Annotated in this window: 94 protein-coding genes, 3 tRNA genes, 1 rRNA gene and 1 pseudogene (2 of these 99 cut by a window edge); 14 read left to right on the top strand and 85 right to left on the bottom strand. The window is 43.3% G+C overall.

Annotation, left to right across the window (positions count from 1 at the left end; all coding sequences use genetic code 11):
* From HMPREF9625_RS06845 to HMPREF9625_RS06760, 17 genes are all read right to left on the bottom strand, one after another.
* Positions 1 to 939 carry the 5' portion of an MFS transporter gene (locus HMPREF9625_RS06845; RefSeq protein ID WP_009537959.1) on the bottom strand. It extends 246 nt beyond the left edge of the window, so 939 of the gene's 1,185 nt are visible here — the first part of the coding sequence; it begins with the start codon at positions 937 to 939; the stop codon falls past the left edge of the window.
* Between the two features lie 164 nt (positions 940 to 1,103).
* Positions 1,104 to 1,838: a MerR family transcriptional regulator gene (locus HMPREF9625_RS06840; protein WP_009533968.1), complete on the bottom strand. Its 735-nt coding sequence runs from the start codon at positions 1,836 to 1,838 to the stop codon at positions 1,104 to 1,106.
* A gap of 552 nt (positions 1,839 to 2,390) precedes the next feature.
* On the bottom strand, positions 2,391 to 3,599 hold the full coding sequence (gene trpB, locus HMPREF9625_RS06830; protein ID WP_036569171.1) for a tryptophan synthase subunit beta: 1,209 nt from the start codon (positions 3,597 to 3,599) through the stop codon (positions 2,391 to 2,393).
* A gap of 618 nt (positions 3,600 to 4,217) precedes the next feature.
* On the bottom strand, positions 4,218 to 4,961 hold the full coding sequence (locus HMPREF9625_RS06825) for a hypothetical protein (protein WP_009533966.1): 744 nt from the start codon (positions 4,959 to 4,961) through the stop codon (positions 4,218 to 4,220).
* Positions 4,946 to 5,914: a helix-turn-helix domain-containing protein gene (locus HMPREF9625_RS06820; protein WP_009533965.1), complete on the bottom strand. Its 969-nt coding sequence runs from the start codon at positions 5,912 to 5,914 to the stop codon at positions 4,946 to 4,948. Before HMPREF9625_RS06820 ends, HMPREF9625_RS06825 begins: the two co-directional genes overlap by 16 nt.
* 84 nt (positions 5,915 to 5,998) lie before the next feature.
* The gene (locus tag HMPREF9625_RS06815; RefSeq protein WP_009533964.1) at positions 5,999 to 7,039 is read right to left on the bottom strand and encodes a hypothetical protein; all 1,041 of its coding nucleotides are present in this window, start codon (positions 7,037 to 7,039) and stop codon (positions 5,999 to 6,001) included.
* Between the two features lie 416 nt (positions 7,040 to 7,455).
* Positions 7,456 to 8,403, bottom strand: coding sequence for an L-lactate dehydrogenase (locus tag HMPREF9625_RS06810; protein WP_009533963.1), 948 nt, complete (start codon positions 8,401 to 8,403; stop codon positions 7,456 to 7,458).
* 233 nt (positions 8,404 to 8,636) lie between these two features.
* Positions 8,637 to 10,364, bottom strand: coding sequence for a coproporphyrinogen dehydrogenase HemZ (gene hemZ, locus HMPREF9625_RS06805; protein ID WP_009533962.1), 1,728 nt, complete (start codon positions 10,362 to 10,364; stop codon positions 8,637 to 8,639).
* Positions 10,365 to 10,596: 232 nt separating this feature from the next.
* Positions 10,597 to 11,583, bottom strand: coding sequence for a 3'-5' exoribonuclease YhaM family protein (locus HMPREF9625_RS06800; RefSeq protein WP_009533961.1), 987 nt, complete (start codon positions 11,581 to 11,583; stop codon positions 10,597 to 10,599).
* 12 nt (positions 11,584 to 11,595) lie between these two features.
* Positions 11,596 to 12,819, bottom strand: coding sequence for a PDZ domain-containing protein (locus tag HMPREF9625_RS06795; protein ID WP_009533960.1), 1,224 nt, complete (start codon positions 12,817 to 12,819; stop codon positions 11,596 to 11,598).
* Positions 12,820 to 12,822: 3 nt separating this feature from the next.
* Entirely contained in the window at positions 12,823 to 14,220 is a 1,398-nt protein-coding gene (locus HMPREF9625_RS06790) for a sensor histidine kinase (RefSeq protein ID WP_009533959.1), read from the bottom strand.
* Between the two features lie 17 nt (positions 14,221 to 14,237).
* Positions 14,238 to 14,972 carry a response regulator gene (locus HMPREF9625_RS06785; protein ID WP_009533958.1) on the bottom strand — a complete coding sequence of 245 codons (735 nt, stop codon included), beginning with the start codon at positions 14,970 to 14,972 and terminating at the stop codon, positions 14,238 to 14,240.
* Positions 14,973 to 15,147: 175 nt separating this feature from the next.
* Positions 15,148 to 17,511, bottom strand: a complete 2,364-nt coding sequence (locus HMPREF9625_RS06780) for an endonuclease MutS2 (RefSeq protein ID WP_009533957.1) — start codon at positions 17,509 to 17,511, stop codon at positions 15,148 to 15,150.
* Between the two features lie 12 nt (positions 17,512 to 17,523).
* Positions 17,524 to 18,477, bottom strand: coding sequence for an ROK family glucokinase (locus HMPREF9625_RS06775; protein ID WP_009533956.1), 954 nt, complete (start codon positions 18,475 to 18,477; stop codon positions 17,524 to 17,526).
* 12 nt (positions 18,478 to 18,489) lie between these two features.
* Complete coding sequence (locus HMPREF9625_RS06770) at positions 18,490 to 19,755, bottom strand: DUF5711 family protein (protein WP_009533955.1); 1,266 nt, start codon at positions 19,753 to 19,755, stop codon at positions 18,490 to 18,492.
* Between the two features lie 169 nt (positions 19,756 to 19,924).
* Entirely contained in the window at positions 19,925 to 20,845 is a 921-nt protein-coding gene (locus HMPREF9625_RS06765; protein ID WP_009533954.1) for a nucleotidyltransferase family protein, read from the bottom strand.
* Between the two features lie 27 nt (positions 20,846 to 20,872).
* A complete protein-coding gene (locus HMPREF9625_RS06760; RefSeq protein WP_009533953.1) occupies positions 20,873 to 22,495 on the bottom strand; it encodes a C40 family peptidase in 1,623 nt (540 codons plus the stop codon).
* Between the two features lie 228 nt (positions 22,496 to 22,723).
* Here HMPREF9625_RS06760 and trmB point away from each other — a divergent pair, with 228 nt between their 5' ends.
* A complete protein-coding gene (gene trmB, locus HMPREF9625_RS06755; protein ID WP_009533952.1) occupies positions 22,724 to 23,389 on the top strand; it encodes a tRNA (guanosine(46)-N7)-methyltransferase TrmB in 666 nt (221 codons plus the stop codon).
* A 32-nt stretch (positions 23,390 to 23,421) separates the two neighbouring features.
* A complete protein-coding gene (locus tag HMPREF9625_RS06750) occupies positions 23,422 to 24,177 on the top strand; it encodes a hypothetical protein (protein ID WP_009533951.1) in 756 nt (251 codons plus the stop codon).
* Positions 24,178 to 24,228: 51 nt separating this feature from the next.
* Here HMPREF9625_RS06750 and HMPREF9625_RS06745 read toward each other — a convergent pair whose 3' ends face one another.
* Entirely contained in the window at positions 24,229 to 24,837 is a 609-nt protein-coding gene (locus tag HMPREF9625_RS06745; RefSeq protein ID WP_009533950.1) for a TIGR01440 family protein, read from the bottom strand.
* A 58-nt stretch (positions 24,838 to 24,895) separates the two neighbouring features.
* Positions 24,896 to 25,195: a hypothetical protein gene (locus tag HMPREF9625_RS06740; protein WP_009533949.1), complete on the bottom strand. Its 300-nt coding sequence runs from the start codon at positions 25,193 to 25,195 to the stop codon at positions 24,896 to 24,898.
* 402 nt (positions 25,196 to 25,597) lie between these two features.
* On the opposite strand from HMPREF9625_RS06740, the gene HMPREF9625_RS06735 reads away from it, so the two are divergent.
* Entirely contained in the window at positions 25,598 to 27,817 is a 2,220-nt protein-coding gene (locus tag HMPREF9625_RS06735) for a methyl-accepting chemotaxis protein (protein ID WP_009533948.1), read from the top strand.
* Between the two features lie 268 nt (positions 27,818 to 28,085).
* Here HMPREF9625_RS06735 and lgt read toward each other — a convergent pair whose 3' ends face one another.
* The 7 genes and pseudogenes from lgt to HMPREF9625_RS06705 all read right to left on the bottom strand — a co-directional run bounded on the left by lgt (position 28,086) and on the right by HMPREF9625_RS06705 (position 34,785).
* Positions 28,086 to 28,961, bottom strand: coding sequence for a prolipoprotein diacylglyceryl transferase (lgt, locus tag HMPREF9625_RS06730; RefSeq protein WP_009533947.1), 876 nt, complete (start codon positions 28,959 to 28,961; stop codon positions 28,086 to 28,088).
* A gap of 85 nt (positions 28,962 to 29,046) precedes the next feature.
* Entirely contained in the window at positions 29,047 to 31,038 is a 1,992-nt protein-coding gene (ligA, locus tag HMPREF9625_RS06725; RefSeq protein WP_009533946.1) for an NAD-dependent DNA ligase LigA, read from the bottom strand.
* A gap of 126 nt (positions 31,039 to 31,164) precedes the next feature.
* Positions 31,165 to 31,887, bottom strand: coding sequence for a pseudouridine synthase (locus HMPREF9625_RS06720; protein WP_009533945.1), 723 nt, complete (start codon positions 31,885 to 31,887; stop codon positions 31,165 to 31,167).
* Positions 31,888 to 32,162: 275 nt separating this feature from the next.
* Positions 32,163 to 32,447 carry a helix-turn-helix domain-containing protein gene (locus HMPREF9625_RS06715; RefSeq protein WP_009533944.1) on the bottom strand — a complete coding sequence of 95 codons (285 nt, stop codon included), beginning with the start codon at positions 32,445 to 32,447 and terminating at the stop codon, positions 32,163 to 32,165.
* Positions 32,447 to 32,536: pseudogene (locus HMPREF9625_RS11675) on the bottom strand (type II toxin-antitoxin system RelE/ParE family toxin); the annotation flags it as partial. The pseudogene HMPREF9625_RS11675 and the gene HMPREF9625_RS06715, both read right to left, overlap by 1 nt.
* Before the next feature lie 158 nt (positions 32,537 to 32,694).
* Positions 32,695 to 33,720, bottom strand: coding sequence for a tRNA preQ1(34) S-adenosylmethionine ribosyltransferase-isomerase QueA (queA, locus tag HMPREF9625_RS06710; RefSeq protein ID WP_009533942.1), 1,026 nt, complete (start codon positions 33,718 to 33,720; stop codon positions 32,695 to 32,697).
* A 57-nt stretch (positions 33,721 to 33,777) separates the two neighbouring features.
* Complete coding sequence (locus HMPREF9625_RS06705) at positions 33,778 to 34,785, bottom strand: hypothetical protein (protein WP_009533941.1); 1,008 nt, start codon at positions 34,783 to 34,785, stop codon at positions 33,778 to 33,780.
* Between the two features lie 402 nt (positions 34,786 to 35,187).
* On the opposite strand from HMPREF9625_RS06705, the gene ahpC reads away from it, so the two are divergent.
* Positions 35,188 to 35,751 carry an alkyl hydroperoxide reductase subunit C gene (gene ahpC, locus HMPREF9625_RS06700; protein WP_007157979.1) on the top strand — a complete coding sequence of 188 codons (564 nt, stop codon included), beginning with the start codon at positions 35,188 to 35,190 and terminating at the stop codon, positions 35,749 to 35,751.
* A 127-nt stretch (positions 35,752 to 35,878) separates the two neighbouring features.
* Here ahpC and HMPREF9625_RS06695 read toward each other — a convergent pair whose 3' ends face one another.
* The 7 genes from HMPREF9625_RS06695 to rpsL form a co-directional block, all read right to left on the bottom strand.
* Positions 35,879 to 36,367, bottom strand: a complete 489-nt coding sequence (locus tag HMPREF9625_RS06695; RefSeq protein WP_009533940.1) for a prolyl-tRNA synthetase associated domain-containing protein — start codon at positions 36,365 to 36,367, stop codon at positions 35,879 to 35,881.
* Between the two features lie 304 nt (positions 36,368 to 36,671).
* Positions 36,672 to 36,983 carry a DUF5963 family protein gene (locus HMPREF9625_RS06690; RefSeq protein ID WP_009533939.1) on the bottom strand — a complete coding sequence of 104 codons (312 nt, stop codon included), beginning with the start codon at positions 36,981 to 36,983 and terminating at the stop codon, positions 36,672 to 36,674.
* Entirely contained in the window at positions 36,973 to 37,320 is a 348-nt protein-coding gene (locus HMPREF9625_RS11725) for an ABC transporter permease (protein WP_408634644.1), read from the bottom strand. The genes HMPREF9625_RS06690 and HMPREF9625_RS11725 overlap by 11 nt, the downstream gene beginning before the upstream one ends.
* A 70-nt stretch (positions 37,321 to 37,390) precedes the next feature.
* Entirely contained in the window at positions 37,391 to 38,584 is a 1,194-nt protein-coding gene (gene tuf, locus HMPREF9625_RS06680) for an elongation factor Tu (RefSeq protein WP_009533938.1), read from the bottom strand.
* A gap of 155 nt (positions 38,585 to 38,739) precedes the next feature.
* The gene (gene fusA / locus HMPREF9625_RS06675) at positions 38,740 to 40,857 is read right to left on the bottom strand and encodes an elongation factor G (protein ID WP_009533937.1); all 2,118 of its coding nucleotides are present in this window, start codon (positions 40,855 to 40,857) and stop codon (positions 38,740 to 38,742) included.
* 14 nt (positions 40,858 to 40,871) lie between these two features.
* Positions 40,872 to 41,342, bottom strand: a complete 471-nt coding sequence (gene rpsG / locus HMPREF9625_RS06670; protein WP_009428151.1) for a 30S ribosomal protein S7 — start codon at positions 41,340 to 41,342, stop codon at positions 40,872 to 40,874.
* 184 nt (positions 41,343 to 41,526) lie between these two features.
* Positions 41,527 to 41,949 (bottom strand): 30S ribosomal protein S12, encoded by a 423-nt coding sequence (gene rpsL, locus HMPREF9625_RS06665; RefSeq protein WP_009429099.1) that lies wholly within the window; start codon positions 41,947 to 41,949, stop codon positions 41,527 to 41,529.
* Between the two features lie 239 nt (positions 41,950 to 42,188).
* On the opposite strand from rpsL, the gene HMPREF9625_RS06660 reads away from it, so the two are divergent.
* Positions 42,189 to 42,262, top strand: a tRNA-Pro gene (locus HMPREF9625_RS06660).
* 215 nt (positions 42,263 to 42,477) lie between these two features.
* Here HMPREF9625_RS06660 and HMPREF9625_RS06655 read toward each other — a convergent pair.
* From HMPREF9625_RS06655 to HMPREF9625_RS06645, 3 genes are read right to left on the bottom strand one after another with little or no spacing between them, the layout of a single operon-like run.
* The gene (locus HMPREF9625_RS06655) at positions 42,478 to 42,717 is read right to left on the bottom strand and encodes a DUF2442 domain-containing protein (protein WP_009533936.1); all 240 of its coding nucleotides are present in this window, start codon (positions 42,715 to 42,717) and stop codon (positions 42,478 to 42,480) included.
* A gap of 12 nt (positions 42,718 to 42,729) precedes the next feature.
* Positions 42,730 to 42,996 carry a DUF4160 domain-containing protein gene (locus tag HMPREF9625_RS06650; RefSeq protein ID WP_009533935.1) on the bottom strand — a complete coding sequence of 89 codons (267 nt, stop codon included), beginning with the start codon at positions 42,994 to 42,996 and terminating at the stop codon, positions 42,730 to 42,732.
* Positions 42,997 to 43,014: 18 nt separating this feature from the next.
* Complete coding sequence (locus tag HMPREF9625_RS06645) at positions 43,015 to 43,203, bottom strand: hypothetical protein (RefSeq protein ID WP_009533934.1); 189 nt, start codon at positions 43,201 to 43,203, stop codon at positions 43,015 to 43,017.
* A gap of 249 nt (positions 43,204 to 43,452) precedes the next feature.
* On the opposite strand from HMPREF9625_RS06645, the gene HMPREF9625_RS06640 reads away from it, so the two are divergent.
* Positions 43,453 to 45,945 carry a Cna B-type domain-containing protein gene (locus HMPREF9625_RS06640; RefSeq protein ID WP_009533933.1) on the top strand — a complete coding sequence of 831 codons (2,493 nt, stop codon included), beginning with the start codon at positions 43,453 to 43,455 and terminating at the stop codon, positions 45,943 to 45,945.
* A 146-nt stretch (positions 45,946 to 46,091) separates the two neighbouring features.
* Here the strand turns inward: HMPREF9625_RS06640 and HMPREF9625_RS06635 are convergent, their stop codons facing one another.
* The 16 genes from HMPREF9625_RS06635 to holA form a co-directional block, all read right to left on the bottom strand.
* The gene (locus HMPREF9625_RS06635) at positions 46,092 to 46,724 is read right to left on the bottom strand and encodes a trimeric intracellular cation channel family protein (RefSeq protein ID WP_009533932.1); all 633 of its coding nucleotides are present in this window, start codon (positions 46,722 to 46,724) and stop codon (positions 46,092 to 46,094) included.
* 131 nt (positions 46,725 to 46,855) lie between these two features.
* Positions 46,856 to 48,433 carry an ATP-binding protein gene (locus HMPREF9625_RS06630; RefSeq protein WP_009533931.1) on the bottom strand — a complete coding sequence of 526 codons (1,578 nt, stop codon included), beginning with the start codon at positions 48,431 to 48,433 and terminating at the stop codon, positions 46,856 to 46,858.
* A 163-nt stretch (positions 48,434 to 48,596) separates the two neighbouring features.
* A complete protein-coding gene (locus HMPREF9625_RS06625; RefSeq protein WP_009533930.1) occupies positions 48,597 to 50,327 on the bottom strand; it encodes a DUF2201 family putative metallopeptidase in 1,731 nt (576 codons plus the stop codon).
* 133 nt (positions 50,328 to 50,460) lie between these two features.
* Positions 50,461 to 51,480 (bottom strand): leucine-rich repeat protein, encoded by a 1,020-nt coding sequence (locus HMPREF9625_RS06620; protein WP_009533929.1) that lies wholly within the window; start codon positions 51,478 to 51,480, stop codon positions 50,461 to 50,463.
* Positions 51,481 to 51,606: 126 nt separating this feature from the next.
* Positions 51,607 to 52,206, bottom strand: a complete 600-nt coding sequence (yfbR, locus tag HMPREF9625_RS06615; RefSeq protein WP_009533928.1) for a 5'-deoxynucleotidase — start codon at positions 52,204 to 52,206, stop codon at positions 51,607 to 51,609.
* Positions 52,206 to 53,108, bottom strand: a complete 903-nt coding sequence (locus HMPREF9625_RS06610; RefSeq protein ID WP_009533927.1) for a DNA-3-methyladenine glycosylase 2 — start codon at positions 53,106 to 53,108, stop codon at positions 52,206 to 52,208. Before HMPREF9625_RS06610 ends, yfbR begins: the two co-directional genes overlap by 1 nt.
* Before the next feature lie 23 nt (positions 53,109 to 53,131).
* On the bottom strand, positions 53,132 to 53,731 hold the full coding sequence (locus HMPREF9625_RS06605) for a zinc ribbon domain-containing protein (RefSeq protein ID WP_009533926.1): 600 nt from the start codon (positions 53,729 to 53,731) through the stop codon (positions 53,132 to 53,134).
* Positions 53,721 to 53,972: a hypothetical protein gene (locus HMPREF9625_RS06600; RefSeq protein ID WP_009533925.1), complete on the bottom strand. Its 252-nt coding sequence runs from the start codon at positions 53,970 to 53,972 to the stop codon at positions 53,721 to 53,723. The genes HMPREF9625_RS06605 and HMPREF9625_RS06600 overlap by 11 nt, the downstream gene beginning before the upstream one ends.
* 156 nt (positions 53,973 to 54,128) lie before the next feature.
* Positions 54,129 to 54,824, bottom strand: coding sequence for a Bax inhibitor-1 family protein (locus tag HMPREF9625_RS06595; RefSeq protein ID WP_009533923.1), 696 nt, complete (start codon positions 54,822 to 54,824; stop codon positions 54,129 to 54,131).
* A 169-nt stretch (positions 54,825 to 54,993) separates the two neighbouring features.
* Complete coding sequence (locus HMPREF9625_RS06590; RefSeq protein WP_009533922.1) at positions 54,994 to 56,520, bottom strand: sensor histidine kinase; 1,527 nt, start codon at positions 56,518 to 56,520, stop codon at positions 54,994 to 54,996.
* Between the two features lie 2 nt (positions 56,521 to 56,522).
* Positions 56,523 to 57,197 (bottom strand): response regulator transcription factor, encoded by a 675-nt coding sequence (locus HMPREF9625_RS06585; protein WP_009533921.1) that lies wholly within the window; start codon positions 57,195 to 57,197, stop codon positions 56,523 to 56,525.
* A 113-nt stretch (positions 57,198 to 57,310) separates the two neighbouring features.
* Positions 57,311 to 59,128, bottom strand: coding sequence for an ATP-dependent helicase (locus HMPREF9625_RS06580; protein WP_009533920.1), 1,818 nt, complete (start codon positions 59,126 to 59,128; stop codon positions 57,311 to 57,313).
* Positions 59,129 to 59,308: 180 nt separating this feature from the next.
* Positions 59,309 to 61,672: a methyl-accepting chemotaxis protein gene (locus HMPREF9625_RS06575; RefSeq protein ID WP_009533919.1), complete on the bottom strand. Its 2,364-nt coding sequence runs from the start codon at positions 61,670 to 61,672 to the stop codon at positions 59,309 to 59,311.
* 229 nt (positions 61,673 to 61,901) lie between these two features.
* On the bottom strand, positions 61,902 to 62,402 hold the full coding sequence (locus HMPREF9625_RS06570; RefSeq protein ID WP_242822666.1) for a 3D domain-containing protein: 501 nt from the start codon (positions 62,400 to 62,402) through the stop codon (positions 61,902 to 61,904).
* A gap of 89 nt (positions 62,403 to 62,491) precedes the next feature.
* Positions 62,492 to 62,968, bottom strand: a complete 477-nt coding sequence (locus tag HMPREF9625_RS06565) for a 3D domain-containing protein (RefSeq protein ID WP_009533917.1) — start codon at positions 62,966 to 62,968, stop codon at positions 62,492 to 62,494.
* Between the two features lie 103 nt (positions 62,969 to 63,071).
* Positions 63,072 to 64,100 (bottom strand): DNA polymerase III subunit delta, encoded by a 1,029-nt coding sequence (gene holA / locus HMPREF9625_RS06560; protein ID WP_009533916.1) that lies wholly within the window; start codon positions 64,098 to 64,100, stop codon positions 63,072 to 63,074.
* Positions 64,101 to 64,165: 65 nt separating this feature from the next.
* On the opposite strand from holA, the gene hemW reads away from it, so the two are divergent.
* The gene (gene hemW, locus HMPREF9625_RS06555) at positions 64,166 to 65,470 is read left to right on the top strand and encodes a radical SAM family heme chaperone HemW (protein WP_009533915.1); all 1,305 of its coding nucleotides are present in this window, start codon (positions 64,166 to 64,168) and stop codon (positions 65,468 to 65,470) included.
* 301 nt (positions 65,471 to 65,771) lie between these two features.
* Here the strand turns inward: hemW and HMPREF9625_RS06550 are convergent, their stop codons facing one another.
* Positions 65,772 to 66,794, bottom strand: a complete 1,023-nt coding sequence (locus tag HMPREF9625_RS06550; protein WP_009533914.1) for a branched-chain amino acid aminotransferase — start codon at positions 66,792 to 66,794, stop codon at positions 65,772 to 65,774.
* 471 nt (positions 66,795 to 67,265) lie between these two features.
* Here HMPREF9625_RS06550 and HMPREF9625_RS06545 point away from each other — a divergent pair, with 471 nt between their 5' ends.
* A complete protein-coding gene (locus HMPREF9625_RS06545) occupies positions 67,266 to 68,204 on the top strand; it encodes a 3-hydroxyacyl-CoA dehydrogenase (protein ID WP_009533913.1) in 939 nt (312 codons plus the stop codon).
* Positions 68,205 to 68,533: 329 nt separating this feature from the next.
* On the opposite strand, the gene lepA is transcribed toward HMPREF9625_RS06545, so the two are convergent.
* Entirely contained in the window at positions 68,534 to 70,348 is a 1,815-nt protein-coding gene (lepA, locus tag HMPREF9625_RS06540; protein ID WP_009533912.1) for a translation elongation factor 4, read from the bottom strand.
* Between the two features lie 267 nt (positions 70,349 to 70,615).
* Here lepA and rpsT point away from each other — a divergent pair, with 267 nt between their 5' ends.
* Together rpsT and HMPREF9625_RS06525 are read left to right on the top strand one after the other, a co-directional pair.
* A complete protein-coding gene (gene rpsT, locus HMPREF9625_RS06535; protein WP_009533911.1) occupies positions 70,616 to 70,879 on the top strand; it encodes a 30S ribosomal protein S20 in 264 nt (87 codons plus the stop codon).
* A 608-nt stretch (positions 70,880 to 71,487) separates the two neighbouring features.
* Entirely contained in the window at positions 71,488 to 74,319 is a 2,832-nt protein-coding gene (locus HMPREF9625_RS06525) for a ComEC/Rec2 family competence protein (protein ID WP_009533910.1), read from the top strand.
* Positions 74,320 to 74,695: 376 nt separating this feature from the next.
* Here HMPREF9625_RS06525 and HMPREF9625_RS06520 read toward each other — a convergent pair whose 3' ends face one another.
* The 5 genes from HMPREF9625_RS06520 to HMPREF9625_RS06500 form a co-directional block, all read right to left on the bottom strand.
* Positions 74,696 to 75,580 (bottom strand): DegV family protein, encoded by an 885-nt coding sequence (locus HMPREF9625_RS06520; protein ID WP_009533909.1) that lies wholly within the window; start codon positions 75,578 to 75,580, stop codon positions 74,696 to 74,698.
* 75 nt (positions 75,581 to 75,655) lie between these two features.
* Positions 75,656 to 77,188 (bottom strand): 2,3-bisphosphoglycerate-independent phosphoglycerate mutase, encoded by a 1,533-nt coding sequence (gene gpmI, locus HMPREF9625_RS06515; RefSeq protein WP_009533908.1) that lies wholly within the window; start codon positions 77,186 to 77,188, stop codon positions 75,656 to 75,658.
* 315 nt (positions 77,189 to 77,503) lie between these two features.
* Positions 77,504 to 78,052, bottom strand: coding sequence for a rubrerythrin (gene rbr, locus HMPREF9625_RS06510; RefSeq protein ID WP_009533907.1), 549 nt, complete (start codon positions 78,050 to 78,052; stop codon positions 77,504 to 77,506).
* A gap of 203 nt (positions 78,053 to 78,255) precedes the next feature.
* Positions 78,256 to 78,798 carry an NADH peroxidase gene (locus tag HMPREF9625_RS06505; protein ID WP_009533906.1) on the bottom strand — a complete coding sequence of 181 codons (543 nt, stop codon included), beginning with the start codon at positions 78,796 to 78,798 and terminating at the stop codon, positions 78,256 to 78,258.
* A gap of 107 nt (positions 78,799 to 78,905) precedes the next feature.
* Positions 78,906 to 79,325 (bottom strand): Fur family transcriptional regulator, encoded by a 420-nt coding sequence (locus HMPREF9625_RS06500; protein WP_009533905.1) that lies wholly within the window; start codon positions 79,323 to 79,325, stop codon positions 78,906 to 78,908.
* Positions 79,326 to 79,524: 199 nt separating this feature from the next.
* Between HMPREF9625_RS06500 and rfbC the strand changes: the two genes are divergently transcribed.
* Positions 79,525 to 80,127: a dTDP-4-dehydrorhamnose 3,5-epimerase gene (gene rfbC / locus HMPREF9625_RS06495; RefSeq protein WP_009533904.1), complete on the top strand. Its 603-nt coding sequence runs from the start codon at positions 79,525 to 79,527 to the stop codon at positions 80,125 to 80,127.
* Positions 80,094 to 81,188, top strand: coding sequence for an RluA family pseudouridine synthase (locus tag HMPREF9625_RS06490; protein WP_242822665.1), 1,095 nt, complete (start codon positions 80,094 to 80,096; stop codon positions 81,186 to 81,188). The genes rfbC and HMPREF9625_RS06490 overlap by 34 nt, the downstream gene beginning before the upstream one ends.
* A gap of 2 nt (positions 81,189 to 81,190) precedes the next feature.
* On the opposite strand, the gene HMPREF9625_RS06485 is transcribed toward HMPREF9625_RS06490, so the two are convergent.
* The 5 genes from HMPREF9625_RS06485 to HMPREF9625_RS06465 all read right to left on the bottom strand — a co-directional run bounded on the left by HMPREF9625_RS06485 (position 81,191) and on the right by HMPREF9625_RS06465 (position 87,425).
* On the bottom strand, positions 81,191 to 81,784 hold the full coding sequence (locus HMPREF9625_RS06485) for a 5-formyltetrahydrofolate cyclo-ligase (protein ID WP_009533902.1): 594 nt from the start codon (positions 81,782 to 81,784) through the stop codon (positions 81,191 to 81,193).
* A gap of 1,001 nt (positions 81,785 to 82,785) precedes the next feature.
* Positions 82,786 to 84,024 (bottom strand): peptidase T, encoded by a 1,239-nt coding sequence (gene pepT, locus HMPREF9625_RS06480; RefSeq protein ID WP_009533901.1) that lies wholly within the window; start codon positions 84,022 to 84,024, stop codon positions 82,786 to 82,788.
* 229 nt (positions 84,025 to 84,253) lie between these two features.
* Positions 84,254 to 85,243, bottom strand: coding sequence for a homoserine O-succinyltransferase (locus HMPREF9625_RS06475; RefSeq protein WP_009533900.1), 990 nt, complete (start codon positions 85,241 to 85,243; stop codon positions 84,254 to 84,256).
* Positions 85,244 to 85,274: 31 nt separating this feature from the next.
* Entirely contained in the window at positions 85,275 to 86,474 is a 1,200-nt protein-coding gene (locus HMPREF9625_RS06470) for a D-alanyl-D-alanine carboxypeptidase family protein (RefSeq protein WP_009533899.1), read from the bottom strand.
* A 243-nt stretch (positions 86,475 to 86,717) separates the two neighbouring features.
* A complete protein-coding gene (locus HMPREF9625_RS06465; RefSeq protein WP_009533898.1) occupies positions 86,718 to 87,425 on the bottom strand; it encodes a ComEA family DNA-binding protein in 708 nt (235 codons plus the stop codon).
* A gap of 561 nt (positions 87,426 to 87,986) precedes the next feature.
* Between HMPREF9625_RS06465 and HMPREF9625_RS06460 the strand changes: the two genes are divergently transcribed.
* Both HMPREF9625_RS06460 and HMPREF9625_RS06455 read left to right on the top strand, forming a co-directional pair.
* Positions 87,987 to 88,622, top strand: a complete 636-nt coding sequence (locus tag HMPREF9625_RS06460; protein ID WP_009533897.1) for a hypothetical protein — start codon at positions 87,987 to 87,989, stop codon at positions 88,620 to 88,622.
* A gap of 232 nt (positions 88,623 to 88,854) precedes the next feature.
* Positions 88,855 to 90,642: an aminopeptidase P family N-terminal domain-containing protein gene (locus HMPREF9625_RS06455; protein WP_009533896.1), complete on the top strand. Its 1,788-nt coding sequence runs from the start codon at positions 88,855 to 88,857 to the stop codon at positions 90,640 to 90,642.
* 156 nt (positions 90,643 to 90,798) lie between these two features.
* Here HMPREF9625_RS06455 and gltA read toward each other — a convergent pair whose 3' ends face one another.
* The 21 genes from gltA to HMPREF9625_RS06350 form a co-directional block, all read right to left on the bottom strand.
* Positions 90,799 to 92,187 carry an NADPH-dependent glutamate synthase gene (gltA, locus tag HMPREF9625_RS06450; protein WP_009533895.1) on the bottom strand — a complete coding sequence of 463 codons (1,389 nt, stop codon included), beginning with the start codon at positions 92,185 to 92,187 and terminating at the stop codon, positions 90,799 to 90,801.
* 12 nt (positions 92,188 to 92,199) lie between these two features.
* Positions 92,200 to 93,081: a sulfide/dihydroorotate dehydrogenase-like FAD/NAD-binding protein gene (locus HMPREF9625_RS06445; protein WP_009533894.1), complete on the bottom strand. Its 882-nt coding sequence runs from the start codon at positions 93,079 to 93,081 to the stop codon at positions 92,200 to 92,202.
* A gap of 307 nt (positions 93,082 to 93,388) precedes the next feature.
* The gene (locus HMPREF9625_RS06440) at positions 93,389 to 94,783 is read right to left on the bottom strand and encodes a glycine--tRNA ligase (protein ID WP_009533893.1); all 1,395 of its coding nucleotides are present in this window, start codon (positions 94,781 to 94,783) and stop codon (positions 93,389 to 93,391) included.
* Positions 94,784 to 95,113: 330 nt separating this feature from the next.
* Complete coding sequence (gene recO / locus HMPREF9625_RS06435; RefSeq protein ID WP_009533892.1) at positions 95,114 to 95,761, bottom strand: DNA repair protein RecO; 648 nt, start codon at positions 95,759 to 95,761, stop codon at positions 95,114 to 95,116.
* A 148-nt stretch (positions 95,762 to 95,909) separates the two neighbouring features.
* Positions 95,910 to 96,866 carry a GTPase Era gene (era, locus tag HMPREF9625_RS06430; protein WP_009533891.1) on the bottom strand — a complete coding sequence of 319 codons (957 nt, stop codon included), beginning with the start codon at positions 96,864 to 96,866 and terminating at the stop codon, positions 95,910 to 95,912.
* 165 nt (positions 96,867 to 97,031) lie between these two features.
* A complete protein-coding gene (locus HMPREF9625_RS06425; protein WP_009533890.1) occupies positions 97,032 to 99,929 on the bottom strand; it encodes an insulinase family protein in 2,898 nt (965 codons plus the stop codon).
* 263 nt (positions 99,930 to 100,192) lie between these two features.
* Positions 100,193 to 101,053, bottom strand: a complete 861-nt coding sequence (locus HMPREF9625_RS06420; RefSeq protein WP_009533889.1) for a YdcF family protein — start codon at positions 101,051 to 101,053, stop codon at positions 100,193 to 100,195.
* A gap of 3 nt (positions 101,054 to 101,056) precedes the next feature.
* On the bottom strand, positions 101,057 to 102,283 hold the full coding sequence (locus tag HMPREF9625_RS06415) for a peptidase U32 family protein (RefSeq protein WP_009533888.1): 1,227 nt from the start codon (positions 102,281 to 102,283) through the stop codon (positions 101,057 to 101,059).
* A 198-nt stretch (positions 102,284 to 102,481) separates the two neighbouring features.
* Complete coding sequence (locus tag HMPREF9625_RS06410) at positions 102,482 to 103,159, bottom strand: O-methyltransferase (RefSeq protein ID WP_009533887.1); 678 nt, start codon at positions 103,157 to 103,159, stop codon at positions 102,482 to 102,484.
* Positions 103,137 to 103,706, bottom strand: a complete 570-nt coding sequence (locus tag HMPREF9625_RS06405; RefSeq protein ID WP_009533886.1) for an endolytic transglycosylase MltG — start codon at positions 103,704 to 103,706, stop codon at positions 103,137 to 103,139. The genes HMPREF9625_RS06410 and HMPREF9625_RS06405 overlap by 23 nt, the downstream gene beginning before the upstream one ends.
* A 1-nt stretch (position 103,707) precedes the next feature.
* Entirely contained in the window at positions 103,708 to 105,921 is a 2,214-nt protein-coding gene (locus tag HMPREF9625_RS06400) for a ribonuclease J (RefSeq protein ID WP_009533885.1), read from the bottom strand.
* Positions 105,922 to 105,932: 11 nt separating this feature from the next.
* Complete coding sequence (locus HMPREF9625_RS06395) at positions 105,933 to 106,199, bottom strand: DUF1292 domain-containing protein (RefSeq protein ID WP_009533884.1); 267 nt, start codon at positions 106,197 to 106,199, stop codon at positions 105,933 to 105,935.
* Positions 106,147 to 106,626 (bottom strand): Holliday junction resolvase RuvX, encoded by a 480-nt coding sequence (gene ruvX, locus HMPREF9625_RS06390; protein WP_009533883.1) that lies wholly within the window; start codon positions 106,624 to 106,626, stop codon positions 106,147 to 106,149. The genes HMPREF9625_RS06395 and ruvX overlap by 53 nt, the downstream gene beginning before the upstream one ends.
* Positions 106,627 to 106,675: 49 nt before the next feature.
* Entirely contained in the window at positions 106,676 to 106,945 is a 270-nt protein-coding gene (locus HMPREF9625_RS06385; RefSeq protein WP_009533882.1) for an IreB family regulatory phosphoprotein, read from the bottom strand.
* Between the two features lie 345 nt (positions 106,946 to 107,290).
* Positions 107,291 to 109,216 (bottom strand): flavocytochrome c, encoded by a 1,926-nt coding sequence (locus tag HMPREF9625_RS06380; protein ID WP_009533881.1) that lies wholly within the window; start codon positions 109,214 to 109,216, stop codon positions 107,291 to 107,293.
* Between the two features lie 296 nt (positions 109,217 to 109,512).
* Positions 109,513 to 111,696 (bottom strand): molecular chaperone HtpG, encoded by a 2,184-nt coding sequence (gene htpG, locus HMPREF9625_RS06375; protein WP_009533880.1) that lies wholly within the window; start codon positions 111,694 to 111,696, stop codon positions 109,513 to 109,515.
* A 206-nt stretch (positions 111,697 to 111,902) separates the two neighbouring features.
* Positions 111,903 to 112,919, bottom strand: a complete 1,017-nt coding sequence (rhuM, locus tag HMPREF9625_RS06370; RefSeq protein ID WP_009533879.1) for a virulence RhuM family protein — start codon at positions 112,917 to 112,919, stop codon at positions 111,903 to 111,905.
* A complete protein-coding gene (locus HMPREF9625_RS06365) occupies positions 112,906 to 113,136 on the bottom strand; it encodes a type I restriction-modification system subunit M (protein WP_009533878.1) in 231 nt (76 codons plus the stop codon). Before HMPREF9625_RS06365 ends, rhuM begins: the two co-directional genes overlap by 14 nt.
* 201 nt (positions 113,137 to 113,337) lie before the next feature.
* Positions 113,338 to 113,411 (bottom strand) — tRNA-Ile (locus HMPREF9625_RS06360).
* 98 nt (positions 113,412 to 113,509) lie between these two features.
* Positions 113,510 to 113,582: transfer RNA gene (locus tag HMPREF9625_RS06355), tRNA-Thr, on the bottom strand.
* A 61-nt stretch (positions 113,583 to 113,643) separates the two neighbouring features.
* Positions 113,644 to 115,343, bottom strand: a 23S ribosomal RNA gene (locus HMPREF9625_RS06350); it runs 1,180 nt beyond the window's last position.

The raw sequence follows: 115,343 nt of genomic DNA, 5'->3' as shown, positions 1-115,343 counted from the left end.
CGCACTGAGTATACCGCTGAACAGCAGGATAACGAGTAACATCCCAAAAACAGGCTTTAGAACAACAGCCAAAAGGAGCCCTCCCATCATCATTGTACAAATAAAAGATACTTTCCTAAGATGAATCTGTGTAAAGGGCATCCCTCCTATGATACTTCCTACTAGCCCTCCGAATGCCATAGCGGACATGAGCATGGAATATTGCATAGCATCGGCATGCAGCACTTTATAGATATATTCCAAGGTCAAAATGGAAACTGCACCGCCTACAAAGCATAAAATGAGGCAGCCTGTAAAGAGTTCTTTGTTCTTTCGGATACTTCCTATGATATCTGTCCCCCCGGTACGAGTCATTTCCGGAGGCGACGGCTTTTCCATCCCCTTTAAGAAGAGGATGATCAGGGCTGCCAGAATATAGCTTACAATGTCCAAAATATAAATACTCTTTACCCCAAAACTCGTAAGAATCGCGGCTCCCACGAGGGGACTCACAACGGTCACGAGGATATTTACCGTTCTTGATGCACTCTGTCGCTTCTGCATGTCTTCATCCTTCGTAATCCGCTTTAAATATTCCGCTCTTAAGCACTCCAAAATAAAGAAAATCGCGGAATATAGGAAGAATACAAGATAGATTAACAGTACATTATCGATAAAAAGCAAAATACACATGGGAATGACACATAAGAATTCCCCCAGAGCAAAAATAAAGCGAAAGCTGCCATGGAATTTCATTTTACCAAGAAAAGGAGCAAGCAGAAGCTCAGGCAATAGTGTAACAACCGCAAAAAGCGCCGAGCTCATCAGGTTTTTCGTATTTCCATAGATAAATAAGGTCAGAGCAACATTGCTCATGCCGGAGCCAAAGGAGGAGATGAAGTCCGCTAGCAAGAGAAGAATAAAGTTGTGTGTTGATTGTGTTGTTTGTGTACGAGCCATCATCGCTTTCCTTTTATTCCTGTCGTATGTAATCAAAGTTTTACATTCCTTTTTTCCTGTATCTTAAAGTCAGCTATTCTTTTCCTAATCTATAGAGTATTATACCGTATTTATTCTTCAAGAGGAGTGCCGCAATTTGAAGGAGTGAAAAGGAGTTTTTAATCCTATTGCTCTTTTACATATTGTTGGACGGCATCGCATACATATTGTGCTGTTCCATCCCCAAACTGATCTAAGTTGTTTTTGAATTCTTTATTCTGAACATACCCATAAGCGATGCTTGAAAATACATCCATCGGGCAGTCAAATGCATATCTACATAAATGTTTATATAGTTCTTCCGCTAATTGTATATTTTCTTGCGCTGTGGCACTCAATCCATTTGACTTATTTTCAGAAAAAGCAAAGAATATTCTATTAAATCCATTGGTTAATTCTTGTTCTTTTCCCTTTTGCTTTTGGATCGCCTCTTCAATCACTTCTCGACCATAGAGGTCTATAGCAGCCTGCTTATATTTTTGATTATCTTGATAGCTAAACCCTTTAAATTTCTCTTTTGTTGACATGGAAACCTTCCTTTCTTTTGATTCTATTGTCTTTTCCAATGTTTCTATCAAAGTTAGGAGTTTTTGTTTTTCTTTTTGCATTAATTTGAGCTGAGCCTTTAGATGATATAGTACTTCCCCATCCCCCTTTTTTAACAATTCTTTTATCGTCTTTAAGGAAAATCCCAGGTATTTATAGAACAATATCATTTGCAGGAATGTCATATCCTCTTCGGTATAATACCTGTAACCATTTTCTTTTTTTTGAGGAGACAGCAAACCAATCTCATCATAATGATGTAAAGTGCGCACCGATACACCACTAATTTCACTAACATATTTGATCAAATACATCTAGGCACCTCCTAACAAGGAAGACTATAAACTATTACATTACGTTATAGTCAATAGCTTTTTTTCTAACTTAGAAAAAAATCATGCACCACAAGCTAAAGAGGAATAGATAAAAAGTCAAAACTATAGAATTTATGCAATCGGTTTTTAACGAGAGATCGCACGCTTTACAAGCGATAGTCGTTATGAATAAAAAAGAGACTGTAAAATTAAAGCAATGCTATTTATTGCTATGCAGGTTTGCTGTGGGACAATCTGAGCCCGTGGGTACTTGCGAAAAACAAATGAAATGCAGTTTTTCGCTTAGTATCCCCTACGTAAGGACAAACTTTTCATCAGAAAAGTTGTCCTGTACGAGACCAACTTCCGAAGGAATTTGCTTTGCGAAGCAAAGTGAGCAGTGGTTAACAAAGCCACTGCTCAGTCAGGCGAGGTTAGCGAGAGCGTGTCTCGCAGTGAACCTGCATAGCATAAAGTGCTTTTAATATTTTACAGTCTCTTTATTCGAAGCTCTATACTTACCGTTCGAGCTTCATTCCTATATTTCTCTTCTTACTCTCTGATCCCGTACTTCTCGATGATATAGTCCATATCCTTGTCTCCTCTTCCGGAGAGGTTGATGAGAATGGAGCCCTTATTCATCGTCTTTGCGAGCTTCATACCGTACGCCACTGCATGGGAGCTTTCTATCGCTGGAATGATGCCTTCCATTCTGGAAAGGGTGAAGAATGCATCAATAGTCTCGTCATCATTTACCACATCATATTTTACTCTTCCGATATCATGTAAGAAGGCGTGCTCCGGACCGGAAGACGGATAATCGAGACCGCTCGCTACGGAATATACCGGTGCCGGCTCTCCTTTTTCATCCTTTAACATAATGCTGTTAAAGCCGTGCATAATGCCCTCTTCTCCATAAGTAAGGCTTGCCGCATGATCTCCGAGTGCGGTTCCTCTTCCCAAGGGTTCTACGCCGTAAATCGTCACCGGATCATTTAGGAATCCGGAGAAAAGTCCCATAGCGTTCGATCCGCCGCCTACGCAGGCTACGATTGCATCCGGAAGCTCTCCGGTCATATCAAGGAACTGCTCTCTTGCCTCGATTCCCACTACACTCTGGAAATCTCTCACCATCATGGGGAAGGGGTGCGGTCCCACTACGGAGCCGATGCAGTAAATGGCATCCTTGTATTCCTTCATGTACGCGAGGAATGCGGCATCCACTGCCTCTTTCAGCGTGGCAAGGCCATCATTTACTTCTACTACTCTTGCACCGAGAATCTTCATTCTGGCTACATTCGGTGCCTGCTTCTTGATGTCTACCGCACCCATGTAAATGTCGCACTCCATGCCGAAGTATGCTGCTGCGGTAGCCAAAGCCACACCGTGCTGTCCGGCACCGGTCTCTGCAATAACCTTCTTCTTTCCCATGTATTTCGCAAGAAGCACCTCACCCATGCAGTGGTTTAACTTGTGGGCACCGGTATGATTTAAGTCCTCACGCTTTACATAAAGCTGTACACCGGTATTGATTTTCTCGGAGAGTCTCTCCAAGTGAGAAATAGGAGTCGGTCTACCCTGGAACTCCTTACGGATTCTTCTTAACTCCGCAATAAACTTTCTGGACTTGGAAATGGTGCGGTAGGCGTGGTCGATTTCCTCCATCGCCTTCTTTAATTCCTCGGGGATATACGCTCCGCCGTACTTTCCAAAATAGCCGTTTGCATCCGGATAGTTCTTTAAATAAGTCTCAAAATCCACATTGTTCAGCTGCATCGTTCTTTCCTCCTTTTTCTTCCCCGCCTTTTTTCCGGGGTCGGTAAATGTGATGTTCTTTACCAAGGAGATGATAGTATTTACGGAATCGTCACACTTCGTGCTTTTACGATTCCTGCCTGACATTCGCACTCCCAAAGCTCTGCGTGCTTCTTCGTGCTCATGTCAGGGGCGATCCGGAAAAGTTTACGATGTTCTTTGTAAGCAAGCTTACAGAACATCTTAGACTTTTATGTCTCGGTAAATACAAAAAGTCCCCGGCAAAGAAAGTTTCTTTGCCAAGGACGAATAAACAAATAATCTATCCGCGGTGCCACCTTGATTCACAGCTTACGCTGCGCCGCTTAGCAGGATACCAACATATCCCCGGGAACTCACGTATCCCTACACGTTGCAGAATACTCCGGAAAAATCCGTTTCCCTGCACCCTCAGTGGTCCATTTGACAATTTGTTTCTTACCCGATTCTCAGCATCGCGGGTTCTCTGTAAAGGCATCGTTGCCGTTATCTCCACCTCAACGGTTTACAATATTCAGTTGTTGAGAACGGATTTTACACGGAAGTACAAGAGCTGTCAAGCAAAAAAATCTTACGGAATAACAATCATATGTATATTTCTCTCAGATAGGCTAGTGCTTCCTCCATTTCAAACGGTAAGAACAACTGTGCAAATGGAATATTCTCCATTCTAATTTCTTCCATAAATCTGATTATGTCTTCATACACAATACCATTTGTTTTGATTTTATTATTTCTACGAGCTATCTGAAGAAGCCGAAATACATCATATTTATGTTTTTTCAAATCTCTTTCATTTACATGTTCACCTCTTGCTTTCCTGTCCTTTAAATCCAGCCAGGCATACATTTTAAACGGAATCAGATGCTCCGTATCAAGGACGCTTATACCTGAAACAATTCTTCTCCCGGCGAGCATGAATTTATAGTAGTCATCATTGAGTAAAATTGCAGATAAACTTGAAGTATTCTCATCAATATGTATCGGAATAATTCCCTCCGGAATATAGTTGATATAATCAGGCTCTCTTGAGAACAGTTCTATCATAGCAGGGTATCCGGAACGTGGTTCAGTAAATCTGTAGAAATGTGCCTTTTCACTGTTTTTCCAGCCGAAGCGATATTCCCCCTCCTTGATAAACTCCCAGAATATATGAGCAAACTCCTTGTACCTTGCCTCCATAATCAGAATCATATCAATATCTTTTGTCGCCCTAAAATCAGTCCCCGCCTCCGTCATAAGTATATCGCAGGCAGTCCCGCCAATTACCGTATAGCAATCCGTGTAATCCTTGAATTTTTCTATGAAACTGTTTATTTCGGTCCCCATATCCACCCCTCCAAATATTCCTCGACTGCTCCTTCAATTCTTTCATCTGCAATTCCGTCAAAGCAAATTGACAGTGAAATAGGATCCACAATTCCGTCATTTGAAAACATTGCCGGATTATATTTCCATAGTTCAAGAAATAGCGGTTTCTCTTCAGTTATCCATTTTGGATCAATCTCTTTTACACCATCTACATTAAAATCTGCTTTATATACAGCCCGAACCGGAATCTTTGGTTCATTTAACATCGTTACCTTGGAAAGAGCCGACTCCCCGGAATATACATATTCGCTATATCTATAATCAGCTTCCGTTATCAGTATGCGTTGAATAGGGTTGATTAGATATGGCTTCGCTTTTTTGTAAAGTGCAAAATCTGACATTTCAGTTCTCATATAGTATTCTTTACCTTGTATTTCCTGAGATATAAGCCCCATTGCTACCAACTGCTCACTTGCCCTTGTAATAGAAGTCCTAGTGACCCCAATAGCAGCCGCAGCATCTTTTTTCATTACAGCCTGCCCTTTGCTTTTATAAAGCATATAGAGAAACAGCAGTTGTGTTACAGGCATCATTTTATCCCGTCTCGTCTCTTGCTTTTTCTTAAATGTATTATTCAGCATCATACCAAGAAACGGTAAATATAGTTGACCATTATCCGTAATAAATGGAATGTTCCTTTCAAGTAGCTTATCACGCTGCAATTTAGTCACTGCAGAAAATCCGAACACAACCGGGATGCCATATTTATTAGATAAAAATGACAACTGCTTCTCCAGAGCAACAATTCCAAACCTCTCTTCTTTCGAAAGCTGCACACAAAGAAAGGCTATCTCTTTATACGACATTCTAAAAAAGCTTCTCTGTGCTGTCATAAACACAGGAAGCCCTTTAGTATTTATTTCCTCAGCTTGAAAGTTCAAACCAAAAATATTCTTATTTAGGATTTCCATGAATTTAACCTCGATAACATTTTTATTGAATAATAACATAATCTATATTATTATTCAACAAAATATATTATTATTGAAAATCCTCTATGCTTTTTCCAATATTCTCTTCCAGCAATGTTCGATATGGGAAAATGTACTTTTAGCCTTCTTCATCATATAATTTCTGAAGTTCACATCCTTCGTATTATCCGTCACAAAATTCAGATATATCTCTTTTACAGACTTTAAAATAGTATCGTCCTGACTCTCATTATATCGTCTAAATTCCTCTGAAATGGCTTTCCAATAGTCCTTATACGCTTTATCTGTTTTTGTGATTTTGGCTTTCATACTTTGGTATTTTGCTTCTTCTACCGGCTTTAAAGAAGATCCAAAGTAATCTTTCCTTTTTTCTATGCTAAGCCCAATCGCTCTTTCCATTCCTTCAAATGGATTTTTGTAATCCTCAATTATCTTTTCATTGTGACTTTTATATAAGTCTATCAGTTTACTAAATCCTTCTTTTTGATCATCAGGAAGCAATTTTTCCGCAAGATAAGACAAGGCATTTGTAGAACTTTCTAAAGAAGTAATCGCTTCCGCCTTAGACATATATGGTCTTGGTCCGGAATGAAATGATCCTCTTACATCAATAAATCCCGTATTAAACTGAAGACCGGTCAAAAAGTCCATCCCATTCGTAATTTCCGAAAGCAAATTTTCAAATTTTTTTACATCCTCATCACTCCTATTTTCATAAAAACCGTGCTGATCCAAATATTTTGTAAAATTCAACCATTGATTGGTCGGATTTTCCCAAAACTCATCTGTTGCTTCTCTCCCTGCCGCCACCTCTTTCTGCTGTCTTAAGAGAATCTCATACATATCTATCTTGCCGGATTCAGGAAAATCAATTGAACCATGATCCTTCTTTCCCTCTCCGTTACCCACTGTCCCTTTCTGTGCTTTTTCAGCGGAAAGTTTCTTCCCTTCATCAGAAAGAAGCAAGGAATCTACTACTTTTTGTCCTCTTTCCAAAATCTTTTCTATCTCTTTATCATACGATTTTTTAAGATTAATCCCCAGTTTCGCTTCTATCCTTCTGTTATATACTCCGGTAAAATACTCCGTTCCTGCTATTTTCATCTTCTCCTCCTTAACTCTCTAAAATACACTCTTTTAGTTTCCTTCCTCATCTATCCCGAACTCTTTCAGTAGAAATTAAAATGCAACGAAAAATTCATTTCAAGCTATGTCGTACTTACTATTATTCTCGTCATATATATATATATATATTATCTCTTTTTAATGATTTTTTTCTTGCCCTATAAAATTAGTTTACAGAAATTGCAAATCCTATACTCTTAGAAAAAACGAATCTTTATGCTTTTGATTGCTACACCGCTTTGGAATGCCGGCAAGCTCTCCGACTTCACCTGTGTTACTTGTTAAACGAGATATTGCAAACTTTGCAAACAATACCCGTTAAGAACAAAAAACGCAGCTAGCGGATTCTTCTCCAAAAGCTGCATCTTCCTTTTTTATTTTCTTAATTTATACACTTAGCTAAACGCATCCTCTATAACCTTCTTTAAGGTATCGGCAGAAGCTTGAAGAGCCTCTTTCTCTTCTTCACTTAAATCAATTGACACCACTCTCTCCACACCCTGTCTTCCGACAATCGCAGGAACGCTTAAGGAGACATCGGAAATCCCGTACTCTCCATGTTGCATGCTGGAAACGGGAAGGATGGATTTCTCATCACGGATAATCGCCTCACAGATTCTTCGAACGGACATCGCGATTCCGTAATAAGTTGCCTTTTTCTTCGCAATAATCTCGTAGGCACTGTTTTTTACATCTTCCGCAATGCGTTTCATGGAGGCGTCATGCTCCAAGTGACCGCGAAGCTCGCAGAAATCATTTAGAGGAATACCGGAAACATTTGCACTGCTCCAAGCGGCAATCTCACTGTCTCCATGCTCTCCGATAATGAAGGCATGGACGGAACGGTTATCAATGGATAAATGCTCTCCCAAAAGATACTTCAGTCTTGCTGTATCGAGTACCGTTCCGGAACCGAAGACTCTGTTCTCCGGAAAGCCGCTGAGTTTTACCGCCGCATAGGTTAAAATGTCCACGGGATTTGCCACAATGAGCAATATTCCCTCATACTTTCTCTTGGCAATCTCCGGAATAATGCTCTTAAAAATCCCTACATTTTTCTTTACCAGGTCGAGTCTTGTTTCTCCCGGCTTCTGTCCCGCACCGGCAGTGATTACAATTATGGAGCAGTCCATGAGATCATCATAGTCTCCTGCATAAATCTTCATGGGCTTAGCAAAAGGAAGCCCGTGACTGATGTCGAGTGCCTCTCCCTCCGCTCTTTCTCTATCTACATCATTTAAAACGATTTCTGAAAAAAGACCGCTTTGCATAAGGGCAAATGCGGAACTGGATCCCACAAAACCGCAGCCGATAACCCCCACTTTTCTCTCTTGAATATTCATCTCTTCTCCTTCCCTTTCATCCCTTTTTCTCTATTTCCTTAATTTGCCCTATCCAAAGTCCGGAAACGGGATATCACACGATTCACGCACGACACTCGTTAAACGTATATGCTTTGGTAAGGTCTTTCATCATATAGTAAATACAGGAAATTCCGAAGAATAACTTTTCGAAAGAATATCCCGCCCGAAGTTAGTATAGGCTAAACGCCTATGAATTGCTAGTTATTTTTTTGTCAATCTTGTTTTTCTTTGTATACACGGAGTTCTTCCAGCACCCTCCGCTTCTTCTCCTGATATTCCGCAAAATGCTCCATGTAAGAGCGGAAGTCTTTTCCGTTATCCACTCTTTCCAGTCTTCCGTTTCCGAAGAGAATTTTCGAAGAGCTTCCTGCCCCGACTCCGAAAACCGTATGCTTTTCTTCCATCATGAAAATATTATAGAGGCACTCCTTCCCTTCTTTACTGAAACCGATATTTTCCAGATTTCCCGCCATATTTTTTTGCCGGTAAAGATAATAGGGAAATAAAGACAGTTCCTCTGCGGTCTGCATGGCGGAAAGCATCATCCACTCCATTTCGCTCCGACTCTCTCTCTTCTTCCAAGAAGGGATATAAGAGAGGGTAAACTCTCTTTCCAGCGGAAATTCCTCGGAAGACGCCCCTGCCTGATAAGCACCCCTGTACTTGTTTTCCTCCGTTTTCAACTTCGCGGCACGCTTTACCGCAAGAGAGTGTACTGTGAGATTATCCGGAGAAAGTGCATGAATCCTTCGAAGGCTCTCCTCCACATCGGAAAGCCTTTCTGAAGGCAGTCCTAGGATGAGATCCATGTTAATGTTGTCAAAGTCCAGAGCTCTTGCTTCATAAAAACGCTCCACCACAGACTCGACACTGTGCTTTCTTCCGATTAAATCCAAAGTTTCCTGTCGAAAGGTCTGCGGGTTAATGGAAATACGGTCCACGCTGTGTGCTTTTAAGAGGGCGAGCTTATTCTCCGTTAAAGAGTCAGGCCTACCTGCCTCTACCGTGTATTCCAGTACCTTGGAAAACGGCGAGCTCAACAGTTTTTTCTCCACTAAAAGAAGTAAGGCTTCCAATTCTTTCGGAGGAAGGGCAGTCGGTGTTCCTCCGCCGATATAGATGCTTTGCAGTGTTTTTCCGCGCTTTTCTCCCATTTCATAGAGTGCAAAATCCAGCTCTTCGGAAATCTTATCGAGATACTCCGGAATACAGTCGGAAAAAGGCCCAATCGGGGAAGAAAGAAAGGAGCAGTATGCACATTTACTCGGGCAAAAGGGAATATGAATGTAAATGCTGAAGCCGTCTTTTATCTTTACTCCGCTTTTCTCCTCTGCTCTCTGTAAAATCTTCCTTTCTCGTATAGCAAGAAAATGTAAGAGTTCTGCCTTTTCCCCCTCCAAGCAGTATTCGTCCTTTAGGGCAGTATAAAAGCGTTCTTCTTCTTCCGTCTTTTCCTGATTTTCTTCCGGCTCTGTCAATTCTTCCAACTCCTCCAGGAGCTTCCCGGAAAGAGAGACCGGACGAATCCCTGTCAAATCCCCCCAAGGAAGACTCCGCCCGCATTTTTCTTCTAAAATTCGGTAAAGATACGCCTTCACAATCGACTTATCCTTTGTGCGCTTTCCGCTAAAAGATAGCTCTGCTCCCCGTAAATCCAAGGACAGACGGAAAAGAGAAGGGTCGGAAATCCCCTCCTCTGTCAGAATTCGATTTTGTTTTTCCGCATCTTTCCGCTTTAAGCTCTTCTTGTTTACGGGCACGGCAGACTTTTGCTCTTTCGCACGCTTTAAGGCATTCTTCTCCTCCTGCGTCGTCTCCATAAGCCGCACACCCTCCGGCGTATGCAGCTGAAAATCCTCCCCCGGATAAAAAGCCTTACAAAGCTCTCGAATATCACTCTCAAACGGAAACAAAGCCTCATCTAAGAAAATCTGAATCAAAGCAATGTCCTTTCTAATGCATGAATGAATATTTATGTATTTTAAGAAAAAAAGTATTGATAGTATTGGAATAAAGCGTATGGAGACGCCGGTACTTGCAGAAAACGAGCACCGCGAAGTTTGATGCTTAGTACCGTTGCGTCGGAATCGAGCGAGAGCGTCTTTATGAAAATACTATAATACTTTTTTCTATTATTGCATCTATGAGTACATGGCAGTGGACAAGGGGAGCTTAGAACATACTCTTCCTCACATTGCTCTCCAAGAGCTTATTGTATCCGATCCAACCATTCCCTTCCTTCGCCTTTCCGGACTTCTCTCCCTGCTCGATAAACTCCCGCATGGTTTGCAGTTTGGCATCCGTATTGTCCGCAAAGGCAAGGGCCAAAGCTTCCATAGTAGCCGGCTTCTTCGGAGAGCCGAATTCCAGTTCCCCGTGATGAGAAAGAATGCAATGCAGAAATTCCGAGCGAAGCGCATTCGGAAAATCGGGAATCAAGGCAATTTTCTCGGAAAGCATGGTATAACCGATCATGATATGACCAAGAAGCTGTCCCTCGTCCGAGTAATCATTTCTCGGAAATTCACTGAGCTCCCTCATTTTCCCGATATCATGACAAAGTGCTGCGGAAACCAAAATATCTTTGTTTAAATCAGGATAGTGCTCTGCATAAAATTGACATAGTTTGGCCACGGATAAGGTGTGCTCCAAAAGGCCGCCCACATAGCTGTGATGCACGGTTTTTGCCGCAGAGTGGAAAGAAAACTCCTGCATAAAAGCCTTATCTTCCACAAAGATACTCTCTAAAAGCTTCCTTAAGAATGGATTCTCCAAAGCGGAAATCATAGCATAGAATTCCCTCTTCATTTCCTCCCTGTCCCGCTTGGAAACCGGCAAGAAATCTTCCGGATAGAAACTTCCTTCCGTTGCAACGGAAAGTCTTTGAATACTTAGCTGATTCACACCGTTATACAATGCAACGTTGCCCTCCACATAGACATAGTCCAGCGTAGAGAACTCGGCAATTCCGGGTGAAAACGGATCCCAGATCTTCGCATCGATTGTTCCGGTCCTATCCTGCAAGGTTACATTCAGGTATTCCTTTCCGTTTTTTGTGAGTGCCGTGTTCTTCATTTTCACCAGATACACATTGTTCACTCTTGTGCCATCCCTAAAATTCTCGATAAAACGATTAGGGTTAGGGATATTTTCACTCATATACATTCCTTCCTACCTTGTCCCAAGCGGACAGGAAAACTCCAGTTCCACATATTCCTTCCCATTATAGCGGAGAACTGCGATTCGGTAAATCTCTCCCGGATTCTGCTTAAGCAAGGCTTCCTGAAAGGTCTTTACACTGCTTAATTCTTCTCCGTTTCCCTTCTTTAACACATCTCCGGGTTGGATGCCGGCATTATAAGCAGGGCTCCCTTCTTCCACCTCCGAGATATAGATTCCCTCCGGAATCCCAAGCTCCGCCATTTTTTTAGTCGTGTTTTGCACGCGAATCCCCAGATACGGTAAAGCATTTCCGTTGCTTAAACGTGCCAAATACTCCAAGCAATCGGATAAACCTGTAATTCGCGGATAGCTTTCCTCACTTCCCCTTGCAAAACCGACCAATTGTCCGGCAGTGTTCAGAAAAAAGATATTTCCTTCTCCCTTTTCTGCTAACTGCAGCTCGATTTCCTCAAGGATTCCGTCTATAGCCGGCTCCTCATAAGAAAGATACGATACATAGGAAAAGACGGTCGAATACAGCTTCCCGCTCGGAGCTCCGATACCGATTAAGGTCTCGCCCCTTTGCAAAAGACGGGAATTCCCTCTGGGAATGAGACTGAGCTTTTCCATCTCCTTCTCATTAAATGCACTAAGAGGCACGGATAAAATCAGAATTCCGTCCTTTTTACTCTCTGAAACCTTTGTTCCTTCCACTTCTTTTTCCCGGAAAAAGTGAATCCGATATTCCTCTCCTTCTTCGCTATTCCAAGGAAATAAGACAAATAGGGAATCTCCGGTTTTTTCCAGAATAATGCCGTTTCCCTGCTTCTTTTCCTTCGTGAGCAGATCCGCTCCTCCACTGGAAATCTCTACATCCACAAGGGACTTTTCTCCCTCCTGAATTATATTCTTCAGGTTTCCCATCATGCTGTCATAGGCAGAAATAGGGAAGTCGAATTTCTGAATTTCGGATTGAACCACATCTTCAATGGCTTCCGTTTCTTCCGTACTGCTCTCTAGTTCCGTGCTTTCCGATTCCGAGAAGGCCACTGTTTCCTTCTCTTTCTTTTTTTCCGTCTTCGGAAGAAGAGGAAAGAGAAATGCTGCCGTCAAAAATGCGCCAAGGGAGAAAATCATGCCGGAAAGAAAAAGTAAAATCACTTTTTTCCCTCTCTTTTTCCAGCTTCCCTTTTGTCCCACTATTTTCTCTTTTATAAAGTCTTTCTCTTCCAAGGATTATGCCTCCTCCTTTAAAGACATGGGGAGTGCAAAGCTGAATTCCGTGCCCACTCCCTCCGTGGATATGCAATCTATATGTTCATTATGGGCCGTGATAATACTCTTCACAATACTTAGTCCCAGACCCGTTCCCCGTTTATCTCTTCCTCTGGAGAGGTCCGTCTTGTAAAAGCGCTCCCATATTTTTTGTAAGTCCTTCTTCGGTATTCCGATTCCCTGGTCCTTTACCGAAATAAAGACCTTCGTTCCTCTTCTTTCCGTCCTCACGATGACTTCCGTTCCTTCTTTGGAAAATTTCACCGCATTGTCCAAGAGATTGTAAAGAACCTGTTGAATCTTAGGATAATCTCCGTAAACCATTTCCTTTTTCTCCGCAAAAACCAGAGAAAACTGCAGTTTCTTCTTAGCACACTGCATCTCAAAGCTGCTACAGACCTCTCGAATCATTCTATTGATGTCAAAATTACTCCGATTCAGATTCCCGCCCTCATCCAGCTTATTCAAGCTCAGCATCGACTGTGTAAGCTTACTGAGTCGATCCGTCTCCATAATCAGGCGTTCAAGATACTTTTCTTCCTTATCTCTCGGAATGGTACCGTCCAGCATCGCTTCCAAGTATCCTTTTATGGAAGTCAGAGGCGACCGGAAATCATGGGAAACATTCGCAATAAACTGTCTTTGATAGTCATCCGACTTTTGAATCTCTTCCGCCATATAGTTTAGCGTATCTGCAAGGTATCCCATTTCGTCTTCGGAAGAAACCTGAATACGATAAAGATATTCTCCGGCAGCATAGCGCACGGCTCCTGCCGTGATTTTCCGAAGCGGTCGGTAGACGAAAAAATAGAATACAGCGAAAACGGAAAAAGATAAGATAAAAGTGAGCACGAAAACCTCAAATAAAATCTCCATCGCCCCTTCTTTTTTTTCTTCTATTTCCGAAAGTGGAATGTGGAGGTAGAGATAAGCAAGATTCTGAAAATTCCTGCGTATCGGAGCCTTACTGATGAGTTGTTCTTCCGTAAGCATTCCCTGCAAATCTCCGCTGTAATAGGTTTTATCTCCCTTTTCCGCGACATGAAAGTCGGCTATTTTTTCTCCCTTGATTTTCTCCGGCCCATAATGAAGAAGGATTTCCCCCTCCGGACTGATGAGTGTCCAGCCCCATGCCTTGTTATGGATATTTCCTTCCATTTCACTGCTCAGTCCGCTGATGGAAAGCTTTCCATTCTCTTCCTGCGAGTAATAATTGGCGATTCTCGTCACTTCCTTATAAAGCGCATTTCCCTCCGTATTATAGAAATAATGCTGAAGTGCAGTTCCTCCGTAGAAGGAGACAAAGGATAAGGCAAGTAGAAAGAAGACCAGGTAGACCAGTAAAAATTTAATAAACAAATGCTTTCTCAAGCTCTTCACCCTACCCTGAACTTATATCCAATGCCCCAAACCGTGGAAATCTCCCAATCCGCTCCTTCCGGAAGCTTTTCTCTAAGGCGCTTGATATGCACATCCACGGTTCGGGAATCTCCCGCAAACTCATAGCCCCAGATATTGTCCAAAAGCTGTTCCCTAGTAAAAACCTGATTCGGAGAACTGGCCAAAAAGTACAGAAGCTCCAGCTCCTTCGGCGGCATATCAATGGATTTTCCTTGATAGTGCACCGCATAGTTGCTTAGATTGACAACCAGATCCGGATAGGCAATATATTTTCCTTTTTGCAACTGCTCTTCGCTATCTGCTGACTCCGTAAGCTCATAGCTTCCCTGCTTTCTTCCCGGCTGGAAACGACGAAGCACGGCCTTTACTCTGGCAACGAGCTCCTTAGTGTCAAAGGGCTTTAAAATATAGTCATCCGCCCCCAGCTCCAAGCCGAGTACCTTATCAAAGGTTTCTCCTTTTGCGGAAAGCATGATAATCGGTACATCCGAGCTCGCGCGAATCCGTCTGCAAACCTCATATCCGTCAATCCCGGGAAGCATCAAATCCAAAATCAAAAGGTCTGCCCCCTCTTTTTCATAGAGACTTAATGCCTCTTCTCCATCCTCCGCAATTGTTGTGGAGAAGCACTCCTTTTCCAGATACAAAGATATAAGTTCCGCAATGGAGCTGTCATCATCTACTATTAGAATTCTTTGTTTTTCTGCCACAATTCCTCCATCTTCTAAGCTGCTCCTCTGTCACAGTCGAGCCAAAGCCACACCCTGTATGAGAGACTTTCTTCCGTCGTGTTCTTCTTTTTTGTCCTTCTGTTTGACCTTTTGTTTGTCCTGCTTTTAGAAACAACACGGATGAAATACTGCCGGTTGAACGATAGCTACTATCTTACTTCTTAAAATATACAATCGTCACTCCATCGGAACCTTCTCCGTATTCTCCCAAACGGAAGGACTCGATGTGCTTATTCTTTTTGGCACATTCATGCACCATTTTCCGAAGCGCTCCGGTTCCCCTACCATGTACAATTCGTACCTGCGGGAGTTTCGCCAAAAATGCATCATCCAAATATTTGTTCAGCTCCGGCAGGGCATCGGCAGTCATTTTCCCGATAAGATTGATTTCCGGAGAAATCCCCATAGCCTTCGCTCTTCCAAGTCCCGCGGTCTTCCCTTGATTTCGAGTAGGAGCTTCCTTTTCCTTATGCTGAATAAATTCCACCTCTTTTGCAGATACCTTCGTGCGGAGAATTCCTGCGCTGACTGTAAACATCCCGCTCTTATCGGGAAGCTCCGTAACAGTTCCCACTACGCCGTGCATATTGAGGAGTCTTACCTTATCTCCCAAGGCGAGATTCTTCAGGGAAATAGTCTGAGAAGGCCCCTTTACCGTCTGCGCTCCTAAGGCAGATTGATTCTCTTCCAGTTTCTTTCTAAGCTTGGTTCTAAGCTGCTCCGCCTCTAAAGAGCCGAAACCGCCATTTTCCTTCTTCTTTATTTCTTTAATGATTTCATCTGCGGTTTCCTTTGCCTCGGCAAGAATCCTTGCCGCCTCTTCTCGCGCTCGATTTAAAATCTTATCCTTGCCTTTTTCGATTCCCTTGGTGGATTCTCTGGCTCTCGCTTTCAGCCTTTCCACCTCTTCCTTATACTGCTCAATCTCGAGCTTTTCCCGTTCCGCAAGTCGCCTTGTATCCTCCAAGTCGGCAATCAGGTCCTCGAAGTGCAGATCCTCCTCTCCGATTCTGCCTCTCGCATCCTCTATAATCGCATCACTGAGTCCCAGCTTCTTTGCAATCGCAAAGGCATTGGACTTTCCCGGCACACCGATAAGCAGACGGTAGGTCGGGCGAAGACTTTCTACATCGAATTCGCAGGCAGCATTTTCCACTCCTTCCTCAGAAAGAGCGTAGAGTTTGATTTCCGCATAATGGGTAGTCGCAACAGTTGTGACTCTTCTTTGGAAGAGGTCATGCAAAATCCCCAGTGCCAAAGCGGCTCCCTCCGTCGGATCCGTTCCTGCACCAAGCTCATCAAAAAGACAAAGACTGTCCGCATCCGCCTCTGCCAGTATTTTCACGGTATTGGTCATGTGGGAAGAAAACGTGGAAAGGCTCTGCTCTATACTTTGCTCGTCTCCGATATCCGCAAAGATTTCCCTAAACACGGTAATGGAGGAGCCCTGAAAAGCAGGAATCAAAAGGCCTGCCTGCCCCATTAACTGTAAGAGTCCCAGCGTTTTTAGACAGACCGTTTTTCCGCCTGTATTCGGGCCGGTAATCACAAGAAGACGAAATCCCTCTCCGATATGAATGGAAATCGGAACCACTTTATCTCTTGGAATCAATGGATGTCTTGCATCAAGGAGACTCACCTTTTTCTCTTCCAAAACAGTCGGGCGGATTCCTTCCATTTTCTTTCCGAGCTTCGCCTTGGCAAATACAAAATCAAGATGTGCAATGCACTCCACATTTTCTTGTAAAGCAGAGATTTCCGGCTGCAAAAGAAGGGATAAGGCAAGAAGAATCTTCTCCACCTCCCTCTTCTCCAAAGAAAGCAGCTCTGTCAGGCTGTTCTCCAGCTGGACTATGCTTAAAGGTTCCATAAAGAGGGTAGCCCCGGTACTGCTTTCATCATGGACAATTCCGTGAAAGGCATTCTTATACTCCGCCTTAACCGGAAAAACATGACGGCCGTTTCGCAAGGTAATGACGCCTTCCTGCAGCATGGACCGCTTATCATTTAAAGTTCGGTTCAGCTCATCGCTGATTTTTCCTTCGATTCCCTTCTCCTTACGGCGAATCTCCGAAAGTTCCTTACTGGCGTCATCACTAAGCCGTTCCTCCGACTCGATGGCGCGCTGAAACTCTCTCCTTACTTCTTCCAAGGGAGAGAGAGCCCGAAAATAGACGGAAAGCGAATCTTCCGTCTCTCCCGCAAAATCCCTGGCCTTTTCCGCAAATTCCAAAATCTTTTCCACATGTAAAAGCTCTGCAATGGAGAGGGCTGCGCCAAGCCGGATTCTTGGAAAATAAAGGCGAATATCCGTCATTCCCCTAAAAGAAAGAGGCCCCTTTAAGCGAATCCGATTCTCCGCATCCTCCGTTTCCAAAAGACTTTTCCTTACCTCTTCCGGCTCGGAAGAAGGAAGGAGCGCTTCCGCAATCTCCTTTCCGAGAGAAGAGTCGGCCTCCTCCTTCAGCATGGCAATAATCTTCGTATATTCAATTGTTTTCAGAACCTTTTGATTCATCTTCCCGACTTTCTAATCCTTTTCCAGCATGAGTCTTGCACAGCCATAGATTCCGGCATCATTTCCCAGTGTTGCCAGAACAAGCTCCGCCTTTTTCTCTAAAATCGGAGTGTACTCTTCATAGTGCTTCCGAATAAGATCAAGAAGGAAACTTCCCGCTCTGGATACACCGCCGCCGATAACAAAGATTTCCGGATCGGCCACCATGGAAACTTGCGCCAAGACGATGCCTAAAGAACGCATACTTAAGTCAAGGCTTAAATAAGCAAGCTGATCGCCTTCCTTCGCCGCATCACAAACAATTTTAGCGGTTAGCGCCTTTCCGTAGATACGAAGAGAAGACGGCTCCTTAAACATTCTTAAAAAGCGCTCCGCTTCTTTTACGATTCCTGTTGCGGAAGCCACCTGTTCAAGGCACCCCATACCGCCACAGGCACAACGCTCTCCCTCTACTTCTCTAACATGGATATGCCCGATTTCCGCTCCGGCACCATGAGCACCGGCCACAATTTTCCCGTTTAAAATAAGACCGCCGCCTACTCCCGTTCCGAGTGTTACCATCATCATATTTTGAAAGCCTCTGCCGCCTCCCTGCCACATCTCTCCAAGGGCTGCCACATTGGCATCATTTCCTACAGCACAGGGAATTCTGCCCCCCATAAGCTCCCGCATAATTCGTGCAGGGTAAATGTCTTTCCAGCCAAGATTGACCGCTACTCTTACATGTCCATCCGGCTCAACAGGGCCCGGCACACCGATTCCGATTCCCGCAATATCTTCATAGGAAATCGTCTTCTCATCGAGGTGCTTTTTCAGTTCCTCTGCCACATCAGGCAGAATATACTTTCCATTTTCCGCCTTTCTGGTCATAACCTCCCACTTATCGAGGAGCACTCCGTTATAAGTGAAAATACCGCATTTTACACTGGTACCGCCAACATCAATTCCTACACAATATTGATTCATCTTGTTCTCCCTCTATTGCAAAACTACCCTTTCCACCTTATTGGGAAAGCAGAGCATAAGCTCAGTGCCGTTCATTTTAAAATCCGTCATGGAGCGAAGGTAGAGAAGCCCCTCCTTCGTTTCTCCATTATAGCGTAGACGACCGCTAAAGTCATAGACCTTATAGTTTTTCTCCTGATATAGCAGAATTTTATCCCCGCTTAATTCCATCTTAGTGCCCAAAAAGTTTAACGCTTTATCAAAGAGCTTTTCTCCATTCTTCCTGAAAAGCAGAAGACGATAGTTCTCTTCCTCCTTCTCCTTCGTATTGTCCGTGAGTAAGGCGAGGTATTGACTGTTATAGCTCATCATCCGGATCGTTCCTGGGATTTCGATATTCTTCTTTTCCTCGGGACTGGTCTTTACTCTCGTCGAGAAAAAACTGAGCCCCCCGTTATAAGCCGCAAAACTTTCGTCATTGTTGAAGAAGTGAACTCTCCCTACCATTTTCCCGGAAAAATGATCGGTAAAACCGCCGACCACTCGATTCGCTCCCGCATTTTTCCCAAGGGCGGAAAAATTATAAAAAACCACACGACTCTTTAAAACAGTCTTGTCCAAGTAGGAAAATGCCACCAAAAGCTCTTCTCCGTCCTTTGATGTAGAAAAATCTACGGGGAAACCGTCTCCGCCAAGAACCGATTTGATACTGATATCCAGATTCTTTCCCTCTTTGGAAAATACGGTAATATAGCTGCTTTCTCCGTCAGCAAGAAGGGCATAAACCACTCCTTTTTCCGAAATGGATAGCTTCAAAATGGGAAGAGAACTTTCGCCCTGCCCCTTCAAGCCTTCCGTGGAAAGAATGAAGAGCTTTGAGCCGTTTTCCTCCCCTATCACCATATAGTCCCCATTGATGGAAACAAGCGGTGCAGCCATTTCGTAGGCCTGATTCCAAAGCACCTTTCCGGAAGAGGAAAGATAAGAGGCGCCATCCTTCGATACCTTTACTATCCCCTCTGAAAAACTGTAATACTCTCCGGAGGATTCTCCTTTTTCCGAAAAATCCACAGACCACTTACTCGTTAAACGGCTATATCTTCTCCTGTTATAAAAAAAGAAAAGAAGTCCTAAAGTTAAGAGTAAAAGAAATAACAGGGGAAGCAAAAAGTGACGGGGAAGGGCAATCCTCTCCCCTGCCTTTTCCGGCTGCTCCTCCCTCTCCTTTTTTTCCAGTTCTCCCGGAATCACTCTTTCTTTCAGCTTTCTTTTTCGAGATTCTCTTTCTTGATCCGACACCTAAGTAACCTCACTATCTCTAAGCATTTTCAAGTCTGTTCCACAGACCTTGCAAGCAACTATGGTTTGTATCTATTCTTTGAATACGCAAAATACTCGTTCAGAATAAAAAATAGAGGGAAATGAATTTCCCTCTATTTTAAAACAGAATGCTATATTTTACTATCCCTTAATCATAGAGTTTCTCAGGGTAAAGCCCTGCAGCAATACATTCTCTCAAGGCCTCTTCCGCAAGTGCCTTATCTTCATGATAGGTTACGCCAAACCACTTGTCATGATCCGGAAGCACCCTTACTCTTCCTCTTCCTTCTCTCATTAAATTGTTAATTTCTCTCGGAAGAAGATACTCCGACTTCATTTCTTTCCCGTATTGGTCAAGCCATGCCGGGAAGTTCTCCGTAACAATATCCAGAAACTCTTCCGGAAGACCGAACATATTCATAGAAGCAATGGCATCTTCTGCCAAGACAATCGTATCTTTCCCCTGATTTAAGCCTCTAAGAATCCCGTCCTCTTCTCTCTTAATCTCGAAGATTTCTTCAATAGACTCAAGGTAGCCTTCCTTGGAAACCTTACAAATTCCACGATTAACGGAACCGTGCTTAGAGAGCGTATTGATCAAATGATAACCTGCCATGCACATTTCAAGCATCTTACTCTCTGCCCTATCCTCTGTTAAAAAACCGTGAATTAATTGATATCCTTCTTTTCCGTAGAAATCATCGGCATTGATTACCGCAAAAGGACAGTCCACATATTTTCTTGCCTGCATAAGAGCATGAGCCGTTCCCCACGGCTTTGTCCTTCCGTCCGGAAGAGTATAGCCGCTTGGTAAAGCGTTAAGCTCTTGGAAAGCATACTCCACATCGGCAATCTTTTCGATTCTCTTTCCGATGATATCACGAAACTCCGCTTCGATATCCTTTCGAATTACAAAAACCAGCTTATCAAATCCTGCCGCCAAAGCATCGTGCACGGAATAGTCCATGATAATCTCCCCTGAGGGACCTATCTTAGCCAGCTGCTTAATCCCTGCGCCGTAGCGTGATCCGATTCCTGCCGCCATAACAATTAATGCTGTCTTTTTCATCTTTTCACTCTCCTCCAAAAAGCCCTTTTAGCTAAAAATTCTCCACGCAGTAATAAAGTTTCTGGACCACCAACCGGAAAAGCTTCTATGTACCACTCTACCGTTAGAAGAAGAAGCATCGATAACGGTTCCGCCGCCGGCATAGATTCCCACATGACCGCTTACAACCACAATGTCACCGGCCTGCAATTCAGAGGCACCGACCTTTTTAAATCTACCCGGATTTCTCCAACCGGAAGAGGTCATATAAGAGGTTCCTACACCTGCCTGATTCAGACACCAGTACACGAATCCCGAGCAGTCAAAAGCATTCGGTCCCTTCGATCCCCATACATAAGGAGACCCTATCTTAGATGAGGCAATGGAAATCAGTGCTGAAGCCGAGCCCGAAACGGTAGCTCCGCCTGATCCGGAAGGAATATTGGCCTGTGCGGGTGCATTCCCTCCTCCACCTGCATTTGCCGCTCCGGCATTTCCGTTATTTCTATGTCTGTTTGTACTCTGTTTCGGCTTGGACTTAGCGGAACCGGACTGAAGAACCTGCAAGGTCTTTGCTCCGGCCATACCGTCAGCAGTAAGTCCGTTCGTTCTCTGGAAGGAAAGCACGGCCTCCTTTGTAAGTTCTCCAAAATAGCCGGAAGCTTTGTCACCGGACAAATAGCCGTATTTCACCAAAAGTTTCTGCATGTTCTGTACATCTCCGCTCTGCTCTCCAAGACGCATACCGAAGGGCTTCGCAGAATCGGAATCCAGGATTACTCTCGTGTCCGGTCCGAGATAGCCGTCTACAACCTGGTCATTTCTGGACTGGAAAGCACGAAGTGCGTTCTGCGTGCTTAAACCGAAATTCCCGTCGGCATCACCGGAAAGATATCCGAGAGCAATAAGCCTTGTCTGATACTTCTTTACAATCTCGCTTTGCTCCCCGAGCGCAATGATATTGGCCTTTACCTCATCGGAATACAACAAGTCGTTCGTAGCAGTTCCCACTGTACCGTCTATTGTCAGATGATTTACCTCCTGGAGCTTTTTTACCGCCGTTTCGGTCGTTGCATCAAAGTTTCCGTTAATCTGCCCGCTTTCAGTAAGATAACCGAGGTTATATAAACGATACTGAATTTTTGTAATATCATCTCCTTGAAAGCCCAACTTTGCCGCATAATGCGGTGCATTTTCCGACATAAGGGCATCCCAGGTGCTTACTCCCGTGATACCGTCCATAGGCATCCCGCTCTGTCTTTGGAAATACTGTACCGCCTTGGAAGTCGCATCCCCATAATAGGTCGTCGGTTCATCGTCCTCCATGTAGCCAAGTTGCATGAGACGCTGCTGTAAGTCCTTCACAACGGAATTGATGACACCTACAGTAAGATTAACCGGTGCAAGCTCTTCCGCCTGCCCGTCAATGGTAACGCCTTCAATGGAAGGAAGAACATTGGCATTGAGTCCCAGTGCTGCAATCGCAACGGATTCTTCCCCGTTGTCTTCCGTAGTCAGGACAATATCCGAGCCGGAAACGGCAGCCGCCTCCTGCTCCGCTCCCAACTTTTTTTCACAGGCAGATAAGCCCAGGATAGAGGAAAGAAGCACAAGAGAAATTCCTCTTTTTATCAGTCTGTTTTTATTCATGATCAGTCTATTTTTATTCATCTAATTCTCCGGTAATGCATAAGACAAAAACAACTTGCCCTTTTTAATATATTTCTAGTTAAAATAGCTGTTCTATGATAACATAAGAGCGTTTCTCATCCTATAAAGAAAATCTTAAAATTAAAGAGGCTTATGCAGATTGCTTCTAAATAGGCAAAAGTGAAACAGGAATTATTTTTCCATGTTTCATTAATTAATTTTATTTTTGTTTTTTAACAAAGGAGAATTATGCGTCTACGACATATTACCGGTTCGGAGGAATTCGTATCCGATTCTATCTATGTAATACAAAATAAAGAGGAGTTAAAAGGAGAGTATTCCGAAAAGCTCTTTTCCAATAAGAATCCGCTTTGCCTCGAAATCGGCATGGGAAAGGGCAAGTTCATCTACGAAATGGCAAAGCAAAATCCTGATATTAACTTCATCGGCATTGAACGCTATGACAGCGTGCTTTTTAAGGCCATTAAACGGCGTGAAAAGGAGGAGGAATCCGGATTGGTCCTAAAGAATCTCTACTACATGAGTATGGACGCAAGGCTTCTTACAGAAGTTTTTTCTGCAGAAGAAATCGATGCCATTTACCTGAACTTTTCCGACCCCTGGCCAAAGAAAAGGCAGGCAAACCGCAGACTCACAAGCCCTGTCTTCCTAAAGCTCTATGAGAAGGTTCTTTCTACGGACGGTCATATCGAGTTTAAAACGGATAATCGGGATTTGTTTGATTATTCCTTGGAGAGCTTTCAGGAAAATAACTGGGATATTCTTGCAAAAAGCTTTGACCTCCACCATGATGAACTGCTTTCCAAAGGAAATATCCTGACGGAATATGAAGAAAAATTCTCTGCAAAGGGTAATCCGATTTGTAAGTGTATTGCAAGGAAAAAGAAAATATAGGAAAAAAAGAGAGGGAATAAAGAGGAAAACAGATGAAAAGCAATATAAGGGAAAGGAATGACAGTGCAGAACAGTGGAAGGGCGGCATTTCCTTTCACAGCATTTATTATCGCTACTTTAGCTTTATCTTCGCCCTTCTCATTCTCTTTTTTTATGTCGTCGGAAGAAGGCAGGGCTTAGAAACTCTGGATGTTGATCTCTCCTTAGTTCAACTTCAATTAAGCCCGAGAGAGTTTGCCCTCTACGGAAACGGCATCTTGCTCCTCTTCTCTATCCCTTTTTATTTTTATAAAAAACTGAAGATCGGAAGGGAAGGGATTTACCTTCCCGGCATAAAACTGTTTGTGCCTTGGGAAGAAATCATTGCAGTAAGCCATGTTTGGATTTCCGAGGCATGCCTCACTAAAAAAGGAGGCAGCTTTCTTTACAACCGAAAATCCGTTGTCTTCTACCGAAAAGAAAAGAAGCCGATCTGCGTTTATAACATCTCGCTTCTTTCTCTCTTTGCCGTAAAATTATATCGGCCGTCCATGCCCACGAATCTTTCCTTTGCCGTCCCGGCTACCCTAATGAATATTGGCTTAAATGCAAGCCTTCTTTTGGAAGGCTACCTCTTTAATTTCCAAGGCCTCAGATCGGAAGTTTTTATAATATGGATACTGTGCTACTTTTTTAAAGCATTCCTTCTTCCAATATTTATGCTTCAAAGAGAAAACCGCATCCATGGAAGTCAGCTCCGGCATGACAGCTTCCTCCATATGAACCGTTCGGATGTGATTCATATCTAGGTTTATGAACTGTTTGCATTTACGTAGATATGGAAATAAGGGGCAATCATCCTAGAGTAAACTTTCATCATACACCGCTCTGCTTCCCCCTACAAACTTCGGTCGTACTCTCGCCGCAGTAATGTGGGCGGAGCCGAGCGTTTTTTTGCTTAAGCGAAGCGGCACCGCAACTTCTTTTAAATGCATACCGATGAAGGTATCTCCAATATCGATTCCCCCGTCAGCACGGACTTTTTCCAAGGCAACAGGCTCTCGGAAGCTTTCATACGCTACTGTAGAAAAGGATCCTCCCGCCTTCTCTTTCGGGATGACATTGACCCTATAAGGCATAAGACCGTGTGCCAAAGCAGCCTCTCGTTCCGTTATAATGGCACGATTTAAGTGCTCACAGCACTGGGTACAGAGATAGAGTTCCGCCTCCTTCGCAGCACGGGAAATTCCCCGAAAAAGAGCTTCTGCCGTGGGATAGCTGGAAGCCGTTCCGATTTTTTCTCCCAAAACCTCCGAAGTGGAGCAGCCCACAACAAAGAGCTGCCCCTTCTTCAGCTTCGCCTTTTCTATAAATTCCTTACAAAGCAAATAGCTTTCTTCCTCTAAAGAGGCTAAGTCCAAGTGCTCTGCCAAACTGTTCTCTATGTGTAAGCTCTGCTTCTCTTCCAAACGTTTTTCCTCCTTATCTTAACTTTCTTATCCTTGCTTTATTATCCTCTACATGATTTTATCCGTTTTCCAGCTGCTTTTCCAGCTCCGCACAAACAGCCAGATAATCCGCATGACCAAGAAGGAGCATTTTATCTCCTAATATCTTGAATGCCTCTTCCAAACGTTCCGCATCCTCTCTTTTTACCTTACAAAACACAATGCGGTAGAGAGAATCCGCCCTTTCCATTTCCCGGATAAACTTGACTTCGATGTTCTTCTCCAAAAAGATTTCATCTGCAAAATAGTTGTTCAAGTCAATATAGGCATAGCTGAAGTGTTTTCCAAAACTTTCCTCCATTTTCCAGAAATTTTTCATGCTACCCCTCCTTTATTTTACAAGCTAAAAACAGGAAAAAAACAAGTCCATAAGCTTTTTATTTAACCTTCGCAAAGTCTTTTTCAGCTTATCGACTTTTCTCCACCTACTCTCCAGGCCGCTTTTGGTAAAATAGTCCAAAATCACATCCATTATTCCATTTTTTTAAGATGATTTCGATAGAAGGAGTATAACACAGTTTCAATATATTTATCCATGAGAGAAATTATTAATATTTTTTCAGAATAAAAACAGAGAGAATTTCATATTATAAACAAGGAAAATGTGCCGACTAATGATGTAGGTATGTTCTCTTATGATTTGATATTCATCTCAAATCTGAAAAATATATTCGAGGAAGAAGGGTTATCCGTTTTTTCAATCACAAGGAAGGATTTCTGTATGAAAGCGAAGGATGCGAAGCAATTATCAAAGAAATTAAAAACACAAAGTCTAAGTACTCGTATATCCATTATTCTCGGTATTCTGTCTTTTTTTATCATGCTCGGGCTAAGCTACTTTATAGTAGACTTGGGAAGCCAATCCACGAAAAAAAATCTGGATAGAAATATGGATGATTTACTGGATTTAACCGGAGAGAAAACCAGTGATATTTTAAAACAAGTGACTACCCTCACGGGGAGTATGAAGCAATCCATCAACTTCGTCTGGTCACAAGAAGATGCTGTAGGAGGCGTCCCCGCCAACCCTTGGACTGTTCATTTTAATCGTGATGGTCAAATGGTTGAACAGCATATTACACAAATGTCAGGAACCACCTTCCGCTCCCGTATTCTGGACCGAGCCGTTCCCGCAAGCCGCTATAATATGGAAGTGGTTATGATGGATTCCATGTATGCAACCATTACAAACAACCCGTATATAACCGGAGCAGGATATTTCTTTGAAGACAGAAAAGTCATTGAAGGAGAGAGAAACTACGGTCCGTATCTAACTGCTCAAGGTGCCGAAACGCGAAACATCGTCAACTATCCCTATGATTATTATAAGGACAAAGATTATTATCTTAAAGCCAAGGAGACACTACAACCCACTATTACGGATACCTATACCCTGGATGACGATGGTAAAAAAACCGTCATTTCCGTTTGTGATCCCATCATAGCGGATAATGACTTCAAAGGTGTCGTAACTATTGAACTTGACCTTGAAGCTTTTAATGTTTTAAATCATGAGGACGTTCGTTTCCCCACTCTCTTCACTTCAGTCATCAATAACGAAGGCAAATTCATGTATGCATCCGATGAAGCTTTGAAGGGGAAGACTCTCACCGATGCATTTAGAGAAGAAGATTTGAAAACCATAAAAGAGAAGATGAAGGACGGAAAATCTTTCCATGTCGTGATAAAAAACAATGCCGGTGTAAGGAGAAGAGTTTATCTCGCCCCTAATCAATTCGGAAATACAACTTGGTGGAGTCTTATGAGTATCGCTAGACAGGACTACCAAAAGGTAACGGATCGTTTGGTTTTCTTAGCGTGGACCATCGGCCTTTCCGGAGACTTCCTTCTCATTCTCTGTACCTATTTGCTCATTAAAAAGATGCTGGCTCCACTAAAGATGATGACACGCGTAAGTGACAAGGTGGTAAATGGAGATCTTGATGTGGTTATCCACTACAAGAAACAGGACGAGGTCGGTCATCTTGCATTGGCTCTAAAAAATGTAACCACCCAGATTAAAGAAATCATCGGGGACTTAAGCAATAAACTAAATTCCATCGCTCAAGGCGATTTTCGTGTAGATCTGTCCGACGAAAGACTCTATGCAGGGGATTACAGGCCTCTGATTCTTAGCTTACGGGAAATTACCAAGGACTTATCGCACACCATGAAAGAAATTAAGAATTCCGCGGAAGAAGTCAATTCCGAAGCGGAACAGGTTTCCGGCGGTGCACAGATTCTTTCACAGGGGGCTTCGGAACAAGCCTCTTCTATCGAAGAACTCGGCGCTACTATGAATGATATTTCCGAACAGATTAAAGGAACGGCAGAACAATCCGTAGCAGCCAACCAGCTCACAATCGATGCCGGAAAGGCTGTCGAACAGAGTAATAAGAAAATGGAAGAAATGTCTCTTGCCATGCAGGAAATCACCGATAAGTCCAACGAAATCAGTAAAATCATTAAGACCATCGATGACATTGCCTTCCAGACCAATATTCTCTCCTTAAATGCCGCTATTGAGGCAGCCCGTGCCGGGGAAGCCGGAAAGGGCTTCGCGGTTGTAGCGGATGAGGTAGGAAATTTAGCACAAAAATCCGCAAAGGCAGCGCAAAACACCGGTAATTTAATAGAGGAGACAATAGACGCCGTAGAAAGAGGTGCCAAAATCAGTCAGGAAACGGTTGATTCCATGGCATTGGTAAAAGCGAAGGCAAAAAGCATTTCCGAAATAATCGAAAAAATTACTAGGGCTTCCGAAGAAGAAGCAGAGGGAATCCACCAGTTAACCATCGGTGCGGAGCAGATTTCCGCTGTGGTGCAAAACAACTCCGCTACTGCACAGGAATCCGCCGCTGCATCAAAAGAGCTGTCCGAACAGGCTAATATTATGAATGAGTTGGTAGCCAAGTTTCAGGTAATAGAAAACGAGGACTAAGAAGATATTGAGCCACCGCTCGCCACCATAGATATTTAAGGGGCTGTGAAAAATCAAAATAATAAAGAATTTTCGGCAATACAGGTCTGAATGCCGGGGTAGTCTGAGCCCGTCGGTACTTGCGAAAAACAAGAGAAACGCAGTTTTTCGCTTAGTATCCGCTACGTGGCGAAGCTAGCGAGAGCGTGCCCCAAGTTCAGACCTGTATTGCTTTGAAAAATCTTTTGATTTTTCACACCCCTTTTTTTCTTCTATCGACGATTTTTTATTACTTCTTTTCCTCGCTCTTCTCTCTTTTCAAGAAAAGATACTGCAAGACAATACTCACAATAACAAGGACAAGAGAAAGTGCCTGTGAAACCGCTATTCCCGTACCGAAAAGCATCAAAGAATCTGCACGGAGCCCTTCGATAAAGAAACGTCCCAGTCCATAAAGCCCAAGGTACAGGAGAAATATCTGTCCCTTAAACTTCTTTCTTTTGGAAAACCAAAGGAGAAAAAAGAATACGCAGAGGTTCCATACACTCTCATACAGAAAGGTGGGATGCACCTGCACATAGCTGATTCCGTCTATAATTTGCAGATGAGCCGCCACATTGTCATTGATCATCGAAGGATTCACAATGGATTCCTTTATGCGCATGGCGAAGAGAGAATTCGTATAGCCTCCGAAGGCCTCCGCATTAAAGAAGTTTCCCCAGCGTCCCATAGCCTGTCCGAGAATAAGCCCAAGTACACCGGCATCCGCCATGGGAAAGAAATCCAGCCTCTTTTTCTTACAAAAAACGATACAGGTCGCAATTGCAGTAAGAACCCCTCCGTAAATCGCAAGTCCCCCCTGCCGGATATTTGGAATCTCCATAAGATGCTGAGAATAATAGTCCCATTCAAAGATGACATAATAAATTCTTGCCCCAATCACCCCTAAAATGATAACAAATAGCGCAAAGTCCTGAATATCATCCGCCTTATAGCCGCATCTCACATACTCTTTACTCGCAACAAGCATCCCAAGCAGCATGCCGCAACCGATAATGATGCCGTAAAAGGCAATCGTAAAGCCGAAGGGGCTGATATGATTTACGAGATGCTTGATTCCGATCTGCAGGTGCGGAAAATAGATATCGTAGTCTTGAAAGTTCATTCGTTCTCCTTAGTTTCTTCTAGATATATCGCCATCAAGCTTCCTATCCTTATTTGAATATATGCCTTGCATAGCTTTATCTCCTCTACTCGCCTCGTAGAAGCCTTAAGAAATCTTCCTCCGAAAGAATCGGAATTCCCAGCTCCTGAGCCTTCTTATTCTTACTGCTGGTAGAATTCTTGTCATTGTTGATAAGATAAGAAGTATTCTTCGAAATGGAAGAAGCGGTACTTGCCCCCGCCTTTCGAATCTCCTCCTCCAGCTCCTTTCGATTTTGAAAATGGTTTAAAGAGCCCGTAATTACAAAGACCTTGCCGGAAAGGAAGGCATTTTCCGCTCTCTCCTCCTTATGGAGGTGCAGTATGGATAAGAGTTTCCGGAAAAGCCTGCAATTTTCTTCTTCTTTAAAATAACGGACAATGCTTTCGCCGAGTATCGGTCCTATTCCTTTAATGGACACAACCTCGCTGAGCTCCGCCCGGGAAAGCTCCTCCGCATTCTCATGAAAGGCTTCTGAAAGGACTCTCGCATTACTTGCTCCGATTCCCCCGATTCCTAAGCCGTAAAGAAGTCTCGCAAGGCTCGTTTCCCTTGCTTTCTCCGCATTTTCAATAAGCTTATCATAGGACTTCTGTCCGAAGCCCTCCATAGCGATAATCTCCTCCTTATGCTCTTTTAAGGAAAATAAATCCGGAAGTTCCTGAATAAATCCCTTTCCGATAAATTTCTCCAAAGTCATTTCGGAAAGCCCCTCAATATTCAAAGCGTCCCGGCTCACAAAAAGAGCAAACTGCTTAATTCGCTTTGCCGGACAATGGGGATTTTCACAGTAAAGCATCTTCGCTTCCTTATCCTGTACAATCTTCGTTTCCTCGTGACAGGCAGGACAATGCTCCGGAATCGGGAGCTGCCCCGACTTCGTGAGATTCTCCCCAATCTGCGGGATAATCATATTGGCCTTATAAACCGTAATTTCATCTCCGATTCCGAGCTTCAAGTCTTCCAGGTAGCTGATATTGTGAAGACTCGCTCTGCTCACTACGGTTCCCTCCAGCTCGACCGGGTCAAATATCGCCACGGGATTGATAAGACCGGTTCTGCTCGGAGACCATTCCACCTCGCGAAGAATGGTCTTTTCTTCCTCATCCTCCCATTTAAAAGCAAGGGCATTTCGAGGGAACTTGGCCGTAGTCCCGAGACTCTTTCCATAGCTTATATCGTCCATAAGAAGTACCAGACCGTCGGAGGGAAAATCATTTTTCTTGACCTGTTCGGAAAAGTCCGAAACAGCCCCGGGAAGCTCCTCTTTATTTACCGCCCTGCGTCCCACGACCTGAAAGCCCTGTTGCTCTAAAAATTCGAATTCCGCTTCATGGCTGTTATGAAAGTCGGGAAGTCCTCCACTCTCACGGGAGGCCCCGTCCTCTCCCTCCTCTACCGATACAAGCGTAAAGGGGAAAAAATAGACTCTTCTTTCCCAAGTGATTTTCGGATCCAGTTGCCGAACGGAACCGGAACATAGATTCCTCGGATTCTTGTATTTCGCCCCCTCCTCCGGAATTTCTTCATTGATCTTTGCGAAATCGGAATAGCGAATCAGCGCTTCTCCGCGTAGAACCAGTCTTCCTTTAAAGGGAATCCGTAAAGGAAGATTCCGAAAACGCTTTGCATTTTCCGTAACAATTTCTCCGATTCTGCCGTTTCCGCGGGTAACCGCTTTGACAAACTCTCCCTTCTCATACGTCATCACTACTGTAAGACCGTCGAGTTTCCAGGAGAGAATCCCCTTCTGCTCCCCGAGAAAGCTTTGTAAAGTCTCCACGGACTTTGTTTTATCAAGAGAAAGCATCGGGCTCGCATGCTCCTCCTTCGGAAGGGCTGTAGCCACGCTGTATCCGACATTTTGTGTGGGACTGGCTGACAGGACAATCCCTGTCTCTTCCTCAAGACGCACCAGTTCATCATAGGCTTTGTCATATTCCAGGTTGGAAATAATTTCTTGCCCCGCCTCATAATAGGCTTTCCCAGCCTGATTTAAAAGCTCTACAAGCTCCTCTATCCGTTTTCTCTTATCCATAGTTTCTCTTTCTGTTTTTAAAGTTATAGGATGAATACCTTACTCTTACTTACTCTTCCTTACTCTTCCTTATCCTTTTTCACATGTCCTTTTCATCATTCTTTCTTTATAAAAGCAGGGTGGCATTTACTTAAGCCCCAGCTCTTCTTTCCGAATCTCCCGATATTCTCCGGGCTTTAACCCGTCCACAGTCAGATTCATGATTCGAACTCTCTTAAGACGCTTCACTGTATAGCCGAGCGTTGCACACATTCTCCGAATCTGCCTGTTTAGTCCTTCCGTTAAGATAATGTGAAACTGTCTCTTTCTTTGTGTGACCGGAATATTCTCCTCCTGAAAAACAATGCAGGGCTTCGTTGTTCTCTCTAGTTCCTTAAGATAGACACCCTCGCTCATTTCCCGTAAAAAATGCTTTGTGATATCCTCTTCCACCGTCACGATATATTCCTTCTCTTTCTCGCTCCGGGACTTGTTGATCTGATTGACGAGTTCACCCTGATTGGTAAGAAGAAGGAGGCCTTCAGAGTCCTTATCGAGACGCCCAATCGGATAAATACGCTCGGGATACTGTATATCCTCAATGACATTTTTCCCTCTATCCTTCTCTCCTGTCGTGCAAATCACTCCGCGCGGCTTGTAATAGGCAAGAAGAACCTCTTTCGGCTTTTCCCGCTTCTCTCCTTCTCCGGAAATGTGCTTCCCGTCCAGTTCTATCTCTTCCTCACCGCTGATTTCCTGACCAAGGCTCGCGAGCTTTCCGTTTATTTTTATTTTCCCCTCCGCAATCAAGCGGTCAGCCTCTCTTCTAGAGCAAATGCCCATTGCCGAGAGCCATTTATTGATTCGCATAGTATTCTCCGATTATATCTGTATATTCTCTATATGTTTTCTGTATGTTATCTGTATGCTCTCTGTATCTTCTCTTATAACGCTCCTAATGATAGCATAGAGGAAAGGCAGTTTTCAATCGTGCGTAGAGGGAAGACTCATTTCAATCATCCATGTCGAAAAGGGGAGAAAAAGAAATGAAAAAATTTTAAGAAATGAACTGAATCCGGCGTCTTATTCCTTTGCTCCAAAAAGCAAAAAGAGAGGGGCCCCCTCTCGATTCTATCCACTACATTTTATTTGTTCGGAACTATGGCAAGTGTCTTTCCTAACGGCACAAGCAACTTAATCAAAGTATTTACTTGCGGAAGAGTTTTTCCACTTTCAATTCTTGCTATCATGGGTTGCTTCACTCCACTTAGCTCTTCCAGTCTCTTTTGACTGATGCCTTTTTCGTTTCTGGCTTTGATAAGTTCCCCAATCAGAGCGACTCTTAAATCGCTCTCGGCAATTTCTTCCACTGTATACAACTCTTTTTGCACATCTCTCCATGTAAAATCAGAAACAGCACTATTTTTCATTATAAACCTCTTTTCTTTAAATCTTCTATCTCTCTAAGAGCTTGCTCAATTTCTCTCCTAGGTGTCCTCTGCGTTTTCTTCTGAAAATGATGTAGACTCTAGCACCTCGTAAACACCTTTTCGATTCTTATAAAAATATATTTCGTACATGAAAAATTCTCCTTTGTTATTACTATATAGCAATAAAGAAAAAGAATCAATAACTTATTGGTTATTGATTCTTTTTCTTTGAAACACGAATTTTGTGTCAAATCAGAAACATGGCATCGCCGAAACTAAAAAATCTGTATCTTTTCCTTACCGCCTCTTCGTAAGCATGCAAGACATTTTCCCGATTGGAAAAGGCGGACACCAACATAATGAGTGTCGACTCCGGCAAATGAAAGTTCGTAATAAGCCCGTCCATGACTTTAAAACGATAGCCCGGATAGATAAAAATATCCGTCCATGCACTTCCGGGATGGAGAACGCCGTTCTCATCGGCATTCGATTCAATTGTCCTGCAGGAGGTTGTTCCCGTGCAGATAATTCTTCCACCGGCTTTCTTCGTGCTGTTGATTAAGTCTGCGGTTTCTTTATCGATGATATAGAGTTCCGAGTGCATGTGGTGTTTTTCCACGTCTTCCACCTTCACCGGGCGAAAGGTCCCGAGTCCCACATGGAGCGTTACATAGGCAATTTTTACGCCCTTCTCCTGCACCTTCTCAAGAAGCTCCTTCGTCCAATGGAGTCCTGCAGTCGGTGCCGCCGCAGAGCCTTCTTCCTTTGCATAGACGGTATTGTATCTTGTCTTATCGCTAAGTTGTTTTGTGATATAAGGAGGAAGCGGCATTTCTCCAAGCTTATCCAAGATTTCCTCAAATATGCCTTCAAAATGAAACTCTATAATCCGGTTGCCGTCTTCCTTACACTCGATCACTGTTCCCGAAAGTAAATTTTCTGCAAAAATAATTTCTGCACCGACACGGAGCTTCTTTCCCGGTCGAACTATACATTCCCAGCTTTTATCCGTGAGCCTTGTGAGAAGCAGAACTTCCACATGCGCCCCTGTTCCCGCCTTTACACCATGTAAACGCGCAGGGATAACTTTCGTATTGTTTAAAACCAGACAATCGCCCTCTCTAAGATAGGAAAGGACATCTTCAAAGTGCTTATGCTCTATCTCTCCGCTTTTCCTGTCCATCACAAGAAGCCGGGAAGCCGAACGTTTTAACAAGGGATCCTGTGCAATCAGCTCCTCCGGTAAATCATAATAAAAATCCTTGGTATTCATCTTATCTCTTTCCGCTCCCTGCAATATTTTTTCAGGGAGGCATAAAACTCTGAACAGTTATGCTCCTTCGTTTGTCTCCGACGGAGCCGTTTCCCCTGCCTGCCCGCCGGATGCTTCAGTAGCAGGGCTCTCCGTACTCTCCCCGGTACTTCCTCCATCGGTTGTTTCCGGAACACTTGCACTTGTCTCTTCCGTCGGACCGTTATCATCCATCTCAATGAGAGATACCTCGGAATCAATGGAAGCCTGATCTTCCGTATATATTCTTCCGGTTTGAAATGCATCATAAAGTACGGCAAGGCGAGAGTCGGAAGAAAGTGCCTCTAAAAGCTGAGAATCTACAGCTTGGATTAAATCTTTTACCTCATCATGAGTCTGAATATATTCATGGACAAATTTTGTCTGCTCCGGGGTTTTATTTTCCACCAGTTCAAAAGCATTCGCCTCATTTACCCGCATATAGCAGTACATAATTGCGGGAGCTGGAGTTTTTGCTCTACGAAAACGCACCTTGTATTGCAGGAAAACCAGTTTCTCATTCTCCCCTATACCGGGAACAGCGTAAGTCTTGATGTCCTCATAAGACTCAATATAACCGGACTGTGTTTTTAGCTGACTCTGCAATTTGTTTCTTTGTTCTGTACTTTGGTTTGTAACACCACTTAAACGATACAGGGTATCTACATCGGCAGAAAGCTTAGCCTGAAAATACTCCTGGAAAAACTTCTCCAGAACGTCGTCGTTGTATTCCTTTAAAACAGGCTCTGTTGCCTCCTCGGGAATATTGGACGCTGAGCTGAGTTCCGAGGCGGAAACCGGAACTTTTCGTTTATCCGGGAAAGTTCCGCCCATACCCAGAGCTTCCAAAAACTTAATGATTAAAATCAGTACCACAATAAGGATAGGAATCAGCATAATCTTTCTATCCTCATTGACTTCTCTTTTTTTTCTTTTATTTCTCAAAATGCGTTGGCTTTGGTTTCTCTTCTTCAATATAATTTTCTGTTCGGATTTTTTGGAAAGAAGATTTGCCACATCATCTAAATTATCTACGTTTTTTCCCATAAAACTATCCTTTACTGTTTTATTTAACCGATATATCTTACCTTATTTTTTCTAAAAAATATAGATGTATGACCATAGCTTAAAAAAGATGTTATTACTTCTTTATTCTCTGTATGACAGTTCCCTAAAGGTATGGCATACTTCGTAAGCAATATTCATTAAAAAACAAGGCCAAGGAATATTTTCCTTCGCCTTGTTCAAAATTTATTTATTTAATAATATCAAATTATGATTTCTCGACTTTATATTTAAAAAATAAAAGAGCAACAGCAAAAATAAAAAGTCGGCTGTATTTTTGCATTGACAATGATAGAATGCTCCTATAGAATAATGATAATAATTATTATTTTAAAAACTTCTGTTACTCCATAGTAGTAACAGCTTATAGAAAAAGGAGGTAGTATGTCATTATTAAACAAGGAAGTGGAGGATTTTTCCGTTAACGCTTACCACAAGGACAGCTTTTGCACTGTGGAGAAGAAGGACATTTTAGGAAAGTGGTCTGTATTCTTTTTCTATCCCGCGGATTTTAGCTTTGTTTGTCCTACAGAGCTGGAAGATTTGCAGAACAAGTATGCGGAGTTTCAGAAGATTGGTTGCGAAATCTATTCCGTATCTACCGATACCCATTTCGTGCATAAGGCTTGGCACGATGCATCTTCCAAGATTGGAAAATTAAGCTTTCCGATGCTCTCCGATCCCAGCCATAGCCTTTCCAAGGCCTTTGAAGTATTTCCGGAGAATGGAAGCCTTGCAGAAAGAGGAAGTTTCATTGTGAATCCGGAAGGAAAGATTGTAACCTATGAAGTAAGTGCCGGCAATATCGGAAGAAATGCGGATGAGCTTCTTCGTAAGGTTCAGGCCTGCCAGTTTGTAGCAGAGCATGGCAATGAAGTTTGCCCTGCAAGATGGACACCGGGAGAAAAGACCTTAAAGCCCGGAATTGACTTAGTTGGAAAGATTTAATAAAGAATTGAATCAAGAGATTTTCCCATTCGCAATTCTGTGTTAGAATTCTGCGAATGGGATTTTTTATTCTTAAAATGAATTCTTACTTCCAGATTTTAAATCAGCAATAAATGGTCCTAAAAACCTATAGCAATACTGTTTTTGCAGGATGTCCGATATGCTCCAAAAACGGATATAAATCCACTGTCTTGATAAAGACGGTTTTCTCGTTTGTATTCGGATGAAAACTCATTCTTTCTTCATCCGCAATGTCTTTATCAATATACACTTCCACATCCCCGTCCTTGTCATTCAAAAGACCGAATGGAGATACTCCGCCGGGCTGCAAACCTAATTTCTCATAGAGCATCTCCTCAGAAGCCATCTTAAGCTGCCGATCATCTACAAGTTCTTTAAAGGCACTCATATCCAGACGTTTATTCTCGTCCATAATCAGCAGGTAGAACCTTGTTTTCTTCTTATTCATCAGAAACAAAGTCTTGGTTCTCACTCCGGGAATTCCTTCTATAGCCCTATCTGCATCTTCCATAGTAAAAGCCGCTTCATGTTCTACAAGCTGAACCTCGATATTCTGTTCCTGTAATGTTTCCATAACTTCCTTAAATCCATTCATACTATCCTCCTCCCTGCGTAGTTCCCAATCTCTGCACAAATGAAAGCTAAAGAGTAATTCCGGCTTCCGCAAAAACATTTAATAATGACAATTCACCATATTTAAGATAGTTTTTGTTTATATCATATTCATACATCACAAAAAATTAAAATTGTCAAAATCGAAATTTCCATATTGTAAGAACTTTGATGTGTCGAAGTGCTCATTGATTGGATACAATGAATGTATATTTAACTGATATCTATAGATCCTCTATTTTACTCCGCTAACATTATTGGCATAAATATAAAACAGTCCATCAGGCTTATTTTTCAGTAATTTCCGGTTTATTCTTGTTTTTTATAAAAATAGTTGTTTCAACCGCTATTACCGTGATGATTGAGCAGATTATGTTGACAAGAAACATGTTCTGGTTAAATGCTGTTCCCTGTCCTTTCCCACTTTGCATAACTATCTCATATATTGGTAGGCCAAAGATATTCACGGTGTATTCATTAAAATTATCCTTATAGAAAGTCGAGTAGCCGAAAAAGATTAAAATGCAACACAAAATTACCGAGAATACCATTCCTGCAACTAATTCTAAGATGATACGTAGCCCTTGCTTATTTTTCATTGTTTTTCCCTCCACTGTAAATAAATCTTTTATTTTCTCTAATAATACAGATGCCCAAAACTATAGTGCTTATTACCAAGTACACTGCAGATATTAGTAAAAAATCCTTGTCCAATAATCTCTCCATATTCCAAATGTCAAAGAAGTCATTCATTGCATACTTTATTGGCAAATATGAAGATATATTTCGGAATAACTGTGGCATTTGATCAATAGATATGAACACGCCACAGAACATATATAATACAAACATTACGACTAGTCCTAGAGTCATTAAAATCTGCGGATTTTTAAATACATAGGCAAATATGCCACCAATAATCATAGCTATAACAATAACTATGAAATATTATATAAAAAAAAAAGCTGCTTGCAAAGCAAGCAGCTTTTTAAAAGTCTATATAGGATTACTCAAGAATCTTAACAACTCTTCCGGAACCTACTGTTCTACCACCCTCACGGATAGCGAAACGAAGACCCTCTTCCATAGCGATTGGGTGGATAAGATCAACTTCCATCTCTGTATTATCTCCAGGCATAACCATCTCTACCCCGTTCGGAAGCATGCAGACACCGGTTACGTCAGTTGTTCTGAAATAGAACTGAGGACGATAGTTTGTGAAGAAAGGAGTGTGACGTCCACCTTCATCCTTGGTTAACACGTAAACCTGAGCAGTAAACTTCTTGTGGCACTTTACAGACCCCGGCTTACAGATAACCTGTCCTCTTTCGATCTGATCACGGTTGATACCACGAAGAAGAAGACCAACGTTGTCACCTGCCATAGCCTCATCAAGCTGCTTACGGAACATCTCGATTCCTGTAATAACAGACTTCTGAGTCTCTTCATTGATACCAACGATTTCAACTTCGTCAGATACATGAAGAACACCACGCTCTACTCTACCGGTTGCAACAGTTCCACGACCTGTAATAGTGAAGATATCCTCAACAGGCATAAGGAACGGCTTATCAGTCTCACGAGCAGGCTCAGGAATATAGCTGTCTACTGCATCCATAAGTTCCATGATCTTATCGCCCCACTCGGACTTCGGATCCTCAAGAGCCTTTAATGCGGAACCCTTGATTACAGGGATGTCATCTCCCGGGAACTCATACTCGGAAAGAAGCTCTCTAACTTCCATCTCAACGAGCTCAAGAAGCTCAGGATCGTCAACCATATCACACTTGTTCAGGAATACAACGATAGCAGGAACACCTACCTGACGAGCAAGAAGGATATGCTCTCTTGTCTGTGCCATAACACCATCGGTAGCAGCTACTACAAGGATAGCTCCATCCATCTGTGCAGCACCGGTGATCATGTTCTTAACATAGTCAGCGTGGCCCGGGCAGTCAACGTGAGCATAGTGTCTCTTTTCAGTCTCATACTCAACGTGAGCGGTGTTGATGGTAATTCCTCTTTCTCTCTCTTCCGGAGCCTTATCGATATTAGCAAAATCAGTTGCTGTGTTACCAGCTACACGATCAGCAAGAACCTTGGTAATAGCAGCTGTAAGAGTTGTCTTACCGTGGTCAACGTGTCCGATAGTTCCGATGTTACAGTGTGGTTTGGTTCGCTCAAAATGCGCTTTTGCCATTTCAATACCCTCCTAATAAATGTAATACAACAAAAATCATGCCAAGCACCAACGCATGCATAGCATGCGAATTGCAGTACATCCCAAGTTCCTGAAAACGAACCCAGTACCCATGATTTTATCATCAGTTTATGCATTAAGCAAGCGGTTTTGCTTTATTTCTTCGCCTCGGATAATACCTTCTCCTGAATGTTCTTCGGGCACTTCTCGTATCTTTCGAAGAACATGGAATAGTTCGCTCTACCCTGTGTCTTGGAACGAAGGTCGGTTGCATATCCGAACATCTCTGCAAGAGGTACGAAAGCATTAATCTGCTTTCCGGACGGGATATCCTCCATGCTCTCAATCTTACCTCTACGGGAGTTAACGTCTCCGATAACATTTCCCATATACTCTTCCGGAGTAGTAATCTCTACCTTCATAATCGGCTCAAGAAGAATCGGATCTGCTTTCTGCATTGCGTTCTTAAAAGCAATAGAGCCCGCGAATTCGAAAGCACGCTCATTGGAGTCAACCTCATGGTAAGATCCGTCGTAAACATTTGCGCTTACGCCGAGTACCGGATAACCGGCAAGAACACCGGAGTTTGCAGCATCACGGATACCCTTCTCGATGGCAGGAATATATTCCTTCGGGATGGAACCGCCCACAACAGTGGACTGGAACTTGAATGTCTCTTCTGCATTCGCATCCATCGGCTCGAACTTCACCTTACAGTGTCCGTACATACCGGAACCGCCGGACTGGTGGATATACTTACCTTCCACATCGACAGGCTTAGTAAAGGTCTCTTTGTAAGCAACCTCAGGTGCACCTACATTTGCCTCAACCTTAAACTCACGCAGAAGACGGTCAACAATGATTTCCAAGTGTAACTCACCCATTCCGGAAATAATGGTCTGTCCGGTCTCTTCATTTGTTCTTACACGGAAGGTGGGATCCTCTTCAGCAAGCTTTGCCAAAGCATCACTCATCTTACCCTGAGAAACCTTGGTCTTCGGCTCGATAGCAACGGAGATAACAGGCTCCGGGAACTCCATGGATTCCAGAATAATCGGATGCTGCTCATCACAGATGGTGTCTCCTGTGGAAGTAAGCTTAAAACCTACTGCTGCGGCAATATCGCCGGAGAACACTTCATCCAGTTCCTGACGCTTGTTTGCGTGCATCTGGAGAAGACGACCAACTCTTTCCTTCTTGTTCTTTGTTGAATTCAGAACATAAGAACCGGTCTTTAATGTTCCGGAATACACACGGAAATAAGCAAGCTTTCCTACGAAGGGGTCCGTCATAATCTTAAATGCGAGTGCCGCGAACGGTGCAGAATCGGAAGACGGTCTGCTATCCGGCTCTCCGTCCATATCGGTACCCTGGATATCAGGAATATCGGTCGGAGCCGGTAAGAAGTCAATAACCGCATCCAGAAGCTTCTGAACACCTTTGTTACGATATGCAGTACCGCAAAGGCAGGGAATCGCGTTTCCTTCGATGGTTCCCTTACGAAGCGCCTTCTTCAGTTCTTCCTCAGTCGGTGTCTCTCCTTCGAGATACTTCTCCATAAGGTCGTCATCGAGTTCAGAGATGCCTTCTACGAGCTTTTCTCTATATTCTTCTGCAAGATCCTTGTACTCATCCGGCACATCGGTAATCTCAATCACTTCGCCCTTATCATCCTTATAGAAATAAGCTCTCATCTCGAAGAGATCGATTACTCCTACAAAGGAATCTTCTCTTCCCATCGGAACCTGGGTGATGATACAGTTCTTACCCAAACGGTCCACGATAGTCTGTACGGAGTGGAAGAAATCCGCTCCCACTACATCCATCTTATTGATAAAAGCGATACGCGGTACATGATAGGTGTCCGCCTGACGCCATACGTTCTCAGACTGTGGCTCAACTCCGCTCTTCGCATCGAAGACACCTACTGCGCCGTCCAGTACACGGAGAGAACGCTCCACTTCCACTGTGAAGTCTACGTGTCCCGGGGTATCAATGATGTTGATTCTATACTCCGGCGCACCCGGAATCTTCTTATGTTCTTTCTCCGGTGTCCAGTGGCAGGTCGTTGCGGCAGAGGTAATCGTGATACCTCTTTCCTGCTCCTGTGCCATCCAGTCCATGGTAGCACTACCTTCGTGTGTCTCACCGATCTTATGATTTACACCGGTGTAAAAGAGGATACGCTCTGTAAGAGTAGTCTTTCCAGCGTCGATATGCGCCATAATACCAATATTTCTTGTATGCTCAAGGGAATACTGTCTTTCAGCCAATGTCTTTCCTCCTATTAGAATCTGTAATGAGCAAACGCCTTATTAGCCTCAGCCATTCTATGCATTTCCTCTTTACGCTTTACTGCAGCACCCGTATTGTTTGCCGCATCCATAATTTCATTTGCAAGTCTCTCAGCCTGTGTCTTCTCAGAACGCTTTCTGGAGAACTCTGTCAGCCAACGAAGAGCCAAAGTCTGGCGTCTTTCCGGCTTTACTTCCATAGGTACCTGATAAGTTGCTCCTCCAACTCTCTTTGCCTTTACCTCGAGTACAGGCATAATGTTGTTCATCGCCTCATCAAATACTTCCAGTGCATCTTTCTCTGCCTTCGCAGTTACTCGCTCAAATGCACCATAAACGATTTTCTGTGCTACGCCCTTCTTTCCATCCAACATGATGGAGTTTACAAGCTTTGTTACAAGCTTGGAATTGTAAATCGGGTCCGCCAGCACGTCTCTGTGTAGAGTATGTCCTTTACGTGGCACGTTACTTCCCTCCTTAAATATTGCATTTAGATCTACGGTACTCTCTTTCGGTTATCCCTCTGAGTTCATGCGGAATTGGACACATCTACTTTATTGAAAAGAAATTGTGACCAAATGCTTCCGTCATAACCATGTCTAAACCATGTTTTACGCTGTCGTTTATACGACGCGCTCCTTCAACTACTTAAGCCTTCTTAGCCTTAGGCTTCTTTGCACCGTACTTGGAACGAGCCTGCATACGGTTTGCTACGCCTGCGGTATCCAGTGTTCCACGGATGATATGGTATCTTGTACCGGGTAAATCCTTAACACGGCCACCACGAATCATAACAACAGAGTGCTCCTGAAGATTGTGTCCTTCTCCGGGAATGTAAGATGTAACTTCAATTCCGTTGGAAAGACGAACTCTGGCGATCTTACGAAGAGCCGAGTTCGGCTTCTTCGGTGTAGCAGTCTTAACTGCTGTACATACACCTCGCTTCTGTGGAGCGCTGTTCGTAGTTGCTCTCTTCTTTAAGGAGTTGAATCCTTTCTGAAGAGCAGGGGCTGTAGACTTCTTCTTGGAAGTTTCTCTGCCCTTTCTAACGAGCTGGTTAAATGTTGGCATTTTGGTCTCCTTTCCTATAATTTTTTCTCTTCTTTATGTGACCACCCTGCTTATAGGAATACATAAAGAAAGACGCGAGAAAACTCACGTCAAACAAATATAAGCTTGTAGGAACGAAAAGTCAAGAAAAATCATGGTATTTTACAAAGGAACAAGAGACTGCCAAGTTCTTCTTGACAAGGATGTCTCCTCTCGCTATAGTTAATTGGCAAGTTTGTCGTTTAAAATCGAGAAGCTTCCGAGGTGTGGCTCAGTTTGGTAGAGCACCTGGTTTGGGACCAGGGGGTCGCAAGTTCGAATCTTGTCACCTCGATTTTTTTATGCAAAAATTTAAAGTAATCCCCGCACAATGCTTTCTGCCCTCTTTGATAAGGATTCATATATCCCCCTTTCCAAAACGAGAAACTTTTTCTCAACTCTTCTCAACTTTTCTCAACTCTCCAACAAGATGTCTCAGGCTTCGCCTTAGCCACTTGTTAAGAATAAAAAAAGAGGGTTTTAAACCCTCTTAATTAGCTTAGTATGTATTTATACGGATATAGAATTGTGATACAACTCATGCGGTGCAATATCTTGCCCGCCTTCCCACTCTACGGAATGATTGGAAACCCTAACTTTTTTAAATGTTTCAAGGTCTTTTAACTCCCCATACCATGCCCCGCTTATGTATGGGGTAACATCAAAGATTTTATTTTCCCCGTTTTCATAAGAAAGAAGAAGCTTATACCCCTCTTTTGGGGAAACGCTTAATAACTCAGGCTGTAACATATATCCCCCCCCCTATTTTAAAGGCTCAATAGTAAAAGTTTTTTCCCCTTTCTCTAACAAATTCCAGTTAGCTAAAAGGTCGTCATAATGGATATTTACCCACGCTACAACAAGACTTTGCTTTTTCTTCGGTATGCCACCTTCTAAAGCATCACCCTCAAGGCTTACAACTACCTCTTCTCCTTGATATTCTGCGTGTATATGCGGTATCTTGTGCTGTCCACCAATTTCCCTATACATCCTTATAATAATTCCGTAAAACATCGATATAGTAGGCATTTTCCCCTCTCTTTCTTCTTACACCTTAAATATCTCTTGCCCCGTGTAGGAGTTTAAGGCTCTCTTAATAAAGGTATTCATAGGCATACTTTCCGCTTGCTCCTTCAACGCGTCATACTCTTCTTTTCTTAAGTCAAGCGGTACACGTTTGTAATTCTTTGCCTTGTACTTCGCTGTAGCTCTCGCCTGTGCTTCTGTTATCGCCATGTAATCACCTCTTTCTGCTTAACAAGCAGTATAGCACAAAGAATATATTTGTACAACTATACATTATATATTTGCACACCTCTCAATCATTTTATTAATTAAGTAATTAAGAATCTAATAAAATCTACATTTCCACTATAATTATAAAATTTCCATTGTCATCTTGTTCAAAAAGGGAATCTATGGTAAATCTATTCAACCAGTACTTTAATTTTTTATTTTTAATTATAATAATGGAGGAATACAGGTTTGAAAGCAAAAAGAAGAATTATAGCCTTTCTTTTTTCTGTACTTATGATTTGGCAGGGCTACTCCTTTGCAAAGGCGGAAGGGGAAGCGGAAATGCCCTTGTTTATTGCAGAAAGCAGTGCAGAAAATGCAGAAACAGTAGAAATAGAAGAAAGTGCAAGGGAAAACTTGAACAGCTCTGAAGAGTTATCCGAAAGGGAGACTTCGGATAGTAGAGTGGCTTCCGATGAATTTTCCGAGTTTACAGAAAATGGAGTCAACGTCACTGATGCGGAGCTACTTTCCGATACCAATACGGATGTCTCCCTTCTCTCTACTGATAGGCAAGAGGAAGATACCACTTATGCTTATACCGCTCCGCAAGGTTTTTCCAAATCCGTTCGCGGAGAAGTTCATGAAATAAAAGATGATGACGGAAACTTTCATTATATTATGGAATATGTGATTCGCTTCGACGCAAAAAGTTTCGAAGGAACGCATAATGAGAACGGTTATGATTCCGTTCAGTTTGTGGACCGTTTAGGAGCAAGCAACTTCGGATACTTTATGCCGTACAGCCTCAATCCGGGATATTCCACTGAATATGACTCCCTATACCAGCCCGTTCTACGAAGAGGAGTATGGAGAAGCGGTGAATGGAAAGTGGCTCAAAATGGAAAAAAATATTTCGAGCCTGCCGCAGATGATGCCAATCCCGGACCCATCTATTCTTTACGATCCGATGCCGAAGGTTTGCAGCCCGCCGAAGATGAAACCATTTATCCCGATTTTGTGCATGACGGAAAAGATAACCCTGTCGGTTTTACATGCAATCTGGATCATATTGCTCCGAATGAAGGCTTTGAATTACGCTACTTTGTGGAGCTCCACGAATTCCCGGAGAACGGTTCCTCCTACAACAACAGTGCCAAACTCGTAGGAATTGATACAGAAGAAATTAACAGCTTTTACAAAATACAGCAAAATTTGAACACATTCCAAGGGAAAAAGCATAGTATCAGGATTAAAAAGACCGATAAAGCGAGCGGAGAAGCTTTACACGGTGCGGAATTCATGCTCACAAAGAAATACTCCAATTACAATAAGATGGTCACCACCTGGTCTGATGGAGAAGTTACTATTGACAATCTGACAGACGGTGAGTATGAGATTGTAGAGGTGGATCCCCCTTCCGGTTATAAGTTAGATAAGACAGTACACAGTGTATTGATAAAAGAGGAAGATAATAAAGCGGTATATCTCTTAGATCTCACAAACAAAAAAATAAATCCGAACACCCGAGATATCATTGTAGAAAAGAAATGGGCTCTAACCGTAAAACCCGGTACTCCCTCTCCCGCTTCCCTACTTGATGATTATTTAAGCGGAAGACTTCCTGTATTCGATGATTCCTTGCATGACAGTCTTTTAAGTGATACGGCGGATTTCGATTCTCATGATGTTTTATCCGATGATCGTGAAAATAACCGTCTTCCCGCTGCAAGCCCCTTCGATGTCCTGATGGATCATTTCACTTCAGACACCAGTAGGGTTAAGGTTTATCTTCTGGTGAACGGAGAAAAGAAAGAGGAGCTTTCCGCAATACTTTCCGATGATAACGATTGGCAACATACCTTTGAAGAAATGCCAAGAAAGGGCGAAGACGGAAAGGACATTGATTATAGTGTTAAGGAAGAGCCGGTAAAGGGATATAAAGCTGCTATATCCGGTACGCAAGACACAAAATTCACTATTACCAACTACTATGATGAAGACGACAGCTTCGTTATCCCGGTGACCAAGATTTGGGAAGGGAAAGGAAAGCGTCCGAAAGAGATTGTTGTTGAGCTTTGGGGAAATGGTTCATACCTTGACTCAGCTACTGTAAGTGCCGTAAACGATTGGCAGCACAATTTCTTTGTACTGAAAGAAAAGAACGGCGAAAAAATAGAGTACACAGTAAAAGAAGTAGAAGTTCCCGGCTATACCAGTACTGTAGAGAATCGTTTGGATTCAGGGCGTGGCTTCATCATAACAAACACAAGTAACACCCCTCCTGAAGAAGAAAATACCCCGGACCCGCCAAAGGGAAATGACAATCCTCCCACTCCCGGTACCAATGAGAATACTCCTCCTAAACCAAATGATAACGGAGGCACTCCTCCTACCCCGAGTAGGGGCGGTAATACTCCCGGAAATCCCGGCGGTGGCGGAAGTACTCCTCCAAGAGTGATGGAAACACCTCCTGCAGGCGGAACAACACCTCCTCCCGCTCCTATGAATCCTCCCGAGAACGTCTTAGGAGTAGATAGACCCACACCTAATCCCGCAGAAAATAGTCCAAAAGTACATGATACAAACAGAACTCCGAAAGTACTCGCTCAGGGAAGGGGATGGACAAAAACCTTTGACCGTAGTGCTATCTATCTTTACCTTAGCTTTTTCCTCCTCTCCCTTACAGGTCTTGCCTTTGTTGTGATACAGAGAAAGAGGAATGCCGAGAATAAAATGTAACGGAAGAGACCGGAGATCTTCACGCTTTGAACGCAATACACATTAAAAAAATCGTCATTTCGTGCTTTTCGAAATGGCGATTTTTGATACCTTTTCTATATTTTACTGTTACTTCTATATTTTCTTGGAGGACAATATCGATTCCACTATTCCTCCTTAAAAGACGGCAGATTCCAATGATAGTAAATCGCAAGAAAGCGGATAAGGGCGGTAATACTGACCCCGGAGAATATAGCAACGTCCTCTTCATAATGCCACTCCATAAGAAGGGAAAAGCTCAGCGCTCCAAAAATAGCAGCAAGTCCATAAACTCGTTTTCTCATGATGATAGGAAGCTCCGCAGAAAGCATATCCCGAAGCAGCCCGCCGCCGATTCCGGTAAGAACTCCTACGAACGTACAAAGAAAGAGACTACTTCCATATCCGGCACGGAAGGCCGCAAGACTTCCCACAACAACAAAGACACCGAGTCCTACGCTGTCCGCAATATACAGTAAGTTCGTAACATGTTCTCCGCTTTGTCTATGGGTTCTTTTTTCAAACACAAAGTAGAGGATACTTGTCACAAAAGCCACTTCCGTATAAATCGGTTGTAAAAACATAATAGGCGGCGTTTGTCCCAGAATTAAATCCCGGACCATCCCACCACCAACTGCCGTGGTACACCCAAGCGTCACCGCGCCAAAAAGATCCATTTTCTTTTCCTTTGCCGCAAGAACTCCGGAAATAGCAAAGGCCACTGTTCCAATCATTTCCATTATAAAAATTATGCTGTTCATTCTCTTCTGTTACTCCGCCTTCGCTAAGCTCCAATACTTAATTCCTGATCCCCAATACTTAATCCCTAATCCCCAATACTTAATCCCTAATCCTTCTTCTCTATACTTCTATTGCTATGCATGGCTTTTCCTTATTTTCCATTGTTATCCATTTGCTTGATTCCGCTTTCCATCTTATCCCCCAAAGCCTCTTTCGCCTCTTCCTGCAGGGCCTTCTGCTTGTCTTTAAGAAGCAAATACTGATTGTAGCGCGAGTAAGTCTCATTTCCCACATCGGAAAGGAAACTGAGTGCATATGGACTCTTCGTAAGCTCCGAAAGGAAAAGGAGCAGCTCTTGTCCCTCTCCGAACGTATTTCCGAGGAAATTCAAGGCATTACTGAGCATTTTTCCGGTCTTTTCCACCTCCTGCTGCCGTTCTTCCTCTTTTGCTCTAAAGCAATCTTTGATAAAGCTGAAATCCGCTTCATTTTCTTTCCTATCCTCTCTATTCCCTGTATCCTCAGTGGAATTTCTCTCCTTTAGAGCAGAGTAAAAATCTCCGAGCATTTGGATGAGTTGCAAACGAATACTCTCCTCCTTTTTGGAAAGCATCCTTGCTTCCTTTAAGGTCGCCATTCTCTTTCTCTGACGCTTTATTTCCTCTTCCAAAGCCTGTGAAACCGAAACTTCCGAAAGTCTTTCCTTCATCTTTTTCAAGAAATGGAAAATGCGGGACAGCAATTCCTTCTTTTTCACATAATCCGTAAAAGCAATTTGCAAAGCATCCGTAAGAAGAGATAAGAGGCTTAATTTCTCATCAAAAGGTGCTTCCAGGAAGACCCTTGTCTCTTTCATTTCCGCCCCTTCCAAAATATCCGGCACATGATAAATCTCTCTATATTTCTGATAAAGACTGTAGTAGAGCGCAAAGTCCTCCGCCACCTCCGGGTCGGCAAGATATTCCTGACAAAGCTCCTTTTCCAAGGGATACTGCAATTCCTCATAGACCTGCAAAAGCTTTGAAAGGTCTTCCCAGGAACGCGCAGTCACATAGCGTTTCCCCTCGATATCCTGCTTCACAAAATAAAAGCGGTCTTTCTTAATCTCCAAATAAGAGGTAATGGCGCCATGAACTCCTGCCTGATAGGCATAGCTCTTAAAGCTTTGAAAATCCTCTTCAATATCGATTTTACGAAGTCTGTCTAAGGTTGCAATATCAAAGTCCCGAACAGACTTATTAAATTCGGAAGGATTCCCTGCCGTCACAATAATAAAGCCTTCCGGCACACGGTGCATTCCGAAGGTTTTATATTGTAAAAACTGCAGCATGGTCGGGGAAAGTGTTTCGGAAACTGCATTGATTTCATCAAGGAACAGAATCCCCTCTTCAATACCGGTCCGCTCAATCTGCTCATAGACCGAAGCCACAATTTCGGACATGGTATACTCCGTAACCGAATACTCCTTTTCCCCATAGATTTTCTTGGAAATAAAGGGAAGACCGATGGCAGACTGCCTTGTGTGGTGGGTGATTGTATAGGAAATCAGATTGATGCCGAGCTCCTCCGCCACCTGCTCCACAATCGCCGTCTTTCCGATTCCGGGAGGTCCCATCAGAAAAAGAGGCCTTTGCTTTTCCACGGGAATCTTATAGCTTCCGTCCTCGTCTCTCTTATGATAGGCTTCCACCGTTCTTTTTATTTCTTCCTTTGCTTCTTGTATGTTCATCTTCTTCTACTCCATAATAATTGATATAGTGGCTTTTGACAGCCTAGTCTATCAGTAATTCCGATTCTTCTTTTCTTATTCCGGAATAGATAAACCAAACTCATTGCATGGCAATTTTATCTTTTCGTTCAGAATGCTCAGTCTTAAGATAAAGATTAACCGCTTAAATATACAATTTCAATGCCCAGAACGGGGCATTTTCATCGTCAATATCTTCTCCTCTCGGGAAAATAAATGCCGCAGTATAGCTTGGGGCATATTTCGGATACCTTCCTCTTCCGTCCGTAAAATACAGAAGAGCCTTAAGCTCCTTCAGTTCCCCCTTTTTCTGCAAATCTTCAATATAGTAAAAAACCGGTCGAAAATCTGTGCCGTAACCGCCGCTCACCTCGAATCTTTCCCTGTAGCGTTCCATCTCTTCCGCGTCTTCCACCAAAAGATCCTTCCGAATTCTATCATCACACTCTATGATGTGCACCCGGCATTTGCTGAAGAAGGCTTCTTTATCCGCTAAAATTGCCAGTGCTTCTTCCAAAAAGCGCTTCACCATTTCGCCCTTAGTGGAATAGGAAGTATCTATCGCGATAACAAGCTCCGGAATCTTCCGTTTCTCTCGATATTCATTTTCCTCAATAAGCGGCATATTGCCATACTGAGAGAGTCCAAAATAATAATATCCGAAGTCAAAGGACTCCGGGTCGGTCTTCAACTCCTCCCGGTCTACAGAGAATTTTCTAAGGAAATCTTGAAATGGTGTATAGCACTTGTGCTCCAAATGCAGGAACCAGAAAAGTTTTTCACTCTTTTCCCCTTCTTTCTCGTCCTTCATTTCCTCTTCCGTACGCTTTCCGATATCCTCCCAGTCTTTATCCAGCGCTTTCCGTCTTTTCTCGCGACTCTCTGCATCTTCCCCGGCGCTTTTCTTTCCCTTATTCGACTGCCCTTCCTTTTCCGGATCTTTAGATTCTCCGGAGCCTTGCGCTCCGTTTTTCTCCTTTTCGCGCCCTTCTCCGTCTTTTACTGTATCGGACTGACTGTCTCCGTCTTTTACCGTATCGGACTGTCTGTCTCCGTCTTTTGCTGATTGAGACGGCGAGTTCCGGTCTTCTGTCAGGTCATTTGGACTGCTTTCCTCTTTTTCTTCCTCTTTTTCCTCTTGATTTCCTTGCTTCTTTGGATTGGACGGACTGTTTGGACTGTTTGGCTCATTCTCTGCTTCAGGGCTTCCCGTATCTTCAGCCGCTTCTGCATTTTTTTTGCCTTCCGTATCTCCCGTTCTTTCCGCCTCTTCCGTTCCTTCCGTATCTTCCGTTCCTTCCGAATCTACGGGGCTTTCTTCCTCGCCGAGCTTTGCCCAAAAAGAGTGGTCATCCTTTACAAATTCCTGCTCCAAACGCTCCTTTTCCGTATAATCCAAGTTCTGCTCCAAAAGATAGGCATAGATACGCTCCGCACTAAGACTTTTCACCTCTTTTTCGAGTTTTTGAAAATAATTTTCTCGGAAAGGGTAGGCCGGACGATAGAGGAGCGGAATATCCATAGAATCCAGAACATATTCCACATGAATGTCCGTTGCCAGATTCCACAGTTCCTCTTCCTTATCCTCTGTCTTAAACATGTGGCGGAAAAGGCAGTGCAGGAGACTATGCATATAGAGGCGATACAGCTTCTGCGGACTTTCCACATACAGCTGAAAAACAAACTCCGGATGAAAATGAATTTTCTCCCCCTCCGTACCGATTCGCCTCGTATTAAAATCCATCTGAAAAGAGAGCTTATCCAAAGCGCGACTGAGGTATCTCATGGATAAGCTGAGCTCTATTTTCGACTGATTTAAAATTCTAAGCCCAAGGCTATTTAATGCCCCTTGTGCCGTCCCTTTTCTTTCTCCCATTCTTCTCCAATTCGTTCGTTTACAAGAAGCAATTACCCTAATCCCCGAAAAAAATATTTCTACAACTTTTTGCTATACTTTACAGTTTTTCTATACACTATATTTTTTCTATGCACTACATTTTTTCTATGCATTACAGTTCATCCAAATCGAAAAGCGGCTTCTTTTTCCCCTTCGCAAAATGTTTTTCTTGATAGTCCAAAAATCTTGCCGCAAGCTCTACATTTTCATACTTTGCCAAAAGCTTCAATGCCAGTTTTACCGCTTCTTCCGAAAAAATCTGTAAATTCATATAAAACTCTATCCATTCCCATTCTTCATCAGAAATGAGAAAACTTAAGGAAAAGCTATCCTCCTCGCTAAGAAACGCAAGATAGTCTTCCCTCGCTTTATCAAGGAGTTCAGCAGGGTAGCGCAGGCGTCCAAGAGCAATATAGACCGCTGCTCCTTTCGTATCGTGAATCGCTCGTAAAAAAAGCTTATCATAAAGCCGAAGATCTATTCTCCTTCTTCCGACTGTCTGCCGATAGCTATAGCCACAGCCGTCAATCGTGTCATGAATCTGCCTCGCCATGGTATCTTCCCGAACCTTATCCACATAACCGGGGAAGAGAAGCGAAAGCTCCTTAGTTGAAGAGCGTACAGAACTATTCCGCTCATACGAATCAGCTTTTTCCCTAGAGGAAGTCGCAGTTCCAGAGGAAGTCACAACGGAATCCGTATTTGTGTTCCGCGAGCCGTCCAACAAATATAAATGAAACTGCAGCCTTCTGTCACTATCCCCCAGAATATCTCTTACAATCTGGTAATTTTCTTCCCTCTCAAAATAAACCGTGATACGCGAAAGAGCAAGACATTGCCGTAGAGAACCGTCATAGTAATCTTCCACACTGTCCCAAAGCGTAAATTCCCGAAGTGCCTTGCAGTTAAAGAAGGAAAATGCCCGTAAAGCACGGATGGTTTTCGGAAGCTCCACTTTTTCCAAGTCCTCTCTCCCGTCAAAGGCATGTGCCGCAATTTCCAGTACCGGAAGCTTTTCTCCGCATTCATTTTCCAAATACGCCGGAACGGATAAATACCTTGTCTTTCCGGAATAACCTGTAAGTACAAGCCCTCTTTCTCCCTTCCTCTCGACTTCTTCAAATAAAAACATTTCCTTACTTCGACTTCTTCTTGCCGAAATCCCCTTTCTCTATTTCTTCCGCTTTTCCTCTCTTCCAAATCACAAATGACTTCATTATATTTTTTTATACCTTCATCTTCATGCAAAACCAATAAACTACTCTTCTGTCAGTTCGTCCAAGGTCTTCCCGTATTCCGGAAGAAAATCCTCTATAAAGCATTTTAGTTCCGGAAGCTCCTCCGCCATTTCCTCTACCTTCTTTCTAGTGGACATTGCCGCCGTGGAAAATTCCTGATTACCCGCGCGAAGCTCTTCCTCGCACTTGATTAAAGCAGAGAGTTTATCCGCCGCCTTAATCAATTTATTTTCATAAGCTAAAGTTTCATAGTTTTCCGGAAAAAATACCTTTCCGAACTCTTCCGTGAGATACGAGGGAAGTGTAGAGAGCAAGCGTTCCTCCGCTTCCTTCTCCACCTTTTTATAGGCAGTTTTTAATTCTTCTTTTCGGTACTTTACCGGAGTCGGCATATCTCCGGTCAGAATTTCCGCTGCATCATGATACAGTGCACGAAGCACCGCCTTCTCCACGGATAAGTTTTTATTCCACTTTTTATTCCCGATTACGCAGAGCGCATGCGTTAAAATGGCAACCTCCAGGCAATGCTCGGAGAGATTTTCCTCCCTGGCATTGCGCATCAGCGCCCAACGATTGATGTATTTCATTCTGGATAACAAGGCAAAGTATGAATAGGACACTAGTATTCCTCCTTATGATGTATGGCATAGTGAAAAAGATACTGCTGGATGATTCCTCCGTCAGGATCTTCCCTATAGGGATTCCCTCCCTGATAATGCTTCTCCCAAATGCGCTTCATCCAAACATCCTCCGGGATTATATCCATTCGGGAATAGGCAAAAAGAGCCACACAGGAAGCCACCTTGATTCCTACGCCATGCACTTCCATCAGTGCTTCTAAAAGTTCCTTCGTAGGCAGTTTTTCCAAAGCCGATAAGTCGAGTCTTCCTTCCACAATTCTCTCTACCGCATCCTGCACAAAGGGGACTCTGTAACCTAGGGAGCAGTTCGATAAATCGGCATGATAAAGCGCCTCCGCACTGGGAAACAAATATACATCCTTTTCCTCCACTTTACTATAGCGCTTTTCTCCAAACTGTTCACAGAGCTTTTCTACGGAAGAACGAATAGCCGGAATGGATTTTCTTTGCGAAAGGATAAAGGTAATCAAAGTTTCAAAGGGATCCTGTTTTAAGATTCTTAAGCCTTTTCCGAAGTCTATGCATGTTTGCAAATGAAGATCCCCCCGATTATCCTGCTCGATTTTCTTATATTTTCTTCTTCCGTCAAAGTAGGGAAGCCAGATTTTCTCCCACTGCTTTTCTGCGCCCTCCGAAGTAATTCTTTCCGAGTTTTCCTTCAAGAAAATCTTACTCATCTCTCCCTGTTTTACCACAGAAGCGTTTTCATTGACATAAAAAGCAAGCCTCTTTTCAGAAACTTGCTTAAGATACAAAACCGAATCCTTCGTAATAAAACGATAAATTCCTTCCCATTCCAGCGGTCGGAAGCACTGCCCGCTGCAAATGATCTTATCCAGAGCAATCGCCTCCGGAAATTCTATTTCTTTCCAATTTATCATATTCTTCACTTTTACAGACAAAATTATAGATAAAAGCAGATTACCACTAAAAACAGGTGTAAAACGTAAAAAAACAACAAGGAGCTGTCTGGTTTCTTCCTTCCTTTTAAAAGAAAGTACAAAGTGTATAGCGGGCAAAGATAGAAAAGGCAACGTCTCGGGTCGGATAGCTTTCTTCCCTTTTCCTCTTCCCAAGCTAGTGTCAAAAGCGGATCCAAAAAGTAACTGATCAACATCGCACTTGCAAAATAAACAATAACGGAACTGATGTATTCCGGCAGAAATCCGGTCTTGGCAAAAAGAATCTGAAAGAATATAACAAGAAGCGGCGGGAAGATGCTTAACATCAAAAGCTTAAAATCCACCGTATCCCATCCATTTATTTCTCTTTCTTTGTCTTCCGAGTAGAACAATCCGCCCTGTTCCTCTTCTCTTTTCAGCATCTCCTGAACCTTTTCCGGCACCTTTCTTCCGCAACCGGGACAAGTCTTATCTCCCTTTTTAATCTCCGTCTTACAATAGGCACATATTCTCTTTACTTTTATGCGAATAACCGGCGTGTTACAGTAGGGACATCTCTTTTCATTGTCTTGTATCTCTCTCCCACAATGTTTACAAATCATCTTTTTCTTCCTCTTCGGAGGTTTTTTCCGGCTCCTCCATCGTATTCATGTAGTAATAAGAAAGAAGTTTTTCTCTTCGTTTCCGTTCCTCCATCTCTTCCAAGCGTCCCTGCAGTGCAAAATATCGTTTTTCGTTTCCTTCGTCAATCCACCAATGCTGAAACTCTTCCTCGGAAGACAGATTCTTCTTCAAAAGCATTTCCTGCATGATTTCTCGTATTTCAGCCCTTAATTTTTCCATCTCTTTTCCTCATAAAAGAGGATGGGAAAATCATCTTTTCCGCATCCTCTTCTAAAGAATCAGGTTCCATAAGCTGTCTAATTCCCATTGCGGAACTCCCTCCCCCACCATAGGGTTCAGAATCTCCTCCGCAAAAGCCAAGCTGTATCCCCGTATTTATCTTCTTCTGCTTCTTGCGAGAAGTCTTAAGATTCTTAGGAACAGGTTAATGATATCCATGTAGAGCTGTAATGCCGTAAAGCAGGCATAACTTGCCGTACTCGGATACTGCTGCCCTCTGGCCCAATCATAGCCGACATAGAGAGAGAAGATAAAAATGCCGATAATCGCGAAAATATTCGGGTAGAAAACTCCAAGAATCAAGCTCACAAATTCAGCAACAACAAGGCCGATTAAAGCAAGAAAAAGTGTTTTTCCCATGGACAGAAAAGCATTCGGGAAAATCACAGCTGCTACGGTCATCGTTAACACTACTACAGTAGTTAACAGCGCTGCCAAAACGATATACTGCACCGGATATAAAACCGTAACCAGGGACAGTAAAGTTCCGAAGGCCAGAACGTTCATACCATATCCAACCAAAGATAAAATATAATTTCCTTTTGCGGCAATGCGTCCACCGATAAGTCCCACCGCCAAAAAGCCGATAGAGAAAACAATCGGATGCACGGAATAAATCTGCGGAAAAACATAAGGCATCCTCAAGGCCAAGAAATAGGTAATAACCAGTCCCACCAAAAGGTGTGCCCCGATAGCCACATTATAGGCTCTTTCGGAAAGCGTTCCTTGCGTAAAGGCAGAGATAGACCCGCCATTGTTTTCTGTATTATTCATTTCATTCCATTCATTCATATTGTACGCTCCTTTCTAAATCCATAAAGCATTCAAAGTATTTTATCATAGATTTGCTTTTTTTACATTAAAATAATTTTATCTCTTTTTCCTGCATCCTCTTTTTCCTGCATTCTCTTCTCCATAATTCCGAAATAATTTCGAATTACAATGCATAAGGATAACAAATCTATGAAAATTTTTCTCTCTTCTCTAAAGTAAACCAAAAGTCCACACCGGTTAGCGTGTTTTTCACACCGCATTCCTGGTGGTGGCTGTCCATAATCGCCTTTACAATACTGAGTCCAAGACCGGATCCGCCGTAAGCTCTGGTATGTGCCTTATCCACCTTATAGAATTTTTCAAAAACATGGGATAAGTCTTCCTTCGGAATAGGATTTCCCGTATTCCGGACATGTACTTCCACCAGATTCTTCCCGCGATTTTCAGTATAAATGCTGATTTGCTTGGGTTCCGTCACATGATGAATCGCATTCTGCAAATAGTTCATAAGAACTTCTTCTATCTTAAACTCGTCTCCGTATAGGTAAAGTTCCTTCGGAATCTCCACTTCGAGCTGTATTTCCTCCTGCTTTAAAAGGATATCCATGCTGGAGATAACGCCCTGCAAAAGCTTCGGGAAGTCCAGAAGAGCAAAATCCGGAAGATCCTTTCCCTGTTCTATGGCGGAAAGATTCATCAAATCCTTCACCATGTGATTCATCCTCTTTGCTTCGTCGAGAATGACATTACTGTAATAAGTCCGGCTTTCGCTGTCCTCACAAAGCCCCTCGGAAAGCCCCTCGGCATAGCCGATAATGAGTGCAATCGGGGTCTTTAGTTCATGAGATACATTCGCCACAAACTCCTGTCTTCTTTTATCAATCAGGGTCTTGTTTTCAATATCGCTTAAGAGCTCATTGTTTGCTTTTTTTAAATCACAGATGGTCTCCTCCAACCGTTCCGAAAGGACATTCATGGAATTCCCGAGTGTGGCAATTTCATCCGAGGAATCCCCTTCAAAGCGAGCGGAGAAGTCGAGCTTACTCATCTTAAGAGAAAGCTGTGCAAGCTGTTGTATAGGCTTTGTCACTTCATAACTTGCAATGTAGACGATAATTATGCCAAGCACCATGGTGATGAATCCCAAGAAAAGGAGAAAGCTGTTAAAAACGGAAACCGCTTCACTTAAGCTGGAAAGCGGCATGGACATAATAAAGGAAGTACTGTTGTCTGAAAAATAGCCCCAAGACTCCATGTAACCGCCATCATCCCCTCTCCCTTCCGTCTTCACTATTGTATAGTTTTCTCCCTCATAAAGAGACTTACGTTTGTCTCCGCTCTTTCCCAGAATATAAGAGGAGAGTCGCTGTAAAAGGGCGTTCGGATTCGCAGAAGAGGTATAAGAGCGAGAGCTTGTGTTATCCGTGATAATCACGGAAATGTTCTCTTTTTCCGTAAGATTGGAGATGTAGCGTGTAACAGCGGTGTCCGTCCCGCTCCCTGATTTCTCTTCCGGAAAAACGGAGGAGAAACCTCCTCCCTCCTGCAAGTATCGATCAATCTCAAGGTAGGCATTTTGCAAAACATGTTCTTTCCTGTACTCATAGAAGCGCTCCAGGAAGAAATTATCTCCTATCAGCATAATCACGATTAAAGCAAAGAAGACTCCCGCAAAAATCATGGAGAACTTCTTCCTCAAATAGTGCTTTTTCATCTTTACTCTACCTCAAACTTATAGCCCATACCCCATACGGTTTTTATATAATCTCCCCGACTTTCGAGTTTTGCCCTCAGCTTTTTTACATGCGTGTCAATGGTTCTCGCATCCCCGAAATAATCATAGTTCCAGACATTGTTCAGGATTTTCTCTCTGGAAAGGGCAATGCCCCTATTTTCAATAAAATACTGTAGAAGTTCGTATTCCTTAAAACTAAGCTCAATTTCCTTTCCATCCACTGTAACGCTGTGTGCCGACTCGTCCATGCGGATTCCGCCCACCTCCAGAACCTCCTCTTTCTGCACGCCGGTGCGACGAAGTAAAGCCTCTACTCTTGCAACCAGAATCTTCGGAGAAAATGGTTTGGAGATGTACTCATCCGCACCATAATCAAAGCCTTTTAACTCATCACTTTCTTCGGAGCGTGCTGTGAGCATAATCACAGGTACCTTGGAATGCTCCCGAATTGTTTTCAGGACTTCCCAGCCGTCCATCTTCGGCATCATGACATCCAAAATCACGAGGGCAATGTCTTTCTTTTGGAAAAATATATCAATTGCCTCTTCTCCATCTCCTGCCGTAAGAACCTCATAGTCCTTCATTTTTAAAAAATCCTGCAAGAGCTTCCGCATCCTCTCCTCATCATCCACCACTAAAATCTTCAATTTTTCCATCTTTTACTCCCTTTTTTGAAAACACTCTTTTCCGGTATAACAATCCGGTTTTTACTCTCTTTAATATATTCTCTTTATTATTCTCTTTAATCCATTCCGTTTTTCTGTCTTCTTTAACTGCCCTCCAACAATTCCGGAATAAATCTGGACGGCGATGTTTTTTTACTGTACCTCGTCTTTGTGACATAGATGTGAATTCCTTTTCTTGCCCGGGTAAGTGCAACATAGAAACTTCTCCGTTCCTCTTCAAGCTCTGCGACCTTCTTGGCTCTTCCATCCGGTATAATTCCCTCTATGCAGTCCGGGAGAAAGACTTCGTCAAACTCCAAGCCCTTCGCACTGTGATAAGTCATAAAGCGAATTCCCTTTTCTTCCTCCGGTTTCCGCCTTTCCAGCGCTCTTCGATTAAATTCCGTAACAAAACGGAAAAAGGCATCGAGATCCGGATAACTTTCACTCATTGCCGTTATTTCTTCCAAACTCTCCCACCACTCCGTAAAGTCCTTATTTTTCTTTTTTGCAAAATCCTCCAGATATTTCTCATAGCCGATTTCCTTTCGGATAAAAAGTATGGCATCTCTTGGGGCAAGTCCTGAAAGTGCCTCCAACTGCTTTTCCAGTTTTCCCGTCTCCGCACGTTCTCTCGGTGTTTTCGCAGCTTTCTTTAAGTCACTAAGTCCCGAATTCTTATGTAAAATCTTCTCTCTTCGAAGTCCCCTATATGGCTTGGAAAGAATCTGTACAAGCTCCGGACTGCTCTCCTTATTCTGAGCGAGCCTAAGGTAAGCTAGGATATCCTTTCCGATAAAATGCTGAAAAACATTGTTAAGCTCTTCCATGACAACAATCGGAATGCCTCTCTCCATAAATTCCGGAAGTAAGGGTGTAATCTGCATTTTGCTCCTGCAAAGCACCGCGATTTCTTCAGGAGGACATCCTTCCCGTAAAAGACCGGTCACATGCTCTACAAGGAGCAGGGCTTCTTCCACTCCCGTTTCCACAACGAAATACTTTGCTTTTCCGCCTCTTCCTCGTCTTCCTGCTAAAGGTTTCTGAAAGCGCTCTTTATTCTTTCCGATAAGACGCTTCGAAAGCTCTACGATTTCTTCTTTGGAACGGAAGTTATCTGTTAGGAATATCCTCTCGCAATTCGGAAAGTCTCTTGCAAAGCGAAAGAGAATATCGGGGCTTGCTCCACGAAATCCGTAAATACTTTGGTCCTCATCCCCCACCACAAAAAGAGAGGCTCCTTTTTCAGAAAGAGACTTCAAAATAGCATATTGTATCAAAGATAAGTCCTGGAACTCATCTACCAAGATGTGCTTATAACGACTTTTCCAGCTGTCTGCCAGCGCTGTATTTTTCTGTAATTCCAAGAGAACCTCAATCAAAAGATCCTCAAAATCAAGCTTTCCCCTCGACTTTCTTACTTTCTCATAATATTGAAAGAGAGGAAGAAACTCATCATTTTTCTCCTCATGAAGGAAGCGGAGCCTTTCCTCTTCCGTAATAGACTTAAAATAGGAAATCTGATTGCAGTATGTAAGAAGCAGTTCCTCCACTTCCTCCCTCGCAATTCCCTTTTCTAAAAAATAAGCACTTAGCCAATCCATTTTCTCATAAAGGTTGACAAGTCCTTCCTTCTGCACACTCTTTCCCTCGCGAAGGAGTGAGAGACAGAGAGCGTGAATCGTAGAAAAATGGGGAATGCTTCCCGAAATCTTTCGTTTAGTAAATCGGACTGCCATTTCTTTACTGGATGCTCTTGTAAAAGAAAGAAGAAGACAGGACTTTGCTTCCGCTCCATTTTTCAGAAGATAAACTAAGCGTTCCGTAAGTACGGTGGTCTTTCCCGAGCCGGGCCCTGCTACAACAAGGACGGCTCTCGCTTTGGACTCTATCGCTCTTTTTTGCGCCTCCGTAAATCCCATTCAATCTTCCCCTTTACTCCATTTATAATAAAAAGCTTAAACTAATATAACATAAATTTCTCTTGCTAAAACAGAAAAAAGAAATCGCTTCAAGGAATAAAAGAGCCCGTGAAAAGAATTTGATCTTCCATTCAAAAACTTCTTTTCACAAGCTCTTTTTTTAAGTTTCTTAGAGGATTATCATGAGGAACGAAGCTTAAATCTGGATACCAGATTGTCCAAGATATTTGCCTGTCCGGACATCTCTTCGGATGCCGCTGCAGATTCTTGTGCCGTGGCGGAGTTATTCTGTACCACAGAGGAGATTTGATCCATTCCGATGGTAAGCTGCCGCATATTATCCGCTTCTTTTACCGTCTCCTTGGTTATCTCGAATATCATGTCGTTAATCTTTCCGGTTCTCTCGTATACTATCGAAAGCGCTTCACCGGTTTCCTTGGAAATCTTCGCTCCCTGCTCTACCGCATTTTTGCTTTCTTCAATAAGGCTGCCGGTATTTTTTGCTGCCTTTGCCGACTTTTGCGCAAGGTTCCCGACCTCGTCAGCCACTACTGCAAAGCCCTTTCCCGCCTCTCCCGCTCTTGCAGCCTCAATCGCCGCATTCAAAGAGAGAATATTGGTTTGGAACGCAATATCGTCAATGGTCTTAATGATCTTACTGATTTCATTGGATTTTATCGTGATTTCTTCCATTGCACGAGACATTTCTTCCATCTTTTCATTACTGAGTTTTACCGCCTCTCCTGCTTTTTGAGAGAGATGCTTTGCCTCTTCGGCTTTATCCGTAGTACTCTTTATGGAATCGGCAATTTCATTCATACTTGCAGAAAGCTCTTCTATAGCAGAGGCTTGCTCCGTTGCTCCTTGCGATAAGGACTGTGCTCCTCCGGAAACCAAATCGGAAGAACTGCTCACCTGTTCGGAAGCCTCCTTAATCTCCTGCATGGTATCGCTCAAGGTGTAGCTGATATGCTTCATCGATTCCAGCATCGGATGAAAGTCTCCTTGATAAAGCTCCTCATTGGAGAAGTCCACCTGAAAATCTCCGTTTGCCATTTTATCCAGCTTCTCACTCAAGTCAGCGGTAATTTCCCGAATCATTTCCATGATAGACTGTAAGCCCTTCCCGATTTTACCGATTTCATCATTCTTAAGATAATTCACATTTCCGCTGAAATCTCCCTTTCTTACCATACTGCTCAGCTTTGCCATCCGTTCAATAGGCTTAAGAAACTTCGTAACCAGCAAGTACATGATGATTGCCATGCCAAGAATCATCACCGTTGTAAGACTTGTTGCAAAAATAACAAGAAAGGCAATCGGTGCATAGTATTCTTTTTTAGCAAGGGACAGCGTAATCCACCAAGTATTTCCGAGGACATTGGTCGGTGCGAAATAATAATTTTTCACATCTCTGTTTGCAAGCTTCACTTCTTTGGAAAATGCATCCCCCTTCTCCATTAAGCTTTCTATATCACCATATTGCTTTTCCGAAAGAAATTCAGAAATGGATTTTCCTATTTGACTGCTGTCTGCGGAATAAATGATATCTCCGTGTTCGTCCAAAATATGTGTGCTAAGACTGGGGAAGCGACTGTCTTCCCGTTGAACGGATGAGAAAAGCTTGATATCAATATCCAATAAAACCACACCTAAAAACTTGGAATTAAAAATCAAGGGGCGAGACACACTGACTACTTTTTCTCCGGTCAATATATCCTCATAAACATCGGTAATAACAGTATGCTGCTTTTCTTTTGCCTCAGTATAATATTCCTTTTCGCTATACTGTTCATAAGTAGAGTTGGTCAGTGTTTTATTCTTTTGTCCATCGCGATTCAGATAGGGAGCATAGCTTTTTACCCCGTCAACAAATCCGTTCGGCTCAAAAAGTACACCCGCACCAATCACATTTTCATCCGTCTCAATTAAAGCATTTAAAGAATCCAGAAGGACGGATTCACTGTTATACTGCGCTCTGCTTAAGCTTGCACTTAAGACACGAGAACGAAATTCTATCCCCTCTTCCATGGGGCTTACAAAGATTTTTTTATTATCCAGGTCCACCACATTCCATGAATCCGCTGCATCATCTCCTAGAGAATCCATCCCCTTATATATGATAGTGGAAATGGCATCCATCCTGGAAATCAAGGCGGTTAACTCTTCAGAAGATGCTATGGCCTTATCATACATATTTTTATCTATCGCACCGAAATAATATTTCTTTGTTGTTTTTATGGCCACAGTATTTAAAAAAGACAATACAATCGTAGCCATCAGTCCCAAGATAATGGACAACTTAATAGAAAGTTTAACCGATTTATGATGTTTTTTCTTGATTTCTTTTGATCCGGTTTGATCTTTCTTGATTGTATCTTTCTTTATTGTATCTTTCTCGAATTTATCTTTCTTGATTGTATCTTTCTTTATTGTATCTTTCTCGAATTTATCTTTCTTGATTGTATCTTTCTCCGCCCCAAGTTCACTTGACTTTACTTCCAAAGTCTCACTGCCATCTGTACTTCCCTGTACCTTATCCATTCCTTATCCTCCTACCTTCACGTGAAATACACACTAAGGCATTCTTCGGTCAATTCTTTTTAAAATATAATAATAATTTGTGCTTTTTATTTTTTTATCTTTATATGTTCTTATTGACTATATAGTAAATTTTTATTCATTCCTTCGACGCACAACTTTGTAAGCATTAAAAAATCCGGAGCAAAAAAGCTCCGGATTCCTTAAAATGTCCCTTATTGGTAAAGATAGTTTATCCTATGCGATATACTTCCGCATAGCGATATACAGATTGTGCCTGTCGATGTGTGTCAAAGTAAATGTCGATATGGTTGTGCTTCACTGCACCGCCGATATCTTCTGCAATATACTCTTTACCCTCGATGAGTAGTTTTGTCCCTAACGGAATCACTCTTGTATCCACTGCAACAGTTCTACCTGCAGTAGCAAGCTTTCCCGATGCCGTTCTTCTTCCGTAGCCCTCAGAGCAACTCAGGCAGGAGCAGTATCCTGTAAGCTTAAATGTGCCAAGAGGTGTGAGTCCTCCCTGCACAGCCGCAACCTCTGCAGGCTTTTCCGCATCCAAAACCGCTTTTTCCGCCTGCCTTTCTACTTCCGTCTTTTCTTTTCCTTCTGTAGAAAAATATAAAACGTCTCCAAGGTTGTCACTAATGTAACTACCTACAATACTTTCCGCCTTTGCCGGTGTTCCTAAGGAAAATAGGCAAAGAGCGAGTGCTAAAAAACTACCCATAACAATCTTTCTTTTTTCAATGTACACTATACAAATCCTTCTTTCTTGCAAAAAAATAGCTTTCTTGCAAAATTCACCCTATACTTTTATTACTTCGCAGGTACAGCAACAAAAACCTCTCTGTACACCCTTCCGGCACGAGTCAATGCTCTTGCCTCATCCATAGTGGAAAAATAAATATCAATCATCTTTCCTTTAACAGCCGACCCGATATCCTCTACCGTATAAACCGTATCCCCCACAAAAACCTTTGTTCCTAACGGAAGCACGGTAAGATCCGCCGCAATCGTATGATTTGCCTGTGTAGGCGCTCCGGAGTAAGTTAAGCCTCCTCCGCTGTATCCAACAATCTGAAATGTTCCAAGTGATGCTCCCTTGGTATATCCCTGACTCACGGTCTTTGTTTCTTCCGCTTTTGCGCTCTCCGGATCCAAAGAATACTCCAGGATTTCTCCTTTTCCAATCGGTGCCGCTGCTTCTTCAGCCATGGCTGTCAAAGGAAAAGAACAGATTACCAAAGCTAAAGCAAAAACTACACTTAGCTTTTCTTTCCATGTTTTCAGCATAGATAACCTCCTTATTTTTCGGATTCTAGCACAATTTTTAAGAAAATGTCTTTCATTTCTCTTACGTTCCTCTAAATATATTGAGGTTTTTCAAAACAAACGTTTAGTTGAAATAGGACTTTTCCTCTCCTAAAAGAAGGAGTTCCAAAGCAAGCTGCTCCTTGATTTTTCCCTTTCGAATCTCCTCTTCCAAACGAAGCAAGGCATGAAAAAGATCTCGTAAGGCCTGCAAAGTATACGTTCTGGCTTCTAACGTATATTTCTTCACTCTCCACGGTTCCATGGAAAGCGCTCTTGCAATATCCCGTTCGGATAGCCCTTCCGTCAACTTTTCCCGAACAAGAAGTAGCTTTTCCACATTGTTCTTAATCAGGCTCCGAATCTTTGTCGGGCTTTCTTCTAACTGCAATAAATCCCCATAATAATGGAATAGTTCTTCACGATTTCCCCTTCCCATCGCTTCTATTAAGTCAAATATCCGGTCTTCCGGTAACTTCTTTAGGCAAGTGTCTATACTCTCTAACGTAACCACAGTTTCTTCTCCAAGAAAAGCCGCAAGCTTTTGGCATTCCGTCTGAATCCTAAACATATTGCTGCCGGTGCGTTGCAAAAGCTCCTGCATCTCCGGTCGCGCAATCTCTTTTCCTTCTTTTTTCAAGATTCCCAGAGCAAATTTCTGTAAAAATACGGAATCCTGTTCCACGCAAGGCAGAATCAAGCCTCTTTCCTTCACTATTTTATAGAAGCTGCTGCGTTTATCCATCTTTTCTTCTAAAAAGACCATCACAGTAGATTCCGGGCTTGTTTTTAAATATTGAATAAAATCCTCCCCCAGCTTCTTCTTTCCGAAGACTTTTCCATCAAAGAGCATAAGACGGTATGGGGAAAAAAAAGGCAAGGTTTCCGCAAGATCCTTCAAGTTCTTCGTTTCCAGATCCTCTCCCACTCTATGAATATTGATTCCTTCATTCTCGGAAAAGGCCCTCACAAAGATATTTTTGTAATAGGAAAGCAAATAGGCTTCCTCTCCATAGAAAAGATAGAGAGGACGAAACTCCCCTCTTTTCATTTCCTCTGTAAGAATCTTTTGTGCTTTGGAAAACTCTTCTCTTTCCTCCTGTTTTGTTGCCATTTCGCTCTCCTTGCCGAAAAAAAATCTCTGTGGTAAAGTGTGGGAAAAACGAAAGGATTTCTCCCATGGAACAATATAAAATCTATATGGATTCTCTCGCAGCACGGGAGAAAAAACCACTTGCATTATATATACACATCCCCTTTTGCGCAAGAAAATGTGCCTACTGTGATTTTCTCTCCTTCCCCTCGGAAGAGACTAAGATGCGCAGTTATATGGAGCAGCTCAGGAATGAACTGCTTTTTCGCGCTGTAAAGCCATCGGGTATAGAGGAGGACAGTCAGCCTCTCCTTAAATCTCCCTATGAAATTGTTTCTATTTTTTTTGGCGGAGGGACCCCCAGCTTTGTCCCGTTTTCGGAAATAGCGAAAACCATAGAGCTCATTCATACTCATTTTCCTGTCGCAAAGGATGCGGAAATCACCATCGAATGCAATCCCTCCTCCACCATGAAGCTGGCACTCCTCTCCTATAAAAGAGCCGGATTTAATCGCATTTCCTTTGGACTGCAATCCGCAAATGATGAAGAGCTCGCCTTTTTAGGAAGAACGCACCGCTACATCGACTTTTTGAAGGCCTACGAGGATGCAAGACTTTCCGGGTTTAACAATATCAATGTGGATTTAATGAATGGAATTCCTTTACAGACTGCTAAGTCCTTTCAGCGGACTTTAAAGAATATCAGTATGCTTCGACCGGAACATCTTTCTATCTATAACTTGATTGTAGAAAAAGGGACCCGCTTTTTCCGTATGCAGGAGGAAGGAAATCTCCCCATCCCCGGTGAAGAGGAACTTCTGGAAATGGACTCTCTCAGTCTTGAATGGACGAAGAAAATGGGCATGGAACGCTACGAAATCAGTAATTACGCAAAAGAAGGCTTTGCCTCCATTCACAATTACAATTATTGGTCTGATGTTCCCTACCTCGGATTCGGACTCGGAGCATCCTCCTATTTTCAAAAAACACGCTGGAAGAACCTGAACTCTTTAGTGAAATATATGAAAATACCGCTCGATGATGAAAAGAATGATTCCAAATTCGAAGCTTCCTCTTCTGAAAATGCGCAGAATGCTCCGGAATTTCTCTTTACAGAACGTGAGAATATAGAAAAGCTCCTTACCGAAGACAAACATGTCTTAAGTAAGGAGGAGCAAATGGAAGAATTCTTCTTTTTAGGACTTCGTCGCACCGAAGGCATCAGCGAAATGGACTTTGTCGCACGCTTTTCCGTGGACATGCATCAGCTTTACGGAGAAACCCTTTCCAAGCTCGTCGAAGAGGGCTATCTGATTCACAAGAACGCAAGGTATTTCTTCACACCGGAGGGCTTGGATCTCTCAAATCAGCTATTGCTTCGATTTTTATAAAGGAAAAGACAGTATAAAAATATACCTATTGATTCTTTGCGTTTTGTAGATACGGAAATAAGGGGCAATCTGAGCCCGTCGGTACTTGCTGCGAGCTAGAGTAGCGACGCTCGAAGCTTAGTATCCGCTACTGAAGGACAAACTTTTCATCAGAAAAGTTGTCCTGTACAAGACCAGATTCTTTTAGAATCTGCTTTGCACAGCAAAGTGAGCAATGGGCTTCCAAGCCCATGCTCAGTCAGGCGAGGTTAGCGAGAGCGTGCCCCTATTTTCACATCTACAAAATGAATAAAGAAATATGTTATACTATTTTTCTAATCCAACCCTCCGGTGCGGGAATCTCTCCGTTCTGCATTCCGGAGAGCGTTTCGTAGAGCTTTGTCATAATCTTTCCCGGCTTTTCCATACCGCTCTGGAAGAGGATTTCTCTGTCATGATCCTGTATTTTTCCTACCGGAGAGATAACCGCTGCCGTTCCGCAGAGTCCGCACTCCTTAAAGTCGGGGATCTCCGAGAAGCGAACCGGTCTTTCCTCTACCGGAATATGTAAGATTTCTTCCGCAACATAAAGAAGCGAACGTCTTGTTATGGAAGGGAGTATTGAGTCCGACTTCGGTACAATGAGGCGGTCTTCCCGATCTACAAAAAGGATGTTTGCTCCTCCTGTCTCTTCTACAAATTCCCGTTTTGCAGCGTCTAAGTATACGTTTTCCGCAAAGCCTTTATTCTTTGCAATCTCATGGGAATGAAGACTCATTGCATAGTTTAGGCCTGCCTTAATTGCCCCTGTCCCATGTGGCGCTGCACGGTCAAAGTCGGAAACCATCAGTGCTATCGGTGTAGCCCCTCCTTTAAAATAGGGACCAACCGGAGTTGTAAAAATTCGGAACTGGTACTCCTCCGCAGGCTGTACTCCGATTACGATTCCCGATGCAAAAAGGTAGGGTCGAATATAAAGGCTTCCCCCTGTACCGTAGGGAGGAACGGAATCGGCATTTGCCTTTACCACCTCATCCAAGGCAGAGAGAAAGCGCTCTACCGGAAAACTCGGCATCTCCAAGAAAGCAGCTGACCGAAACATTCTCTCCGCATTTAAGTCCGGACGGAAGCAGACTATAGAGCCATCCTTCCAACGGTAGGCCTTCAGTCCCTCAAAAACCTGCTGGCAGTATTGTAGAACTCCGGCAGACTCATTCAGCACGACGTTGCTGTCACCGCTTAGTCCTCCCTCATCCCATGCGCCGTTCTTAAAGTTTGCAACATAGCGTTTTTCCGGTGTATGGTAAGCAAAGCCCAGATTGCTGTAGTCTAATTTCTCTGCCATTTGATTTTCCTCCCGCTTCTATCCTCTTCTATACAAAAATCAAAATCCTTTTCCCTTTGAATGTTATTCATGTTATGAACAAGATTTTTATGCATTCAGATGAATCCCATCCGCACACTCTACACAAAAATTCATAGACCGGTTAGAGCAAAACATAGATGAATTAATGCCGGAATCTATAAACCTTGTACGTGTTTTCAACAGTATACCTGTCTTCCGAAGAGAATTCCATACTTCCAATCAAAGTGATTAACGATGCCGAATCTATTCAGGCCTCTTCTGAACAAATAGTATCTCAAAATAAATTATATTGTGCAAAATTTATTTTACTTGTTTTCTTTTCAAAAAAGAGTATACTGAATATAACGATAATAATTATCGTTTTTAAGGTATAAATGGTATTTATATCTGCTAGATAAAATTAGAATTAAAGAAACAAATATTTTATTGCCGAAAGAAAAGGAGAAAATAATGGGATTTAAAAATGTAACTGTAGCCGGTGGCGGCGTTTTAGGAAGTCAGATTGCTTTTCAGACAGCCTACTGCGGTTTTAATGTAAAGATTTGGTTAAGAAGCGAGGAATCCATTGCGCGCTGTCAACCGAAGCTTGACCGCCTAAAGGCGATTTATCTTGGAGTTTTAGAAGCTATGAAGACGGACCCTTCCGCCTATGCAAGGGGGCTTTCCAAGAAATATCCGCTTTCCGCCGAGGAAATCGAGGAATGCAAGAACAAGGTAGAGGAAGCTTACAAAAATATTGTTCTGACTTCCTCCTATGAGGAAGCCGCTAAGGATGCGGATCTTGTAATTGAGGCCATAGCCGAGAACATTGAAGAGAAGAAAGAGTTCTATACGGAGCTTGCAAAATATTTACCGGAGAAGACGGTTCTGGTGACGAATTCTTCCACTCTGCTTCCCAGTACTTTCGCAAGCTTCACCGGACGCCCGGAGAAATTCCTGGCACTCCACTTTGCAAACAATATCTATAAGAGTAATACTGCGGAGGTCATGGGGCACGCCGGTACGGAGCAGAAATATTATGATGAGGTCGTTTCTTTTGCAGAAGAAATCAACATGGTTCCGCTCAAGGTTTTAAAAGAACAGCCCGGCTATATCTTAAATTCCATGCTGGTTCCCTTCTTAACCGCTGCGGAATCTTTACTGGCACTCGGCGTTGCGGACTTTGAGACCATCGATAAAACCTGGAAGCTTGGAACAGGCGCTCCCTACGGTCCCTTCCAGATTCTGGATATCGTAGGCTTAACGACCGCTTACAACATTGTTATCTTAAACCCTGCCGCAAAAGATCCGAACAGTGTACAGGGAAAGATTGCGGCAACACTGAAAGAAAAAATCGATCAGGGGAAGACCGGAGTGAACGCCGGAGAGGGCTTCTACAAGTACAAGTAGGATAAAAAAAGATGATAAACAAAGAAAAGTAGACAAAGTGTAGCATTTTTATGGGCATTGGAATTCGGGGGAATCTGAGCCCGCCGGCACTTGCTGAGAGCTAGTGATAACGCCGCTCGAAGCTTAGTGCTGCTGCTGAAGGACAAACTTTTTCATCAGAAAAGTTGTCCTGTACAAGACCAGATTCTTTTAGAATCTGCTTTGCACAGCAAAGTGAGCAATGGGCTTCCAAGCCCATGCTCAGTCAGGCGAGGTTAGCGAGAGCGTCCCCCGAATCCAATGCCCATAAAATGTATGCTTGGTCCTGTCTTTATTCTACAATCTCTTTTTTAGTCCTCATCCAGTTTCAACACGGACATGAAGGCGCTTTGCGGAATCTCTACATTTCCAAACTGACGCATTCGTTTCTTTCCTTCTTTCTGTTTTTCAAGAAGCTTCTTTTTACGGGATACGTCTCCGCCATAGCACTTCGCAAGTACATCCTTCCGAAGTGCTTTAATTGTTTCTCTCGCCACAATATGACCGCCGATGGCTGCCTGAATCGGAATCTCAAAGAGCTGTCTCGGAATCTCATTCTTCAGCTTTTCACACATCTTCTTTCCGCGCTCGTAAGCCGAATCCGCATGAACGATAAAGGACAGCGCATCAATCTGCTGCTTATTCACCAGAATATCCAGCTTCACCATTTTCCCTTCCTGATAGCCTTTCAGCGTATAGTCAAAGCTTGCGTAACCTTTACTCCTGGACTTTAAGGCGTCAAAGAAGTCATAGATGATTTCATTTAAGGGTAAATCGTATTTCAGAAGCGCCCTTGTCTTATCAATATACTCCGTGCTCTTATATACCCCGCGTCTTTCCTGACAAAGGGTCATAATCGCGCCCACAAACTCGGAGGTTACCATCACTTCCGCTTCTACAATCGGCTCTTCCATGCGAAGAATCTCCGCGGGATCGGGAAGATTTGACGGGTTTGTGAGCTCAATCATCGAGCCGTCCGTCTTATAGACATGGTAAATAACGGAGGGCGCTGTGGTCACCAGGTCTAAGTCATACTCTCTCTCGAGTCTTTCCTGCACCACATCGAGATGAAGCAGTCCAAGGAAGCCGCAACGGAATCCGAAGCCGAGCGCCGCGGAAGTTTCCGGCTCATATTGGAGTGCCGCGTCATTTAACTGCAACTTTTCCAAGGCGTCCCGTAAATCCGGGTACTTCTGACTGTCGGAGGGATAAATTCCGCAGTACACCATGGAAAGCACCTTCTTATAGCCGGGAAGGGCTTCCTTTGCAGGGTTCTCCACTGTGGTTACCGTGTCCCCCACTCGAGCATCACGGATATTTTTAATGGAGGCGGTAAGATAGCCTACCATGCCGGCGGAGAGCTCCTCTCCCGGAATAAACTGTCCCGGAGCAAAGGTTCCCACCTCGGTTACGGTAAACTCCGCACCTGTCGCCATAAAGCGAATCGGCGTTCCCTTCTTGATTCTTCCCTCTTTGACCCTCATGAAAATAATAACGCCGCGGTAGCTGTCATAGAGTGAATCAAAAACCAGCGCCTGCAGGGGATTATCAGGATTACCTTTCGGCGCGGGAAGACGATGCACCACCGCTTCCAGAACCTCTTCCACATTTAAACCGGTTTTCGCAGAAATCTGCGGTGCATCCATAGCCTCAAGACCGATTACATCCTCAATTTCATGCGCAACGAGCTCCGGATCGGCCGAAGGGAGATCCACCTTATTGATAACGGGAATGATTTCGAGGTCGTGATCCAGTGCAAGATAGGTATTGGCCAAAGTCTGCGCCTGAATTCCCTGTGTCGCATCCACGACAAGAATCGCCCCGTCACAGGCTGCGAGGGCTCGGCTTACCTCATAGTTAAAGTCCACATGGCCCGGCGTATCAATCAGGTTGAAAATATACTCCTCTCCGTCCTCCGCCTTATAGACGATTCGTACGGTCTGGGACTTAATCGTAATTCCCCTTTCCCGCTCGATATCCATGTTATCGAGAACCTGAGACTGCATTTCCCTCTCTGTCAATGTTCCGGTCTTCTCGATGATGCGATCCGCGAGAGTGGACTTTCCGTGATCAATATGCGCAATAATACAAAAATTTCGAATTCTGTCCTGATTAAATTTTTCCATTGTATCTCCTATAAGGAAAATGATTTGCTCTCTACACAAAATTTATCTACGGAACTATACCATAAGAATGAATATTTTTCCATACAAAGCCCTTTTCCTTGACATAGAAATGGCTTTTCGCTATTATTGATGCGTATGTTTTCAAACTGTCCGTGTCCAGATATTTGAAAGCAAGCTTTTGAAAATGACTAAACACATATAAAATAAGGGTTTCATAAAGTCGGAATTCCGCGGCTGGAAGATTTTATGAGAAGAAAGGTGTAAAAAATGGCAAATATCAAATCTGCAAAGAAGAGAATCCAGGTTGCAGCACAGAGAAACGAGAGAAACAAGGCTATCCGTTCCGAGGTTAAGACCTATATGAAGAAGGTTTTCGTAGCTTGTGAAGCAGGAGACAAGGAAACTGCAAACACTATGCTTGTAAAGGCTCAGAAGAAGATTGCTATGGCTCGCAGCAAGGGTGTTTACAAGGCAAACAACGCTTCTCGTAAGACTGCTCAGCTTTACAACGCTGTAAATAAGATGGCGTAAGCTTTTAAAAAATCAACCGGAGTGCTGTAGATTTTCTATGGCACTCTTTTTTTGCCATAAAATTTTCTTTATGAAATTTTTCTGCATCGATTTCAATTCATTTTCACTTGTGCTAGACTTAGAAAGTAACGATAGGAATGTTATATCAAAAAACACTTTTCAACATATTCATTTTTACGCCTATGGACATTTTTTATATCTGCTTATCTTATGCACTGTTTGTTTTTATGATATTCTTTACAATCTTCACAAAGACAAGCATGTCCGCCCCTATGGAGTATGATTTTGTGAAAAAGCACAAGCTCCTTACCATAGGATTAGTCATTCTGGGTCTATTCCTTGTACTTTTCCTGTACGGAATTCTTTCCTACTTTCATATCCCTGTTATAAGCTTAAGCTAATTGTTTCATTTTTACTTGATCTAATCTAATTGCTTGATATGAACTAAGTTCTACAGGATTCGCTTTCTGTTTTTCTATGTTTCTATTTTTTATTTCTGTTTTTCTATTTCTGTTTTTCTATTTCTGTTTTTCTATTTCTGTTTTTCTATTTCTGTTTTTCTATTTCTGTTTTCTATTTTTTTCTATTTCCATTTTAAGGAGTTTTCCATGTTTATTTCTCGCCCCCTATTTTCTTTGGCACTTTCCGTGCTTTTCGGGGAAATGCTCCTCTGCCCCGAGCTTCCGCTCTCCCTCCGCTTCGTCCTTCTTCTATTTTACCTTTTCTACCTGAGCCTTCTCTTCCGAAAGAAAAAACAAAAAATTCTGCTTCTTTCCCTCTTTCTCTTTTTTCTTTCTTCTCTTCATTTTCAAAACGCTCTTGGCCATTTTCAAAAGCAACAGGAATGTATTGAAAGAGTCATCCCCTTAAACTGTACCGTAGAGGGCACGATTTCCTACATTTCGGAAAATGAAACAGCCTATAGAATCTTTCTGAAAAATTGTATAGTCAATAGTTCCTTAGGAAAAAAGCCGAAGGAACTCGGTAAAGAGGAGGAAGAGAAGTGGGAGGCGCGAAACAATTTACCCTTTCAAAAAATACAGGTTCTTTTTAAAAAAACCGCACAGGAAGACTCCGAAATTCCGCAATATACAGAATTTTATCCCGGGGATAGGGTAGTTTTTCATGGAAAATTCATGGAGCTTAGTCCTGCAATGAATGAAGGAGAATTCTCCTTTTTACAATATTGTAAAGGAGAAGGAATAGAAGCTTTTTTTCTGGCAAACAAGATGTCTCCGGCTTCGCCTTTGCCACTTGTTCAGAACGAGATATTGCACGCTATGCGAGCAACACTTGTTAAGAATAAAGGAGAAGTCCGAGAGAACAACTCCTCCCCCTTCTTAAAGCTTCTCTACAAATTAAAAAGGCAAGCCTCCCGTGACTTAGAGAAACTGTATCCCGAAGAGCAAAGTGCTTTTCTAAAAAGCCTTTTCCTCGGAGAAAAATCAGCCCTTTCCAAAGAAGAGAAAGGTCTTTATCAGGAAGCGGGAATCGCCCATATCCTTGCAGTTTCCGGCTTACATCTATCTCTCGTCGGAGGGACTTGTTTTGTACTCCTCCGCCTTCTTGGAATGGAACTTAGTTATGCCTCCATCCTTTCCTCCTTCTTCGTTCTTTCCTTTGCTCTTTTTACCGGTTCTTCCGGCTCCACCCTCCGTGCTATGCTTATGTTTTTTGTCTACTTCTTCGGGAAAAATCTGGGAAGAGGGCAAGACAGGATTTCTTCGCTTTCACTTTCTTTGCTCCTTCTGCTTTTCCTGCAACCGCTCTTTCTTTACTCTGTCGGCTTTCAATGCTCCTTTTACAGTCTCTTTCTCCTCCTACTCTTATCTTTACGAGACGGTAAGAAGAGGCGGAAAGCCCTCTCTAAAAAATGGGAAAAAGCTAAGAGAAAGAAAAGATTCACAGAACTTTTAAGGCTTCTACCAAAAAAAATAAAGGAAGGGGGAAAAGAGCTCTTTCTATTTTATCTCGGCTTATTTCCGCTTTTTTCCTTTTTACAATCCTCCTTTCCGCTTTATGCCCCTCTTTTAAATCTGCTCCTCCTCCCCTTGCTTCCTTTTATCTTTTTTCTCGGGATTCTTTCTATTCTTTTCTCTCATCTTCCCCCTCTTTTCTTCCCTCTTGTAAAGCTACTTTCTCAAAGCCTGTCTTTTCTTTTAAGCCTTTTCCATAGCCTCATTTACTTTAGCCTGCAGCTTCCCTATTCTTCCCTTCTTTTAGGAAAACTTTCCCTCCCCGCTCTCTTTCTCTATCTTTTTCTTTTTTACATACTCTTCCTCTTCCCTCTGCAATCTGTAATAAAAAAAAGAAGGCAAATGCAAAAGAAAGAGAAGGAAAAGCAAATCAACTCATCCTTCTCTTGCATTTCTCTCTTTGCGATAAAAAAAATATGCTATCTCAAAAATATTCTTTCTCTTCTATTTATCTGTACTATACCGCTCTTTCTTCCCTCTCCACCTAAAGACTTGGAAATCACCGCCCTCTACGTGGGACAAGGCGACGGCTTCCTTATTCGAAAAGGAAATTTTGTCATGACCATTGATAACGGCTCCTCCTCCGACAAAAATTTTCCGGAAAATACCCTGCTGCCCTACTGCAAAGCGAAGCGAATCCATAAAATCCGGTACGCCTTAATCACCCATTCCGATATCGATCACACGAGCGGAATACAAGCCATTTTGGAAGAGGGAAGTACGGAAAGCACACACTCAGACATATGTAAACTGCAGATTGAAAATCTGATTCTTCCGGTACAAGCCAAAGACGATTATCGCTATGATCTCTTAAAGCGCCTTGCCGGAAGGCATGGAGCAAGGCTTCTGTATTGGAAAAACGGAAACAGTATAGTGTATGGTAATAAAAATCACTCTGTCTCTGACACAACTTCTCCCTCTGACACACTTCCTCCCTCCGGCACAGCTCCTTCCTCTGACTTATTTCCTCCCTCCGATACGGCGCCTTCCGAAAAATCGGCTTTTCTATCCCTGCGCTGTTACTACCCGCTCACAAATGCCCCCATGGAAGAAGCAAATGCACATTCCCTAGGCTGTATCCTTCGATACGGAGATTTTTCCATGGTTTTTACCGGTGATATGCCGAAAGAAGCCGAGGAAGCAATGCTTTCCGCTATAAAAAAAGAGGGGCAAAGCCCCTCTGTGGATATCATAAAACTCGCGCACCACGGATCGAAAACTTCCTCTTCTCCCATTTTTCTTTCAGAAACAAAAGGAAAGTTCGCACTCTTTTCCTACGGAAAGAACAATCGTTATGGACATCCGCATCAAATCACCTTGGAAAAATGTTCCTACTTCCGCCTCATTCCCTTAGAAACGGCAAAAGTCGGAGAAATTCAAATAAAAACGGACGGAAAAAAATATGAAATCGTAGCCCCCTGCCGGGTAACTTCATCGCTCCCTGCAGAAATGCCTGACAGCTAATACGCAAAGGAAGCCATCAAGCGAGATACCTCCTGCTTTATCCGTAAGTAAAAGAAAAGGGGCTGTAAAAAAATCAAAATAATAAAGTGATTTTTGCAATATAGGTCTGAATGCGGGGTAGTCTGAGCCCGTCGGTACTTGCGAAAAACAAGAGAAACGCAGTTTTTCGCTTAGTATCCGTTATGTAAGGACAAACTTTTCATCAGAAAAGTTGTTCTGTAACAGACCAACTTCCGAAGGAAGTTGCTTTGCAAAGCAAAGTGAGCAGTAGTCAACAAGACTACTGCTCAGTCAGGCGAAGCTAGCGAGAGCGTGCCCAAGTTCAGACCTATATTGCTTAGAAAATTATTTTGATTTTTTTACAGCACCTGGTAGACTAGTTCAGCTCCTTAGGTCTTTTAATAACTGCTGCTCCGAGACCATTTTCCCCGATATGGCAAGAAATAAGGAGGGACAGCGGGCGAACCACAATTTCCTCTTCAAAACGATTCGGAAACTCCGCCTTAAGCTGCTCTCTAAAGTTCTCTGCCTGCTCTTTGTTATCCGTATAAGCAACCGCAATATGACAGTCCCTCGCCTCCGGGTCTCCCAATCGCTCAAGTGTCTGATGTAAGCCCTCGATAATTGCTTCCCTGACCTGCTTTTCCGTTCTTACCTTCTTGTAGGAATCCAGCTTTCCTCCCTCATTGATGGCAAGAACCGGCTTGATTTGTAACAAGGTACCGATTGCAGCCGCCATAGGAGTAATCCTTCCCCCTCTTTTCAAGTAGCTTAAGTTTTGTACCCCGATATAGATCCCGTTTTCTCCGGTAGAATGATTTAAAAGGTCCTGAATCACTTTTCCGGTATAGCCCTTTTCTCCAAGCAGCTTCGCAAAAATACAGTGCATGCGCTGTGTCACGGAAACTCCACGGCTGTCCGGCACAAAAACTCTTCCAAGATACGGCTCATCCTGTGAGAGCATGATAGCGGTTTGCGTAGATCCGGAAAGTCCGGAGCTTAGAGGAATATGCACAACTTCATCGTATTCCGTAAGCAACTCATCCCAAGCCTCCATAACACTCTCCATAGAGGGCTGAGAGGTAGAAACCAGTTCTCCCGAAAGAAGCCTTTGAAAGAACTCTTCCCGGCTCATGTTGATATCTTCAAAATATTCCTCTTCCCCCATTCGGAAGGGCATAGGAACCACTTTGATTCCCAGCTCTCTTCCCTCCTCCGGGGTGATTCCCGAACCCGAGTCGGTGCAGATTCCGATTTTCATGCCTACTCCTCTCTACTGCCAAGGGAGAAGACTCCTCCCCTCCTTGGTTTTTTCCTCTATTATAAAAATCCGACTTTATTTTTCCAAAAGACTCTTTCCTGTCATTTCCTTTGGCTGCGGGATACCCATTAGCTCCAAAAGAGTCGGTGCAACATCTGCAAGACATCCGCCTTCTCTTAACTTATGTTTCTCTTCACTTACCAGAATAAAAGGCACGGGATTTGTCGTATGTGCCGTATAAGGTTCTCCCGTCTTTTCATCAATCATAATATCCGCATTGCCATGATCCGCTAAAATGAAGAGATTCCCATGCATGGACTCTACCGCATCAACAACCTTTCCCATGCACTCATCCACTACCTCAATCGCCTTGATTGCTGCGGGGAGAACACCGGTGTGTCCCACCATGTCGGGATTAGCAAAGTTAGCTACCACCAAATCATACTTTCCGGACCTGATTGCTTCAGTCAGCTTTTCCGTAACCGTATAGCAACTCATTTCAGGCTTTAAATCATAGGTTGGAACCTCCTTCGGAGAAGGAACAAGGATTCTATCCTCATTTTCATAAGGTTCCTCTTTCCCTCCGTTAAAGAAGAAAGTAACATGGGCATACTTCTCGGTCTCCGCAATACGAAGCTGATTCTTTCCCAGGTTGGAAACCACTTCTCCCAAAGTATTATGAATTTCTTCCTTTTCGAAAGCCACATGCTTATTGGGAATCGTAGGATCATAGTCCGTAAAGCAGACAAAGAATATATTCTTCCTTGCTCCTCTCTCAAAGAAACTGAAATCATCATCACAGAAAGCATGGCAGATTTCTCTTGCTCTATCCGGGCGGAAGTTAAAGAAAATCATTGCATCACCGTCAGAAACAGTATGCACTGCTCCATCTTTTTCAATCACCGTCGGAAGTACAAATTCATCATATACCTTCTTCGCATAAGAAGCGTCTATCGCCTCTTCTACGGAAGAAGCCTTTTCTCCCGTGCCGTCCACCATAGCGCGATACGCCTTTTCCACTCTGTCATAATTCTTGTCTCTATCCATGGCATAATATCTTCCTGAAATCGTCGCAATCTCTCCTACATGAAGCTCCTGCATCTTCTTTTCTACAGCGAGAAGGAAAGATTTTCCGGAATCGGGAGGCGTATCCCTACCGTCTAAAAAGGCATGAAGATAAACCTTCTTTAAGCCTGCTCTCTTGGCAAGCTCCAAAAGTCCGTAGATGTGCTCAATATGAGAGTGTACTCCGCCACTGGAAACCAAGCCCATAAAGTGCAGGGCGGAATCCTCTTTCTTACAATGCTCTACCGCAGCCTTTAAAGCTTTATTTTCAAAAAAATCACCATCCTGAATAGACTTTGTGATTCGGGTTAATTCCTGATAAACAATTCTCCCGGCGCCCATATTCATGTGCCCTACTTCAGAGTTCCCCATTTGTCCGTCAGGGAGCCCTACGAATAGACCGGAGGCCTGTCCCTCCACATAGGGGAATTCCTTCTTCAGTCTGTCCATAACGGGCGTCTTGGCAAGGGCAATCGCATTGCCCTCTTTCTCTTTTCTCTCTCCATAGCCGTCAAGAATCAATAAAACTGTCGGTTTCTTCATCTATATCCTCTCTTTCCATTCCGGGAAATAAAAGCAACTAAAGCATTCCTTTAAAACACTTAAAAAGTCTATCCCAAACTGTGCTTTCCGTCAATTCTTAGAAGTATAAAAGCTTTCTTATTTTTCCGAAGGAAGTCGTATTATGGAAATAAAACAAATTCTATAAACACAGTCTTTCTTTGAAAATTAGATAAAAGTAAAAGACTACATTGCGATACTCTCGCAATGCAGTCCTTCTTTTCAATACTGCAATCCTGCACGCTTTGTGCACCCTATTCGTTATGAAACTCTACGCAATTCCAAAAGCGGTGCTCTTTAATAGTTATCAGCCTTTCTCTCGAAGTAAGCCTTCGGATGATTACAGCAAGGACATACCTCCGGTGCTTCCTCTCCCTCATAGATAAAACCGCAGTTTCTACAGTGCCAAAGTGTCGGCTTATCCTCTTTGAAGGTGGTATTATCTAAAATTCCCTGTAAAAGCTCTTGGAAACGAGCATCATGCTCTTTCTCTACCGCTCCTACCAGACGGAACTTTGCGGCAAGCTCCTTAAATCCCTCTTTCTCCGCTACTTCTGCAAAGTTCTTATACATCTCGGTCCACTCATAGTGCTCACCTTCGGAAGCAGCCTTTAAGTTTGCTGCTGTATCTCCGATTCCGCCGCCAAGTCCGGCAAGCTCCTTAAACCACATCTTTCCATGATACTCTTCGTTTGCCGCTGTCTCTTCCAAAATAGCCGCAATCTGCTGATATCCGTCCTTCTTTGCCTGAGAAGCATAATAAGTATACTTATTTCTTGCCTGAGACTCTCCGGCAAATGCCGCCCATAAGTTTTTCTCTGTTTCCGTACCCTTGTAGTTTGCCATAATAACCCTCCTCTACAGCTGTGTCACTATTTTTCCTATAGCAGACATAAAAAACGAAATATTGTAAAAACAGATTACAACACTCATCAATAATTAGAAATAGAGGAAGCGCTCTTCCTCTATTTCCTTCGGCTCAACCATGATGTTGACCGTATTATTTTAATCTATAGCAATTATAAAATCAATCGGTTTTATCAATTATATTAGTTGAAGTATCTCTTTAAGAGACCGTAGAAAGCCTTACCGTGTCTAGCCTCATCTCTAGCCATTTCGTGAACAGTATCATGGATAGCGTCTAAGTCATGTGCCTTCGCTCTCTTAGCAAGGTCAACCTTACCTGCAGTAGCACCGTTCTCCGCCTTAACACGAGCCTCTAAGTTCTCCTTAGTGGATGCGGAAACAACTTCTCCTAAGAGTTCTGCGAAACGAGATGCATGATCTGCCTCTTCAAATGCAGCCTGTCTGTAGTAGTCGCCTACCTCGGGATATCCCTCTCTATAAGCTGCTCTACTCATTGCAAGGTACATACCAACCTCACTGCACTCACCTTCAAAGTTAGCTCTCAAATCCTTCTTGATATCTTCCGGAACGTCCTTAGCTACACCGATTACGTGCTCAGCAGCCCATGTAAGCTCTCCACTCTGCTCAACGAACTTATCGGAGCTTGCCTTACATACCGGACACTGCTCGGGAGCCTGTGCTCCCTCATAAACATAACCACAAACTGAACAAACCCATGTCTTCATAACCTTTTCTCCTTTTCCGCCTTACCGGCTCACTCAACTTAACATCACTGCCCTGTGCAGTAATATTTGCTCAACTCGAAGCGTGCATTCCTGACAATGACACTTCTTTACACTTCTGCTCCGAGCGCCGAACCCTCCACAGCTCCACACTCATCACATATTCCATGGAAAACCAAGTCATGACTTGTAATTACTCCCGGAATGTACATCTCCACTTCGGAGTCCAGAACATCCGTATCCAAGACTTCCGCAGCCTTCATCGGTACATCGTAAACCCGTCCGCACTTCTCACATATAAAATGATAATGCGCTTTTACCGTAGGGTCAAAACGATCCGCTCCGGAAACAAAACTCAGTTTTCGAATTTCTCCTAAATCCGAAAGAAGCTTTAAGTTTCGGTATACCGTTGCCAAGCTGATGCTGGGATCCTTCGTTCTTAGTTCAGCAAAAATCGTATCAGCCGTGGGATGATCCTTATGTCCACGAATCTGATCCAAGACTTCTGCTCGTTGTCTGGAATAGTTCATTGGCTTTCCCTTTCTTCATTCCTTTGCTTTATTCTTAGTTAGTTGAATAAAACAAAATTGATAATCACTATCAACATTGAATAATATAATAAAGACTTTTATTTTTGTCAAGCAATTTTCGAAAAAAAATTCTCATTCTTTTTTCTTTATGGTATGCTATGAGCTGGTTAAAAAAAGAAAGCTTCAGAAAGGGTCAGTTATGGGACAGATTCATGTTGAAAAAACCGATATCGAAGGTTTATGCATCATTACCCCTACAGTGCATAAGGATAGTCGGGGCTATTTTATGGAAAGCTATAACGAAAGAGATTTCAAGGAGGCAGGGCTTGATCTCACTTTTGTACAGGACAATCAAAGTATGTCTCAAAAAGGTGTTTTGCGAGGACTGCATTTTCAAAAAGAATTCCCTCAGGGAAAACTGGTTCGTGTGCTGAAAGGACGAGTTTATGATGTTGCAGTAGATTTACGAAAGTCCAGTCCCAGCTATGGAAAGCACTTCGGCATCATCCTGACCGAAGAGAATAAAAAAATGTTCTATATTCCGGAGGGCTTTGCACACGGCTTCCTTGTACTTTCCGATTTTGCGGAGTTCGCGTATAAGGTAACGGATTTTTATCATCCCGGTGACGAGGGCGGTCTTGCCTGGAATGATCCCTCTATTGGAATCGAGTGGCCCGAGTTAAAGGGTGAGTATCGGGGAAATGCACATAAGGACGGCTATTACATGGAAGACGGAAGCCCTCTGATTCTTTCCGAGAAGGATGAGCTTTGGCTTCCTTTAAAGGATACCTTCGCATTCTAATGAAGCAGAATATCCGAAAACTGAACTACAAGATTACCAAAAGCTTCCATGGCCTGACCATAGAAGCTTTTTTACATAGGAAACGCTATACCCGAGGAATGATTTCCGGCTTAAAAAAAGTGAAGTATGTAGAAAATGGAGTAACGCACTACGGGATAGAGAAAAATGGGCAATGGGCATTTAGCATCGATCTTCTTAATGACGGAGATCTTTTAAGTATTTCCTTTCTGGAAATGGAAGCGGAGGACTCCGCTGCGCCCTATTCTCTTCCTTTAGATATCGTTTACGAGGATGAAGATATTCTGCTTTTGAACAAGCCTGCAGGAATTCCTTCGCACCCCTCTCCCGGGCACTATGAAGGAACACTGGCAGGAGCCGCTTCCTACTACTATAAAGAAATAAAAGGAATTCAGCCTTTTGTTTGCCGCATGATTCACCGCCTGGATCTGGACACGAGCGGTCTCCTCCTTTTAGGAAAGAATAAATTTTCCGGCTCCCTCCTAAATCAGGATATGCGTGCCGGAAGAATCGAGAGATGCTATACCGCATTTTGTCACGGAAATCCAGCCTTAGCTTTTGAAAACACCACTTCTCCATATTCTGTTTCCAAAGAGAATGCAAAGAATTCCGGGAATCTCGGAATCCCCGACTCTCTCCCCACGTCCCTCAAAACACTTCCCGGACTGGAAAAAAACGGAGATATTCTTCGTATTTCCGCGCCGATTCAAAGGGTGGAAAATGAATACATGCTTAGGGAGGTACATTTTCAAAACGGACAGGAAGCGGTAACCAATATTCTATCCGTAGAATATTTTCCCGAAAAGGACTTCTCCCGTATAAAGCTTCGCTTAGAGACCGGAAGAACACATCAGATTCGGGTGCACCTTTCCTATATCGGCTGCCCTTTACTGGGAGACAGTTTATATGGCGGGAACGCTTACACGCCTTACATGAAAAGACAGGCGCTCCATTCGAGCTCCATCGAGTTCCTTCATCCGGAAAGCGGTGAAAAGATGCAGTTTGAAATTCCTCTTCCGAGAGATATGGAGGAACTTCTTTAAGATTATCTTCTGCAGGGAATCATTTCTTCTTCTGTAAGAACATAATCCATAAATATGTCTTGCTTCTCCATCGGAATCTTTTCGGAAAGCAAAGAAGCGTAGCATAGGCAGAGTTTGCTTCCTGCGTTTTTCTCTAAAAAACGATCATAGTAGCCCGCACCGTGTCCTAATCTTCCTCCTCTTCTATCTGCAGAAACGCAAGGGATAATCATTAAGGAAAATACTTGTACCTTCGCTCCCTCTATCTCTTTTCTCGGTTCCAATATCCCCAAAGTTCCGGGCTGAAGGTCGTCCCAGGAGAAGATTTCCACAGCCTCCATAATCTTCTCTTTTCCGGGTAGACAGCGCGGTACATATACTCTTTTTCCCATCGCAAAGGCGGTATCTATGATTTCTTTTGTGCAGGGTTCTCTTTCCATACTGACATAAGTGAAAATACTTTCTGCAGTAAGAAAGTACGGTAACTGCAAAAGTCTAAGCTGAATCTCTTCGTCCGACTTGGCAATCGAGTCCCTGCCCAGTTTCCCTCGGAGGCTTTGGACTTTTTCCCGCAATCTTTTCTTTGCCTCTGCTCTATCTTCAAAAAGTGAAACCATCTTAACTCCCTCCTTTTATCATGTACTATAATCATAATTACAGTACTATATTCTTATGTTAAGCTATATTCTTATGTTAAGCTATATTCTTATGTTAAGCTATATTCTTATGATGTACTATATTCTTATGTTATCTATAGTTTTATGATGTCTATCGTATTAGGGATTTTCTTTCGAATAGCTTTATTGTAGCAGATGCCATTTCCCCGGTACAATCCCCTGGGATAATTTAAAATACTTTCATGTAAACTTTTATTTCTAATTTACATTATGGCTAATTCATCTCCAAATTACGCTATAGAAATCTACCGATTTCTTATCTACTATTTCTCTAAATAATTATTATAAATAAAAATAATATTTTTTCTAAAAATCTATTTACAAAAGAAATTTTCTATGTTAGACTTTAGCCAAGAAACGAAAAACAAATGCAAAAAGTCTTCTCTCTGAAGAGAAAGGAGAGCAGCTTAGCAAAGTGCAAGCAGAAAGAACTTGCGAACTATAATACGAAAGAGAGGTACAGTCCCATGGACCCAGAAATGTGCTTCTTTTTGGTAACGAACCTAAGATAAAAGAAAACGAATATTTGCGTAGCTAAAGGGCTATCGGTTTGTAGAAGACTTTCTTCTTATTTTCAACAGTCGAAGGCGTTCCCAAAAAGAGAATAAGAGATACCCCATCAACCATTTGTATTTTAGAAAATCTATGGTGCGAGTCCATTTTAAAATATAAACAGGCTGAAATAAAAAAGGTGGTATAGACCAATGGCTACTTTATAAAATTGAATATTGAATGAGTATAGATTAAAGAGTTGAACTCATATAGATTAAGATAAAAGCTGTAGCGGGAAAACGCTACAGCTTTTCTTTGTCGTTTCTGGCTTATGGGACAAACGGGGCTTATAGGACAAAACGTGTTGATGATATTTGTCATATCCTTTCCCCCATTGTTCCTTCTATCCCTTTTTGCCTCTTCCTTATTTCAGGTCCTTTTAGGATTCTCTACGGCTTTTTTCCAATCATTTCCTGTGTGATTCTGATAAGTACGTCAATCATTTTTCTAAAGGAGCTTAGATTCAAATACTCATAGATTCCGTGGAAATTGTCTCCGCCGGTGGAAAGATTCGGGCAGGGAAGTCCTTTATAGGAAAGACTTGCGCCGTCCGTGCCTCCGCGAATCGGCGTAACAATCGGCTTCACTCCTTCTTTCTCAAAGGCTGTCTTTGCAACCTCGACAATATACATATGGTCTTTCAGCTTTTCTTTCATATTGAAGTAGCTGTCCTTGATTACCGCCTCAAAAGATGCGCCCTTAGCCCCGTATTTCTGATTCAGCTTTTCAGCGGCATCGGCAAAGATCTTCTTTTTTTCCTCAAACTTCGCCTTATCGTGGTCACGGATAATATAATTCATCTCCGCATGGCTTTCCTCGCCGGACATATCGCAAAGATGGAAAAAACCTTCATAGCCCTCTGTATTTGCAGGAATGCAAGGTGGAAGCAGGCTGTTAAATTCCATAGCAAGAAGCAGGGCATTGAGCATCTTGTCCTTAGCGGAACCGGGATGCACATTCACACCGTGGATCTTCAGCTTTCCGGAAGCGGCATTGAAGTTTTCATACTCCACTTCACCAAGTATCCCTCCGTCCACAGTATAGGCAATCTCTGCTCCGAAGCCCGGAATATCAAAGATATCCGCACCGCATCCAACTTCCTCATCCGGCGTAAAACCGATACAAATATCGCCGTGCGGCACTTCCTTATGACTTAAAAGGTATTCCGCCATTGCCATGATTTCTCCGACACCGGCCTTATCATCCGCTCCAAGGAGAGTTGTTCCGTCGGTAACCATCAAATCATCTCCAACAGCATCTAGGAGCCTTGGGAAAATCTTAGGAGAAAGCGTCTCCGTTTCATTTAAGACGATATCTTTTCCATCATAGTTCTCAATAATTCGAGGCTTGACATTCTTTCCTCTTGCAGAAGGTGCGGTATCCATATGGGCAATAAAGCCAAGGGCGGGGGTTTTTGCATTTTCCTCTCTGGAAAGATTGGAAGGAATCTTACCATACACATAGCAATGCTCTGTCAAACGAACATCGGATACTCCAAGCTCCTTTAAGTCCTTTTCCAAAACTCTTGCCAGGTCAAACTGCTTTTCACTGGAAGGAATATGGTCCTGATCCGGTATCGATTCGGTGTCAATCTTCAAATACGAAATTAAGCGTTCTACTGCGTCCATAGTTTTTCCTTTCTTTGCTTATATCATTGTATTGTTTCTATTATATTCCGTTTCCGATTCTTCTACTACTATTTATAGCGCTTACCCAGCTCTTTTGACACCCATTATCGCTCCTTATACTATTCCTTTTGATACTCCTCCTTATCGCTCCTTATACCACTTCTTTTGATGCTTTTATATCCTTATATAATGCCTCATTTTTATACTGTTACTTCGTTTCTCCTGTTACTTAATTTCTCCTGCTGCTGATTGTACTGTCACGCTCGCTGCTGTGATCTTCTCTAAGATAGCTGTCCTCTCCTACCGGACGCATCTCCTCTAAGACGAAAGGCGTCTCTTGGTATACAAAGTTTAGCCAGTTACTGTAAATGCAGTTTGAGCCCGAACGCCAAGAAAGAATCGGCGTCTTCTCCGGATCATTGTCAGGATAGTAATTCACCGGAATATCCGGGTTTAAACCCTTTCCCAAATCCCTCTTATACTCTTTATCCAGGTCATAGCGGTCATACTCCGAGTGTCCGGTAACAAAAATCTGTCTGGAAGAGCAAGCCAAAATCAGATAGCTTCCGCACTCCTCGCTGTCCGCTACCACATAAAGCTCTTTATTGCTCCTTAAAGCTTCTTCATCCACACCGGTATAGCGGGACTGAGGGACAAAAAACTCGTCATCCATCCCCCTCATCAGCATTTTTTTACGATGCAAAATGCGGTGCTTATATACTCCGCTCAATTTCTTCTCTAAGCGAACCTTCTGTATCCCATAGTGGTGATACAGTCCCGCCTGTGCTCCCCAACAGATATGAAAGGTAGAAAAAACATGGGTTTTAGACCAGTCCATAATTTGACAAAGTTCCTCCCAGTAGTCCACCTCCGAAAACTCCATTTTCTCTACCGGAGCACCGGTAATAATCAAGCCATCAAAGTAGTCTGCCTCAATATCTTTAAATTCCACATAAAATTCATTCAAATGACTCGAACTGGTATGGGTCGATTTATAGGTGGAAACCTTCATAAAACTGATTTCCGTTTGAATCGGGAAGTTCGAGAGTACACGAAGTAAATCCAGCTCTGTATCTTCCTTTAAAGGCATCAGATTCAATATGACAATCTTTAGCGGACGAATATTTTGGGAAATGGCCCTATTTTCGTCCATTACGAAAATATTTTCCGACTCCAGAATGTATTTTGCGGGTAAATTGTTTTGTACCTTAATGGGCATATTACTCTCCTACTTCTCTATTCCGCCGCCTCTACGCCCCAAAAAGCTTGTAGAGTGCAGCCTGATCTTTGATTGCCTGCCATGTACTCGAGCTCTGACCGCTTACAACCAGAAGATTCTTTCCATTTCTTCCCTTTCCGGCTGTTACCACGCAGAACTTGGACTGACTCACATAGCCGGTTTTTGCCATCTGTACCGTTGCGCCGCCGCAGTCCTGCGTTTTAATCCTTTGTAAAAAGAGATTCGTAAACTTTACGCCCTCTGCATGCTTATTGGTCGGGGCGGTCTGATAATTCTCCGTCATCAGAACCTCTCTGGCTCTCGGGTTTTGCATGGCAAGCGCCATAATCTGTGCCATATCTTTCACTGTCATACGATGCGTGCTGTGGAAGAGTCCTGTTGCATTCTGAAAATTACACCGTGAGGACAGCCCCATTTCTCGCGCCCTTTTGTTCATGCGTTCCACAAAGGCCGCCTCCGACCCGGAGACCTCCTTACAAAGCGTAAGAACCGCATCTGCTCCGGAAGGGAGAATTACTCCATAGAGCAGGTCTTTCACCGAAACCTCTTCACCCACTATAAAACCGCAGTTACTCGCTCCCCTGGCCTGCACAAAGCTTACAATATCCTGGGTGATTGTCAGTTTTTTATTCATATCCGGAAGACTTTCCGCAAAAATAAGGAGACTCATGACCTTCGTCATAGAAGCCGGATACATGGCCTGAGAAGCATTTTTTTCAGCCAAAATACTACCGTTATCCAAATCATAGACCACCGCATAGTTTGCATCAATTTCTGAAGATAAGGTTCTTGTCGAAGAGTTTCCGGACAGCTGCGCAAGATTTTGCAGACTTCCGGTCTTTGCAGTTACAGCGGTTCCCGGATTCACAGAGGGTGTTCCCGAGGAATTGACCTGTGGATTCGCAGAGGAATTTCCCGCTGTATTATTGTTTGCGGCCGGAGTGTTCACTCCATTTCCGTACAATAAATCTTCTATGTATTGATAGGTCGGGTCATTTCCTCTTCCGACTCCATTTCCGTTTACAGAAACAGGACCGTAATCGCTAATACCATATACCCGTTCTTCAGCGATTGTAGAGAAAGGCAGGCAGAGAGAAAGGCTTAAAAGTACTGCAAGTCCGGCACGATAAAACTTTCTATTAAAAGCAAAACCAAGCTTTCGCTTTTCCGATTCCTTTGTTTGATTCAATTCTATATCCTTAAATTTCATTTCTCCCTCAACTTCTCTTAACGCGGGATTGTCCTATAGAAAGCCAAAAACACCGGCTAAAGTAATCCTCACAATTCGACATTTCCTATAATTTTACAGATAATAAGAATGATAAAGGGCGAAGGCAAAAAGCACAAGGGATAAAGCTTACAATATTCTATACATTTCCGGACAGAACCGATAATTCACGAATCTTTTTTCTAAAGTAAACATTGAAAAGCAGAGTAACTTTCGCTCCTCCATTTATTCCACTGTAATAAAATCCTGAATCTTCGCAAAAGTCTTCTCTCCAATCCGTTTTACATTCATAATTTCCTCTATCGTAGAAAATCCTCCATATTCTTCTCTATAAGAAATAATATTATTCGCCGTCGCAGGTCCAATCCCCTTTAGACTTTCCAATTCCTTTGCATTCGCCGTATTGATATTGATTTTAGTCGAAGTATTTCTTTTGTCGGATTTTCTTTCAGATTCAGTCGCCTCTATTCCTTCTTTATTTCCTTTTTCCGCTTCTACCGTTTCTTCTTTGTTCACTTTTTTCCCATCTGCTATTTCCTTTTCATCAGCCATATCCGTTTCTTCTGTTACCCTTTCGATTTCTTGCTGACTTTCTCTTTCTTTTTTTCTACGCTCCATTTCTTCCATACTCCGACTTTCTTTTCCTTCAGAAAATTCTTCTTTTTGCGTATATGTCTGCTCTTCGCCTGCTCTGCCTTCATATAGCACTTCGGACTCTCTGTCTTTTACGGCAAGAAAAAAGAATGCGGAGACGGAAAGAAGAATAAGAAGAAGGAGAATCTTCCCTCTTTCTAAATATTTTTTCCAAAAACAACTTAACTCTTCCTCCTCTCTAAACTCCTTTGAATAATCGGAAAAATATTTCCCATCAAATTCTTTTTCTTCTTGATAACTCTCTTGCTTTTCCGGATGTTCAGAATAATACGGATACATAAGTGCTCCTTTCATAAATAAATGAGATTTAGATACTTTCATGTTTAGAAGTCGGATAAAATATGAGACAGTCTCACGCAGCGTGGAAAAAGAGTGCTCTAAGGGGCCGAGTGAAAAAGGCGTAAAAAGTGAATATTAGGAATAAGCCAGCGGAAACAATAGCGGAAAGTGAATATTTATTCGTAAGAAAGTGAATATTCGCCCTCAATAAAGTGAATATTTGCAGCAAAGAAGTGAACATTTGAGACTTAAAATTTGTTCGAACACGAAAATGCTCTTTGAGAAAAAAACTGTCGTTTGAGTGTAAAAAAAGAAAGTCCGGAAACAAAGAAAGAATATCCGGGATTTCAAGACTCGGAAAACCCAAAAGAAACGCAAAGACAAAGAATAAAAAAAGAATAAAAACAGACAAATAAATCTTGCCTTTACCATGGCAACATATTAGCATCTTTCAAGATTATTGTATAGCAGTTTTCACTTTTCGACTTCCCTTTTCAAAGAAGCTTTTCTTCGATACAATGGAGCAGAAAACAAGAGTGATTCATATAAGAAAGGACCACCATGATTCAATTAGAACGAAGCAGTGTAATGAACTTTGAAAATGCCGTTCGCGGGGCGAGAAATCCCATGAACTCCTGGGACAGAGGAGACTCCTACTACGACGAAAGCGGACAATATATTTTAGGACCGAATGACTTATCTCTTGCTAAAAGATTACGTCTTGCCGGTCCGGATCATAGAAAATATATCCGACAGATTTTTGTTTCTGTCGATATCACTGCTCCACTTTACTGGTGGAAGGAATACGACACCTATAAAGTGCATACTGTTGCAAACTCCACTTCCACAATGCACAAAATCCACTCCAAGGCCTTTTCTTTGGATGATTTTTCCCATGATCATTTGACAGAAGAAGGAATAGCGATTTTGGAAAGAACCATCTCGGACTTAGAGCGTATCCGCCTTAAATTTGTGGAAGAGAAAAAGAGAGAGGACTGGTATACCTTGATTCAGCTTCTCCCTTCCTCCTACAACCAGATGCGCACCTGCACCATGAACTACGAGAATCTCATCAATATGTATTTCTCAAGAAAAGGACATAAATTGCAGGAATGGCATAGCTTCTGTGACTGGATAAAAACGCTTCCCTATGCAAAGGAATTAATCCTTGCAGAAAAGGACAAGGAAGAAGTCTAAGCAATTTTCTACAAATTAAGCCTGTTTATTTTGATTTTTCTATCTATTTTACGGAAAGTCTTTCCGTAAAATCGTTTTTGCGGTACAATGAAAAAGGTTGAAAATTGCTGACCGAGCAGGGTTTATACAGTTTATTTTTCCAAATGAAAATAAATGGAGGAAGAAGGGTTTTTGAAACCGATTGATTCTGTATTTCTCTGTCTTTACGGCTTGTTCATTCAAGGAGGATCTTATGACAGTACCAGAGAGATTAGCCGCATTACGCAAGCTTATGCGGGAGAAAAACATTGATGTGTATGTAGTACCAACTGCAGATTTTCATCAGAGTGAGTATGTTGGAGAACATTTCAAGGCAAGAAAGTTTATCACCAACTTCTCCGGATCTGCAGGAACGGCAGTGATTACGTTAAACGATGCAAAGCTTTGGACTGACGGTCGTTACTTTATCCAAGCTGCCAAGCAGCTGGAAGGTACAACCGTTACCCTGATGAAGATGTTTGAGCCGGGTGTTCCTAGCGTAAACGAATATTTGGAAGAGATTTTGCAGGCCGGACAAACTCTTTCTTTCGACGGACGTGTTGTTTCCGTTGGAGAAGGAGATGAGTATGCCGAAATAGCAAAGAAAAAAGGTGCCAAAGTCGATTATCAGGAAGACTTAATCGACGAAATCTGGACTGATCGTCCTCCTCTTTCCGAGGAGCCCGCATTTTTCTTAGAGGAAAAATACACCGGAGAAAGTACCGCTTCCAAGTTGGCTCGTATTCGTAAGGAAATGGAAGAAGCCGGCTGCGATGCTCATATCGTATCCACTCTGGATGATACCTGTTGGACTCTGAACATTCGTGGAAATGATATTGAGTTCTTCCCCCTTGTTCTCTCCTATGCCATCATCAAGAAAGACAGCTTCGAACTCTACATTGACGAAAGAAAGCTCGATGACAATCTGAAGGCTCTTTTAAAGAAGGAAGGTGTAAATCTCCATCCTTATAATGCCATCTACGAGGATGTGAAGCAGCTTCCCACAGGCATCACTGTTATGGTAGATAAGTCCAAGCTGAACTATGCTATCTTTAACAATATCCCTGCTTCCGTACATGTTGTAAACAAGAGAAATCCTGCTATTCTGATGAAAGCCTTGAAAAATCCGGTAGAGATTGAAAATATCCGCAAGGCGCAGATAAAGGATAGCATTGCGCACCTGCGTTTCATGAAGTGGTTAAAGGAAAATGTCGGCAAGATCAGAATCACGGAGCTTAGTGCTTCCGAGAAGCTCGATGAGTTCCGTAAGGAGATGGGCAACTTTATCCGTGACAGCTTTGAGCCGATTTCCTCTTTTGGTCCTCACTCCGCCATCGTGCACTACTGTTCTTCTCCGGAAACAGATGTGGAGTTTAAGGAAGGAACCTTGTACTTAAGCGACACCGGTGCAGGTTTCTACGAGGGATCAACCGATATTACCAGAACCTTCGCTTTAGGAGAGGTTCCTCAGAATATGAAGGATGACTTTACACTGGTAGCCATCAGTAACCTCCAGCTTGGCAGTGCAAAGTTCCTCCAGGGCTGCAGCGGATTAACTCTGGATATTCTGGCAAGAAAGCCATTCTGGGATAGAGATATGAACTTTAACCATGGAACCGGTCACGGTGTAGGATACCTTTTAAATATCCATGAAGGTCCTGCAGGCTTCCGTTATAAGTACAGAGCCGGAGAAGTGGAAGAAATCCAGGAAGGTATGATTATTACCGATGAGCCGGGTCTCTATATTGAAGGTTCTCACGGTATCCGTCTTGAGAATGAGCTTTTGGCAAGAAAGGGCGTAAAGAACGAGTATGGTCAGTTCCTTTACTTCGAAGCAATCACCTTAGTTCCGTTTGACCTTGATGCCATTAACCCGGATATGATGAGCGAAGAGAATAAGAAACTCTTAAATGACTATCATGCAAAGGTTTATGAGGTTATCGCTCCGCACTTAAATGACGACGAGAAGGCTTTCTTAAAGAAGTACACAAGAGCTATCTAAGTCAAAAGAAATAAAACTAAAGAAATAAAAAAATAGAGGCGCATGTGCCAAGTGCACTGCAAAAAGAAAACTTCCGACGAAAAACGTCGGAAGTTTTTTTATTCTTTCATTACGAGAGTTATAGGACAAAAGGTGTTGATATCTAATTCCAATCAACTACCTATTGGAAAGATATTCGTGAATTCCCTTTGCTGCTGCCTTTCCTGCGCCCATAGCAAGGATAACGGTTGCTGCACCGGTTACTGCATCTCCACCTGCATATACGGCAGTCTTTGTGGTTTCTCCGTTTTCCTCTTTGGCAATGATGCAGCCTCTGCGATCCGTGTCGAGCCCCTTCGTTGTAGAACTGATCAGCGGATTCGGAGAGGTTCCAAGAGACATGATTACCGTATCACATTCCATCACATACTCGGAATTCGGAATTTCAATCGGTCGTCTTCTTCCGGAAGAATCCGGCTCTCCCAATTCCATCTTTACAATCTTCACACCGGTTACCCAGTCGTTCTCATCTACCAGAATCTCTACCGGATTCTGTAAGAGATCGAAGATAATCCCCTCTTCCTTAGCATGATGCACTTCTTCTTTTCTTGCAGGAAGTTCTTCCTCGGAACGGCGATACACAACGTGTACCTCTGCCCCTAGACGAAGGGCGGTTCTTGCAGCGTCCATGGCAACGTTACCGCCACCTACGACTACCACTTTCTTTCCGGCACGCATCGGTGTATCGGATTCCGGAAGATAAGCCTTCATCAGGTTATTTCTGGTCAGGAACTCATTAGCGGAGAAAACGCCATTTGCACTTTCACCCGGAATATTCATAAACTTAGGAAGACCTGCTCCGGTTCCCAGGAACACGGCATCAAAGCCTTCTTCATTTAAGAGCTCATCCACGGTAATGGAACGACCTACGAAAACATTGGTCAATATCTTTACTCCGAGCTTCCTTACATTTTCAATTTCCGGTCCTACAACCTTCGTCTTCGGAAGACGGAACTCCGGAATACCGTACTGCAGTACGCCGCCCGGTTCATGGAAAGCTTCAAAAATCGTTACATCATAACCAAGTTTAGCAAGGTCTCCCGCACAGGTAAGCCCGGCCGGGCCTGCACCGATTACGGCTACCTTCTTTCCGTTCGGCTCTCCTGCCTTAGCCGCCTGGAAGCCATGTTCTCTTGCCCAGTCCGCTACAAAACGCTCCAGCTTTCCGATGGCAACAGGCTCTCCCTTGATACCGCGGATACAAACACCTTCACACTGTGTCTCCTGCGGACATACTCTTCCGCAAACAGCAGGTAAAGCAGAGGATCGAGCAATGATTTCTGCCGCCTTCTCAAAGTTTCCTTCCTTTACCTCGTGAATAAATTCATTAATCTGAATGGATACGGGGCAACCTACCACACACTTCGGGTTTCTGCAATTCAAGCAGCGTACCGCCTCTTCCATCGCTTCTTTTTCCGTATATCCTAAACATACTTCCTCAAAGTTTTTTGCACGAACTTTCGGCTCCTGCTCAGCAACAGGAACTCTTTTCATCATATCAGCCATAATTTTCCTCCCTTAGTTGCAATTTCCGCATCCACCATGGGACTTCTCAGCTTCCAACAGTTCCAGAAGTGCCTTACCCTCTTCTGTCTTATAGGTCTGCTGTCTCTTCATGGCCAGATTAAAGTCAACCAAATGTCCGTCAAACTCCGGTCCGTCTACGCAGGCAAATTTCACCTGGTCTCCCACAACCAGACGGCAAGCACCGCACATTCCCGTTCCGTCAATCATAATCGGATTCATGGAAACGATGGTCGGAATACCCAGCTCTTTCGTTGTAAGTGCCGCGAACTTCATCATGATAACTGGACCGATAGCGATACAACGAGTGTATTTCTTTCCTTCCTCGTTAACCAGACGCTTTAAAACGTCGGTTACCACGCCCTTATCACCGTAAGAACCGTCATCTGTTGTCACATATACATTCTTCGCTACTTTACGAAGATCCTCTTCCATAATAAGAAGATCCTTATTTCTTGCCCCTAAGATAACATCCGCTTCGATTCCTCTTTCATGAAGCCACTTCACCTGCGGATAAACGGGAGCTGCCCCTACACCGCCGGCAATAAAGATGATACTCTCCTTTTCCAGTTCTTCCTTCGTCATCTCGACAAGTTCGGATGGACGGCCCAAGGGACCTACGATATCGGTAAAATAATCGCCCGCCTTCAGATGACTGAATTTCTCCGTAGATGCACCGATTACCTGGAACACAATGGTAATGGTCCCCTTCTCCCTATCATAGTCTGCGATGGTTAAGGGAATTCTTTCTCCAAGCTCCCCTAGCTTTGCAATCATAAACTGTCCCGGCTCCGCTTTTCGAGCCACATAAGGTGCTTCCACATCCATGAGCCAGTCTTTATCAACGAGATGCTCAACTCTAGTGATTTTGTACATGCTCTCCTCCATGTTTCATGCCTAGATTAGCTAGGTATAATCGTGTGTTAATAATTTCTCTAACTTATCTATTGTAGCAAAAAAATCAATAAAAACATGTTTTTTTTAAGTGCAGATAGAAAAAATCAATAATACCAAGAATCAGAGCTGACATTTTCCAATTGTAATCCCTGATACCGGCTAAAATCCATTGAAACAAGATGTCTCAAGCCGCTCCTGTGCCCCTTGTTAAGAATAAAAAAGAGGCTGCAAAAAATCAAAATACTTGTGATTTTTACAGTCCCTTTTTTACACTGCTGTTTCTTTCTTAAAATGCAAGCTTCTCATCAAAGTACTTTTTCAGATCCGCAATCGGAATACGAACCTGCTCCATGCTGTCTCTTTCTCTTACCGTTACGGCATGATCATTTTCCGAATCGAAGTCATAGGTAATACAATACGGTGTTCCGATTTCATCCTGTCTTCTGTAACGCTTTCCGATGTTTCCTCTATCATCATACTCACACATATAGTATTTGGAAAGCTCCTCATGAATCTTCTCGGCGCCTTCTCCAAGCTTCTTGGATAAGGGAAGGATACCAATCTTAATCGGAGCCAGTGCCGGATGGAAGCGAAGAACGGTTCTCTCATCTCCTCCCTCCAGTTCCTCTACATCATAGGCTGCGCAAAGGAATGCCAAGGTTACTCTGTCTGCACCGAGGGAAGGCTCTACTACATACGGAATATAGTGTTCGTTGGTCTCATCATCGAAATAGCTCATATCCTGACCGGAAACCTTCTCGTGCTGGGAAAGGTCATAATTCGTTCTGTCTGCAATCCCCCAAAGCTCGCCCCAGCCGAAGGGGAAGAGGAATTCCAGATCTGTCGTTGCCTTGGAATAGAAGGACAACTCCTCCTTCTCGTGATCTCTTGCACGAAGCATTTCCTTCTTCATCCCAAGACTGTATAACCAGTTTTGGCAGTAGTCCTTCCAATATTGGAACCATTCCAAATCGGTATCGGGCTTACAGAAGAACTCCAGCTCCATTTGCTCAAACTCTCTGGTACGGAAGGTGAAGTTCCCCGGTGTAATCTCATTACGGAAAGATTTTCCAATCTGCGCAATACCGAAGGGGAGTTTCTTTCTGGAAGTTCTCTGCACATTTTTAAAGTTAACGAAAATACCCTGTGCTGTCTCCGGGCGAAGATACACCGTATTCTTTGCATCCTCCGTTACACCCTGGAAGGTTTTAAACATCAGGTTAAACTGGCGAATAGGGGTAAAATTATGCTTTCCGCAACTCGGGCAGGGAATCTGCTTCTCTACCACGAATTTCTCCATCTCTTCCTTGGACCAAGCATCTACGGAGCCCTCCAGCGCAATGCCGTTTTTCTCGCAGAAATCCTCGATAACCTTATCAGCACGGAAACGCTCCTTACACTCCTTACAATCCATAAGAGGATCGGAGAAGCCTGCCAAGTGACCGGAGGCAATCCAAGTCTCTGGATTCATCAAAATGGCACAGTCGATGCCGACATTATACTTGGACTCCTGTACGAATTTCTTCCACCAGGCCTTTTTAATGTTGTTTTTCAGCTCTACACCCAGGTTTCCGTAATCCCATGTATTGGCAAGACCGCCATAAATCTCCGATCCCGGATACACAAATCCTCTGGATTTTGCCAAGGATACAATCGTGTCCATCGTATAATTCTTTGCCATAAGTTTTATCCTCTTCCCTTTCTTCCTAAATAGCTGTATTACACTTCCTGCCCTGCAAGATTTCCCTATTGCAATTCCCTTCCTGTATCGACTTGCAACCATTGCGCAGAAACATAGAATCTATTGGAACTCGTTATGAATTAAACAATCTATAGTCTATCCCTTTTTTTAGAAAAAATCTATACCCTCCAACTTTAAACTCTTTCACCTCCACTTTGAACTCTTTCACTTCCACTTTGATATATTCTACTTCAAACTATTCCATATCCATTTCAAACTATTCCATATCCACTTTAAACCGTTCAATATCCACTTTAAACTGTTCAATATCTACTTCAAACTGTTCAATATCTTAATGCTGCGAAATTCTTTATAGAAGCTTTCTTGTGTAAGAAGCTCCACATTTTCACAAAAATCCCGCAGACTCCCTTCTTCCAAAGTAAAGGTATAAAGCTTTTGCAGGGGGCTTCCAAGTACGTGTTCCCAAGCATCATGCACTGCCTTCCTTTGGGAACGGGGAGGCAGCTCACTGTACTCTCCTTCCAAAAGCAGGACTCTCAGCTCATAAACGGCCCGCACCAGTTCATTGGGGAGATCCTTATGAAGCAAGGCCTTTAGGGACAGATAGAGGAGATTGACCATTTCTTCCGCAGGAAGATTTTCCTGCGAAACAAAATCTGCCAACTCCAAAAAATAAGCTGCATAGCAGGCCATTTCCAAGTCCAGTGCAATTTCTTCAAAATAGGCATCGACTTTGACCGACTGTAGATTATATCCACTCTTCCCTTTCTTTAAAGAAAATGTGCCAAAGACAAAGCTCCTGCTCCCTGCCATAAGAGGAGAAGATGGACGCTTTGCTCCACTTGCCCAAACCGTCATTTTCCCCTGTTCCATGGTAAGAATACTCAGTCTTTTATCGAATTCTCTCTGACTGTGCTCGGAAAGCACCACCCCATGCACAACGAAGTCTTCCTTCACTACCCTTCCTCTCTGTCCTGACACATTATATTCGCTTTACTTCCTCATTGCTTCTGCATTTTCACCAAAGCTTTTCCGCCTGCTTGCCCCTTTACGCTTGCTTCTGCTGCTCTATGACGCTTCTGCTGTTCTATGACGCTTGCGCACTTTACTTCTGCTCTCTATAACCATACTCCTGCAAATATGCCGGATTCTCCCTCCAGTCCTTCCTGACCTTTACAAAAAGCTGAAGATTCACCTTCGCTTCCAGAAGCTTTTCTATCTGAATGCGGGCACCGCTACCAATGCTTTTCAGCATACAGCCGGCTTTTCCGATAATGATTCCCTTATGGCTTTCCTTTTCGCATACCAAAGTTGCCTTCACATCCCAGATTCCGTTTTTCCTCTCCTGCATGCTGTCGATGAGTACCGCAATCCCGTGCGGAATCTCCTTATCAAGCTTGTAGAGGGCCTGTTCCCGGATAAGTTCCTTTGCAATTTCTCGTACGGGAAGGTCTGTTACCGTATCTTCATCATAGTAACGGGGGCCATAGGGAAGGAAGGAGAAAATTGTCTCCAGAAGTTCCTCTAAGCCTTGGTTCTTATAGGCGGAAACGCCGACAATCCCGACAAAGGGAAGGCAGTCCCGATACTCCGCCTTCTTCCTTTCCAGTGCCTCCTCTCCACCCAGTAAGTCCATCTTATTTAAGACAAGGAGAATCTTTCTTTTACTGTGGGAAAGGAGGGATAAAATCTGTTCCTCCTTCTTTCCCTTCTGCTCCGTGCTGTCTACAATCCAAAGAATGAGGTCTCCGTTTCCAAGAGCCTTTTCCGCCACACTTTCCATATAGACGGAGAGCTTATTCTGTGCCTTGTGAATCCCCGGCGTATCATGAAAGACAATCTGCCCTCTCTCATCATCATAGACTGCCATAATCTGATTTCTTGTGGTCTGCGCCTTTTTGGAAGTAATCGCAATCTTCTGCCCGACAAGCGCATTTAAGAGGGTGGATTTTCCGGCATTCGGAAGACCTACAATAGAGACAAAGCCGGATTTAACCATATCCTCCCTGCTTTCTCCATTTCCATTTTCCTTTGCAAAAAAATCCTCAATAATCTGATTCATGCCATTCTCCCTCTCATTTGACCGCTCTAGCTTTGCTAAGCCTTGATCCACTTTCGCTTATAAATCTTGATCCACTTTCATTTCTAAAACTTGATTCACTTTCATTTTTAAATCTTAATCCACTTTCGTTTCTAAATCTTAATTTGTCTACTTCTCCGAAGTAATTTAAATTTCCCGGATTACATCAAAGTAGCTCTTGTTTTTCTCTATCTTTTCTCCATTACCGATGGTGCAGAGAATTTCCTCGGAAAAGGCTTTCTCTATATAGCCGGAAAGCTTCCGGATGGCTTCCGGACTTGCAGAAAGCACCTCATCTCTCTCTCTCTGTAAGTCTTCATCCGTTAAATGTGAAAGCGTGCAACTTAAGCCGAGAAGGAACTTCGTGTAAGCGGTCTTTGGCGTATCCATCTCCGAAATCGCACCGATGATGTACTTCGTCATCTCCAGCTCCGTAGCTTCGAAATCCCGTAAGTACGCCGCAATCTTCTTATACTCTTCATAGCTCCGCCCTACATGCGGATCCCTAAAAGAAACCACGTAGCTTTCTCCGTTTCTTCCAAAGCCGCTCATTGCCCCGTAGGCATTGCCCTTTTCACGAATATTTTTCCAAAGGAAATCAAAGGAAAGTGCATTCTTCATGACTTTCAAAGCACCGGTATAAGGGAATGCCTTATCATAGTAGGAGCCCACTCTTGCCACATAGTTAACCTGAGAAGGAGTAATCCAAGCTTTTTTTTCAGCCTTTCTCGGACTAAATACACTTTCTTCCCACTCTTCCTTTTCTGGAAAATACTTTGTGAGAAATGCGGAAAGAGCCTCTTTCTCCTTACGGTAAATCTCCAGATCGCCTCCTACCGCTATACGAAGATTTCTTCCCCTTAAGAGCTTCTCCGAAAGAGTCTTCAGCCTTTCACCCAGCGCCTTCGGGTCCTTCCTAAATTCTTCTTCCAATTTTTCAATAAAATGGTAGTAGCGAATGCCCTTTACTCTCTCTTGGTAAGAGGAGGTCGGAGAAAAACTCTCCATAGCGGAATTGACCGCATAGCTATGCCCTGTCCCCTCCAGTCTCATTCTCTCTCTGGACTTAATTTCCAGAAGAATCTCGGAAAGACGCTTTTCATCCTGTAAATGCGTATGGAAGCAGATTTCCTGAAGGTACTCCAGGCCCTGCTTCATCTCGCCTTCCAAGAATTTAAAACCGAAACTGAATACGCCTGTATATTTATTCTTATCTTGAAAATCGGGATAAGAAGTAATATCTGTTGAAAAGCCGCCGCTGTGCAGATAGATCTCCGAGTTCAAGTCCTGGAAGCTGTACTTGTCCGTATCCATATAGGCAAAGGCGGTACTCAGAACGGAAAGATACGAAAGCTCCTCCTCCGAGAAATCCTTTGTATTAAAGAGAAGACGAAGGTAAAGTACGCCCTTGGAATCCACCGGATAAAGCATTACTTTCTTCCCGGAAAGGTTCTCTTCTTCTCTCAGATAGCTCTCCGCTTTCTTTCCGAGGTCTTCTCGTGAAAGCACAGGCAGCGTTTCCAAAGCTTCCTTGCTATTTTCCTTATTCTGATAAAGAAGGAGCGCCTCCTCTTCCTTTTTAATGGCTTCTATCTCTTCTTTAGACAGAGTTTCTTTTTTCTCCTTCAGCTTCTTCGCGAGCTTCTCCGCATTTTCCTCGGTAAGCCCCGGCTTCGGAAGAAGTGCAACAAAAGAGACGTGCTTTACATCCATGAAGTACTCTTTTAAAAGCTCCTCAAAATAGCCCTCATCCAGCTCCTTTTCCAGCTCCTTAAAATAACGATCCTGCTCAAGATAAAGCCAGGGCTCTCCGTCATAAAGCCAGGAGTCCAGTGCCTTTAAGCTGTAAATCAGGCCTTTAGGGGTATTCCCGTAGTCCGCTTCCTTATACTGGAAGGCATCATGGTGAATGGCTGCACGAATGGTCTTGTGATCGAGGCCCTTCTCTGAAGCCTCTCGAATACAATCCTGAATGACCTTTAAGAAACGCGCCTTATCCTCTTCCTTCGCATTCTTTGCGGTAATGGTGAAGTAGTGCTGCAATACACCGTCCGCATAGCCTCCGAAGATGTCTTCTCCTAAGCCTTCCTCTAAAAGCCGCTGCTTCAACACCGCTCCGGGGCCGGAAATGAGGGCATGGCCGATATAAGAGAAGGCCAAACTTTTCTTCGCGTCCATTCCTACATCCAGAACGAAATTATAGGAAAAATAAGCCTTTCCCTCTGCTTTCTCTTCCTTTGAAATCGGATAATACTCGGTTTCCTCCACCATCTTCGAGAAAGCTTTCTGATGCGCAATCTCAGAATCCGGATTGATCCTTTCAAACTTCGCTAAATACTGCTTGTCCAGCCAGTTCAGCTTCTCCTCCATATCCATATCTCCGTAAAGGATGATATAGGAATTGGAAGGATGATAGTAACGGGCATGGAAAGCCTGAAAAGCTTCATACGTTAAGCTCGGAATGTCTTCCGGGTCACCGCCGGACTCATTTCCATAAGTGGTATCCGGGAAAAGAGAGTGGAAAATATACCGTTCCAGCACCGATTCCGGCTCGGAAAAAGCACCGCGCATCTCGTTATACACTACACCGCTGTAGCCTAAATCTCCCTTTTCATCCAATGTATAGTGCCAGCCCTCCTGCGAAAAGGTATGCGGATTCTTTATACAATTCGGGTGAAAAACGGCATCGCAATAGACATCCATAAGGTTTTGGAAATCCTTGTCATTGGTGGATGCCACCGGATAAACCGTCTTATCCGGATAAGTCATGGCATTCAAAAAGGTATTGAGAGAACCCTTGATGAGCTCCACAAAGGGATCCTTTAAGGGAAACTTCTCCGAGCCGCAAAGCACGGAGTGCTCCGTGATATGGGCGACTCCCGTAGAATCCGCGGCAGGCGTTCTAAAGGCAATGCTAAAGACTTTATTTTCATCCTGATTCTTTAAGCAAAGTACTCTTGCCCCGGACTTTTCATGCTCGTAAACCTTCGCCTCCGTGGAAAGCTCCGCGATATGTTTCTCCTGTACTAAATTATATTTTTTCATATTTTCTTTCATCTCCTCGATAGTCTTTTCAAATGCGTCTTTTCAGATACTTCTTTTCAGATGCGTCTTTTCAGATACCTCTTTTTTCAGATGCGTTCCATTACTGCATCCATATCCGTTCTTCCATTCTGTTCTACAATTCTGTTCTTCCATTCCATTTTACAATTCTGTTCTTCAATTCTTTTCCGGAATTCTGTTCCGGAATTCTGTTCCGGAATTTCATTTTACAATTCTGTTCTTCAATTCTGTTCCGGAATTCCATTTTACAATTGATTGAATATACTTCTTATTGCAATAGTGATTGCTTCTCTTACATAGTAATGAGGAATCAGATACGGCGGCTCCTTCGCAGACAAGGTCCTGTAATGATAGAAGGAGTTTTCTTTCTCTGCAAAACGCACGCATTGAAAAAGCTGATATTGCGAGCTAATAATGCCAACGTTTGGAGGCCGATCCTCCCACTCCAAGGACTCTTCCTTTAGGTAAGTATAATTACTGTCTTCAGGATAGTACCCTTTCTCACTCTGTACTAACTCCTCTTCCAAATAACGCTCCTCAATCCATTTTTCAATACTGTTCAAGCCGAAACGAATTTTATCCTCCGTATTTTTAGAGTAAAACTCCATTAGAAGACGATCGCTGGATATCCCCTCCCAAAGAAGTCGTTGAAACATTACGCTGGATTCCGCGCTGGCACTGTGGCGCCCTCTTCCTCCTACCAAAACAAATAGGGTTGTCGGGTTCTCCTCCGCATATTTTACCGCAAGCTTTAAGCGATGCAACATCGTGGGAGAAGGAGCATTGTTTTCCAGCTCGCAGCCAATCAAAAGAACATAATCCAGATTCTTGTCCTCCTCACCTTTTTTATAACGGCTTAAGAGAATAGAAACAGAAAAAATCAAGAGGACGAAAAGACAATAGGAAGTCAGGCAAAATACCTTAAAGCGGAAGAATAGCGATTTTCTCTTCCAGCGAGACGGTCTTTTATAAAGGAATGCCAAAAACAGGTGCAAAATTCCGAAAAGGAACCAAATCCAAAGAGCAGAAAGATAGGACGCACTGCTTAATAGAAAGGCAAAGTATAAAAACGAGGCAATTCCCATGAGTAAAAAAAGGACGAACATGGCTTACTCCATTCTTCGTAAAACATCCTGTTTTTCCGGTAAAACGGAAAAGCGAATCTTCAAAGGCTGCTTCGAATGAGGGCAGGATTCCAGACTTTCTCCGGTTTCCGCATCCTCCATACTGAGGACTTTGGTAAAAATGTCTCTCTCTCCGGGACGCATAATGGCAATCTCTTCTCCCACGGAAAATTTATTTTTCTGGGTGAGGAAAGCACAATCTCCCTCAACATTTTCTACCGTACCGAGATAGGTTGCACCGGCACTGTAGCTGTTATTGCCGTATATCTGGTCCTCTTCAATCGGCTTACGATAGTAAAAGCCGGTACTGTATTCTCTGTAAGTACACTTTCGGATTTCCTCTTCATAAAAGGGGATATTCGCTTCGTATTTCTTGGGATCCTCCAGATAATCCCGAATCGCCATCTTGTAGGTTCGGGTTACCGTCGCCACATAGAGCTCCGTCTTCATTCTTCCCTCAATCTTTAGCGAGTCTATCCCCGCTTCAACAAGGTCCGGAATATGCGAAATCATATTTAAATCTTTAGAATTAAATATATAGGTTCCTCTGTCATTTTCAAAAACAGGATAATACTCTCCGGGACGCTTCTCCTCCATAAGAGAATACTTCCAGCGACAGGGGTGTGTACAAGCTCCCTGGTTCGCATCTCTCCCTGTAAAAAAACTGGAAAGAAGACAGCGACCGGAATAGGACATACACATCGCACCGTGTACGAAGGCTTCTATTTCCATTTCCTCCGGAATATGCTCTCGAATCTCCCTGATTTCCTGAAGGCTAAGCTCTCTTGCACAAACTACACGCTTTGCTCCAAGCTTCCACCAGAAAAGGAAGGTCTCATAGTTCGTATTGTTTGCCTGCGTGGAAATATGAAGTTCCACCTCCGGCATAATTTCCCGTGCAAGCATAAAGGCACCCGGGTCGGCAACCAGTACCGCATCCATCCCCACAGCCTTTAATTCCATAAAATAGTCTCGCATCGGAAGTAAATCTTCATTATGCGCAAGAATATTGGCCGTCACATAAACCTTTACTCCTCTTTCATGCGCATAGGAAACAGCCTCTTTCATGCTTTCTATTGTAAAATTCTTGGCATTCGCACGAAGCCCGAAGGCCTCTCCTCCCATATATACCGCATCCGCCCCATAATGGATGGCTGTCTTTAGCCCCTCCATGGAACCTGCAGGAATCAATAGTTCTATTTTTCTTTTCATTCTTTCTACTTTCTATCTCTTTCAATTTTGCTTTCACTTATCGATTTACTTTCACTTATCGATTTTGCTTTCACTTATCGATTTTGCTTTTACTTATCGCTTTGCTTTTCCTTATCGCTTCACTCTGACTTATCGATTTCTTTTTTATTCCTTTTTTTCATTCTTTTACTCGTCAATCTGGTTCGCATTTACTTTTCTCTAACTTTTCTTAATGCTGATGCTCACTCCGTCCCCTATAGGAATAATGCTGTTCTCCAGCTCCGGATTTTCCTTCAACATCCAAAGGAACTCCCTCATCCTCTTATGGATGGTCCTCTGTCGTCTTTCTACAAAAAAGCGACTCTCTAAAAGAAGATTCTCCTGCAATATATTATCACAAAATAAAACACCTTCGGGATTTAATAGCTCTAAAATCTTCGGAAGCCATAAGGGATACTGTGCCTTTGCCGCATCCAAAAAGACAAAGTCAAAGTGCTCCCTTTCTTTCACGAGTCTCTCCAGAATTTCTCCTCCGTCTCCTTCCAAAAGGCGGATAGCACTATTATACGGGCTTTTCGCGAAATTCTCTCCGGCTTTTATAATTCTTTCAGGAAAATTTTCTACGGTACATAACTTGGTCTTTCCCTTAAGGCTATCCAGCATCAAAAGCCCGGAATACCCGACCGCCGTTCCGAGCTCCAGGATAGACTTCGGTTTTTTCATTTCCAAACATACGCGAAGAAGCGCGGCGGTCTCGTCCCGAATAATCGGAACTGCTTCCTTCTGCGCTTCCTCTCGGATCCCTTCCAAAAAGTCTATATTGTCTCTTTGGAAAGCCTGAATAAATTGGCTGATTCTATCTCGTTCTTCCAAGCTACTCCCCTTCAGCTCCCGCATCAACAACCTGCGGTTTTTCTTCCTTGGCAGTAGCATTTCCGTCCTTGCCCGTCGTCTCGGAATCGAGTGCATTTTCATTACCTGCACCGATTACATCTTCCTCCGAAGACTCTGCCTCCGTTTCTCCGTCTTTTAGGAGATTCTTATCGCTTAACTCCTGATTCTTCTTTCCCTCTTCCGTAATGAAATCCAGCATCTGTACCTGTGTCATTGCGGTACTCAAGCTGTAGGTTCCCGGAAGCAAGGAAGAATGATAAAGCTTTGCCTTTAAAACGAAAGCCTCCTCATTGTCAATCAAACCCAGCTTTTCCAATTTTTTTGCAATATCGGAACTGCTATCCCCCTGCTTGATTTCCAGTTCAATCTCTCTTCCCGGTTCCTTCTCCATGGCATGCTCATAAAGCAAGCCGTGGCCATAGCTATAGGCAAGTTTAACCCCCTGCAGAAGCAGAAAAAGCAAGAAAATCAGGAAAAGAATTCTAAGCGAAAAGCTTAACAAAATCTGTGTAAAAGAGCGGAAGGAATTCCGTGCTCTGCTGCCCCCCAAATTAAACCTCCATAATGACCGGAAGAATCACCGGATTTCTCTTGATCTTCTTCCATAAAAAGTCTGATAAGCCGTCTTTAATCAAGTTCTTGATCTTGCCCCAGTCATTCATCCTACTCTGTAAGCAGTTGTCTACAATGTTCTGTACGGCTAGTCTTGCCTCTTCCATGAGATCCTCGGACTCTCTTACATAAACAAAGCCTCTGGAAATGAGATCCGGGCCTGCCATCAGATTTCCGGAATAGCGCTCCAAGGTGAGCACGACCACTATGATTCCGTTTTGAGAAAGATTTTGCCTGTCACGTAAAACGATATTTCCAACATCTCCGATACCCAGACCGTCAACGTAGACTCCGCCTGCCTGCACCTTTTCCTTAATGGAGTAGCTGCTTCCCTCTCCGTCTGTAGTGAACTCCAGTACATCTCCATTTTCTATTAAAAGACAGTTATCCTTTTCTACACCGACAGATTCCGCAATCAGTGCTGCCGCTCTTCTGTGATGAAACTCTCCGTGGAAAGGAATCGCATACTTCGGCTTAACCAAGGAATAAAGCAACTTCAGATCTTCCGCGCAGGCATGGCCCGACACATGAGTATCCTGCATAATGACCTTTGCATGAAGCTTATAAAGCTCATTTACAACATGGTCTACCGCAAGTTCATTTCCGGGAATCGGATGAGAGGACATAACCACCACGTCGTTCGGCCCGATATGCACCTTTCTGTGCATACCGCTTGCCATACGAGAAAGTGCCGCCATGGACTCTCCCTGCGAACCGGTCGTAATGAGTACGGTCTGCTCATCAGGATAGTCTTTCAGGTTTTCAATATCAATTAAAGTTCCATCCGGAATGTGAATATATTCCAACTCTGATGCTACAGAAATGACGTTTACCATGGAACGTCCTTCCACAACAACCTTTCGATTGTACTTTACTGCAGAGTTAATAATCTGCTGTACTCGGTCTACGTTAGAAGCAAAGGTTGCCACAATAATACGGCTGTTCTGATGCTCTGCAAAAATCACATCAAAGGTTCTTCCTACAGTTCGCTCTGACATGGTAAAGCCCGGCTTCTCCGCATTGGTGGAATCGGACATCATAGCCAAGACACCATTCTTTCCAAGCTCCGCAAAACGCTGTAAATCAATCTGGTCGCCAAACACAGGCGTATAATCCACCTTAAAGTCTCCGGTGTGAATGAGTACACCTGCCGGAGTCGTAATAGCCAGTGCGGATGCATCCTGAATCGAGTGGTTGGTCTTTACGAACTCCACTTTCAGGTCGCCGAAGTTTACATTCTGCCCAAACTTTATGGTCTTCATCTTAACCAGCTTATCCATACCGTTTTCCACAAGCTTTTTCTGGATAAGCGCCATGGTCAGCTTCGTCGCATAAATCGGCACGTTAATCTGTTGCAAAACATAGGGCAGTGCTCCGATATGGTCTTCGTGTCCGTGTGTGATGACAAACCCCTTCATCTTATGAATCTGTGACTTAATATAAGTTATATCCGGAATAACGAGATCAATTCCCAGCATATTAAAGGAGGGAAATGCAAGTCCGCAGTCCACAATAATCATGCTGTCCTCGGTTTCAATGGCAGTAATGTTCATGCCGATCTGGTCCAGTCCTCCAAGAGGAATGACTTTAACCGAGCCTTGGAAAGTATGCTTCGGTTTCTTTCCCTTATTCTTACTTTCCTGAATCTCCATCGGCTTCGCAAGAAGCGGGAAGTCCTCGGAGCTGTATTCTCTCTTTTCCGTATTGCTTCCTCTTCTTGAAGTAAACTGTACCGTGGGCAATACAGAGGATCGCTCTGCATCTCTTGTATTTCTTGACTCCGTAGCCATAGACCGTTTCTCCACAGTTCTTCCTTCCCCGGTTTTAGAAGTCGCTTTTCCGGCAGGAGCCTTTCCAGCGGTATTTTTAGCGCCTTCACTTCTTCCTGTTCCCGTTCTTCCTGCTGCAGTTCTACCGGCCGCAGCTCTTCCCGTAATACTGATTTTACCGCTACGAGCAGTCTTGGGGGATGCGGCTTCTCCCTGCACATCCTTCCCTGCCCCGCTCCTTCTATTGCTTAATTTATTGATCCCTCTGCCCGCTCTATGCAGGCTGCTTTCCTCTAGGGCTTCTTTCGATGTCAAATTTTTTCGATTAAAATTCACAATTCTATGTGGCGAATCCCCGCTTACTCTCTTTTGTTCTTCTTTCATATAACCCTTTCTTACCTCTCTATCGTAATATCATTCCCCTCTAACATTTTTGCAAAGACATCCATTACGCTCTCCGCCTCATCTCCTTCTGCAAAAACATAGTCCGCTTCTTCATCCTCCGGTGCAGAAACATCTTTCATCACATAACAGGTTCCGTCCTCTCCCTCCGGAGCATCCGTTACGAGAATATAACTCACTCCCTGTACCACTGTCTCTTCCAAAATCTCAAGTTCTAAACTGCCGTCCTCTGACTGCAAACGTATTCTTCCGCCTTCCATCTATACCGCCTTTCTTCGTCCTAAGATAGTCCTCCAAAATAACCTGGGCCGCCACCTGGTCCAGGACTTCCTTTTGTTTTGCTCTCGGGACTCCATTTTCATCCAGAATTTCCCGGGCCTCTATCGTACTGAGCCTCTCATCAAAAAACACAACAGGACAAGTCAGCTTCTTTTTTAATAAATCATAAAAAACAGCAGCCTTTTCCGCCCGTTCTCCACGGCTGCCATCCATGTTTAAGGGTAGCCCTAAAACCACCTCTTCTACATCTTCCCGTAAAACAATATCACAAATCTCCTGCACTGTTTTCCTGAGTTTTCCTTCCCGCTCCCTCCAAAGAGTGGAATAAGGTAGCACAGTATAGCCTAAAGCATCGGTAATCGCCAGTCCCACTGTCTTGGAACCGTAATCAAGTGCTAAAATGCGCATACTACTCCCGTAAAGAAGAAAAGGCCTTTCCGGTTCTCCCGGACAGACCTTACGCTTTCTTTAACTTGCTTTCCACATAATTCCGCATAAGTTCTTCCAGTATTTCGTCTCGCTCTACCTTCATAACCAAGCTTCTTGCCCCCTTATAGCTCGTAATGTAAGTAGGATCTCCGGACATAACATATCCCACAATCTGACTGATCGGATTGTACCCTTTTTCGTTCAAAGCTTCATAAACTCGCTCTAACACTTCTGTGACTGCCAAACTGCTGTCTTGTAATGGTCTGATAATCTGCGTATGACTCAAATCGTTATTCATAATGCCACGTCCTTCTCAAAACTTATAGTATATTATCGCATTTTCAAGCATACTGCAAGTATAGTCGAAAATATTTTCATATTTTGTATTAAGATTCCTAAAATATTCTTACATCAAAAAAAGACTTCCGGATGCTTCTATACAATTCTCTGTGTTCCTCAAGTAATTTGTATATCGCCCGAAAGTCTTTCCTTTATAAGATGTTCAATTATAAAATCCCTTAAACGGTCTAATGATAATTTTCTATCTTTCGTGAGCAATTTCTATGTAAGCAATTTCTGCGAAAATGTATTTCGCTCTTTCAGCAAAAACACTGAATGCTATCATTCTGTTTACCGCATCTTATTATTTTGCATAACTTGCTGCGGATTCTCCTGCAATTTTACCGAATACAGTGAAATCACAAACGGCATTTCCGCCGAGGCGGTTTGCTCCGTGCACTCCGCCGGTAACTTCTCCTGCTGCGAAGAGTCCGGGAATGGCCTTGCCTTCCTTGTTCAGCACCTCTGTGACGGTATTGATCTTCAAGCCTCCCATGGTGTGATGTACACCGGGAGTAACCTTGATGGCATAGAAAGGTGCGGTATCTAAAGCGGCCGCAAAGCTTGTTCTTCCAAACTCCGCATCTTCCTTCTTCTCTACCGCCTCATTCCAGTTCTTTAAAGTATTTTCAAAGGCCTCTGCCGGGACGCCCATAGCCTCGGCAAGGCTCTTCGCATCATTTCCCGTCACAGTGTAGCCGGACTTGATATAGCCCTGAATAACAGCGGATTTCTCCACCATCTTATTATCAATTACGAGATAAACCTGAGAGCCGGTCTGCGCAATCTCCGCCTTGGAAACCGCATCTCTGGTTCCTACCTCATCGGTGAAACGATTGCCTTCCATATTCACAAGAATGGCTCCGTCTCCACGTAAGCCCTCTGTAATAAGGTGTGCATCCGTAGTCGTCACTGTCGGGTGAATCTGAATCTGGTCCATATCCACGGTGTCCGCGCCGATGGCTTCCGCCATGGTAATACCTTGTCCAAGTGCACCGGAGGCATTGGTGGACATATAGCCCTTTAAGGAAGGCTGATACTTCTCCACCATTTCCTTATTTGCCGCAAAGCCGCCCGTTGCAATGATGACTGCCTTGGCCTTTACATTGACCTGACTGCCATCTGCAGAAAGAGCATGCACAGCGGTCACATTTCCGGCATCATCCTGCTCGATCTTATCCGCCGTTACGGAAGTAAGAAGAGTAATGTTCTTTCTGTCATTTACATTCTTCTCTAAAATCGGAATCATATAGGATCCTACGGCAATAACCTTGTTGTTCTCGTCAACCGGACGGTGGATTCTCTTTACGGAAGCACCGCCGAAAGCACCGACATTATGGATTGTCATACCGAGAGTTTCCAAATAATCGATAGCCGGACCCGAATTCTCCGCAAGAACCTTTACGAGTTCGGGATTATTCTTTCCCTTACCGCCAATCATGGTATCCAGCTCCATGAGTTCCACAGAATCAAAATATCCTTCCGGATTCGCCTGATAGGCTGCATACTGCTCTTTCACCTTTTCCGCCAAAGCGGTAATCGCTGCATTGTCCGCATATTTTTCCGCCGCAGTAGCCAAGGTCTTCTCCACACCGGATCCTTCTTCAAAGGGATTCTCCGCCTGCCACTTGGTCGCAGCCGCATTCATACCGCCGGTTGCTCGAACGGAATTTCCTCCCACAATACCCTGACTCTCCAGAAGTACAACCTTCTTTCCGCTGTCTGCTGCGGTGATAGCGGAAATCATACCCGCACCGCCTGCACCGATTACGCAAACATCGGCTTCCAGATTCTGATCTTCTTTCTTTACAGAATCGGCAGTAACCTGCGCCTTGGCAAACTTTTCGCTGTCCAGTCCCATCTCCTTTAAGGCCTGCTCCACACCGGTACGAAGTGCCGTGGAAGAAATCGTAGCACCGCTGATTCCGTCTACGTTAAAAGTCTGCTCCTCCACCATTTTCTCCGGTAAAGCCGCTACAGCCTTGCTTCCGATTCCCTCGGTTTCCTGATTACTCAGCACATTTACCGCATAAATCTTGTTCTCATCCGCACTGACTTCAATCTGCATATCTCCGCCAAAGCCCGGAACGGTAACGGTCGTTTTCTTTGCTGAAGCGGGTGCGTCCGTCTTTTTTACAGAAGGACCGCTCCAGGAACGGATTCCCAAAATCACGGCAACCAAAATTCCGGCAAGGATGACTAAGTACGATAAAAATTTCTCCTTCTTCATAAACTCCCCTACATTCTGATTTTGCCAAGTCTATGTCATTGTCTTCGCAATGCTCTTTTATGTATTTTTCTCTTCCGTCTTAAGTCTTCCCGCTTAAGATTTGCCTAAATCCGGTATGCAGACAACTCCTATAGTCTTGGCGCTCTTCATGGCAAGAAAAAACTTTTTCTCACCGAGCTACTAAAAGTACCTTAATATTTATACCATAGATGAAAATATTCTACCATTGACAAAACCGGCGGAATAATCCAATTCTTCCACCGGTTTTTGGCAATTTTGACAAAATATTCACTAACTTACTTTTCTACTTTAGTAAGCGATAAGAGAATCTTCTCCGAGCGGGCAATAAAGTTCTTCATTGCTTCTCCATTAAGCGGTGCATTCTGGATGCGCGCCAAGTCATAGAGCTGCTCTTCAATAAGCTTTCCCTCCTCTTTTTCAAGGCTTTCCCCATGCTGAAGAAGATACTGCACAAGCGGGTGTCTTTCATTTAAAACAAGGGTTTCCTCGAGTGGAAGCTCTCCCATCGGCATACCGGACACCGCGTACATCTTCATCATGTCCTGCATTCTGCGGGATTCCTCGGAAATAGAGAGGAGACTTGCCGGCGTTTCGGAAAGAAGTCTGTCCACCTTCACATGAAGTTTATCTTTGGAAAGAACAGTTTGAAAAGCCTTCTCCAACTTTTCTCCCGCTTCTTTCAACTTATCCTGTTCTTCGGAAGAAAGCTCGTCCTTCATGGCATCCTGCACATCGGCATCGATTCTTTGGAAACGAAGTCCGCTGTTCTTTGCCTCAAGCTCCGTGATAAAGGGCTGGTCGATTCGCTCCGTAAGGTAAACCGCCTCTTTCTTATGCTCCTTAAAGAGGGAAATGTACTGGCTCTGCGCTACGCTGTCGGAAACATAGTAGACCTTTTGGATCTTCTCTTCTTCCTTATTATCAGACTGTGCCGCATCGTCAGCTCCCGCAGACTCTTTTTCATCCGCCTCGTTATTTTTATCGGATGCAGCAGAGTTTTCCGTTTCCGAAGTATTCTTCTCTTTAGCTTCATTTTCTTCAACAGACTTTTCTTCCTTGGCAACAGCATTAACGGCATCGGAATCCATATCTGCTTCGGCTCCATTCACAGCCTTACCCTTCTCCTTTAATTCCGGAAGAGTACAGTATTTTTCCTCCAAATCCTTAAAGAGAATGTAGTCCGTCATCTTCTCCGCAAACTTACTGTCACGCAACACACCGTACTTAATGAAGGGAGAAATGTCATCCCAGTACTTTTCATAGGACTCTCTTTCGGTCTTGCACATACCGGATAGCTTCTCCGCCACCTTCTTCGTGATATAGTCGGAAATCTTCTTTACAAACCCGTCATTTTGGAGCTGAGAACGGGAAACGTTCAGAGGAAGGTCCGGGCAGTCAATCACACCCTTTAAAAGAAGCAAGTATTCCGGAATGACTTCCTTGATATTGTCCGCAATAAAAACCTGGTTATTATAGAGCTTAATTGTTCCCTCAATCGACTCATACTCCGAATTAATCTTCGGGAAATAAAGAATTCCTTTCAGGTGATACGGATAATCCATATTCAAATGAATCCAGAAAAGCGGCTCCTTATAGTCATGGAAGGTCTTTCTGTAAAAGTCGAGATACTGCTCTTTTTTCACCGAAGAGGGAGACTCTCCCCAGAGCGGATGCGTATCATTTAAAAGAATGGGGCGCTTCTCAATCTTCAGCTTTGCTTCCGTCTTTCTTTCTTCGCCCTTTTCATCCTTTTCCACCTTCTCGGGAATTTCCTCGAGTACGATGTCGGAATCCCGTTTTTCATCCTTGGAAATGATTTCACTGTCTCGCGGATATTTATCGAGATAAATCTCTACCGGCATAAAGGAACAGTACTTCTCAATCACGGAGCGAAGTTCCCATTCATTGGCATACTTCACACAGTCTTCATTTAAATGAAGCGTAATATCCGTACCGTGCTCTTTCTTCTCACCGTCCGTCATACTGTACTCGGTACCGCCGTCACAGACCCAATGCACCGGTGTAGACCCTTCTTTATAGGATAAGGTCTCAATCTCTACTTTATCAGCCACCATGAATGCAGAGTAGAAGCCCAAACCGAAATGACCGATAATCTGGTCGCTGTTTGCCTTGTCCTTATACTTCTCAATAAACTCGGTCGCACCCGAAAAAGCAATCTGCGTAATATACTTCTCTACCTCCTCCGCAGTCATCCCGATTCCATTATCGCTAAAACGAATTGTCTTCTTGTCCGGCTCAACCGTAACCGTTACTCTCCCCTTAAAGTCGGAGGGCTTCGTCCACTCACCGATAAGAGAAAGCTTCTCCAGCTTTGTCACCGCATCCGTAGCATTGGAAATCTGCTCACGAACGAAGATGTCCTGGTCACTGTACATCCACTTCTTGATGATGGGGAAAATATTTTCACTATGAATAGATAAAGAACCGTTTTTTTGCATAAACACTACCTCTTTTCCACTAATTTTTGCAGGCTTTATAGGAAAGACCTGAACACTAACAAGAAAGAAGTATAACACAAAAATTAGCACTCATCAATATAGAGTGCTAATTTTTCTGTATCATTCTACAATTTTTTCTGAGTTTCTGGGGATGGTATGGGAATTTTGAAATTCTCAATCATCGGCTTTCTTATTGAGCTGATATCTTACTCATCTTTTTTTCCACCTTTTCCCGCAATACTTTCGATATTTTTTATCTCAGCAAGATAATCCCTTTCAACTTGCGATAAGGTTTTAGAACTGTATTTTCTATACTCCTGATTCACTTTATCCACCATCATTTCCCTGGACACTCTTCCATTTCCTATGAGCAAGTCCTCTCCCGTGGCACTAAGAATTCGATCTACATGTTCTCGCCAATCTTTCATGGTCATCTTTACTTCTCTTTGCGCCTGTCTTTCCGCAAAATCCAGATAGCCGGAAACTAAGGCATTGAGACTCTTCAGTTCTTCTGCACTAAGATAGTTCTTCGCAACCTTCGCTTCCTCTAAAGTGGGTAATTCCCCCTTAAATGTGCTAAGTCCCATAAAATCCTTATCACCATCTACTCGGCTGTAGATAAGCTCACTGGCAGTATGGTGATGAATGGCAAAATGCATCTTATTTTGCACGGTAGCAAAAAACTTCTTGGCTTCTTCATTTTTTGCATCATAATCAATGCTGGTAGCAAACAGATCCAGTACTTGACGATAGAACACCTTCTCACTGGAACGAATGTCTCTAATCCGTTCTAACAGCTCTTTAAAGTAATTTCCTCCTCCAAGATTCTTCAGTCTTTCGTCATCCATGGCAAAGCCTTTAATTAGGTATTCCTTCAATATGCTACTGGCATAGTTTCGAAATTGTATGCCGCGAATAGAACGGACTCTATAGCCAATAGCCAAAATCATATCTAAGTTATAATATGCAACTTGCTTACTCTGCGTTTTATTAGCAATTGCTCCATGCTTAGTGGTTGTCAACTTATAGTTGACTACCACTTTCTCCTCTAATTCTCCTTCTAAAAAAATAGCTTTAACATGCTTACTGACATTCTGCTTTGTAGTCTGGAATAACTCTGCAATCTCCAATTGACTAAGCCATACCGTACCATCTTCATACTGTAAATTTATCTTAGCCTTACCATCTTCTGTATTGTAAATGATGATATCATTCCCCATCATCCATCTCCTTTACGATTTCATTTATGGAAGCTCTCAAAACATCGATTTTTCTCACCGTCTCTGCTATTTCTTGATTTAATACCTTTATATCAATAACTTCTCCGGTATCTTCTTTCTCTACATAAGTTGACACGGAAAGATTATAGTCATTCTTCTCTATCTCTTCTTTTTCAAAAAGAATGGCAAACCGAGAAACATTCGCTGCAGCAGGAGCCATAGCACTTAAGAAAGTTACTAAAAAAGCGTCAGATTGTCCGAAAATCCGTCTGCAACATTATTTATTTTAACATAAAAGATATCTATTATGTTTACCACTTTCATGCCTCACAAAAGAGAAAGGTTCAAAGGAAATTACCGCCAACTTAGCCAGGAAGGTTAACTAAAAATAAAAAAAGACAATGCAACGCACTGTCTTAGATGGAACCGCAGGGACTCGAACCCTGGACCGATCGGTTATGAGCCGAGTGCTCTAACCAACTGAGCTACGGTTCCGCAAAATATTATAAATGAAAATGCCATGCTTTAGCAAGTACTATAGCAAAAGCAAAAGCTTTTTTACATACAAAAAGCCTAAGCTATGCTTAGGCTTAAGCCGATATTCGGACTCGAACCGAAGACCTACTGATTACAAATCAGTTGCTCTACCAACTGAGCTATATCGGCATACCTTATCTAAACTACATATCGAAATAAACTCTAGCAGTAAAACAAATCAATCAGACGCATTGGATAAGCCCTCGACCTATTAGTAACTGTCAGCTGAATGTATTGCTACACTTACACCTCAGTCCTATCTACCTCGTTCTCTTCAAGGGGTCTTACTCTTGCGATGGGATATCTCATCTTGAGGTTGGCTTCACGCTTAGATGCCTTCAGCGTTTATCCATTCCCAACTTGCCTACCCTGCGATGGGATTGATTCCCAACAGGTTCAGCAGAGGTCAGTCCATCCCGGTCCTCTCGTACTAAGGACAGATCCTCTCAAATATCCTACGCCCGCGCCGGATAGGGACCGAACTGTCTCACGACGTTCTGAACCCAGCTCGCGTACCGCTTTAATGGGCGAACAGCCCAACCCTTGGGACCGACTTCAGCCCCAGGATGCGATGAGCCGACATCGAGGTGCCAAACCTCCCCGTCGATGTGAACTCTTGGGGGAGATCAGCCTGTTATCCCCAGGGTAGCTTTTATCCGTTGAGCGATGGCAATCCCACTTTCATACCACCGGATCACTAAGTCCGTATTTCTACTCTGCTTGGTCCGTCAACCTCGCAGTCAGGCTCCCTTATGCCTTTACACTCTTTGGATGGTTTCCAACCATCCTGAGGGAACCTTTGAGCGCCTCCGATACTCTTTCGGAGGCGACCGCCCCAGTCAAACTCCCCACCTGACATTGTCCCTTGACCGGTTTACGGCCTAAGGTTAGAAATCCAATAACATAAGGGTGGTATCCCAACAGCGACTCTGATAATACCGAAGTACTATCTTCTCAGTCTCCCACCTATCCTGTGCATACATTACCGAATCCCAGTATCAAGCTGGAGTAAAGCTCCATGGGGTCTTTCCGTCCTGGCGCGGGTAACCAGCATCTTCACTGGCACTTCAATTTCACCGGGTGCATTGTTGAGACAGCGCTCAAATCATTACGCCTTTCGTGCGGGTCGGAACTTACCCGACAAGGAATTTCGCTACCTTAGGACCGTTATAGTTACGGCCGCCGTTTACTGGGGCTTCAATTCAAAGCTTCGATTGCTCTAACCTCTCCTCTTAACCTTCCAGCACCGGGCAGGCGTCAGCCCATATACTTTACCTTACGGTTTCGCATAGACCTGTGTTTTTGCTAAACAGTTGCTTGAGCCTTTTCTCTGCGGCCCAGTTGCCTGGGCACCCCTTCTCCCGAAGTTACGGGGTCATTTTGCCGAGTTCCTTAACAATGCTTCTCCCGCCGGCCTTAGGATTCTCTCCTCATCTACCTGTGTCGGTTTGCGGTACGGGCTTACTAAACACTATAGCGGCTTTTCTCGCCACAGAGTTAAAGAGCTTCTCTACTTTATTTCGATCCGCATCAGGTCTTCAGATTATGTAGCGGATTTTCCTACTACACTCCTACCTCCCTTGCACCGGTCTTCTCATTCCCGGCTCTCTCTTTCTCCATGTGTCCCCACATTTCTGATTTAGTAAGGTACTGGAATCTACACCAGTTGTCCATCGACTACGCGTCTCCGCCTCGCCTTAGGCCCCGACTTACCCAGGGCAGATCAGCTTTACCCTGGAAACCTTAGATATTCGGCCTGGAGGATTCTCACCTCCATCTCGCTACTCATTCCGGCATTCTCTCTTCAAAACAATCCACGGCTCCTTCCGGTACCGCTTCATCTCGTTTTCAATGCTCCTCTACCGATGGTTTACACCATCCCTAAGCTTC

The sequence above is a fragment of the Oribacterium parvum ACB1 genome, from assembly GCF_000238055.2.
GTDB lineage: Bacteria > Bacillota > Clostridia > Lachnospirales > Lachnospiraceae > Oribacterium > Oribacterium parvum.
This window is presented reverse-complemented; position numbering and strand designations above follow the sequence as displayed.

Coding starts and splice junctions, on each gene's coding strand:
- HMPREF9625_RS06840 (WP_009533968.1), bottom strand. CDS start 1,838: ATGTATTTGATCAAATATGTTAGTGAAATTAGTGGTGTATCGGTGCGC.
- HMPREF9625_RS06825 (WP_009533966.1), bottom strand. CDS start 4,961: ATGGGGACCGAAATAAACAGTTTCATAGAAAAATTCAAGGATTACACG.
- HMPREF9625_RS06820 (WP_009533965.1), bottom strand. CDS start 5,914: ATGGAAATCCTAAATAAGAATATTTTTGGTTTGAACTTTCAAGCTGAG.
- HMPREF9625_RS06815 (WP_009533964.1), bottom strand. CDS start 7,039: ATGAAAATAGCAGGAACGGAGTATTTTACCGGAGTATATAACAGAAGG.
- HMPREF9625_RS06810 (WP_009533963.1), bottom strand. CDS start 8,403: ATGAATATTCAAGAGAGAAAAGTGGGGGTTATCGGCTGCGGTTTTGTG.
- HMPREF9625_RS06800 (WP_009533961.1), bottom strand. CDS start 11,583: ATGAGTGAAAATATCCCTAACCCTAATCGTTTTATCGAGAATTTTAGG.
- HMPREF9625_RS06780 (WP_009533957.1), bottom strand. CDS start 17,511: ATGAATCAAAAGGTTCTGAAAACAATTGAATATACGAAGATTATTGCC.
- HMPREF9625_RS06775 (WP_009533956.1), bottom strand. CDS start 18,477: ATGAATCAATATTGTGTAGGAATTGATGTTGGCGGTACCAGTGTAAAA.
- HMPREF9625_RS06765 (WP_009533954.1), bottom strand. CDS start 20,845: ATGAAAAAGACAGCATTAATTGTTATGGCGGCAGGAATCGGATCACGC.
- HMPREF9625_RS06760 (WP_009533953.1), bottom strand. CDS start 22,495: ATGAATAAAAATAGACTGATCATGAATAAAAACAGACTGATAAAAAGA.
- trmB (WP_009533952.1), top strand. CDS start 22,724: ATGCGTCTACGACATATTACCGGTTCGGAGGAATTCGTATCCGATTCT.
- HMPREF9625_RS06750 (WP_009533951.1), top strand. CDS start 23,422: ATGAAAAGCAATATAAGGGAAAGGAATGACAGTGCAGAACAGTGGAAG.
- HMPREF9625_RS06740 (WP_009533949.1), bottom strand. CDS start 25,195: ATGAAAAATTTCTGGAAAATGGAGGAAAGTTTTGGAAAACACTTCAGC.
- HMPREF9625_RS06735 (WP_009533948.1), top strand. CDS start 25,598: ATGAAAGCGAAGGATGCGAAGCAATTATCAAAGAAATTAAAAACACAA.
- lgt (WP_009533947.1), bottom strand. CDS start 28,961: ATGAACTTTCAAGACTACGATATCTATTTTCCGCACCTGCAGATCGGA.
- ligA (WP_009533946.1), bottom strand. CDS start 31,038: ATGGATAAGAGAAAACGGATAGAGGAGCTTGTAGAGCTTTTAAATCAG.
- HMPREF9625_RS06720 (WP_009533945.1), bottom strand. CDS start 31,887: ATGCGAATCAATAAATGGCTCTCGGCAATGGGCATTTGCTCTAGAAGA.
- HMPREF9625_RS06715 (WP_009533944.1), bottom strand. CDS start 32,447: ATGAAAAATAGTGCTGTTTCTGATTTTACATGGAGAGATGTGCAAAAA.
- queA (WP_009533942.1), bottom strand. CDS start 33,720: ATGAATACCAAGGATTTTTATTATGATTTACCGGAGGAGCTGATTGCA.
- HMPREF9625_RS06705 (WP_009533941.1), bottom strand. CDS start 34,785: ATGGGAAAAAACGTAGATAATTTAGATGATGTGGCAAATCTTCTTTCC.
- ahpC (WP_007157979.1), top strand. CDS start 35,188: ATGTCATTATTAAACAAGGAAGTGGAGGATTTTTCCGTTAACGCTTAC.
- HMPREF9625_RS06695 (WP_009533940.1), bottom strand. CDS start 36,367: ATGAATGGATTTAAGGAAGTTATGGAAACATTACAGGAACAGAATATC.
- HMPREF9625_RS06690 (WP_009533939.1), bottom strand. CDS start 36,983: ATGAAAAATAAGCAAGGGCTACGTATCATCTTAGAATTAGTTGCAGGA.
- tuf (WP_009533938.1), bottom strand. CDS start 38,584: ATGGCAAAAGCGCATTTTGAGCGAACCAAACCACACTGTAACATCGGA.
- rpsL (WP_009429099.1), bottom strand. CDS start 41,949: ATGCCAACATTTAACCAGCTCGTTAGAAAGGGCAGAGAAACTTCCAAG.
- HMPREF9625_RS06655 (WP_009533936.1), bottom strand. CDS start 42,717: ATGTTACAGCCTGAGTTATTAAGCGTTTCCCCAAAAGAGGGGTATAAG.
- HMPREF9625_RS06650 (WP_009533935.1), bottom strand. CDS start 42,996: ATGCCTACTATATCGATGTTTTACGGAATTATTATAAGGATGTATAGG.
- HMPREF9625_RS06645 (WP_009533934.1), bottom strand. CDS start 43,203: ATGGCGATAACAGAAGCACAGGCGAGAGCTACAGCGAAGTACAAGGCA.
- HMPREF9625_RS06635 (WP_009533932.1), bottom strand. CDS start 46,724: ATGAACAGCATAATTTTTATAATGGAAATGATTGGAACAGTGGCCTTT.
- HMPREF9625_RS06630 (WP_009533931.1), bottom strand. CDS start 48,433: ATGAACATACAAGAAGCAAAGGAAGAAATAAAAAGAACGGTGGAAGCC.
- HMPREF9625_RS06625 (WP_009533930.1), bottom strand. CDS start 50,327: ATGGGAGAAAGAAAAGGGACGGCACAAGGGGCATTAAATAGCCTTGGG.
- HMPREF9625_RS06620 (WP_009533929.1), bottom strand. CDS start 51,480: ATGTTTTTATTTGAAGAAGTCGAGAGGAAGGGAGAAAGAGGGCTTGTA.
- HMPREF9625_RS06610 (WP_009533927.1), bottom strand. CDS start 53,108: ATGATAAATTGGAAAGAAATAGAATTTCCGGAGGCGATTGCTCTGGAT.
- HMPREF9625_RS06605 (WP_009533926.1), bottom strand. CDS start 53,731: ATGATTTGTAAACATTGTGGGAGAGAGATACAAGACAATGAAAAGAGA.
- HMPREF9625_RS06600 (WP_009533925.1), bottom strand. CDS start 53,972: ATGGAAAAATTAAGGGCTGAAATACGAGAAATCATGCAGGAAATGCTT.
- HMPREF9625_RS06595 (WP_009533923.1), bottom strand. CDS start 54,824: ATGAATGAATGGAATGAAATGAATAATACAGAAAACAATGGCGGGTCT.
- HMPREF9625_RS06590 (WP_009533922.1), bottom strand. CDS start 56,520: ATGAAAAAGCACTATTTGAGGAAGAAGTTCTCCATGATTTTTGCGGGA.
- HMPREF9625_RS06585 (WP_009533921.1), bottom strand. CDS start 57,197: ATGGAAAAATTGAAGATTTTAGTGGTGGATGATGAGGAGAGGATGCGG.
- HMPREF9625_RS06580 (WP_009533920.1), bottom strand. CDS start 59,128: ATGGGATTTACGGAGGCGCAAAAAAGAGCGATAGAGTCCAAAGCGAGA.
- HMPREF9625_RS06575 (WP_009533919.1), bottom strand. CDS start 61,672: ATGGATAAGGTACAGGGAAGTACAGATGGCAGTGAGACTTTGGAAGTA.
- HMPREF9625_RS06570 (WP_242822666.1), bottom strand. CDS start 62,402: ATGGGTAGTTTTTTAGCACTCGCTCTTTGCCTATTTTCCTTAGGAACA.
- HMPREF9625_RS06565 (WP_009533917.1), bottom strand. CDS start 62,968: ATGCTGAAAACATGGAAAGAAAAGCTAAGTGTAGTTTTTGCTTTAGCT.
- holA (WP_009533916.1), bottom strand. CDS start 64,100: ATGGCAACAAAACAGGAGGAAAGAGAAGAGTTTTCCAAAGCACAAAAG.
- hemW (WP_009533915.1), top strand. CDS start 64,166: ATGGAACAATATAAAATCTATATGGATTCTCTCGCAGCACGGGAGAAA.
- HMPREF9625_RS06550 (WP_009533914.1), bottom strand. CDS start 66,794: ATGGCAGAGAAATTAGACTACAGCAATCTGGGCTTTGCTTACCATACA.
- HMPREF9625_RS06545 (WP_009533913.1), top strand. CDS start 67,266: ATGGGATTTAAAAATGTAACTGTAGCCGGTGGCGGCGTTTTAGGAAGT.
- lepA (WP_009533912.1), bottom strand. CDS start 70,348: ATGGAAAAATTTAATCAGGACAGAATTCGAAATTTTTGTATTATTGCG.
- rpsT (WP_009533911.1), top strand. CDS start 70,616: ATGGCAAATATCAAATCTGCAAAGAAGAGAATCCAGGTTGCAGCACAG.
- HMPREF9625_RS06525 (WP_009533910.1), top strand. CDS start 71,488: ATGTTTATTTCTCGCCCCCTATTTTCTTTGGCACTTTCCGTGCTTTTC.
- HMPREF9625_RS06520 (WP_009533909.1), bottom strand. CDS start 75,580: ATGAAAATCGGAATCTGCACCGACTCGGGTTCGGGAATCACCCCGGAG.
- gpmI (WP_009533908.1), bottom strand. CDS start 77,188: ATGAAGAAACCGACAGTTTTATTGATTCTTGACGGCTATGGAGAGAGA.
- rbr (WP_009533907.1), bottom strand. CDS start 78,052: ATGGCAAACTACAAGGGTACGGAAACAGAGAAAAACTTATGGGCGGCA.
- HMPREF9625_RS06505 (WP_009533906.1), bottom strand. CDS start 78,798: ATGAAGACATGGGTTTGTTCAGTTTGTGGTTATGTTTATGAGGGAGCA.
- HMPREF9625_RS06500 (WP_009533905.1), bottom strand. CDS start 79,325: ATGAACTATTCCAGACAACGAGCAGAAGTCTTGGATCAGATTCGTGGA.
- rfbC (WP_009533904.1), top strand. CDS start 79,525: ATGGGACAGATTCATGTTGAAAAAACCGATATCGAAGGTTTATGCATC.
- HMPREF9625_RS06485 (WP_009533902.1), bottom strand. CDS start 81,784: ATGGTTTCACTTTTTGAAGATAGAGCAGAGGCAAAGAAAAGATTGCGG.
- pepT (WP_009533901.1), bottom strand. CDS start 84,024: ATGGACGCAGTAGAACGCTTAATTTCGTATTTGAAGATTGACACCGAA.
- HMPREF9625_RS06475 (WP_009533900.1), bottom strand. CDS start 85,243: ATGCCCATTAAGGTACAAAACAATTTACCCGCAAAATACATTCTGGAG.
- HMPREF9625_RS06470 (WP_009533899.1), bottom strand. CDS start 86,474: ATGAAATTTAAGGATATAGAATTGAATCAAACAAAGGAATCGGAAAAG.
- HMPREF9625_RS06465 (WP_009533898.1), bottom strand. CDS start 87,425: ATGTATCCGTATTATTCTGAACATCCGGAAAAGCAAGAGAGTTATCAA.
- HMPREF9625_RS06460 (WP_009533897.1), top strand. CDS start 87,987: ATGATTCAATTAGAACGAAGCAGTGTAATGAACTTTGAAAATGCCGTT.
- HMPREF9625_RS06455 (WP_009533896.1), top strand. CDS start 88,855: ATGACAGTACCAGAGAGATTAGCCGCATTACGCAAGCTTATGCGGGAG.
- gltA (WP_009533895.1), bottom strand. CDS start 92,187: ATGGCTGATATGATGAAAAGAGTTCCTGTTGCTGAGCAGGAGCCGAAA.
- HMPREF9625_RS06445 (WP_009533894.1), bottom strand. CDS start 93,081: ATGTACAAAATCACTAGAGTTGAGCATCTCGTTGATAAAGACTGGCTC.
- HMPREF9625_RS06440 (WP_009533893.1), bottom strand. CDS start 94,783: ATGGCAAAGAATTATACGATGGACACGATTGTATCCTTGGCAAAATCC.
- era (WP_009533891.1), bottom strand. CDS start 96,866: ATGAATCAGATTATTGAGGATTTTTTTGCAAAGGAAAATGGAAATGGA.
- HMPREF9625_RS06425 (WP_009533890.1), bottom strand. CDS start 99,929: ATGAAAAAATATAATTTAGTACAGGAGAAACATATCGCGGAGCTTTCC.
- HMPREF9625_RS06420 (WP_009533889.1), bottom strand. CDS start 101,053: ATGTTCGTCCTTTTTTTACTCATGGGAATTGCCTCGTTTTTATACTTT.
- HMPREF9625_RS06415 (WP_009533888.1), bottom strand. CDS start 102,283: ATGAAAAGAAAAATAGAACTATTGATTCCTGCAGGTTCCATGGAGGGG.
- HMPREF9625_RS06410 (WP_009533887.1), bottom strand. CDS start 103,159: ATGCGGGAGCTGAAGGGGAGTAGCTTGGAAGAACGAGATAGAATCAGC.
- HMPREF9625_RS06400 (WP_009533885.1), bottom strand. CDS start 105,921: ATGAAAGAAGAACAAAAGAGAGTAAGCGGGGATTCGCCACATAGAATT.
- HMPREF9625_RS06395 (WP_009533884.1), bottom strand. CDS start 106,199: ATGGAAGGCGGAAGAATACGTTTGCAGTCAGAGGACGGCAGTTTAGAA.
- ruvX (WP_009533883.1), bottom strand. CDS start 106,626: ATGCGCATTTTAGCACTTGATTACGGTTCCAAGACAGTGGGACTGGCG.
- HMPREF9625_RS06385 (WP_009533882.1), bottom strand. CDS start 106,945: ATGAATAACGATTTGAGTCATACGCAGATTATCAGACCATTACAAGAC.
- HMPREF9625_RS06380 (WP_009533881.1), bottom strand. CDS start 109,216: ATGAAGAAGGAGAAATTTTTATCGTACTTAGTCATCCTTGCCGGAATT.
- htpG (WP_009533880.1), bottom strand. CDS start 111,696: ATGCAAAAAAACGGTTCTTTATCTATTCATAGTGAAAATATTTTCCCC.
- rhuM (WP_009533879.1), bottom strand. CDS start 112,919: ATGATGGGGAATGATATCATCATTTACAATACAGAAGATGGTAAGGCT.
- HMPREF9625_RS06365 (WP_009533878.1), bottom strand. CDS start 113,136: ATGGCTCCTGCTGCAGCGAATGTTTCTCGGTTTGCCATTCTTTTTGAA.